Annotated in this window: 93 protein-coding genes (1 of these 93 cut by a window edge); 48 read left to right on the top strand and 45 right to left on the bottom strand. The window is 44.0% G+C overall.

The window, feature by feature from the left end:
- From BZA03_RS10265 to BZA03_RS10230, 7 genes are all read left to right on the top strand, one after another.
- On the top strand, positions 1-186 hold the final stretch of the coding sequence (locus BZA03_RS10265; protein ID WP_110288713.1) for a hypothetical protein. 378 nt of this gene lie to the left of the window's left edge; the window shows 186 of its 564 coding nt (coding positions 379-564); the start codon falls outside the window, past its left edge; it ends in the stop codon at positions 184-186.
- A 52-nt stretch (positions 187-238) separates the two neighbouring features.
- Positions 239-496 (top strand): hypothetical protein, encoded by a 258-nt coding sequence (locus BZA03_RS10260; RefSeq protein ID WP_014949827.1) that lies wholly within the window; start codon positions 239-241, stop codon positions 494-496.
- Positions 497-520: 24 nt separating this feature from the next.
- A complete protein-coding gene (locus tag BZA03_RS10255; protein ID WP_110288712.1) occupies positions 521-1,099 on the top strand; it encodes a hypothetical protein in 579 nt (192 codons plus the stop codon).
- A gap of 516 nt (positions 1,100-1,615) precedes the next feature.
- Complete coding sequence (locus BZA03_RS10245; protein WP_110288710.1) at positions 1,616-2,260, top strand: phosphoribosyl-AMP cyclohydrolase; 645 nt, start codon at positions 1,616-1,618, stop codon at positions 2,258-2,260.
- Between the two features lie 116 nt (positions 2,261-2,376).
- Entirely contained in the window at positions 2,377-3,072 is a 696-nt protein-coding gene (locus BZA03_RS10240; protein WP_110288709.1) for a DUF2490 domain-containing protein, read from the top strand.
- Between the two features lie 246 nt (positions 3,073-3,318).
- The gene (locus BZA03_RS10235; protein WP_014949832.1) at positions 3,319-3,495 is read left to right on the top strand and encodes a DUF1328 domain-containing protein; all 177 of its coding nucleotides are present in this window, start codon (positions 3,319-3,321) and stop codon (positions 3,493-3,495) included.
- A 38-nt stretch (positions 3,496-3,533) separates the two neighbouring features.
- A complete protein-coding gene (locus BZA03_RS10230; RefSeq protein ID WP_014949833.1) occupies positions 3,534-3,728 on the top strand; it encodes a hypothetical protein in 195 nt (64 codons plus the stop codon).
- An 83-nt stretch (positions 3,729-3,811) separates the two neighbouring features.
- Here the strand turns inward: BZA03_RS10230 and BZA03_RS10225 are convergent, their stop codons facing one another.
- The 7 genes from BZA03_RS10225 to BZA03_RS10195 form a co-directional block, all read right to left on the bottom strand.
- Entirely contained in the window at positions 3,812-4,030 is a 219-nt protein-coding gene (locus tag BZA03_RS10225) for a hypothetical protein (RefSeq protein ID WP_014949834.1), read from the bottom strand.
- A 13-nt stretch (positions 4,031-4,043) separates the two neighbouring features.
- Positions 4,044-6,986, bottom strand: coding sequence for a DUF349 domain-containing protein (locus tag BZA03_RS10220; RefSeq protein WP_110288708.1), 2,943 nt, complete (start codon positions 6,984-6,986; stop codon positions 4,044-4,046).
- Complete coding sequence (locus BZA03_RS10215) at positions 6,976-7,269, bottom strand: YeaC family protein (RefSeq protein ID WP_014949836.1); 294 nt, start codon at positions 7,267-7,269, stop codon at positions 6,976-6,978. The genes BZA03_RS10220 and BZA03_RS10215 overlap by 11 nt, the downstream gene beginning before the upstream one ends.
- Positions 7,270-7,596, bottom strand: coding sequence for a zinc ribbon domain-containing protein (locus BZA03_RS10210; protein WP_014949837.1), 327 nt, complete (start codon positions 7,594-7,596; stop codon positions 7,270-7,272).
- A 265-nt stretch (positions 7,597-7,861) separates the two neighbouring features.
- Positions 7,862-9,520 (bottom strand): sodium:alanine symporter family protein, encoded by a 1,659-nt coding sequence (locus tag BZA03_RS10205; RefSeq protein ID WP_014949838.1) that lies wholly within the window; start codon positions 9,518-9,520, stop codon positions 7,862-7,864.
- Positions 9,521-9,629: 109 nt separating this feature from the next.
- The gene (locus tag BZA03_RS10200; protein WP_014949839.1) at positions 9,630-10,769 is read right to left on the bottom strand and encodes a M14-type cytosolic carboxypeptidase; all 1,140 of its coding nucleotides are present in this window, start codon (positions 10,767-10,769) and stop codon (positions 9,630-9,632) included.
- A 168-nt stretch (positions 10,770-10,937) separates the two neighbouring features.
- Complete coding sequence (locus tag BZA03_RS10195) at positions 10,938-12,383, bottom strand: glyceraldehyde-3-phosphate dehydrogenase (RefSeq protein WP_014979588.1); 1,446 nt, start codon at positions 12,381-12,383, stop codon at positions 10,938-10,940.
- Between the two features lie 191 nt (positions 12,384-12,574).
- Here BZA03_RS10195 and BZA03_RS10190 point away from each other — a divergent pair, with 191 nt between their 5' ends.
- The gene (locus BZA03_RS10190; RefSeq protein ID WP_110288707.1) at positions 12,575-13,459 is read left to right on the top strand and encodes a DUF2989 domain-containing protein; all 885 of its coding nucleotides are present in this window, start codon (positions 12,575-12,577) and stop codon (positions 13,457-13,459) included.
- Between the two features lie 152 nt (positions 13,460-13,611).
- Here the strand turns inward: BZA03_RS10190 and msrB are convergent, their stop codons facing one another.
- The 5 genes from msrB to malQ form a co-directional block, all read right to left on the bottom strand.
- Entirely contained in the window at positions 13,612-14,040 is a 429-nt protein-coding gene (msrB, locus tag BZA03_RS10185) for a peptide-methionine (R)-S-oxide reductase MsrB (RefSeq protein ID WP_110288706.1), read from the bottom strand.
- Positions 14,041-14,139: 99 nt separating this feature from the next.
- Positions 14,140-15,693, bottom strand: coding sequence for an NADP-dependent phosphogluconate dehydrogenase (gndA, locus tag BZA03_RS10180; RefSeq protein ID WP_110288811.1), 1,554 nt, complete (start codon positions 15,691-15,693; stop codon positions 14,140-14,142).
- Between the two features lie 328 nt (positions 15,694-16,021).
- Positions 16,022-18,109, bottom strand: coding sequence for a glycogen debranching protein GlgX (gene glgX, locus BZA03_RS10175; RefSeq protein ID WP_110288705.1), 2,088 nt, complete (start codon positions 18,107-18,109; stop codon positions 16,022-16,024).
- Between the two features lie 47 nt (positions 18,110-18,156).
- The gene (gene glgB, locus BZA03_RS10170; protein ID WP_110288704.1) at positions 18,157-20,340 is read right to left on the bottom strand and encodes a 1,4-alpha-glucan branching protein GlgB; all 2,184 of its coding nucleotides are present in this window, start codon (positions 20,338-20,340) and stop codon (positions 18,157-18,159) included.
- A gap of 158 nt (positions 20,341-20,498) precedes the next feature.
- A complete protein-coding gene (gene malQ, locus BZA03_RS10165) occupies positions 20,499-22,697 on the bottom strand; it encodes a 4-alpha-glucanotransferase (protein ID WP_110288703.1) in 2,199 nt (732 codons plus the stop codon).
- A gap of 235 nt (positions 22,698-22,932) precedes the next feature.
- Between malQ and gap the strand changes: the two genes are divergently transcribed.
- On the top strand, positions 22,933-23,928 hold the full coding sequence (gap, locus tag BZA03_RS10160) for a type I glyceraldehyde-3-phosphate dehydrogenase (protein ID WP_014976817.1): 996 nt from the start codon (positions 22,933-22,935) through the stop codon (positions 23,926-23,928).
- A 188-nt stretch (positions 23,929-24,116) separates the two neighbouring features.
- The gene (locus BZA03_RS10155; protein WP_110288702.1) at positions 24,117-24,968 is read left to right on the top strand and encodes a D-hexose-6-phosphate mutarotase; all 852 of its coding nucleotides are present in this window, start codon (positions 24,117-24,119) and stop codon (positions 24,966-24,968) included.
- Between the two features lie 122 nt (positions 24,969-25,090).
- Here the strand turns inward: BZA03_RS10155 and BZA03_RS10150 are convergent, their stop codons facing one another.
- From BZA03_RS10150 to zwf, 5 genes are read right to left on the bottom strand one after another with little or no spacing between them, the layout of a single operon-like run.
- Complete coding sequence (locus tag BZA03_RS10150) at positions 25,091-25,735, bottom strand: bifunctional 4-hydroxy-2-oxoglutarate aldolase/2-dehydro-3-deoxy-phosphogluconate aldolase (RefSeq protein ID WP_014949849.1); 645 nt, start codon at positions 25,733-25,735, stop codon at positions 25,091-25,093.
- 3 nt (positions 25,736-25,738) lie between these two features.
- A complete protein-coding gene (locus BZA03_RS10145) occupies positions 25,739-26,692 on the bottom strand; it encodes a glucokinase (protein WP_014949850.1) in 954 nt (317 codons plus the stop codon).
- Complete coding sequence (edd, locus tag BZA03_RS10140; RefSeq protein ID WP_014949851.1) at positions 26,692-28,518, bottom strand: phosphogluconate dehydratase; 1,827 nt, start codon at positions 28,516-28,518, stop codon at positions 26,692-26,694. The genes BZA03_RS10145 and edd overlap by 1 nt, the downstream gene beginning before the upstream one ends.
- 9 nt (positions 28,519-28,527) lie before the next feature.
- The gene (gene pgl / locus BZA03_RS10135; RefSeq protein WP_069944511.1) at positions 28,528-29,220 is read right to left on the bottom strand and encodes a 6-phosphogluconolactonase; all 693 of its coding nucleotides are present in this window, start codon (positions 29,218-29,220) and stop codon (positions 28,528-28,530) included.
- A gap of 1 nt (position 29,221) precedes the next feature.
- Entirely contained in the window at positions 29,222-30,715 is a 1,494-nt protein-coding gene (gene zwf, locus BZA03_RS10130; RefSeq protein ID WP_014949853.1) for a glucose-6-phosphate dehydrogenase, read from the bottom strand.
- Between the two features lie 284 nt (positions 30,716-30,999).
- Here zwf and BZA03_RS10125 point away from each other — a divergent pair, with 284 nt between their 5' ends.
- The 3 genes from BZA03_RS10125 (at position 31,000) to BZA03_RS10115 (ending at position 34,630) form a co-directional block, all read left to right on the top strand.
- The gene (locus BZA03_RS10125; protein ID WP_014949854.1) at positions 31,000-31,851 is read left to right on the top strand and encodes a MurR/RpiR family transcriptional regulator; all 852 of its coding nucleotides are present in this window, start codon (positions 31,000-31,002) and stop codon (positions 31,849-31,851) included.
- 238 nt (positions 31,852-32,089) lie between these two features.
- Positions 32,090-33,526 carry a pyruvate kinase gene (gene pyk, locus BZA03_RS10120; RefSeq protein ID WP_014949855.1) on the top strand — a complete coding sequence of 479 codons (1,437 nt, stop codon included), beginning with the start codon at positions 32,090-32,092 and terminating at the stop codon, positions 33,524-33,526.
- 195 nt (positions 33,527-33,721) lie between these two features.
- Positions 33,722-34,630, top strand: coding sequence for a 5'-methylthioadenosine/S-adenosylhomocysteine nucleosidase (locus BZA03_RS10115; RefSeq protein WP_110288701.1), 909 nt, complete (start codon positions 33,722-33,724; stop codon positions 34,628-34,630).
- Positions 34,631-34,707: 77 nt separating this feature from the next.
- Here BZA03_RS10115 and BZA03_RS10110 read toward each other — a convergent pair whose 3' ends face one another.
- A complete protein-coding gene (locus BZA03_RS10110; protein ID WP_014949857.1) occupies positions 34,708-35,085 on the bottom strand; it encodes a hypothetical protein in 378 nt (125 codons plus the stop codon).
- Positions 35,086-35,548: 463 nt separating this feature from the next.
- Here BZA03_RS10110 and BZA03_RS10105 point away from each other — a divergent pair, with 463 nt between their 5' ends.
- Positions 35,549-36,790: a putative DNA modification/repair radical SAM protein gene (locus tag BZA03_RS10105; protein WP_110288700.1), complete on the top strand. Its 1,242-nt coding sequence runs from the start codon at positions 35,549-35,551 to the stop codon at positions 36,788-36,790.
- Between the two features lie 16 nt (positions 36,791-36,806).
- A complete protein-coding gene (locus BZA03_RS10100; protein ID WP_110288699.1) occupies positions 36,807-37,613 on the top strand; it encodes a TIGR03915 family putative DNA repair protein in 807 nt (268 codons plus the stop codon).
- A 122-nt stretch (positions 37,614-37,735) separates the two neighbouring features.
- Here the strand turns inward: BZA03_RS10100 and BZA03_RS10095 are convergent, their stop codons facing one another.
- Positions 37,736-38,344 carry a BON domain-containing protein gene (locus BZA03_RS10095; protein WP_110288698.1) on the bottom strand — a complete coding sequence of 203 codons (609 nt, stop codon included), beginning with the start codon at positions 38,342-38,344 and terminating at the stop codon, positions 37,736-37,738.
- A gap of 666 nt (positions 38,345-39,010) precedes the next feature.
- On the opposite strand from BZA03_RS10095, the gene BZA03_RS10090 reads away from it, so the two are divergent.
- A complete protein-coding gene (locus BZA03_RS10090; protein WP_110288697.1) occupies positions 39,011-39,994 on the top strand; it encodes an endonuclease/exonuclease/phosphatase family protein in 984 nt (327 codons plus the stop codon).
- A 17-nt stretch (positions 39,995-40,011) separates the two neighbouring features.
- Here the strand turns inward: BZA03_RS10090 and BZA03_RS10085 are convergent, their stop codons facing one another.
- Positions 40,012-40,560, bottom strand: a complete 549-nt coding sequence (locus BZA03_RS10085) for a hypothetical protein (protein WP_014949862.1) — start codon at positions 40,558-40,560, stop codon at positions 40,012-40,014.
- Between the two features lie 555 nt (positions 40,561-41,115).
- Here BZA03_RS10085 and BZA03_RS10080 point away from each other — a divergent pair.
- Positions 41,116-42,099, top strand: coding sequence for a glycosyltransferase family 2 protein (locus tag BZA03_RS10080; protein ID WP_110288696.1), 984 nt, complete (start codon positions 41,116-41,118; stop codon positions 42,097-42,099).
- A gap of 116 nt (positions 42,100-42,215) precedes the next feature.
- Here BZA03_RS10080 and BZA03_RS10075 read toward each other — a convergent pair whose 3' ends face one another.
- The 3 genes from BZA03_RS10075 to BZA03_RS10065 all read right to left on the bottom strand — a co-directional run bounded on the left by BZA03_RS10075 (position 42,216) and on the right by BZA03_RS10065 (position 47,568).
- Positions 42,216-43,964, bottom strand: a complete 1,749-nt coding sequence (locus tag BZA03_RS10075; RefSeq protein WP_110288695.1) for a hypothetical protein — start codon at positions 43,962-43,964, stop codon at positions 42,216-42,218.
- Between the two features lie 65 nt (positions 43,965-44,029).
- A complete protein-coding gene (locus BZA03_RS10070) occupies positions 44,030-45,886 on the bottom strand; it encodes an alkaline phosphatase PhoX (protein WP_110288694.1) in 1,857 nt (618 codons plus the stop codon).
- Positions 45,887-46,338: 452 nt separating this feature from the next.
- Positions 46,339-47,568: a DUF4861 family protein gene (locus BZA03_RS10065; RefSeq protein WP_110288693.1), complete on the bottom strand. Its 1,230-nt coding sequence runs from the start codon at positions 47,566-47,568 to the stop codon at positions 46,339-46,341.
- 178 nt (positions 47,569-47,746) lie between these two features.
- On the opposite strand from BZA03_RS10065, the gene kduD reads away from it, so the two are divergent.
- From kduD to BZA03_RS10010, 11 genes are all read left to right on the top strand, one after another.
- Positions 47,747-48,505, top strand: a complete 759-nt coding sequence (gene kduD, locus BZA03_RS10060; protein WP_014976831.1) for a 2-dehydro-3-deoxy-D-gluconate 5-dehydrogenase KduD — start codon at positions 47,747-47,749, stop codon at positions 48,503-48,505.
- Between the two features lie 21 nt (positions 48,506-48,526).
- The gene (gene kduI / locus BZA03_RS10055) at positions 48,527-49,372 is read left to right on the top strand and encodes a 5-dehydro-4-deoxy-D-glucuronate isomerase (protein WP_110288692.1); all 846 of its coding nucleotides are present in this window, start codon (positions 48,527-48,529) and stop codon (positions 49,370-49,372) included.
- A 30-nt stretch (positions 49,373-49,402) separates the two neighbouring features.
- Positions 49,403-50,386, top strand: coding sequence for a TRAP transporter substrate-binding protein (locus tag BZA03_RS10050; protein WP_110288691.1), 984 nt, complete (start codon positions 49,403-49,405; stop codon positions 50,384-50,386).
- 2 nt (positions 50,387-50,388) lie between these two features.
- Positions 50,389-50,874 (top strand): TRAP transporter small permease, encoded by a 486-nt coding sequence (locus BZA03_RS10045; protein ID WP_014949872.1) that lies wholly within the window; start codon positions 50,389-50,391, stop codon positions 50,872-50,874.
- Positions 50,874-52,169 (top strand): TRAP transporter large permease, encoded by a 1,296-nt coding sequence (locus BZA03_RS10040; protein ID WP_014949873.1) that lies wholly within the window; start codon positions 50,874-50,876, stop codon positions 52,167-52,169. The genes BZA03_RS10045 and BZA03_RS10040 overlap by 1 nt, the downstream gene beginning before the upstream one ends.
- Before the next feature lie 146 nt (positions 52,170-52,315).
- A complete protein-coding gene (locus BZA03_RS10035) occupies positions 52,316-53,332 on the top strand; it encodes a LacI family DNA-binding transcriptional regulator (protein ID WP_014949874.1) in 1,017 nt (338 codons plus the stop codon).
- A 209-nt stretch (positions 53,333-53,541) separates the two neighbouring features.
- On the top strand, positions 53,542-55,032 hold the full coding sequence (locus BZA03_RS10030; RefSeq protein ID WP_110288690.1) for a UxaA family hydrolase: 1,491 nt from the start codon (positions 53,542-53,544) through the stop codon (positions 55,030-55,032).
- Positions 55,033-55,043: 11 nt separating this feature from the next.
- Positions 55,044-56,459: a glucuronate isomerase gene (gene uxaC, locus BZA03_RS10025; RefSeq protein ID WP_039225321.1), complete on the top strand. Its 1,416-nt coding sequence runs from the start codon at positions 55,044-55,046 to the stop codon at positions 56,457-56,459.
- Positions 56,460-56,461: 2 nt separating this feature from the next.
- A complete protein-coding gene (locus BZA03_RS10020) occupies positions 56,462-58,003 on the top strand; it encodes a mannitol dehydrogenase family protein (protein ID WP_110288689.1) in 1,542 nt (513 codons plus the stop codon).
- Entirely contained in the window at positions 58,003-58,641 is a 639-nt protein-coding gene (gene eda, locus BZA03_RS10015) for a bifunctional 4-hydroxy-2-oxoglutarate aldolase/2-dehydro-3-deoxy-phosphogluconate aldolase (protein ID WP_014979614.1), read from the top strand. The genes BZA03_RS10020 and eda overlap by 1 nt, the downstream gene beginning before the upstream one ends.
- On the top strand, positions 58,638-59,609 hold the full coding sequence (locus BZA03_RS10010; RefSeq protein WP_110288688.1) for a sugar kinase: 972 nt from the start codon (positions 58,638-58,640) through the stop codon (positions 59,607-59,609). Before eda ends, BZA03_RS10010 begins: the two co-directional genes overlap by 4 nt.
- Positions 59,610-59,753: 144 nt before the next feature.
- On the opposite strand, the gene BZA03_RS10005 is transcribed toward BZA03_RS10010, so the two are convergent.
- Positions 59,754-60,689, bottom strand: coding sequence for a rhamnogalacturonan acetylesterase (locus BZA03_RS10005; protein WP_110288687.1), 936 nt, complete (start codon positions 60,687-60,689; stop codon positions 59,754-59,756).
- Between the two features lie 203 nt (positions 60,690-60,892).
- Positions 60,893-63,592 (bottom strand): TonB-dependent receptor, encoded by a 2,700-nt coding sequence (locus BZA03_RS10000; protein WP_014949881.1) that lies wholly within the window; start codon positions 63,590-63,592, stop codon positions 60,893-60,895.
- Between the two features lie 681 nt (positions 63,593-64,273).
- Between BZA03_RS10000 and BZA03_RS09995 the strand changes: the two genes are divergently transcribed.
- From BZA03_RS09995 to BZA03_RS09980, 4 genes are all read left to right on the top strand, one after another.
- A complete protein-coding gene (locus tag BZA03_RS09995) occupies positions 64,274-65,479 on the top strand; it encodes a glycoside hydrolase family 105 protein (protein ID WP_039236567.1) in 1,206 nt (401 codons plus the stop codon).
- 33 nt (positions 65,480-65,512) lie between these two features.
- Entirely contained in the window at positions 65,513-66,979 is a 1,467-nt protein-coding gene (locus BZA03_RS09990; RefSeq protein WP_110288686.1) for a glycoside hydrolase family 28 protein, read from the top strand.
- Positions 66,980-66,992: 13 nt separating this feature from the next.
- The gene (locus tag BZA03_RS09985) at positions 66,993-68,195 is read left to right on the top strand and encodes a pectinesterase family protein (RefSeq protein ID WP_110288685.1); all 1,203 of its coding nucleotides are present in this window, start codon (positions 66,993-66,995) and stop codon (positions 68,193-68,195) included.
- A 91-nt stretch (positions 68,196-68,286) separates the two neighbouring features.
- On the top strand, positions 68,287-70,410 hold the full coding sequence (locus BZA03_RS09980; protein ID WP_110288684.1) for a response regulator: 2,124 nt from the start codon (positions 68,287-68,289) through the stop codon (positions 70,408-70,410).
- A gap of 52 nt (positions 70,411-70,462) precedes the next feature.
- Here BZA03_RS09980 and BZA03_RS09975 read toward each other — a convergent pair whose 3' ends face one another.
- From BZA03_RS09975 to BZA03_RS09950, 6 genes are all read right to left on the bottom strand, one after another.
- On the bottom strand, positions 70,463-71,350 hold the full coding sequence (locus tag BZA03_RS09975) for a WYL domain-containing protein (RefSeq protein WP_110288683.1): 888 nt from the start codon (positions 71,348-71,350) through the stop codon (positions 70,463-70,465).
- Between the two features lie 115 nt (positions 71,351-71,465).
- Positions 71,466-72,041: a PEP-CTERM sorting domain-containing protein gene (locus BZA03_RS09970; protein ID WP_110288682.1), complete on the bottom strand. Its 576-nt coding sequence runs from the start codon at positions 72,039-72,041 to the stop codon at positions 71,466-71,468.
- A gap of 16 nt (positions 72,042-72,057) precedes the next feature.
- The gene (locus BZA03_RS09965; RefSeq protein ID WP_110288681.1) at positions 72,058-76,029 is read right to left on the bottom strand and encodes an ExeM/NucH family extracellular endonuclease; all 3,972 of its coding nucleotides are present in this window, start codon (positions 76,027-76,029) and stop codon (positions 72,058-72,060) included.
- Between the two features lie 337 nt (positions 76,030-76,366).
- On the bottom strand, positions 76,367-79,015 hold the full coding sequence (locus BZA03_RS09960; protein WP_110288680.1) for a M1 family metallopeptidase: 2,649 nt from the start codon (positions 79,013-79,015) through the stop codon (positions 76,367-76,369).
- A 226-nt stretch (positions 79,016-79,241) separates the two neighbouring features.
- Positions 79,242-81,161, bottom strand: a complete 1,920-nt coding sequence (locus tag BZA03_RS09955) for a Cache 3/Cache 2 fusion domain-containing protein (RefSeq protein ID WP_110288679.1) — start codon at positions 81,159-81,161, stop codon at positions 79,242-79,244.
- A gap of 205 nt (positions 81,162-81,366) precedes the next feature.
- Entirely contained in the window at positions 81,367-81,618 is a 252-nt protein-coding gene (locus BZA03_RS09950; RefSeq protein WP_014949892.1) for a hypothetical protein, read from the bottom strand.
- 163 nt (positions 81,619-81,781) lie between these two features.
- Between BZA03_RS09950 and BZA03_RS09945 the strand changes: the two genes are divergently transcribed.
- Positions 81,782-82,186, top strand: coding sequence for a phosphate ABC transporter substrate-binding protein (locus tag BZA03_RS09945; RefSeq protein ID WP_014949893.1), 405 nt, complete (start codon positions 81,782-81,784; stop codon positions 82,184-82,186).
- 110 nt (positions 82,187-82,296) lie between these two features.
- Here BZA03_RS09945 and BZA03_RS09940 read toward each other — a convergent pair whose 3' ends face one another.
- Positions 82,297-83,205 carry a LysR family transcriptional regulator gene (locus BZA03_RS09940; protein WP_110288678.1) on the bottom strand — a complete coding sequence of 303 codons (909 nt, stop codon included), beginning with the start codon at positions 83,203-83,205 and terminating at the stop codon, positions 82,297-82,299.
- Between the two features lie 108 nt (positions 83,206-83,313).
- On the opposite strand from BZA03_RS09940, the gene BZA03_RS09935 reads away from it, so the two are divergent.
- The 4 genes from BZA03_RS09935 to BZA03_RS09920 all read left to right on the top strand — a co-directional run bounded on the left by BZA03_RS09935 (position 83,314) and on the right by BZA03_RS09920 (position 88,552).
- Positions 83,314-84,180, top strand: a complete 867-nt coding sequence (locus tag BZA03_RS09935; protein ID WP_110288677.1) for a type 1 glutamine amidotransferase domain-containing protein — start codon at positions 83,314-83,316, stop codon at positions 84,178-84,180.
- Positions 84,181-84,194: 14 nt separating this feature from the next.
- Positions 84,195-85,349: an iron-containing alcohol dehydrogenase gene (locus tag BZA03_RS09930; protein ID WP_110288676.1), complete on the top strand. Its 1,155-nt coding sequence runs from the start codon at positions 84,195-84,197 to the stop codon at positions 85,347-85,349.
- A gap of 65 nt (positions 85,350-85,414) precedes the next feature.
- Positions 85,415-86,521 carry an NADH:flavin oxidoreductase/NADH oxidase gene (locus BZA03_RS09925; protein WP_014949897.1) on the top strand — a complete coding sequence of 369 codons (1,107 nt, stop codon included), beginning with the start codon at positions 85,415-85,417 and terminating at the stop codon, positions 86,519-86,521.
- A gap of 147 nt (positions 86,522-86,668) precedes the next feature.
- Positions 86,669-88,552: a bifunctional diguanylate cyclase/phosphodiesterase gene (locus BZA03_RS09920; RefSeq protein ID WP_110288675.1), complete on the top strand. Its 1,884-nt coding sequence runs from the start codon at positions 86,669-86,671 to the stop codon at positions 88,550-88,552.
- 146 nt (positions 88,553-88,698) lie between these two features.
- Here the strand turns inward: BZA03_RS09920 and BZA03_RS09915 are convergent, their stop codons facing one another.
- Positions 88,699-89,370, bottom strand: coding sequence for a nitroreductase (locus BZA03_RS09915; RefSeq protein ID WP_110288674.1), 672 nt, complete (start codon positions 89,368-89,370; stop codon positions 88,699-88,701).
- A 229-nt stretch (positions 89,371-89,599) separates the two neighbouring features.
- On the opposite strand from BZA03_RS09915, the gene BZA03_RS09910 reads away from it, so the two are divergent.
- The 8 genes from BZA03_RS09910 (at position 89,600) to BZA03_RS09880 (ending at position 96,824) form a co-directional block, all read left to right on the top strand.
- Entirely contained in the window at positions 89,600-91,102 is a 1,503-nt protein-coding gene (locus BZA03_RS09910) for a catalase (protein ID WP_110288673.1), read from the top strand.
- Between the two features lie 242 nt (positions 91,103-91,344).
- On the top strand, positions 91,345-92,874 hold the full coding sequence (locus BZA03_RS09905; protein WP_110288672.1) for a DUF3369 domain-containing protein: 1,530 nt from the start codon (positions 91,345-91,347) through the stop codon (positions 92,872-92,874).
- Positions 92,871-94,223: a sensor histidine kinase gene (locus BZA03_RS09900; protein ID WP_110288671.1), complete on the top strand. Its 1,353-nt coding sequence runs from the start codon at positions 92,871-92,873 to the stop codon at positions 94,221-94,223. Before BZA03_RS09905 ends, BZA03_RS09900 begins: the two co-directional genes overlap by 4 nt.
- A 144-nt stretch (positions 94,224-94,367) precedes the next feature.
- A complete protein-coding gene (locus BZA03_RS20585) occupies positions 94,368-94,619 on the top strand; it encodes an alpha/beta fold hydrolase (RefSeq protein ID WP_258364625.1) in 252 nt (83 codons plus the stop codon).
- A gap of 77 nt (positions 94,620-94,696) precedes the next feature.
- The gene (locus tag BZA03_RS20580; RefSeq protein ID WP_258364624.1) at positions 94,697-95,230 is read left to right on the top strand and encodes an alpha/beta fold hydrolase; all 534 of its coding nucleotides are present in this window, start codon (positions 94,697-94,699) and stop codon (positions 95,228-95,230) included.
- Positions 95,231-95,314: 84 nt separating this feature from the next.
- Positions 95,315-96,127, top strand: coding sequence for a helix-turn-helix domain-containing protein (locus BZA03_RS09890; RefSeq protein ID WP_039225300.1), 813 nt, complete (start codon positions 95,315-95,317; stop codon positions 96,125-96,127).
- 48 nt (positions 96,128-96,175) lie between these two features.
- Positions 96,176-96,625, top strand: coding sequence for a carboxymuconolactone decarboxylase family protein (locus BZA03_RS09885; protein ID WP_110288670.1), 450 nt, complete (start codon positions 96,176-96,178; stop codon positions 96,623-96,625).
- A 19-nt stretch (positions 96,626-96,644) separates the two neighbouring features.
- Positions 96,645-96,824 carry a YrhK family protein gene (locus tag BZA03_RS09880; protein ID WP_039225298.1) on the top strand — a complete coding sequence of 60 codons (180 nt, stop codon included), beginning with the start codon at positions 96,645-96,647 and terminating at the stop codon, positions 96,822-96,824.
- 375 nt (positions 96,825-97,199) lie between these two features.
- Here the strand turns inward: BZA03_RS09880 and BZA03_RS09875 are convergent, their stop codons facing one another.
- From BZA03_RS09875 to BZA03_RS09855, 4 genes are all read right to left on the bottom strand, one after another.
- Positions 97,200-97,469, bottom strand: a complete 270-nt coding sequence (locus BZA03_RS09875; RefSeq protein WP_110288669.1) for a hypothetical protein — start codon at positions 97,467-97,469, stop codon at positions 97,200-97,202.
- Between the two features lie 746 nt (positions 97,470-98,215).
- Positions 98,216-99,484 carry a hypothetical protein gene (locus BZA03_RS09865; RefSeq protein WP_110288667.1) on the bottom strand — a complete coding sequence of 423 codons (1,269 nt, stop codon included), beginning with the start codon at positions 99,482-99,484 and terminating at the stop codon, positions 98,216-98,218.
- Positions 99,484-99,696 carry a helix-turn-helix domain-containing protein gene (locus BZA03_RS09860; RefSeq protein WP_110288666.1) on the bottom strand — a complete coding sequence of 71 codons (213 nt, stop codon included), beginning with the start codon at positions 99,694-99,696 and terminating at the stop codon, positions 99,484-99,486. Before BZA03_RS09860 ends, BZA03_RS09865 begins: the two co-directional genes overlap by 1 nt.
- A gap of 145 nt (positions 99,697-99,841) precedes the next feature.
- Entirely contained in the window at positions 99,842-100,171 is a 330-nt protein-coding gene (locus tag BZA03_RS09855) for a hypothetical protein (protein WP_110288665.1), read from the bottom strand.
- Positions 100,172-100,331: 160 nt separating this feature from the next.
- Between BZA03_RS09855 and BZA03_RS09850 the strand changes: the two genes are divergently transcribed.
- Positions 100,332-100,556 carry a hypothetical protein gene (locus BZA03_RS09850; protein ID WP_110288664.1) on the top strand — a complete coding sequence of 75 codons (225 nt, stop codon included), beginning with the start codon at positions 100,332-100,334 and terminating at the stop codon, positions 100,554-100,556.
- Between the two features lie 229 nt (positions 100,557-100,785).
- Here BZA03_RS09850 and BZA03_RS09845 read toward each other — a convergent pair whose 3' ends face one another.
- The 5 genes from BZA03_RS09845 to BZA03_RS09825 all read right to left on the bottom strand — a co-directional run bounded on the left by BZA03_RS09845 (position 100,786) and on the right by BZA03_RS09825 (position 110,947).
- A complete protein-coding gene (locus BZA03_RS09845) occupies positions 100,786-101,484 on the bottom strand; it encodes a hypothetical protein (RefSeq protein WP_110288663.1) in 699 nt (232 codons plus the stop codon).
- Positions 101,485-101,646: 162 nt separating this feature from the next.
- Positions 101,647-102,825, bottom strand: a complete 1,179-nt coding sequence (locus BZA03_RS09840; RefSeq protein ID WP_110288662.1) for a phosphatidylserine/phosphatidylglycerophosphate/cardiolipin synthase family protein — start codon at positions 102,823-102,825, stop codon at positions 101,647-101,649.
- Between the two features lie 69 nt (positions 102,826-102,894).
- Positions 102,895-103,548 (bottom strand): HEPN domain-containing protein, encoded by a 654-nt coding sequence (locus tag BZA03_RS09835; protein ID WP_110288661.1) that lies wholly within the window; start codon positions 103,546-103,548, stop codon positions 102,895-102,897.
- 90 nt (positions 103,549-103,638) lie between these two features.
- Positions 103,639-105,024 (bottom strand): DUF2130 domain-containing protein, encoded by a 1,386-nt coding sequence (locus BZA03_RS09830; RefSeq protein WP_110288660.1) that lies wholly within the window; start codon positions 105,022-105,024, stop codon positions 103,639-103,641.
- 49 nt (positions 105,025-105,073) lie between these two features.
- Entirely contained in the window at positions 105,074-110,947 is a 5,874-nt protein-coding gene (locus BZA03_RS09825; protein WP_110288659.1) for a DUF4011 domain-containing protein, read from the bottom strand.
- 675 nt (positions 110,948-111,622) lie between these two features.
- Here BZA03_RS09825 and BZA03_RS09820 point away from each other — a divergent pair.
- Together BZA03_RS09820 and BZA03_RS09815 are read left to right on the top strand one after the other, a co-directional pair.
- Entirely contained in the window at positions 111,623-112,597 is a 975-nt protein-coding gene (locus BZA03_RS09820; RefSeq protein WP_110288658.1) for a helix-turn-helix domain-containing protein, read from the top strand.
- Between the two features lie 450 nt (positions 112,598-113,047).
- The gene (locus BZA03_RS09815) at positions 113,048-113,308 is read left to right on the top strand and encodes a hypothetical protein (RefSeq protein ID WP_110288657.1); all 261 of its coding nucleotides are present in this window, start codon (positions 113,048-113,050) and stop codon (positions 113,306-113,308) included.
- Positions 113,309-113,329: 21 nt separating this feature from the next.
- Here the strand turns inward: BZA03_RS09815 and BZA03_RS09810 are convergent, their stop codons facing one another.
- The 3 genes from BZA03_RS09810 to BZA03_RS09800 all read right to left on the bottom strand — a co-directional run bounded on the left by BZA03_RS09810 (position 113,330) and on the right by BZA03_RS09800 (position 115,252).
- Positions 113,330-113,857 carry a hypothetical protein gene (locus BZA03_RS09810; protein ID WP_110288656.1) on the bottom strand — a complete coding sequence of 176 codons (528 nt, stop codon included), beginning with the start codon at positions 113,855-113,857 and terminating at the stop codon, positions 113,330-113,332.
- A 4-nt stretch (positions 113,858-113,861) separates the two neighbouring features.
- The gene (locus BZA03_RS09805; protein ID WP_110288655.1) at positions 113,862-114,752 is read right to left on the bottom strand and encodes a DUF4747 family protein; all 891 of its coding nucleotides are present in this window, start codon (positions 114,750-114,752) and stop codon (positions 113,862-113,864) included.
- 98 nt (positions 114,753-114,850) lie between these two features.
- Positions 114,851-115,252: a hypothetical protein gene (locus BZA03_RS09800; RefSeq protein WP_110288654.1), complete on the bottom strand. Its 402-nt coding sequence runs from the start codon at positions 115,250-115,252 to the stop codon at positions 114,851-114,853.
- Between the last annotated feature and the right edge of the window lie 91 nt (positions 115,253-115,343).

Here is a 115,343-nt window from a genome sequence, read left to right as displayed (position 1 = left end):
CTCATTTTAAACATCGCCATTGGCGCTATACTTCATAGTGTGGGCGTTAGCTATGTGGTAGTTCCACTCCTGTTATTGGTGCTCAACAGCGTTGCGGCCTTTTGTTTATTTAAGCTTGCACAAAATGCATTCAATTACCTGAGCTTTAGCAGACTCATACAAACGTGGCGACGGGTTTTCGGATAGTGAAAATGCTTACCATTGCGTAAAAAGCCACCGCCAATAGTGAGGAAAAGCGATGAACATTTTTTTAAAATCGAATATGAAAGATATAGCACAGAAAGAGCATGCTTATTTTTCGCAAAAACATCATGCAGATGTTGCACTTACACAAGCAAAGAGGCAATGTAAACTGATGATGGGAAAGCCTGAAACTTTGCTTGGCATTGCAACCCTTGGCGCATACAAGGGTGCGGTAGATGCAAAACCCAAAGCAAAACGCAATCAAGCCCTAATGGCAATAAGTAGGACTGCACTATTGTCGCTATTTCAATGATCACAGTACTAAGGAATATGTGAGATGAACAACAAAAAAAATATGAAGAAAAGTCGTGCGACGCTTGCCTGTGTTGGTGTGGCGTTTAGCCTTGCAATAGTAGGTTGTTCATCGACCCCTGTAGCAGCCCCTACCCCTTATAAGTCAGCGAGTACCAAAGCTGCCTATGGCTATTCAAGCGAAAAAATTTCTGAGAACGAATACAAGGTTCTTTTTAAGGCAACAGACAAAACTCCTGCTGATAAAGTACAGCAATATGCCCTTTACAGAGCAGCGGAAATTGCACAAAAGCAAGGCTTTACCTATTTAGCTATTGTTAAAACCAACGTGGATAAAAAGCCAGTTGTTGCGCGAGAAGTTATGGCGAACAAGGAAGAGCCCGTGGCATTTCAAACAGACAGGCAGTGCACTATGTCAGGCTGCGATGAAGTGGCACAGCCTATGGCCGTCCCAAGCTCAAACGACGTTGTGAAAACTCAAATTAACGACATCTACTTTACAATTGATGTAATGATGGCGAATGATAAAACCCGTCTAGGTAAAAATGCTTTTACTGTCTTAGAGGTACTATCAGAGCCTCTAGAGCCAAAAAATGGCAACTAGCTGAGCGTTTTGCCGCACACTTATGCTCTAAAACATCAGTTTTAATAGAAATGCTTTTCAGGCCCTAGTTGCAGTTACTGAAAAGCATCGCTCAAACACATGAGCAAAACCGTAATATGCTTTAAAGCCAACAACCTGTGCACTAGTCTTTATTACTTTTCTGTTGTGGCTAGCAGTCCACAGGCTAACTGCATTCTTCACTTTTCTACAAACTTGGGCGGTGTCATATTCGTATCTTCTTGAAAAAGTCGATGACACTGCTGCTATCACAGCCCTTTTCTCTAATTTATAGCTGTTATCCATTCTCCTTAAGTGCTTCTTGCATTTTTAATGGCCCGTTAATCTTCTATTAATGTTGTACAAAAGTCTCCGTCATCATAGCTCGCTATCATTAAACCCATAAACTGCAGAGCAGATTTATACACCTCTATCGACAACGTTGTAGCGGTACTGCTCTAAGCAATTGAATCAGGTAATAGCACATATTTATTTTGCAAATGACTAAGGAGTCAGGCGATGAGAAAGCTAAGCACGTTAATGACAAAAACTACTCTTGTAGCAGCTACAGCAATGTTGGTGACTGGTTGCAGTGCAGTGGCAAAACCGCAGATGGAGCATTCAGCTAGTTCGAATGTTCCGGCGTTAAAAGCTAAAGCACTCGACAACGCATTACTTTATTCCGACGAATGTATTACTGAGCGAGAAGTGGTAACGGCACAAAAGATGTGGGGTGACGGCATAGTGCGAATTGGTGCAGTATTTAGCAATGATGGTGATTACTCTGGCGAAGCCGCAGATTTCATCCAAGCTATGTATGGTTACGATTTAAGCAGCGTACTGTTTAAACCAACGCTTGCAGCTAACGACCAGTTCCGTTCAAGCTTCGATGCTGCGCTTTCATACTTTGTTGGCGGTAATGACGCTTACGAAGAGGACAAAGGCTTCGCAATAAAGCCTTACACAAATGTGAAATTCGATAATGTGGGCATTATCAACAACAGCTGTCGCATGGCCGTGGCGATGGGCAACTACTTCTTTACCGATACAAAAGGTGGCGAAACGAAGGTGGAATACACTTTTGCCTATGTCAAAGATAGTGACGGCGACCTGCGTATTGTTGCTCACCAATCTTCGTTACCTTACAACCCGAACGGTAACTAAATAGGCCATTGCCCCTCCATTCTTAGGAAGTGTGAGGGGCGAAACACTCTCCCTTTGCAGGCAAGGCGTCCCTTCCCTTTCGCTTTGCCTCTTTTTTATTTTCAACGAGAAAAACTATGTGCGCAAAACGAATTATGACGCGTTGCGTCTTACTACTTGTGATGGCGATGACAGCCGGCGTTAAGTCACACGCCGAGTCAGATTTTCAATCATGGAACGCCCTCGCACTCACTGGAGATGCCGATGATAAAGGTAAATGGCAATTTTGGTTTGACGGTCATTTACGCTTTAAAGACGACGCATCTCGCCTAGGCGTTTCTATCGTTCGTCCCGGTGTCGGCTACAAACTTTCAAGCGATACGACCTTGTGGCTGGGTGTTGCAAGAGTAACGATAGACTCAGACAACGGTTCAATTGAAGAAGAAAGGGTGTGGCAGCAAGCCACGTATTCATTAAGCAAATTTATGGGCGGTACCATTTCAGGTAGAAGTCGTTTGGAGCAGCGATTCAGGAGCGATGAAGGCGGTGATACAGGCTATCGGTTTAGACAATTTATACGGTGGTCGAAACCTTTAAATGAGCAATGGTCAATGGTCGTGTGGGACGAGGTATTTTTGGGTTTGAACGACACAGACTGGGGCCAAAATAGCGGGTTTGATCAAAATAGACTTTACGTGGGACCGGCCTATCACCTCAACAAGAAATGGCGCGTCGAGATGGGATACTTACATAATCATATTGCGTCGCCAGGCGCCAATTCAGACGCCATAACAAACCACAACTTTGCTCTCACGTTCTTCGGAAGCTGGTAAGGATCAAAGAATACCCCCAGCCAAAGGCCCTTAACACACAAAGAGTAAAGTTGGGTGACTAGGGCCTTACTCAATCATGTAAAAAATGCATTCGTACGTGTAATCGTGACGTTAATTGCCTGCAGATACGGCCTGACAACCAGAGAAAAATTAAATTATATCAATATATTTCAATAACTTAAAAAACAGGCACAAAGATAGCATTAGTTAAAGTGAAAGTAACGGAAGCAATACGAGGATTTAGTTATGTTAGGTTGGGCAATCACATTTTTTATCATCGCCATTATTGCAGCAGTTTTTGGTTTTGGAGGCATCGCAGGTGCAGCAACAGGTATCGCACAGTTTCTTTTCTTTGTGTTTATCGCGTTGCTCGTAATCTCACTTATCGCAAATGCGTTACGTGGTAGAGCACCAAGAGCCTAAGAGTTAGAAGTATTTTAATAGGAAAAAGGAGTAAGGATATGTTTTCATTTAAAAACTTATCAAAGGTACTAGTAGCATCAGCATTTGCACTATCACTAGCAGCTTGCGGTGACGGTGAAGCGGAAGACGCAGGCGAAGAGCTAGACGAAATTGTTACCGATGCAGGTAATGCCGTTGAAGACGCTTGTGAAGATGTGAAAGAAGGCGTAGACGCTGAAGATAAAGACTGTTAATCACGTTTTTATCAAAAAAGGGCCAGACAATTGTCTGGCCCTTTTCGTGTTTACAGTCGACGTGGTTTGACCTAACTGGTTAGTTAAGACACTTCTTCACCACCTAACTCACGAGCAAGATCGTCTAGTGTAGATAGCGTCGAATCAAATTCACCTACGCCGTAACGGTATTTTACACTCACGTGATGATCCGTACGCCCGAACTTCACTCTTAACCCTTCTGCGTCAATATGCTTCACGGTATTCAAAAAGCGATAGGCAGACATTTCTGTTTCAAATTGAAACTCAACACTGTTTTCCATTTAGGCTTTCCGTTTAAGCAACAATTTCAGGATGAGTATCAATAACTGAAACAACTCGTTGCAGCAAATGGTTATCTTCTTCGCTTATCGAGTCGTATGATAACCAGTCAGCAAGAATGTCGGGAGCTGTTGCCGCTTCGCCTTGTTCCAACTTAGATGTCATCATTTGTAGCTGTACGCTAGAGCGTATAGATGCGTCTGCATCTGGGCTTGGCATACCAGTTGCGACTTCTAATGCTACCGTTAACCATTGTCTATCGTGCTGAGTTGATTTATTTCCAGTTGACTGACCCAATACGCTTGACCAACGCTTCCCTAACGTTTCCGCTAGAGATTGCTCATCACCACTTCCCTCACCTACACTTAGCTGTAGTAAAGAAATCAGAGCCTGAGCTCGCGCCAATCGGGCTTGAGATTGTGCATTTTTCGCTTGCGCCGCGCGCTTACTTTCAAGTGAATCAATCTTTTTATCTACTTTCGTACGTTGCGCTTTAGGCAAGTCGGTTAACTGAGCGCGAACGTCGCTTATTGATTGACTGAACGTTGCATCATCGCTGTTGATGTCAACAGCTTCCACTTGCTTGAGTAGCGAATCTACTAACGCGTTAAATGCATTATTCTGTACTTTCCGCTCGGCTTTTAAACGTTCAAATACGGTGTCATTGGCAGCCTTAAATTCTGCCCACAACTTACTCTCTTCACGTTTACCTGCATGGCCTACTTGCTTCCATTGGCTTTGCAATTGCTGAGCCTTGTCGGCAGCGCCAGCGACATCTTCTTCCGTAGCAAGTTGACAAGCTTGGGTGACTAACGCACGCTTTTGGGCTTGGTTGTCACTTTGCCATTGATTTACTTTTGCCTGAATGGGCGATGAAACCGCCTTCCATTCTTGCTTCAGTTGTTCATATATTTCGCGTTCTACCTGACCTGCACTGTGCCACTGCTTAGACGCTCTATCGAATACCTTCACTAACTCGGCTTCGGGTATGTTAATGTCCATTGCCTTGACCGTAGCGATAACCGACATGCGCTGTTCACGCGCAGCAGCCCGCTGTGCATCTAACTTCGCGTAATGCGCTCTACAAGGCTCGAAGGCCTTTTCAAGTGCATCATCGAATTGCTGCTGTAACAACGCGTCATCACTACTTTCTTCACTCGTTGACGATGACGGTGTTAGTGATAACCATTGCTTACGAAGATACTTAATGGCCTCACTTCTTTGCTTAATATTTTCTGCGTCAGCGCTGGCTAACGCTTTTGCTTCTTCTACAAGAGCGGGTTTGCGCGGCGCAGCAAGGTAATCCTGCCATCCTTCTAAGCGCGACACATCACCAGCGGTTTTTTCAAAACGTTTCTCTACATACTTTTTCGCTGAACCAGGAAGCGCAGCATAACTTTCCTGAAGCTTTGCAAATTTTGAAATAGCAACGCGGAATTTACCCTGAGCAATTAAGTTATCGATAACGCTAATGTGCTTTCTAATGTGTTTTACTTGCTCGTTTTCTTTGGATTTTTGAGCACGCTCTTTGGCATTTACACTGCTTGTCGCTGCGTTGAAACGTTTAGACAACGCCTTAGGAATGGCATCGATTTCGCGACTAAGCGCTTTATACGCTTGACGTGCTTCGTCAAACTCCGCTTTAAGAGCCACTACACTACTGCTTTGCAATGCGTCGCCACCATTTACCTGACTCAAATCCTCAGTCGATGCGCTAGCTTCTTCAACGCTCACATCACGGGTATCTTTGTCCGACTCGCTATCGCTTGCCGAAACGATCTTAGCGGCAATGTCTTCGAGCGCCTGAAGTTTTATCAGTAGCTTTTGGCCGTATTGCTGCTGCATAGAGAAGCGATCAAGCTGGTCGTTTAGTTCGTCGACAGAGCGCTTAATCTGTGTAATTCGCTTATCAGTTGCAGATTCATCATCGAGACGCGCTAGCTGTTCGAGCGTTGCTTCAACACCGCGCACGCTTTCATTAACCGTAGCAACATCAGCAAGCGTCGCTTCACAAAGCCTGTTATTGTACAACCAAGCTACCTGCTCCTTGGCATAAGTAAGCTGCTGTTCGCACAATGCTCTGGTATTAGCACGTTGCGACGCTTGTTGCTTCTCTTCCCATGCTGGGCGGATACGGCTTAAATATCGCTCGAGCTGCTCACCTATACGCGCGCGCTTTTCTTCATAATCAGCGCGTTCTTCTGAAGTGAGTAAGTCAATTTGAGCAAACAGCCCAGTCAATTCGCTCTCAAGTTCGTTGCGCTTTTCATCAATGGTTTCTACATCTGATTTGTCGAGTAAAGCCTGATATTTTGAAAGTCCCAGAGTGAGCTGCTTTTTAAGCTCCACTGGGCGCTTTGCAGCCTCTTTGATAGCATCAATACGTGCATTAATCTGCTTTGTAAGCGCATCATCTAACACTTTCTTAGCTAGTTTCTGTAAATCTGATACGTCTGAATGGGCGTTTATTAGATGGGTTTGCAGTTGGGGACTTGCGCCTTCTAAAAAAACAAACTGGGTGAAAGATGGCTTCGCTACTTTTTCGATTAGCGCGTTAGCTAGCGCATCATCTTGTAAGAGCGTAGGCTCTTTCTTCAACATTTGCGGTACTAACTGCACTACCAAATCGGCGTTGGCTGTTTCAGTTAAAAAAGAGAATATCTCTTGGCGGGAGAGTGTGACACCCCCCTCGCCTAACAAAGCGGCGTTTACCTTTTTCTCCGCCGCTTTTTTAACGCGAGACTGCTTGGCAATTTGTGACATTTTAAGCCACAGCACAAAGCTATTAAGCTTTTCGAGTGCTGCTAAACTGACATTTGCATCTTCGTCATTAAATGCCAGTTCGTGAAGAATTGTTTTTTCCTGTGCCTTTTCGGGAGAGAGACTCTCGATTGCCTGCATCCGTTTTTCAGGCTTTGGGCTTTGGTGTGAAGGCGCAAATATACGACTAAATATCATCCTGTTTAAACCGCGCTATTGTATTATTATCATCCTGCTCATCGCGTAACGAGCGTTTAAAGTCGGCTTTACTTTTATGTACGATTTCGCCGCTTTCACCTACTGTCATATGCTCAGAGGACTTTTCTATTTTTGCTTGATACAGCATAACAGCCTGCATGCTGCTTGCTTTTTGCTCTTCGTTTAAAGGCGTGCCATCTGGCCACTTACCTGTTTCAACAGCCTGACGCAGACGCTCGTAAATCTCCGGCGTCATGCTGGCTAAAAGTGCTTCTATATTCATTTAGGAAAAACGCTTTATGTAAACAATACGCGCGCGGTTTACTAAGTACCAAACAAAGCCAACCACTGCGCCCAAAATAGCTAAATTATGTTGCAAATCACCTGGGCGTGTTCCGCCCCAATACATGAAGCCAAAACTCGCAACGAATATCAGCATAGCAAGAAGGGATTGGTTCTGGATACTGGCTAACTTTTTAAATCTTTGTAAGCTTTGTTTGCGCTCTATATCTTCAGAGGTCGCATCACCGATTTTAAAGTCACAGTGAGGACACGTCTTCGCTTTGTCAGACGTTTTTTTGTTACACGAAGGACAGTCAACTAATGCCATATGTTGCTCCTGTTTATTGGGTGCGAAATGGAAATGCGCAACTCGCTATTGAGCGAAGACGCATTTATACGCGGATGGGTATCATACTTAAGTTCATCACAACAATGAAGTCGATTCTGTGGATTAACCTTATCGCCATAAAACAAAAATGCGCAGGGTGTTAACTTTTATACAAAGTTCACCGCTACGCATTTTTACCTGATAGCCAAGTTGCATTCCCTTCAGTGAAACTCAAGAAGGGGCGATGCTTTAGGCAATACTCACCTTATTTTTTATGTCGAGACCAGTAGTCGTTAACCGTTTCTTTCATCTCTTTACAAAGCAACATGATGCCGAACAAGTTTGGCAAGGTCATTACCACGATAGCCACAGCTGAAAGTGCCCAAACTAATGTGGTGTCAGAGAATGCAGCCCAAACGAAACCGGCGACGTAGATGACGCGATATGGCATTACGGAGCGAGGACCGAACAAATATGTCATAGCGCGATCACCATAATATGACCAAGCGATGGCGGTTGAGAACGCAAACAGCATAAGCCCAATTGACACGATATATTGACCGAAATCACCAAAGAAACCGCGAGTAAAGGCAATGGTAGTGAGCGCTGCCGAGTGAACCAGTGACTTACCGCTTACTTCAAGGTTCTCTTTAACCGGCTTTCCGTCAACAATCTTAAGCGTGCCAGTAAACAAGTCTTCACTACCTACTGCATACTTCACGTCTTCTGCTACAGACCTAGCGTTAAGCAGTGTAAAACCATCGCTTACCGCCGTGCCGTTAACAACGGTAATTGAGCCAGTGTAAGGCTGTACATTGTTACCTTCAATTTCATTCAAGTAACCATATAGTTTGTTTACGTCATCCTGATTAGAGTCGTCGTATTGACCTGCAACAAAGTACATGTCTGAACGATCGAAGACGTTTTCGTGTTTTTCTTTCCACACGCCAGACGACAAAATAACCAAACCCGTTACGGTACAAATTAGAATAGTGTCGATAAAGGGTTCAAGCAGTGACACCATACCTTCTGACGCAGGCTCTTTCGTTTTTGCTGCTGCGTGAGCGATAGGTGCAGAACCTTGACCCGCTTCGTTTGAAAACAAGCCTCGGTTAACCCCACGGTTAAACGCATAAGCTAACGAAGCCCCCAAGAAACCGCCTGCGGCAGCTGAACCAGTAAACGCATCACCGATAACTGCGGCAAACGAAGGCCCAATGTTGTCAAGATTAGCGAAAATAACCGCTAGCGCACCGATAAGGTAGATAACAGCCATAACTGGAACAACACGCGCTGTAAACGCGGCTATGCGTTGGATACCACCAAGAATGACCAAGGCTAGAAGAATACCCAGTACACTACCTACCATCCAAGGCTCGAAGCCAAACGTTGCTTCGATACTTTGCGCGATACCATTACTTTGAGGAAGGTTTCCGGTACCAAATGAGCTGACTACCGTAGCAACAGCAAATGCAACCGCTAACCACTTCATGTTTAGGCGACGGTCCATGTAATACATAGGGCCACCGGCCATGGTGCCGTCTTCTGTCTTTACGCGATATTTGTGCGACAGAGTAACTTCAACGAATTTTGTAGTCATACCTAAAAAGGCGGTTACCCACATCCAAAATAGTGCAGCGGGGCCACCAAGGAAAATTGCAAATGCAACACCTGAGATGTTACCTGTACCTACGGTACCAGACAGTGCGGTAGTTAGCGCGCGAAAATGGGTGGTGTCGCCTGGATCGCTTTCTTTATCGAACTTACCCGTAACAACCTGCCAGGCATGTTTAAAGAAACGAATTTGCGGAAATTTAAGATAAACCGTAAAGAAAAGACCTACGCCTAACAGTACATAAGGAAACCAGAATGCGCCTCCTAAGAATCCATCGAGCATAGTTAGAAAACCATATAACCCTTCCAACGTTATTCCCCTTTTTTATTATGTTTAATTGTTGTTTTATTTTAATAATTAAAAGGCCTCTTTTTGTCGAGGCCTTTTTTGCGGAAGCTTTCGCTTCCTTATTCTTATTTTATTGCTCTGATGCTTTTAGCTTTTTAACAACTGCATTCACACCAATAAGTAAATCTTCACCTAATTGACGGCTACGCTGTACCGACCAACCGTAGATATCGTCCGGTACATCTGCATTGTCTTTAAATGGCATTTCTACCGTGTACGCCATACATTTGAATTTCTCGCCCACTGCATTTGACGCTACGGTTAAATTAGCCTTGCCTGGCTCATCTTTATCGTAACCAAATTCATCTTGAAACTCTGGCGTAGCGTTCAACAGCGCATCTTTAAACGTATTTTCAAGCATTTTGATGGTGTCATTGTAGCTAGGGTTACCCTCACTTCCTGCGACAAAGTTGTACGGCAATGCCTCATCACCGTGCAAATCAAGATACATGTCTACACCAATTTCGCTCATTGCATTCAGTACGTAAAGTACTTCTGGGCTTTTTTCTTGCGAAGGCGTTGCCCACTCACGGTTTAGATTGGTTCCTACAGCGTTGGTACGCAGATGACCGCGTGCGCTGCCGTCTGGGTTCATGTTTGGCACAATGTAGAAAACAGCATTATCAAGCAACTGTCGCGCCAAACCATCTTGCTCGTCGAGCAGACGATAAATAATACCTTCGGCACACCACTCGGCCATGGTTTCGCCAGGGTGTTGACGTGCCGTGATCCAGACTTTTTTCTTTTCTGGTGTTTCTTCACCGATAACCAGCATAGACATATCACGGCCATCAAGGGTAAGGCCTAGGAATTTGTGCTCGCACAGTAGTGACATCTGCGCGTCGTGTACAAGGTCAAGGTGACGTTCGTAGCTAAAAGGAATGAAATACGCGAAGTAAACACTTGGCTGTTCTAGCGTTAGTGAGAACGTAAGATTGTCACCGTCAAATTCGCTAGGAATTCTAAACCAAGTTTGACGGTCGTAAGACGCTAGAACGTTATATCCCTTCCAACCTTCTGGATACGCTGACTTAGCCAGATTACCAATCGTCATTGTGTGAGTTACAAAAGTTTCGCCCACTAAACGAAAATGGAACCACTGAGCAAATTCAGATTGGTTGTCGTTGGGAATGGTTAGACGGATATCGTCTGGTGATTGTGCGCTAACAACTTCAATGTTACCGCTGTCGAATTGACTGGAAATATGCATAGACTGTCGTTTTCCTCATTATTTGAGCGCTAATTTAGCATAGACGTAAACACAAATTCCACGCACACAGCGGGTTTTGTACTATCGAAAGTATACAAAATGTTTACACCATCAAAAAACCGACCACTTAGGTCGGTTTTTTATACAGTTAATTAAACTGCGTGTTGCTTAAAGCGGCAACGTAGGGAAACTAAGCCCTGCCATATCACGAACTACACGTAGTACCTGACAGCTGTAACCAAACTCGTTGTCATACCACACGTATAGTGTCAGGCGGTTATCTGCGGCAATGGTCGCCTGAGAGTCAACCACAGACGCAGCGCGAGAGCCGACTAAGTCTGTTGATACAATCTCTTTACTTGCCGTGTAGTCAATTTGGTGTTGAAGCTTTGAGAACAACGCGGTATCGCGCAAGAACTCGTTAACTGCAATGCGATCCACCGGCGTTTTAAGATTTAGGTTCAAAATCGCTAGCGACACATTAGGTGTAGGTACGCGGATAGCATTACCGGTAAGTTTACCTGCCAGTTTCGGGTACGCTTTGGCAACGGCTTTCGCAGCGCCCGTTTCGGTAATAACCATATTAAGTGGCGCACTACGTCCACGACGATCACCTTTGTGGTAGTTATCGATAAGGTTTTGGTCGTTAGTGTAAGAGTGAACGGTTTCAACGTGACCGTTTTCAATGCCATATTCTTCGTCTAGCGCTTTAAGTACCGGCGTTATTGCGTTAGTCGTACAGCTTGCAGCAGACACAATTGTATCTTCTGGTGTGACTTCTTCGTCATTTACACCATGTACGATGTTCTTGATGTCACCTTTGCCCGGAGCAGTAAGAATAGCTTTCGCTGCACCCTTAGCTTTAAGGTGTAGGCCAAGGCCATCGCGGTCACGCCAAATACCCGTGTTGTCTACGATGATAGCGTTATCGATACCATATTGCGTGTAATCCACTTCATCTGGGCTGTTGGCATAAATGACTTGAATGTATGAACCGTTTGCTTTTAGCGCGTTACGCTCGTGGTCAACTGTGATGCTGCCGTTGAACGGCCCATGCACTGAATCGCGGCGCAGTAAGCTTGCGCGTTTTTCTAGGTCGCCATCGCGCCCGCCACGAACCACAATGGCACGTAAGCGAAGCTTATTGTTTTTACCTTGGCGTTCAATAAGCAAGCGAGCAAGTAAACGACCTATACGGCCAAAACCATATAGTACAACGTCCTGAGGTTTCTGATCGTCCTCTTTATCGGCAACGTCGTTTAGTTTTTCGTTAAGGTAGGCCGTAAGGTCGTTGTTGTCGACCGCAGAACCGTAGTGAAAATCAAAAGCCAATTTACCAATATCAATTTGTGCAGGAGCAAGCTTCATGTTGCTCAAGGCTTCTAAGATTGGATAGCTTTCGCGTAGGCGTAGCTTAATACCTTCGTGCAGACGCACTTTGCGGTGCGCTTTAATAACATCAATAGCACTGGCGTTCAGTAGCGAGCGTCCATAAACCGAAATTTCAACTGCCTTATTGCGATACAATTTACCAATAAGGGGCAACATCATTTCTGCGTATTCCTGACGCTCTTGCCAGCTGCTTTGTAATTCCTGCTCAAACTGTTGATTCATGCTTCTGCCTTCATCGATATTAATTTAACGGTGTTGTCATTGTTGTATGCGCGGCCAATTTTTTGTGGCACAAACACACATAACTAATCCTAATTACGCGTCAGCTTTTTATTATTTTTAGGGTACACTAGGTGAGTTTTCGCCTGACGGTGACGAGCAGTATCTTAAATAAACAAGCAAGGAAGACCAAATTGTTGATAAGTTTCAAAACCTCTATGAAAACTCGTATAACAGAGAGTTTATTTAGTAAGTTTCCAACAAAAGGTTATGTAACGACAGTGTGGCTGGCAGCAGCGACAACACTGACGGGTTGTGGCGATCTTTTTGAACCTACTATCAGTGAAATTTGTGAATCTCACAGCGAGATTTGCTTAGATTTGAGTTTGGATGCCCGTTGTCGCGGCGAGCGAGCTGAGATTATTCGCTTGCGTTACTACAATCAAGATTCAAAAGACGACGCTTACAAGTACCCGCTCCTTCTGAACTTCGAAGAGTATCTAACCTGCGTCGAAGAAGTGCAGCATATCGAACACATTAAACGTAAAGGCAAGGAAGCGACACGGCTAAAAGGCGTTATTACTGCTCAGCGTGAAATTAAACGCCTAAGCCGCGAGACGAAAGACTCCCTTGATCCTTACCTTTCTTTCTATCATTGGACACGATATAACGACAAAGAGGCTTTTCATCGCTTTGAGCGCTACGCTGCCAGCAACCGTGTAAGCGATCCAAAGCTACTGGTCGCACTGGCCTCTGTTCAGATTAAAACAGACCAAAAGCGTACTATTGAAACCTTATATCGCGCGCTAAGTTTATATACAGATAGCGACGACATTGATGTCAGTATTTTCTACTCACTTGCTTCAATAGGAATGGATATGGACAACTATCGCCTTGCCTATGTTTGGTATGGTGTGGCTGAAGCCTTCGATGAGAGACTTAACGACACTCAGCGTGTTCAACTTGGACAACGCTATGCCCTTCCAGTAGGTATTCTAGATAACATTGTTGATGAAATAGTCAGTAATTTGAATAGCGCGACCTTCAACGCAGATTCATTGAAACTGGATAAGCTCTAATTTTTTGAAACTCAATTACACAATTTCACTGGCAAATAATTAAAAAAACCGCCGTTTATGGGCGGTTTTTTATGATTGGATCTCTCGACTTCCCACATGAGGTCAAAATTTAATCAGATGTTTACCTTAATCAAGCGCTCACCTAGGGCTTTTTAACCTTTAATTTGTGTATCATCTTCGCCTTTAAAGGTCATAGATAGCGAATTTACGCAGTAGCGTTGACCCGTTGGCGCAGGACCATCTGGAAATACATGGCCTAAGTGCGAGCCACACTGCTTACAAAAAATCTCAACCCTACGCATACCGTGACTCAAGTCTTCTCTGTAATCTGCATTACCGTCATCAAGCTGCTTATAGAAAGAAGGCCATCCACAACCAGCATCAAATTTAGTATCTGAGGGGAAAAGTGGCGCTTCGCAGCACTTACACACGTACAATCCATCTCGCTGCTCGTCTAGCAATACTCCAGTGAAAGGTCGCTCAGTGCCCGCTTCGCGGCATACATAATATTCCTCGTCAGTGAGCTCAGTTTTCCAGTCTTTTTTAGCTATTGATGCGTTTGCTTTTTCATCTGTCGACATAACTTACCTCTTTAAACAAAAAAGGTGTATTTGAAAACAAATACACCTTTTAATAGTTTACGCTCAGTTATGAGCGCGTGTAACACTATTTAGTTCATACTATTTTTTGATAGCCGTTTGCGGACGTGCAGGATCACTCCACTCGATGTGATACTTTTTACCTGCTGGCTTATCTACACGCTGATAAGTATGTGCGCCAAAATAATCGCGCTGGCCTTGCAGCAAATTAGCAGGTAGCACGGCTGTGCGATACGAATCATAATAGCTAAGAGCCGACATCATTGCAGGGCAAGGCACGCCAGCCAGTGTCGCCTGTGCAATTGACTCACGCCAGTCAGCTTGATACTGCGTAATTTGTTCCGCAAAGAACGGGTCCAATAGCAAGTTGGCTAAGTCTTCGTTATTCTCGTAGGCCTGAGAAATAGACTGAAGAAATACGGCGCGAATAATACAGCCTGCACGCCATATTTTCGCTATTTCACCAAACTCCAGTGTCCAGCCGTGTTCTTTGCCTGCCATAGCCATTAACTGGAAGCCCTGTGCGTACGCACAGATTTTAGAGCAATAAAGCGCTTGCTCTAGCTTGTTGATGATCGACATTTTCTCATTATCGCTGAACGATGGCGCATCAGGGCCAGCAAGAACCTTGCTCGCAGCTACACGCTCGTCTTTCAAACTAGAAATACTGCGCGCGAATACCGCAGAAGTGATGGTCTGTGCCGGACTACCTACCTGTAATGCGCTTACTGCAGTCCAAAGGCCTGTACCTTTTTGACCTGCTCTATCTAAAATCACATCAACCAACGGCTGCTGTGTTTCTGGATCCATTTGCTCAAGAACTTCAGCACTAATTTCCATCAGGTAGCTATTCAGCTTGCCTTCGTTCCAGCGACGAAACACCTCTGCTATTTCAGCTGGCGCCATATGTAGCGCTTCGCGCATAACATGGTAAGTTTCGCAGATAAGCTGCATGTCGGCGTATTCGATACCGTTGTGCACCATTTTTACATAGTGCCCGGCTCCAACCGGACCGATGTAGGTCGCACATGGTTCGCCTTCTAACACTGGTTGACCTGGCGTATGGCTTTCTAATGGTTTACCTGTTTCTGGGTCAACCTTTGCAGCAATCGCTTTAAGAACAGGCTCAATGCGTGTCCATGCATAAGGGTTGCCTGAAGGCATAAGAGATGGCCCGAAACGAGCGCCTACTTCACCACCTGACACGGCGGTAGAGAAGAAGATAAATTTACCTTTGTACTGCTCTTCACGTGCTACAGAGTCTGTCCACAAACTGTTGCCAGTATCAACCACGATATCGTCAGCGTGAATTCCGGCGTCAATAAGATGATTGCAAACGTGGTCAACAGGATCGCCAGCAGGCACAGAGATAATAATAAGATGCGGGGCTTTTAACTTGCTTAAAAGCTCGGTGTAAGAACTGCAGCCTTCAACACGAGGCTCAGTATTTTCAGCTCTTTCGCTTGCGTCTTTGGCAAGAATAGACTCAACTTTGTTTTGGTCTAAATCGAAACACGCTACACGATAGCCATGGTCCACTAGGTTCATGGTTAGGTTACTACCCATCACCCCTAAACCGATAAAACCAATATCACACGACTTGTCTTCGTGCGAATTACCACCTTTCTTTTGCATAGGAACACCCTCACATTTCAGATGGCTGCGCATGATACCACCTGAAAGAATAAAGAACAGTCTAAGCTAACAATTTAGTGCGCAGTGGTGTAATTGTCACCAGCGGTAAACATTAACGGGTTTTGTAAGCTAGTTTAGCCGAGATTTTGGCACGCATTCAGCACCTGCGTTACGCGCTTTCGCCCATGCTGTATGAAATTCACACAAAGGTAAAGACTCTGTTTCTTATTCAGCTAACGTGTACTGAGTTTAGAGCCGTTTAGCGGTACTCTTAAATTCTTTAAAGGCATCCTTAACCAAGTATAAAGTCGTATTGTAAGCCATTATTCTATCCAGAAAACTGAGAAAAACTGAACAACGTTAGCGATTTGCTGGCCTGTAAAAACACCTTCTGAATGCAAATTGAAGGCTGTTCTTCAAGAGAGCTGTAGCGCGTATCCAAGTGCATGGTCCACCCTCCCCTGGGTATGACAGAAGGTAGGTGAAAACGCACGTCGCTTTCACTTGCATTAACACACAAGAACCAGTGCTCTGGCTTCTGGTCGCCCGTTACACAACCTTTTATTTCCACACCAAACGCTTTGTTATGATGCGCATTCCAGTCTTCAGACGCTTTGTCAGAACCATCAGGCTTATACCAATTTATTTCTTTTACATTTCGTGAGAGCGTAAACGTATCATCGTGCAGCTTTAGTTCGCTTAACAGTGAAGAGGACTGGCGCAAACGGATCACATATTGGCAGAAGCTAAGAAAATCTTGCTTGCGCTTGTTTAATTCCCAATTCATCCAGCTAATAGGATTATCCTGACAATAGGCATTATTATTGCCATTTTGGGTGCGGCTTAATTCATCGCCACCAAGAATATGCGGTGTACCTTGCGAGAAGATCAGCGTTGCAAAGAGATTGCGCTTTTGACGCTCACGCATAGCGAGTATCTGCTCGTCATTCGTTTCCCCTTCAACACCATAATTGGCAGACAGGTTGTGTCCATGGCCATCTCGATTTTCTTCTAAGTTATCGAGATTGTGACGTTCGGCGTAGGTCACCATATCGTGCAGCGTGAACCCATCGTGATATGTCACGTTATTTACCGACGTACTGATATGTCGATGGCCTTTGTGAAATATATCTCGTGAGCCCATTAAACGGGTAGCAAAGTCCGCGGTAACGCCATCGTCTCCACGCCAGAAGGCGCGCACCGTATCGCGGTATTTATCATTCACCTCTAACCACGGAGACGGAAAGTTACCCACTTGGTAGCCGCCAGGCCCAATATCCCAGGGTTCGGCAAGCAATACTCTCTCTTTTAAAACAGGGTCGCTACTAATGGCTCTCAGCAGCCCAGATTTTTTACTATATTCTTGTGGCTCTCTTCCCAAGCATACTGCTAAATCGAAACGAAAGCCGTCAACGCCAATTACGGATACCCAGTGGCGCATGGCATCTAAAATAAGTCCCATCATAAATGGCTGCGCGGTATTTACCGTGTTACCACAGCCTGAATGGTTGGAATAAACCAATTCTCCGTTTTTCGTTTGCTCTAATAAGTACGCTTGGTAAGGGCAAAACCCCTTATAAGAAAGAATAGGACCGCCATTGCCTGCCTCTGCTGTATGGTTAAATACCACATCAACAATGACCTCAAGTCCGGCTGTATGATAAGCATCTACCATAGACTTTAGTTCAGCAAGCGCGTCTGACACACCGTAGCGTGGTTCAGGCGCAAAAAAGTTAACCGGGTTATATCCCCAATAATTAGTTAAGCCTTTCTCTGTTATAAATGGTTCAGGCATGAATGAGCACAACGGCATAAATTGCACCGTGGTTATGCCTAATGCTTTGAGATGCTTGATGACACTCGGATGGGCAGCACCGATAAATTTGCCACGGTGTTCTTTAGGTACATCGGGATGGAGTTTTGTTAGCCCCTTAATATGTGCTTCGTAAACTACTCGCTTGTGTTTCGGAATAACAGGCGCGCTAACATGACTGGGCGCATAGTCATTTTGATCAATTACTATGCACTTGGGGATCATAAACTGAGAGTCGTGTTTGTATTGCCTAGCGTCCCATTTTATTGCGCGACTAATTTTCTTGGCGTAAGGGTCGATTAGCAGTTTGTCGGTGGGTACCGCATGTAACCCTCCCTCACCGCGTTCTACGCGATAACCATAGTATTGTCCTGCGCTAACGCCGCTGTAACGACCGTGCCAAACATCACCAGTTTTCTCAGGCAAAGGATGCTCACTCACCGCCTCTTCTGTGTCACTATTGAAAAAACACAACACGACCGCCTTCGCATCGGGCGCGTATACGGCAAAATTACAACCATCTTGTGTAACTGTTGCGCCAAGTGGATATGCCTTTCCTATTCCACTTTCTACAATTAGTGCGGTGTCTCGAATTTCGTTCACTTGGTTCTCAATTTATCTCTTCACTAGGGCGTGTCGCTCTAGTCGGATTAATCCACATTGGTAACATAAAATACCGTGGCTAGCGGCGGTAACGTGATTTCTGCAGAGTGAGTACGCTCATTCCAAGGTATGGTTTGCGTATTAACAGTAGAAGCAACGTCGTAGCCACTACCCCAATATGCACCATCATCAGTGTTTAGTGCTAGCGTTAGCGTGCATGCATCATCTACGCCTATTCTGAAGTTCTGACGTGGCACAGGCGTAAAATTAGATACCACATATACTTTTTGCTTCGCATCTTTTGACATGCGAACAAATGAAACCACGCTTTGGTCTGCATTATTGTGGTCCAGCCAAGCAAAGCCCCCTGGTTCGTGGTCTTGCTCGTAAAGCGCTGGCGTAGACGTATAGAGGTGGTTGAGCGCCTTATAAAGCGCTTGAATGCCTTTGTGTTTTTCGTAATCGAGCAAGTGCCAGTCTAAACTACTGTCATGGTTCCATTCTCGTGCCTGCGCAAGCTCGATCCCCATAAAGTTAAGCTTCTTGCCGGGGTGACCGTACATAAAGCCCGCGTAACAACGCAGGTTAGCGGCTTGCTGCCATTCATCGCCAGGCATTTTGTGCAGCATACTGCCTTTGCCGTGTACCACTTCATCGTGCGAGATAGGCAGCACAAAGTTTTCGTCAAACGCGTAAACCATGCTAAAGGTAATATCGCCATGGTGATAGTTGCGATAGGCAGGGTCTTTAGCGATGTAGTGTAATGAGTCGTGCATCCACCCCATGTTCCACTTAAAGCCAAAGCCCAAACCACCATCAAATACTGGGCGAGAAACCTTGGGAAACGACGTTGATTCTTCGGCAATTGTCATGGCGTCTGGGAAGTGCTTGTACACTTCTTCATTCATCCATTTCAGTAAGCTGATGGCTTCGTAGTTTTCGTTGCCACCATCCACATTCGTGATCCACTCTCCGTCATTGCGTGAATAGTCGAGATAAAGCATGGATGCCACTGCATCAACCCTGAGTCCATCAACGTGAAATTTGTCTAGCCAAAACAGTGCGTTTGCAACTAAAAACTGACGAACTGTGTCTTTGCCGAAATCGTAAATGCAAGAATTCCAATCCGGATGCCAACCTTTCCTCGGATCTTCATATTCATAAACACAAGAACCATCAAATCGCGCCAAGCCATGGCCGTCTTCCGGGAAATGTGCAGGTACCCAGTCGATAATTACGCCTATACCTGCTTGGTGAGCCTTATCAACAAAGTATTTAAATTCATCTGGGTTTCCAAATCTACTCGTTGGTGCGAACATTCCCACGGGCTGATAGCCCCACGAACCGTCGAAAGGAAACTCGGAAATAGGAAGCAATTCAACGTGAGTGTAACCCATATCGCTGACGTAGCTTATTAAGTCATCGGCCAGCGCTTTATAAGTAAGATAGCGCGCATCAGTTTCAATACCCGGGCGCTTCCAAGAGCCAAGGTGCACCTCATAAATGCTCATTGGGCTGTTGTATTTATTTCCCTTTCGCTTTTCCATCCATGCACTATCATTCCACTCATAGTTATTGTGGTTGTAAATTTTCGAAGCATGAGAAGGATACTGCTCTGCACTGAAGCCCAGCGGGTCAGCCTTGTGCGGTAGGTCGTGGCCGTGTGAATCTTTAATGTGATACTTGTAGCGCTCTCCCTCTGCGAGTTCTGGCACAAACAGTACCCAGTATCCCATAGAGGTCTTTTCCATAGGATGCGTGCGGCCATCCCACTGATTGAAATCGCCAATGAGCGACACCGTACTCGCATTGGGCGCGAAAACGCAGAACCTGACACCTTTTATCGCATCGCCTTTTGAAGAAGTGAGTGTTAAAAGTTGCGCGCCCGCTTGCTCGTACAAGTTTGAAGGCTTGCTATCGATGTAATGTACCGCATGATACGCCTGCTCGGAGAATTGATAAGGATCGATATAGCCCTTGTCGTCATTCAAACCTTCGGCGATAACGCGATAAACCTCACCCTGATATTCTTTAGGCAGTGGTGTTTCAAAAAGACCATTTTTGGAGGTAACGGTTACATTTGCTAGCGCTGCATTCTCCCATTCAATCGTTATCTTGCTGACATTAGGACGCCAGACGCGAAGTACCGACTTCTGCTGATTTTTAACTACACCTAAATGGGAAAACGGCTGAGAACATAATACCTGTTCAAACTGCTGCGCTAATTGCATTCGCTACTCCTAGTAAAAACCCGCATGGCAGCGGGTTGAATTGAGAGCTTAAATGCGTTGTTCACACTTAAGCTCTATCAAGTACCGTCTTGGTACTTTATCTTACTCGTTTAAGTTACCCAGGCAACCGCCTATTATCATTTCTTTGATAATGGCAATTAACCCTGACTTGCTTGCTTTCTGGCATGAGTAAGTTTAGACGCCAACTCATTTATATCATGTCTATCGAACATCGACTCGATATTCTCTGTGAGTTTTCTTCGCCAGTTTGGATACTCGTCGAAAGTACCAGGAATATTGACCGGCTTATCCATTTCTAACCAGTCTTCCAATTGCAGGCTCAATAATGCGCTCGAGCCACCTGCCATATGCACTTGCATACCGTTATTCAGTTCGCGATTCATACCCGTATGATTAACATCGCGGCCTACATTGTCGCCAATTGAACCGTGGCCGTGCAACGTATCAAGTATTGCCTGTTTATTTTCATGACGATCCGCATAAAGCGTTTGAAGGATTTCTTCTGTTGGATAAAGCCCTATTTCTTTGCCTAGCTCTAAATCTAAACAGTGCCAGTAACCAATCAGCGTTGGCATATCGTGAGTAGTCAACGTTGACATAGACTGAACAGGGTAATGGCTAGGTGAGAAGAAACCACCGTCTTCCGCTTGTTCGAAGAAAAATACGCGGTATGAGTACACGCCATTATCAGCAAGCTTGCTGCGAATTTCTTCGGGTACAGTACCCAAGTCTTCACCGATAACCAGGCTCTGATTGCGGTGACTTTCTAGCGCTAGAATACCGAGTAAATCGTCTACAGGATAATAAACATAGCCGCCATCTTTAGCGTTATCGCCTTTCACAACCCACCATAAACGCAGCAACGCCATGACGTGATCGATACGCAATGAGCCTGACGACGCCATGTTAGACGCAAACAGGTCAATAATGGGCTGGTAACCCTGTTCATACAGCTTACGAGGGTCCATAGGCGGCAACCCCCAGTTCTGGCCTAGTGGGCCCAAGATATCCGGTGGAGCACCTACACTTGCGCCTGTGCAGTATAGGTCTTTGTTACCCCAAATTTCCGCACTTCCTTCACTAACGCCTACCGCCAAGTCGCGATAAAGACCAATGGTCATGCCTGCATCAGTAGCTTTGTTGCTTGCAAGCTCAAGCTGTTGGGCGGCAATCCACTGTAGGAACAAGTAAAATTTGACGTCTTGTTCGTTTGCACTCTTAAACTTAGCCACGGCTGGGTTGTAGTAGTCTTTGTATTCTTGTGGGAATACCGGCCATCCCCAGCTGTCTTTACCTTCAGCTTTTAGGTGCGATTGCAGGGCGTCGTACACCGCTAACATATCTAAGCTTTCACCGCCCGCTTCTACGAAGGCTTTAAACGCCTTATTTTGCTTTGTGCTTTTACGAAGGTATTTGGCATCGTAAACATCAAATACTGCTTTAAGCGCAGCCAGTTTCACATGGGCGACTGCCTCGTAGTCTACATGTTCTACGTTACGTGCATGTTCAAGCGTGGCTTTAAACTCATCACTGCTCACTACCGCTTGTACTGATGCATCGTCATAGCCGTCAATGGCAGTCACATCGATATACAAATAATTAAGCCAGCGACGTGAGCTTGGCCCATAAGGCGAGCACGCGTTGGGGTTTGCAGGGTAGAGCGCATGAATAGGATTAAGTCCGATAAAGTCTGCGCCCACACCAGCGGCTTTTTCAATAAGCAGTGCTAAATCAGAAAAATCACCAATCCCCCAGTTCTTTTCACTGCGAACGCAGTAAAGTTGAACGCTTAAGCCCCATATTTTTTTGCCTTTTTTAATCTCGTTTGGTGTGTAGCAGGCTTCAGGTGCCACAATTAAACGAGAACGCGCAAACTCATCGTCATCAGCGCTTAAGGCTACATCGTGATAACCAAGGGGCAAATCTAAAGGCAGTGTTACTACGTATTCATGAAACTCTACATCGTCGATATGCGCCATCGTCGTCATTTCTTGGTCAACTGGCGTAAATTGATGAGTGAGCACGTCACCATTTTCACAGGTGACCGTGAGCGTGTGATCATCGTTCACTAACTCGATAGGCAAACGAACAGCTAGATTAATTTCTTGGGTATTGCGAACTACTTGAACAGGATTTAACGGCGACAACCATACCGACTTTATATCTTGTGTAATTTGTGACTGAATTTTTTCATCACTGCTGGTGTCATAGCCAAGTGTGTTAAGCAGTTTTGCTTTACTTGATTCTGCGATGGTTGCTGGCTTTCCCCATGCGTCGACGTATTGGGTTTCAATTCCCCGCATTTCAACCAGTTGTTGCAGAAGTTGTTGTGTCATGGTGTGTCATTCCTGTTATTCGGTAAAAGACGCAAAGCAAATTAAGCATAGTGCGTCTACAAACAAATTTTTAACATTATTCTAGAAACAAGGGCTTGGCGATATCTGAATACGATTGCAATAGCACTTATTCGTAATTTTGCAACACTTTGGCTTTTTATTTTGCTAATTATGGCATTTTGATCCATACTTTACGTAATTTATTTTCATTTTATTTAAATAATCGGGGTACGTTATGACAATTCGCATCGGTATCAATGGTTTTGGCCGTATTGGACGCCTAGTAATGCGCGCAGCAGCAGAGCGCAACGACATCGAAGTTGTTGCAATAAACGACTTACTAGACACGGACTACATTGCTTATCTATTGAAATACGACTCGACTCACGGTTTATTCGACGGTGAAGTTACAGTAGATAACAATAGCCTAGTTGTAAACGGCAAAACTATCCGCATTACATCTGAAAGAGATCCAGCTGCACTTAAGTGGGATGAAGTAGACGTTGACGTGGTTGTTGAATCAACAGGTCTGTTCCTGACTAAAGAAACTGCCGCGAAGCACATCGAAGCTGGCGCGAAGAAAGTTGTTATGTCTGCACCTTCTAAAGATGACACGCCTATGTTCGTTATGGGTGTTAACCAAGAAAGCTACGCTGGCGAAACTATTGTTTCAAACGCGTCTTGCACAACTAACTGTCTTGCTCCACTTGCCAAAGTGCTTAACGATAAATTTGGCATTGTAGACGGTTTGATGACAACGGTTCACGCAACAACTGCAACACAGAAAACGGTAGACGGTCCTTCAATGAAAGACTGGCGTGGTGGTCGTGGTGCTGGTCAAAACATCATTCCATCATCAACCGGTGCAGCAAAAGCAGTAGGTAAAGTTATCCCTGAGCTTAACGGCAAGTTAACAGGTATGGCTTTCCGTGTACCTACGCCAAACGTTTCAGTAGTAGACCTTACTGTAAACCTTGCGAAGCCTGCTAGCTACGATGAAATTTGTGCAGCAATGAAAGAAGCTTCAGAAGGCGAGCTTAAAGGTATCATGGGTTACACAGAAGATGCGGTTGTGTCTAACGACTTCCTTGGCGACGCTCGCACATCGGTATTTGACGCCACTGCAGGTATCGCACTTACTGATACATTCGTTAAACTCGTTTCTTGGTACGACAACGAATGGGGCTACTCAAACAAGGTTCTAGACCTTGTGGCTCACATTTCTAAGTAATTAACGGTATTAAGCTAAAATAGTTAAACTATTCACGCTAAAGTTGAGTTAATCTAAAGGTGTAAACACGGCGTTTGCACCTTTTTTGTTTTTCGTGGTCGTAAACACGCATAATAACGATATTCCAGCGACATACGCTTTCCCGTCGCTTACCCTTTGTTGTTTTCTTATTAGTCCAAGGAGGGCTTATGCCACCTGTGAGTTCAGTTACCGTTAGTGAGTCTAATGGACTTACCTTTTTAGACGTAGATAATGCGTTTGCCTCTGCGCGTATTAGCCTATTTGGCGGTCATATCTTGTCTTATGTGCCTAAAAGCGATGGCAGAGAGCGTCTTTGGGTAAGCCCCCATGCTTACTTGAACGGAGAGCGACCTATTCGCGGTGGTATTCCGGTGTGCTGGCCTTGGTTTAGCGATGATCACGGTCGAGAAAAAGGTGCCCTCCCCGCTCACGGCTTTTTGAGAACACAAGTGTGGAAGCTGATTAATTCAGAAGATACAGAAAGCGGAACAACGATTACGCTTTCGCCAAGTTTTACCCGAGCTGAAGGTTTTGAAAACGATTGTAACGTGACCATGGTAATTACCGTTGGTGAGACGATGGACGTCGCGCTAACTACAGAAAATACGGGTGTTGTACCATTCGAATTTAACTGTGCGCTACATACATATTTCCACGTTGACCACATTCAACATACCCAAATAACTGGAATTGAAGGTCAATATAAAGACAAACTTGACGACTGGGGGCTTAAGACGACACCGAGTCCTTACACCATCACAGGCGAAACGGATCGCATTCATGTTGCGCCGATTAAAACTGCTGAGATTGAAGTCGAAGGCAGCGTGTTTACAGAAGTAATATCTGACGGTAATGACTCTTTGGTTGTATGGAACCCGTGGTTAGGCGCAGCGTCTATTTCAGACATGGACCCCTTTGGCTATAAGCATATGTTGTGCGTAGAAACATCGCTAACTCAGGGAAAGACACTGTCCCCCGGTGCTAGCCACACACTGAAACAAACTATTGTTCCGAAGTAAATTATTTGAAGTGCAAGCGCAATTTCGCTGACACTTCGAAAGGTAGACAGTCGCAGTTCACGATCAAGAGATATAAAAAAACCTGCCAATGAGCAGGTTTTTTCATTTAAAGGTTCAGCAAATTACTGTTTAGCACCCGCAACAGCTTCTTTTGCTAGCTGCGTAATACGCGCCCAGTCACCTGATTCAATTGCGTCGTCAGGGGCAAGCCACGAACCACCTACACATTTAACGTTGTTAAGCGCTAAATAGTCATTGTAGTTGTTTGGACCAATGCCACCCGTTGGGCAAAACGTCACATCAGGGAAAGGACCACTGATTGACTTAATGGCTTTAACGCCACCTGAAGCCTCTGCTGGGAAGAATTTCATGTGGGTATAACCCGCATCTTTACCCTTCATCAAATCAGAAGTTGAAGAGATACCAGGGATAAGTGGAATTTCTGAATCCATACCCGCTTTTAGCAAATCAGCCGTCATACCTGGGCTAATTGCGAACTTAGCGCCAGCTTCAACTACCGCTTTAAGCTGCTGGGCGTTAGTCACGGTTCCAGCACCAATTAGCGAGTCAGGCACTTCTTGTGCAATTCGCTTAATCACGTCAATAGCAGCAGGGGTACGTAGCGTTACTTCTAGTACTTTAATACCACCTTCCATCAGCGCTTTTGCCAGAGGAACCGCTTTTTCTACGTCATTGATTACCAAAACAGGTACAACTGGACCGGCCGCAAAAATTTCCTCTGGAGAGTATTTCCATTTCGTTGTCATAATTTAGCTCGCTGTATTTTGATTCAGATATGCAGCCGCACCCAATAAACCATGATCAGGTTCTGCAATTAAATAGGTGGGAATGTCTTTCACGTAGTGCTTCATTTGCCCTTTCGCTTCAAAACGCGCTCTAAAATCGCTATTTTGAATAAATTCAGGGAAACGGTTAGCAATGCCACCACCAATGAAAATGCCGCCCGTGGTTGCCATGTTAAGTGCTAAATTACCCGCAAAGCTTCCCATAATTCGGCAGAATTGGGTAAGCGTCGCTTCAGCAATTTTACAGGTACCGTTCAGCGCAGCGTCAGTAATTTGAGCCGGCTCGGTAAATACAACTGGTGCTGATGCGTGGTTTGCTAGCGCGGTGTAAATATTATGCAGGCCGCGTCCAGACATTACTTCTTCAGCAGAAGCACGTCCTAAGGTAGATTGAAGGTGACGCCATACGACAACATCGGTTTCATCTACCGGTGCAAAGTCTACATGACCACCTTCACCGTCCAGCGTCTGCCAGCCCGTTGAGGTCATTGTAATATGCTCAACACCCAATCCTGTACCAGGTCCAAAAACAGCGATATTGCCATTTTCTTTCGCAGTGCCTTCGCCAATTTGTACCACTTGCTCTTCGCCCAATACAGGCAAAGAGTGCGCTACGGCAGTGAAGTCATTGATAACGAACAACGCGTCTAGTTTAAGCTGAGAGCGAAGTGCATTTTGAGAAAATGCCCAGCTGTGATTCGTCATCTCGACTTGATCGCCCAATACTGGACATGCAATTGCAATACAACCTTGCGAAAAGCTGTATTCCGGCATGTCGCTAAAGTACTGCGCGATAGCGAGGTCGATGCTGGCGAAATCATTACACATGTATTTTTTGATGTCGGCTACACCTGACTCGGTTACCCTTGCAACACGAATATTCGTACCGCCAACATCAGCCACAAACTTCTGGCTCATTATGCTTGCTCCTGCGTGTAAAACAGTGAACATGCACCCTCTTCTGCACCCGTCAGAATAGCGCGCATACCCGCAAACATTTCACGTCCCATTCCAACGTGATGCTTAGCTAAGTTCGCTGGCGCTGCTTCACGTGCAGCCAGTGTTTCATCGTCCACATGCAGTGTTAGTGCACCAGTTTGTGTGTTTAGCTCAATAATGTCGCCCTCTTGCACTTTAGCAAGTAGACCGCCTTTATAAGCTTCTGGAGTCACGTGGATAGCTGCAGGAACTTTACCTGATGCACCAGACATACGACCGTCAGTAACTAGCGCCACTTTAAAGCCGCGATCTTGAAGCACCCCAAGAGGTGGCGTTAAGCGGTGAAGTTCTGGCATACCAATCGCTGAAGGACCTTGGAAGCGAACAACTACAATGCAGTCTTTGTCTAGCTTGCCAGACTTAAACGCGTCATCGAGTTCAAACTGGTCTTCAAACACAACCGCTGGAGCTTTGATATTACAGTGAGGCGTGCGAAGTGCTGAGGTTTTAATAACGCCACGACCAAGATTGCCGTCAAGTACACTCAAACCACCATCTGGCTTAAACGGTGCGTCAACAGTTGCTAGCACTTCTTTATCAAGGGATTCAGTTGGGCCGTCTCGCCATTCTAATTCGCCGTCTTTAAGCACAGGCTCTTTCGTGTAGAAGTCTAAGCCTTCACCACAAATAGTCTTAACATCGTTATGTAGTAGACCCGCATCAAGCAACTGTCTAATTAGCAATGACATACCACCTGCTGCAACAAAGTGGTTAATGTCAGCTGAGCCATTCGGGTAAATGCGAGTAAGAAGAGGCACAGCATTAGAGATATCTGAGAAGTCGTCCCAATTTACGATGTAACCTGCAGCGCGTGCTACCGCAATAAGGTGCATGGTGTGGTTAGTAGAACCACCCGTAGCAAGAAGACCTACAAGGCCGTTCACAATGGCTTTTGCATCTACAATGTGACCAATTGGCGTATAGTTGTCGCCAAGGTCAGTTAAGCGTGTTGCTTGAACCGCAGCCGCTTTTGTTAGCGCGTCGCGCAAAGGTGTGCCCGGATTAACAAACGACGAACCCGGAAGGTGCAAGCCCATCATTTCAACCACTAGCTGATTCGAGTTTGCCGTTCCATAGAACGTACAGGTACCAGCAGAGTGGTAAGATTGAGATTCAGCTTCAAGCAACGCGTCACGCCCTACTTTACCTTCGGCAAATTCTTGACGAACACGGGCTTTTTCTTTGTTTGGAAGACCCGATGGCATTGGACCGGCTGGCACAAAAACGGTTGGCAAATGACCAAACGTTAGTGCGCCCATTAGTAGCCCAGGAACGATTTTGTCGCAGATACCTAGCATCAGTGCGCTATCGAACATGTTGTGAGAAAGCGCAATGGCAGCCCCCTGAGCAATGTTATCACGGCTCATTAGGCTTAAGTCCATGCCAGACTGGCCTTGTGTAACACCATCACACATAGCGGGTACGCCACCTGCGAACTGGGCTACGCTGCCTACCTCTTTCACTGCATCCTTAATGAGCGCAGGATACGTCTCGTAAGGCTGGTGCGCTGAAAGCATATCGTTATACGCAGACACAATTGCCACATTGGCTTTGGTCATTGAACGAAGATCTGATTTTTCGCTTGTTCCACATGCTGCAAAGCCGTGAGCAAGGTTACCGCATGACAACACACCACGGTGTGGTCCTTGACGTCGTGCACTCTCAATTTTTTCTAGATACGCCTTACGCGTTTCTTTACTACGCTCGATAATTCGTTGCGTAACTTCAGCAATTTTTGGATTCATGTTTGTCTCCTATGGCGCCCACATCAAAGTAACCGGCGCGCGGTTAACTACGGCGGTGATGGGCTTTTGCGCTTCGGTGGCATTTTCAATAGCATCAAGTAAGACTTGTTTTTTCTTCTCGCCTGTTAAATGCAAAAAGATATTACGGCTATTGAGTAACGCTGGTAGCGTTAATGAAATACGTTGATGAGGTGCTGTTGTAGGTTGAACAGCGATGCAGGTTCTGCCGCTGCTCATATCTAAGCCGTCAAGTACTTGTTCAGAGCAAGGGAAAAGTGATGCAGTGTGACCATCTTCCCCCATGCCAAGAATCAATGCATCAAAAGGTTGTGACATGCTAGCCAGATTTGACTCTGCGGCATTTACGCCTTCGTTTGCATCATTAGCATCGCTTTTCAATTCGATAAAACGAGCTGCTGCGGCTTTATTTTGAATTAGATTATTTTTGACTAGGCTGGTGTTGCTGGCCTCGTGGCCCTCTTCAACCCAGCGCTCGTCGGCAAGGGTGATATCAACCTTATCCCACTCAAGTTCGGTTTCACTTAGTTGTTTAAAAAGCGCCAGCGGTGTACGACCACCACTAACGACAAGCGAAGCTCGACCGCGAGTTTTAATACCTGTTTTTAAAATGCTGACTAAGTCTTGCGCAAATGCATCAGTCAGCGCATCAGGTGTTTCAAATGATAGAGTTGTTAACGCCATATTACTTTTTCTTCCCTGTTTTACTCTCGTACCAGCTGCGATTTTCGCGAGCAAGAAGACCTATAGAGTCTACCGGCCCCCACGTACCTGCTTGATACGGTTCTGGCGGCTCACTCGATTGCTTCCACGCTTCAAGAATTGAGTCTACCCACGTCCAAGCTTGCTCAATTTCGTCACGACGAACGAATAGCGCCTGATTACCCAACATAACTTCAAGAAGGAGTTTTTCGTATGCGTCAGGAATACGCTCATCGGCAAACGCTTCAGAGAAACTTAGGTTTAACTTGGATTTTTGTAGATCCATAGAGCCTGAGCTGGTTAAGCCAGGTACTTTATTCATTACGGTGATTTCTACACCTTCGTCTGGCTGTAGACGAATAACGAGCTTATTGGGTGGGAGATTCTTGAAGCTGTCACCGAACAAGTTGTGTGGCTGACGCTTGAAGTAAATAACAACTTCACTCACCTTAGTTGGCATGCGCTTACCTGTGCGTAGGTAGAACGGCACACCAGCCCAACGCCAGTTGTCAATTTCCGCTTTAATAGCAACAAAGGTTTCGGTTTTACTTTGCGTATTAGCACCTTCTTCTTCAAGGTACCCAGGCACTTCTTCGCCCTTCACGAAACCAGAGGTATACTGACCGCGTACTGTGCTGTCATTAATATTAAACGAGTTAATCGGACGAAGTGCTTTAAGCACTTTCAATTTTTCGTCACGAATGCTGTCAGCGTCGAGCGTTGTCGGAGGCTCCATCGCTACCAAACTTAAAATTTGTAGCAAGTGGTTTTGCACCATATCTCGCATTTGACCCGCGTCGTCAAAGTAACCCCAACGCCCTTCAATACCCACTGACTCTGCAACTGAGATTTGAACATGGTCAATGCAGTTGTGGTCCCAGTTAGTAGCAAAAATAGAATTGGCAAAACGCAGTGATACTAGGTTTAGTACTGTCTCTTTACCAAGGTAATGGTCAATGCGGTAAATTTGCTTTTCGTCGAAGTATTCTGCAACTTGCTCATTGATCACTTTTGACGATGCCAAATCGTGACCAATTGGCTTTTCTAGCACAACGCGAACGCTTGAGTCGATAATTTTGCAGCTATGCAGGCCACGACAGATATCACCGTATATCGCCGGTGGCGTCGCTAGATAACACACCATGGTGCGGCTTGGGTCAACGTGGTCGTCTAATACGCAATAGCTTTCAACGTCCTTCATGTCTACGCATGCATAGTGCAAACGTGCTTTCATTTTTTCCCAAGTGGCTTCACACAAGTTCTTCTCGCCAAACTTGATTAGGTTGGCATGAACTTCTTCAATATAGGCATCCAGCTCCATTTCTTGACGCGCAACACCCACAATAGTGGTGTCTGGGTGCATCAAGTTTGCTTTTTCAAGCTGATATAAAGAAGGCAACAACTTGCGTCGTGAAAGATCTCCCAGTGTACCGAAAAGTACAAAATCACAGGGTTCGTAGGAATTATCCAATACCATATTCGTCGACCTTTTAAATGTATGTGTCCGCGGCGTATTGTACAGTTATTTACAACACTAACGACTATTTTTACCGTATAGTTAACACCAAATGTAGTAAAATTACAACTTGTACCAACTATAGGATCTGAATCTTTACTGTTTCCCTCAGTTTACCCTCATTTAACCCGATTGAAATAACAAAAATTGTCAAAAAATTACATTTTTCTTGTCACAGACGTCACATTGGGTACTATTACGGGTGTACCTTACAATAAATTGTGCTAACTAATTGCTATATCTGTATGAACATTTTAGAAAAAATCACACAAAACCAAGCGGCATTCAGTAAATCTGAGAAAAAGGTAGCTGAAGTAATTCTAGCTAACCCACAAACGGCCATTCATTCGAGTATAGCAACCCTCGCTAAGATGTCGGATGTTAGTGAGCCTACCGTAAACCGTTTCTGCCGAAGACTTGATACTAAAGGCTTCCCAGACTTTAAACTGCATTTAGCGCAGAGCCTGGCTAACGGCACGCCTTATGTAAACCGCCATGTTGATGAAAACGACAGCCCAGACGAATATACCAATAAGATATTCGAATCGACCATGGCGTCCCTGGAAGTGGCGCGCCAATCTGTGGATGTGAACGTGGTAAATCGCGTTGTTGATTTACTTACACAGGCACAGAAAATTTCATTTTTCGGCTTAGGCGCTTCAGCTTCAGTGGCACACGATGCACTAAATAAGTTTTTCCGCTTCAATGTTCCAGTGGTCTACTTTGAAGATATTCTGATGCAGCGCATGAGCTGCATGAACTGCTCAGATGGCGATGTTGTTGTATTGATTAGCCACACGGGCCGAACTAAAAGCTTAGTAGAAATAGCGCAAATTGCCCGCATGAACGACGCTACTGTAGTAGGAATTACCTCAGCAGATAGCCCGCTGGCACAGGAATGCAGTTACGTGTTATCGCTGGAAGTACCAGAAGATACTGATATGTATATGCCTATGGCCTCTCGCATCGCGCAGCTCACGCTAATTGATGTACTGGCAACCGGCTTTACACTGCGCCGCGGCAACAAGTTCAGAGAGAACCTGAAGCGAGTAAAAGATACGCTGCGTGGTTCACGTTATGAAAAGCGTGGTGAGTAATTTTCTTCCCACGCGATCAAATAAGAACCACTTACCGTAGCAATATTGGTTCAATAAATCAGCGAAAACGCCTAACTGGTCGAGCCAGTTAGGCGTTTTTGTTTATTTCATTCACATTTTTGTCAAATTCAACTATTATTCTGTAATAAAATTACGTAAAGCGATTACAGGCATACCGTATAAACGCGTAGCCTATCACTCTTTGTCTTTTCTAACTTAGAAACAGCGACGGAATCACATGACCAGAAGAACGAAAATTCTTGCCACCCTAGGACCTGCAACCGACTCACTTGAAAAGATTCAGGCACTTATTGCCGCAGGCGCAAACACTGTGCGCATGAACTTTTCACACGGACAAGCCGAAGATCACATTGAACGTGCAAAGCGCGTTCGTCAGGCAGCAAAGAACCTAGGTAAATACGTAGCGATTTTAGGTGATCTTCAGGGCCCTAAAATCCGTGTTGCTCGTTTTGCCGAAGGTGCAGTTCGTTTAGAGGTAGGTGCAAAATTCATTCTAGACGCTGAATTAGGCCGCGACGAAGGTGATATTAATCAAGTAGGTATTGATTACAAAGCGCTTCCTGATGATGTATCAGCAGGCGATATTCTGCTTCTTGATGACGGCCGTATTCAGCTTCGAGTAACTGGCGTTGAAGGCCGCAAAGTGATTACTGAAGTAACAGTAGGCGGCAAGCTTTCAAACAATAAAGGCATTAACCGTCAAGGCGGTGGTCTTTCTGCAGATGCACTTACCGAAAAAGACAAAGAAGACATTAAAACCGCCGCGAAAATTGGTGTTGATTATCTTGCAGTGTCATTTCCTCGCAGCGGCGCAGACTTGAACTACGCGCGAGAACTTGCCGAAGCAGCTGGCTGCTACGCAAAAATTTGTGCAAAGGTCGAGCGTGCTGAAACGGTGGCGTCTGACGAAGCCATGACGGATATCATCAGCGCTTCAGATGCGGTAATGGTTGCTCGTGGTGACTTGGGTGTAGAAATTGGCGATGCGGAACTTGTTGGTGTTCAAAAGAAACTGATTGCCCGTTCTCGCCAGCTCAACAAGGTTGTGATCACCGCGACGCAAATGATGGAGTCGATGATTGACAGCCCTATGCCTACACGTGCAGAAGTAATGGACGTTGCAAACGCTGTACTAGACGGCACTGACGCGGTAATGCTTTCAGCTGAAACAGCGGCGGGTAATTTCCCTATTGAAACAGTTGCAGCTATGGCTCGTGTTTGTGAAGGCGCGGAAACACATCCAAGCGTTAAAATTTCCAAGCACCGCATGGATCAGCAGTTTTCTTCTACAAGCGAGTCAATTGCTCTGTCTGCGGTTTACGCCGCGAACCACTTGCCAAGTGTTAAAGCGATTGTAGGTTTAACTGAAAGTGGAACTACACCAACGTTAATGTCTCGCATTACTACATCTCTGCCAATTATTGCGATGTCTCGTCACGAATCAACGCTTAACACGATGGCGCTTTGCCGCGGCGTTAAGCCGGTTTTCTTTGACTCTTCAAACAGTGAACCTGGCAAATTGAAGTACGATGTCATTGCATCACTTAAAGAAAAAGGGTTAGTAAAAAGCGGCGACAGTATCATCCTGACTTACGGCGATGAAATGGAAAAAGTGGGCGCGACCAATACCCTTAAAATCGTAGAAGTCGAATAGCAACGAATACACTATTAAAGCGAAGCAAATGCTTCGCTTTTTTTTGCCTGTAATTTACTAAAGCAGTGGTAAGCTGACGCTTATAATAAGAACACTCAACTAAGTCAGTATCAAAATTACAAAAAACATATCCAACCAAACAACGAGAATTCGTTAACACTCCTCGGGACAACAACGACAAAAATAAGGATAGAAATGCAGCTCATTTTCAATCGCTACACACGTTTTTCAGCAATTATAACGCTCTTGGCACTTTTCACTCATAGCGTATGGGCAAATACACAGCACGTACACACCATGAAGCGTGTAGAAGTAGCTTCGCAGAACGCTCCGTTACAGCCAATAATGATTCAAGGCCCCATGCCCATTGAAGCCGAATACTTTGCTGCGCTTTTGGATAACACTACAACAGAGTATTCAGGTAATGCGGTATTCTATAAAGGGACACTAGACGGGTATCCCATTGTGGTAGCTAAAACCGGTAAGGGTTTAGAAAATACAGCGGCCGCCACCGCTATTGGCATAGAGAGATACCACCCTCGCCTTATCATCAATCAGGGAACATCAGGTGGCCACGATCCTTCCTTAAAAGTTGGTGATATTGTTCTTGGCGAACGCAGTATTAATGCATCCAACTTTAAAACGCCCAAGCTGGCTCAAGGAGAAGGTTCTCATCCGTTTAATTGGCTACCGATGGATCTTATGGCGTCAGAAGGCAGCGCGGGAGAAGGAAGTAGCGCTAAAGACGCAGAAAAGTTGCGTTTTTATTTAGGAGACAAACAGCTCATCAACCTAGCTCTATCGCTATCCAAGCAGTACAAACGCGGGAACGTCGTTAAAGGTACGATTGGCAGCGGTAACTTTTGGAATAACGAGTTAGATCGAATAGCATGGCTTCATAAGAATATGGGAACGAGTGTGGAAGAAATGGAAACCGCTTCTGCAGCGCAGATTGCACATGCCTACCACGTTCCCTTTTTAGGTATTCGCGTATTGTCGAACAACATTACCAACCATGGTGAATATGACCCAACCACGGCCAAAGATTGTCAGGCCTTTGTTGAAAAAGTGGTAAGAGCTTATATTTCTGCGCTGTCGGAATAAATTTGGAAAACACTCAAACGAAAAACGCGCCCTACATTGTAAGAATGTAAGGCGCGTTTTCATGTATAGCCTTTGTATTAGATTGCTTGAGCGGTATAAGTTTCCGCATCTTGACTAACATCATTCGCGTATTGAGTAAGATGGTGATTTAGAATATTTTCGGCGCGCTCAACAAACTCATCACGCTTAAATTTCCAACCTCTTAAATCGGCTTGCTTAGCCTGTGCAATGTAGTGCTCTAGACGCGTTTTTCTCAATAGATGTGCCTTTTTCGACAAATCAAATTCTACCAATGAGAAGTTTCGCTGTACTTTTTGAATATCCATGTGAACGGGGCGCTGTTCGTCATCAGCAGATGCCTGGCTTACGGATAGCTTTCCTTGCCCAATTACACCGACTATAACAATGATTGCTGATACCACTAAGCCTGAATAAACCCACTTTAAAAAGTTCATGCCCCACTCCTTGAACGATTTTGCACTTGTATCGATAAGCTCGCTACAATCCACTTAATTAAAACTATTTATCACCAACGTATTGAGTCATTCGACTTTTTAAGTTTCTAGCTTTCACGTTGCAGCAGATGTTTTCTGCCTGACAATACAAACTTTCGTCTATTCAATACATCAAGTAATTCACTCATATCTACTTAACCATATGCACCTTCCGCACCATATAGTTAATCTTTATTTTTCAGCAGCTTAGACCAACCCAAAACTTATACTAAAGTTGTATAAGGTACTTTCTACACACAGCAAGATAAAATTTTCCTTTCAGATTTAATAAACTCACTCCCCTCAATGCTGTACACTCATACAGTATTGAGATATACCACAACAAGCAAAGTACTGGTATGGAATCTTGTTTTTTTCAGACCGTCTACCACGTACATTTGCCTAGAGAAAGTGACCATTTGCGATGCATGACAAACTCATTCAAAAACTCGAAATTCTTTCAGATGCCGCTAAGTATGACGCTTCTTGCGCAAGTGGCTCCGCCGGTAAACGAAAAGCAGGTAAAACTGACAAAACAGGAATAGGTTCGCTCACAGGAGGGTCAGGGATATGTCACAGCTTTACCCCTGATGGTCGATGCGTATCATTACTTAAGATCCTAATGACCAACTATTGCATATACGATTGCCATTACTGCATCAATAGGGTGTCTAGCAACGTTCAACGAGCGCGTTTTACCGTTAAAGAAACGGTTGATTTAACGCTTAATTTTTATAAGCGTAACTACATTGAGGGATTATTTTTAAGTTCCGGTATTGTCGGCTCTCCTGACCTGACTATGGAGAGCATGGTACGCATCGCGAAGTCTCTTCGCATTGAACACGGATTTAAAGGATACATTCATCTTAAGACCATTCCGAATGCATCTCCTGAACTACAGGCTGAAGCTGGCTTATATGCCGATAGGCTAAGTATAAACATCGAAATGCCGACACAAAATTCGTTGAACAAATACGCCCCGGAAAAAGACCTTGCTGAAATTCACGGTTCAATGAATACATTGAAAGACAAAATAAATGAACACAAAGTAGATAAAACCTACTCGGGTAAACGCCCACCTCGCTTTGCTCCTGGCGGACAGTCCACTCAGATGATCATAGGAGCCGATGACTCAAATGATAAAGTTATCCTTGGCACGAGTGTCAAACTGTATGGTCAACAAAAATTGCGGCGCGTTTACTATTCTGCATTTTCGCCCATCCCAGATGCGTCTGAAGTCTTGCCTCTTAAACCGGCGCCACTTATCCGTGAACACCGACTTTATCAGGCCGATTGGCTCCTGCGCTTTTATGGATTTGGTTTAGATGAAATCGTACATAACGACATGCTAGATATGGAGCACGACCCCAAGCTTGCGTGGGCGCTACGCAATCGCCACATATTTCCCATCGATTTAAACAAAGCTGACAAGCTACTTTTATTGCGAGTTCCTGGACTGGGAGCACGCACAGTACAAAAAATTCTGGCTATTCGACGTTACACAAAGCTTAGCTGGTTCGATCTCACAAAAATGCGTTTACCCTTACAAAAATTAAAACCGTTCATTACTGTTAGTGATTATTCCCCCGCTATCCATTTGCTCGATAGCAGTAACTTTGAACAGCAATTTAAACAACCAAAACAGTTTGAATTGTTCAGCGCTTAATCTAATTGGTACCACAATGAAAAAAGTAACAATTTCATCAGTGCCCGGATACGACGAATGGCGAAAAGCATCGAGAGAATGTCTAGCCCAACACATACCTCCGGAGAACGTTACATGGCAAACTTCGCAATCTAACCAAGACGACTTGTTTGCCGTGACCGATTCGGCCAACGCTATTGGTGAAAGCCAAACGAATTACAGAATTCCCAGATCAGTTTTAACGCTGTTGAAGTATGCGTTATGCCACCAAGCCCCCGATCGTTTCGCTTTATGTTACCGCGTTTTATGGCGAGTAGTTTTCGAAAACAGAAACCTTATTCACTTAAAAACTGACGAAGATGTGTTGCGTCTCAACATGCTGGCTAAAGCAGTAAAACGCGATGCATATAAGATAAGTGCTTTTTTGAGATTTCGAGAAGTCGTACTTGACGGACAAGAGCATTTTATTGCGTGGTATGAACCAGAACACTTCAGCTTGGAGATGAAGCTCGATTTTTTTCAGACTCGTTTTAAAAATATGTGTTGGTCAATACTTACCCCTTATCGAGCTGCGCATTGGAATACTAAAACACTTGTTTTGGAAGATAATCCTGACCCTAGTATCATTCCAAATGATGACAGAATTGAAAAATACTGGCTTACGTATTATGCAAATATATTTAATCCTGCCCGCGTAAAAACAAAGGCGATGTTAAGTTCAATGCCAAAAAAATACTGGAAGAATATGCCTGAGACGTCGCTTATTAACGATATGATACGCCACTCGGATGCTAGAGCGCGTAAGATGATACTAAATGGGAAAAAAGTGGAGAATGGTGAATGAGTTCTCCTGACAAATATTAGCAGCTGTGCTTCCCTTGTTTTTTGCGATTTGGAAAGCTCTGTAAAACGTGACCAGAAAAAAAGGGGCCGAGGCCCCTTTTTTTGTGTAAAGCAACAATGATATTAGTTCATCGCAGTTTCAGTAACTACACGAAGGTTGCTTTCAACATCTTTTACGTCAGATGCATTCTTGGCAATTTCCACAGCTAGATCACGCTCAGCATCAGAATCAACGTCGCCAGTCAGTGTTACTACACCGTTTTCTACGTCAACATCGATGTCGAAACCTGAAATATCGGTATCCATAAGAAGACGGGTTTTGATTACTGTGGCGATTTTGGCGTCAGTTAACTCGCTTGTGCCTTCGTCAACAGTATCTTCCATGTCATCTGACATGTCGCCTTCCATATCTTTGTCAGAGACAACCGTTAGCTTGTTGTCTACAGACGTTACACCGTCAATATTCGCTACTAGCTCTTCCGCTAGCTTTTTATCAACAGAGTTCTCAACCTTACCAGTAAGAACGACATTACCGTTTTTAACGTCAGTGTTAATGTCGAATGAATCTAGGTTACCATTGAACAACAGCGTTGCTTCTGCTTTGCCATCAATCCATGCGTCTTTGGCACCTTTCTCCCATTTATTAGTTGTGCTGTCTGTGTCCATGTCACCTGCATATGCAGCTGTAGTCAAAGTTGTAGCAACAATCATAGAAATAAGTGAACGTTTCATAACATTTCTCCTTTGTCGAAACTCGTAGATAGTCATGCCAATTCCTTGCCAACAAAATAAGGCATTGTTTTATATTATAAAAATTCAAATCCAGGGCTAGTTAAGTAAGTTTTGTTTTGCAAACTTTGCCTTTGTTTGAGAACTTTTTACTTAATTTTGTTAATGCCCAAAACTCGTCAACTTCACTTAAGAAAAGCACCTATTAATTGTACTAGGGGATAACTTTTTGTCGTTGGCCGCCGCTAAGTTGCAGTGATACTTAGGTTAAACTTATTTCACAAAGCTGCCGTAGTTATAACGATTTGTGTCGCTTCACTGGGGCCTGTTGACCTTTGTTGTACATTTTTGCAGCGGTCTGTGTGCCATCTAGACAAGGCGAATGTTTGACGGTTTAGTGGTTCTAAATCGAGAACATTCAACGCAGTATAGATGGCACAAAGGCGCTGCCCGAAGGGGTCGTTATGGAAGCCTTTTACTCTTTGTCACAGTCCTTTAACTTAGCCCGCTAGGCTTGCAGGACTGTTTCGCGATTAAAAGGCTTCCATTTAGACCAAAATTCGTACACCAAAGGTCAACAGGCCCTAGCTATAGTCATCAATTTAGTTTTGCAGACAGAAGCAACATGTGGAGTGTTTTTCGTTAATTAAACTCAAGGACCAACTAGACATGGATACTGCACTAACTGCTGTTTCAGTCTTATTTATAGCCGTAAGCTGGGCCCCTTTGCTTCCTTCTTCTCATTGGTTAGTAAGAGTGTGGGAATTTCCGCGACTACAAATAGCAGCTATCATTTCTTTGTTAATTGCTGGGCATATTTTTGAATCAACCTATTACGCACAGATAGATAGCCTAGCAGTAATTATTGTCGCTGGATTAACAGTTAGCCTTATTTATCAGGTTATCTGGATCATTCCTTATACCCCTCTGTATAAAAGAGAAGTTAGGCACGTCGAGGTTGAGAGTGCGAGCCAAAAGCTAAGTGTTTTATCAAGCAATGTGTATATGCCTAATGACGATTTTCGCAAGCTCATTGAACATGTACGTAATAAGCAACCTGATTTTCTCGTAACGTTGGAATCTAATGAGAAGTGGCAGAAAGGCATCAGTGAAATTGAATCTGAATACCCGTATCGTAAATTTTGCCCACTCGAAAACCTCTACGGTATGCACCTTTATAGTAAGCTTCCCTTTGAAGAGGTCTCATTGCGATTTTTAATAGAAGAAGATGTGCCGTCTATGAAAGTGAAAATCAATCACCACGGACAAGATGTCACGCTATATTTTCTTCATCCAAAACCACCAAGCCCAACAGAAAACACGTATGCAAAGCCCAGAGACGTAGAACTTACTGTTGTGGGGGAAGAAATAGCTAAAACAGAGGGCCCTATTGTCGTCGCTGGCGATCTTAACGATGTAGCTTGGTCACCTACTACCAGAAAGTTCAAGAAAATAAGCGGACTTTTAGACCCACGAGAGGGGCGCGGTTTTTTCAATACATTTCACGCGAAATATCCTTTAGTGAAATGGCCGTTAGACCACGTATTTCACTCGGAGCATTTTGCATTGGTCAATATAGAGAAGCTTGAAAGCATAGGCTCAGACCACTACCCGCTTTATACCGAACTAGCGCTAATCACGGACAAGGAGTAATACTCAAGACTGTAAATCTAATGAGAGCTACGGTGTTTGACACACCACATGAGGCTATCACACGCCTCTTCACGCTTTTTAAAATGGGCTAGCCCTATTAGCTTGTTATCCCGAGGCCAAACCGCTTGGTTTAGCACCTCTTGATCTTCTGCCGATAGTTGTTCGCTATCTAACACAATCTCAACCGCTTTTTTGTTGGGTTTTATTAATGTGGGGTTAGCTTCTTTGACCAGAGCAGAGTTCACACAAATATACTCTCTCTTAACAGGGTCTCTCACCACGCCGATGTAGTTGTTGTCGCAAATTATAGCTGGCCAGCCTTCCGTTATTCTGCTCTGTCCAAACATTACGAGTGTAAAAGCAACAAGAACGAAAAGTGTTAAACCGATAAATTGAGCGCTCAAATCTGGTGCTACGCTTACAATAACGCCGACAACAGCTGCGAAAAATATCCAGCCGCCAAATACTCTGCGCATAGCATTTGGTGAGATACCAGATATAACATCAACCACCTTTAATGATTGTTTATCATAGTGTCGAATGAATACAGACGATTGTGATTCCACAGCCTTTGTCCACCAGAAAAAATACGAAATTCAGAAATTAATACGTTACAAGTAAGGCTGAAGATTTACCTACACTCTGAGTGAGTAAAAACCAATAATATGAGATTAGTTCTACTCGAAAGAAAACGTGTTAAGCAATATTTGTAGGAATATTTAAACTATTGAATTGTAATGTTTAACCTACTGACCAAGCATATCAAAATATGTGGGAACGGCAAAGCAATTACGCGCTAGATGCACAGTAAAACAAGACTTATGAAAAGAAGCGTCATGTTAAACTGCAAATTAGAACAAACCACCAAAAATTTACATAAAAAACTGCTGTTGGCCTCCATACATTCGTTTGTAAATTTTTCTCTCACTTTGCACCTCTTGCTTGCCTTGGCGCTCAACCATTGCTGAAAATTCTCGAGAACAGAATTTTTAAACAAAGCTTTTAACTAATAATCAATAACTTACAAAACAGGAACACTCTTTGCTTCTACGAAAGTATAACGTTCAACGTTTCATGTCGTCGTTATTACAGGTTCAACAAATTAGAAAGGGAGGAAGAGTATGCGTTCACCAATAAGTGCAGTAACTATTGTTAAGAGCAGAACTGAGAAGCTGGCCAATTTGATTACTCAGTTAGAGCAATGCTCTCCAACGCCAGATGAACTAGTCATTGTTTGGATGGCACCTCCTTCTGATTTGTCACTCGTACGCAGTGACAAATTCGACATTGTTCACAAGTTTGTGACTCAAGATGCTCTTCCGATAGCGAAAGCGCGCAACAAGGGTATGTCAGCGGCCAAGCACGCGAATTTAGTCTACCTAAACGTAGACGCAGTTATTGCCCCATCGCTTTTTAGAGATGGCTTGCTTGCGCTTCGTGACAACACCGTAGTGTTTACATCAGTGGTGTTTTTACCCAATGAGCGCTGCAGTAAGCCCTACCGACAAATTTCAAAAGATGAAAAAGAAATCGGTTATTTAGCAAGTAATGACGACACGTTACCCGAAGACGACAATAACGAAATACCTTCAAGAGATCAGGAAATTAATCATGGAAAGTTTAGTGACGATAGTATTTGTTCTACAGTGTTTTTTATTCGTAAGGCAGACTTTCAGAAAACCGGCGGCTTCGATGAAGGCTACGCGGGTTTCGGACTAAACGACGAAGATTTCTTCACTAACTGTAGAGCATTAGGGTTTTCGTTAGAGCAACTGCCCACGCGAACATTTGCACCACACCGCCCTAATTATCAATGCCCGATAAATCACCTTTTAGACTTTGTTCATAATGCACAGCGTTTTCATTCGAAATGGGGATTTTACCCATGTGTCAATGTATTGAACGCGTATGCAGACCAAGGTTTTATTAATGCTGACTTCAAGCAAAACGGCATTAAGATCAAGCACCTCCCCCAGCAGGTAGAGGAAGACACACCAGGAGCTCCGGCCGAGAAGCCAATGGTAACGAACGCTCAGAACAATATCGCGTTCACATCTTTTCATTCCCCAGAGAAAGAATCTGGTCTTCTGAGCACTTCAGCTTAAGCGATCTTGCATTGTGGCGGGAAAGCACTCGAATTAGATGCTCGCGAGCAATAGAAAGCTCGCGAGTGCAGTAATTGTTAGATATCAAACTTTACGTCTGAAGGCATCTCTACTGGTTACTGTTGACGCGCTTCTGCGATGGCGCTTGGCTTTTCGTGTTGCCAGTTAAGTCGCATATCCCACTTGAAACGATGTTCAGGCTTAAGCGGTAGCTGTTCGGCATCAATAGTGCTTAACACATTAGTCGCCTTAGTCAGCGTTGCATCGCGACCGAACAAATAGCTTTGCTCTTTCACTATGGTCAAATACGCTTTGTTCAACGCATACGCGCGCTCTGGTGAAGGAGTAATGATGTCGTACACTGACTTGGCACGTTGCACTTCTTCCACCTTGACCATGCCTTTTTCATCAAACCATTTGGCCAGCATTTCTCCGTTTTGACGGAACTCATCGCCACCGCCCACGCGCTCCATATAAGTAAGGAACTCGCCTTTTTCCTCGTTGATATTTGGCACATCTTCAATTTCACGCAGGTCTATATAGCCCCACCCTGCTTGTCCGGGAACTTTTCGTGCAAATGAAAATGTTTGGTCGAAGGTTGACCCTACTGTTTTGTGACAGCCGTTACAAAACGCAAGCTCTTGATCGTGCTGTGCACGAAGTTCGCCCTGCTCATTTTCAATGAAGCCATTAATTGTCCAGCCAAAGCCGTTGTCTATTCCTTTTTCACCTAAGTAGCGGGTTTGGGGCAGCTTTTCAAAATGCTTATCTTTTGCTTCCGCATAATAGGCAGATGCTAAGCTTTCTCTGCTTCTGAACATATGCTTTTTCATGTAGCGCACTTCCTTCATACGCGGCGCGTTATAAATATTCCCGTTTTCATCCACGCCAATGTAGCGCACGGTATGTAAGAATTCTGTACCTTCGGGGTAAAGCATGTGCGCTAGCGGAACATCGCTTGCGTCGCCAACATAATGCGACAAACGAGCGATTTCAGTCACTGAATTGGTAAGTTTTCCGTCTTGGTTTACGTCAAGGTTCAACGCTAATTCGTTGACCGGCGCCACAGTTAACGTATCCAGCTCTTTAAGTGCCATTTCAACCAAGCTTAGGTTCAATGTATAGATAGCCTTATTATACTTGCTATTTAGCCTTTGAAAGCTTTCAGGAAGTCTGATCATAGCATCGCCGGTTGACCCGTTAGTCGGCCAAAAAGTACTTGGGAAAGGCTTGTAATTATACGACACCCATCCACTGCCATCTTTAGCAAAACCGTCGCCATCAAATGCCTTGTCAGCGGCGCTCAAATTTTCAATACGCATGTAGTCTGGCATGGCGTCATTGTTAAGCGAAGCGGTATAGTTGTCTTGCGCTATATATTTTTTAATCGTGGCATCATCAATGCCCGCAATTAGTGATGTACGGTCAATAAACAGGTTTTTCCAGCTGTTTGTTAACCCTACGTCAGAAAATTCGTAGTTGCCCTGTAACGTACCATCGCCCATTTGATTAGGACGCTTTTCCATTGAATCGTAACTTTGGTGGCATGCATAACATGGGTTGTTAACACCTTCTGTTTTGGTGTAACACTGGGGAGGAATAACAGATTCAGGGTTATACACTTCATCGTGTTCAATATATGCCAGAGCGGGAATAGCATCGCCTTCTTGATAAGGATAAGCGTGGGTGCTGTCGGTCTTTTCGTGAGTAGAAGGAGGCAGTTGCGTGTCAACTGTAAAGCTTGTTGAGTTTTGCTCATAGTTTGACTGATTGTTCAAGTCAGTACCCGTGTTATCAGTGCATCCTGCACCGATAAGTAGTGAAAGCAGAATGCCTACACCTGAAGTTATTTTTAACATTTTCATAATCGTCACAACGGAAAAATCCGGGCACATAAGTGCCCGGAGTATTTTTAAATTAAAAAGAAAACTTACTTATCTGCTGGCTCATACATCCACAGCGTATTGTTTTCTTGGAAACCGTCTTCACCGATAAGAATACGGCCGTCGTTCATCACCACTACGTTATCTGGTTGAGAAAGCTGTTCAACGTCACAACGCTCGGCGCCAGTTAGGCTTGAACGGTACGTACCGCCCATCACCACAGGTTCAATACGAGAGATGTTATAGCCTTCTTCAAGCTTGGCACGATAAACACCACCACAGTCTTTAACGCGGGCTGAAAGCTGCATATCGCCTTCACCGTCAATCATTGTGTTGTCGATATCAGCGATGCCGATGTAAAGGTATGCATTCTGTACCACTTCACCTTCGATAGTATCTACACCTTCAACCGCTTCCTTTGCGCGTTTCTGGTTGATTGAGATACCTTCCAGTTTTCTCCACTCTGCGGTAGCCCCTTTAAGACGAGCCGCTGCACGACTCTCTAAGAACGCTACTCGGTTATCCATTGGCTGTCCTGCTGTTACGCTAGAGCCACCTTCCTCTACCGTTGGATAGGTCGCATCGCCATCAGCCCATGCTTGAACGTCGGCCATAGTAATGTAAGAACTTTGTCCATCCACGTAATCGTCGGTACCAATACCATTGTATTCATCAATCCACGCGCGAATAGTCAGGTTATCACCGCTAGCAAATTCCACCCATTCAACCGCAAAACCAGTTGTCGCAGGATCATTCTGACCTGCATCCTGAGTGAGCTTAGCGCCGTAGAGTGTACCTGCCGATAAGTCTTCAGCTGTGTCTGCGACAAACTTAAACAGTACGCCACCCGTATCATCTTGAGAAAGGTAAACCGTTTTGCCGTCAGGCATGACCGTTGAGTTCTCATGCTCGTAACGGCCCATGGCAAAATGCTTAACAATAACCGGCTCATCAGCCAACGGCTCTGTTACTTCCGCAATGTAGCCATAGTTGTACGGGTTTGGCGCATCTGGCGCCGTCATTTGCCACATACGACCTAAGCGCGCATCTGTAGAAACGGCCTCTGGGTTATTCCAGCTTGGTGATGTTGTCGTATCCACCGCCGAATCAACCACCCACTCTTCTGAAGTAAGCGGTGTACCCCAAGGTGACATTGAACCAAAGCAGTTTGCCGCCGTTCCCCACACTGGCGAGAAATCCAGCATCATGGCTTCAGTTACTTCCCACATACCAAACTCGTCTTTTTCAACTTTCATGCGGCTCATACCGCCAGGAAGCTCTTCCCAGTTCGAGAAAAGGTAACCTTCGCCTTCGGCGGTTGAGATGAAGCCGTTAAAATCAGGCATGTCATTTTCAAGAACCAACTCTTCGCCATCCAACGTGTAGATGTGACCTAAGCCTTCTGGCAGGTCAGTACCGAAAGTGTCGCCCGTTTGTCCAAGTACTTGATATTGACCAATGGCAGAAACCACCAGCTCTTTTTCTTCATCTGAGCTTGGTACAGGTGAATTTGGTAATGTTACTGGCAGATTGTTGAAGTTAGCACCTGCAAGCACGCCCACTGTACCGGTGTTGATAGGCATTGCATTTACACTGGTTGTCGCCGCATTAGTGCCAGACGGGTGCTGAACGTTAAAAAATAAATCGCCTTCGTCTGTTAAGAATATACCGGTCACTTCTGCACCAAGTGGAACCGTAGCGATACGTGTTAGCGTACCTGCACTATCACCTTGAGGACCTTGATCGCCCACCGGGCCTTGATCTCCTACTGGGCCTTGCTCACCTACAGGGCCTTGTACACCGTCTTCGCCATCGTCACCTTCCAGTGAACAGGCAGTCATCCCTAGTGTTACAGCCAGTGCTATCGCTGAATACTTAATTCCACGAAGAGTTTCGCTTTTCATTATAGTTCCTTGCTTATACTTGTTTTCGATGTTGAGTGGAGGTAAGCAGAAGACTCACCTCAGTAAACGGTCTTAGCGGGCGAAAGTCTGGAGGACATTTGTGACATTCCGGTGACAGTGAATTGACACCAAAATGAAGCTTTATTGACACAAGGGTCTGAAAAAACGAATAAAACAAATGCGAAAATTTACGAAGGCGCTGTAAACATTGGGATTATTGAATACTCAATCAAGAAAACCTGAACCACTCAGTCAGTTTATGAATTATTTGTTTCACAATACTGGTCAGAGCTTTGTGCCTGTGAACACAACAGGACATAACTGCTTGAAAGTTGGATGGGCTAAAAATGGAAAAAGAGGGTAGTTGGAGAAGGCAATTAGAGAAAGACATAATATAAGCTAACGGGCTACGCATTTCGCTAAGGCCCGTTAGCCCGGTCGCTACGTAATACTTAGTTTAAGACGGTAAGAGGATGATTATACATCTTTAATTTATTAACCAGATAATCTTTAAACTGCTTTGCAGTTTGTACATCACTGCTGCGCTTAGGCCAAACCGCGAGAATTTTATAGTCTAAAGTGGTTAAAGGTTTGAACAATACAAGGTGATCATGTTCACCCTCGAATACCTTTTCGACCTGATCTAACCGATAAACAACGGCCAATCCTAAGTTGTCATTATCTGCCAAGATACTTTGCGTTCCCCAAGTCGCTACAACGCCCCACTCACCACGCTCGGCTTTAATCACCTGCATTCCATCATGCGCCACTAGACCTGCGACAATATTATCCGATGGCTCTGATACAGAAACGCTGATGTGGGTGGTGGGGTCAAACGCATCAATTCGATAGTGCGTGGTAACGTCGATGCTGTCCGCTTTCGCATCAGACGATGACCACCCTTCGTAGCCAACCTCGAACTCAGCCCGCAACTGAGAGTTCGAGACTAATTGGTATTGCGTAGTCTCTACATGCTGAAAGTGCATAACTGTCTGCGTTGAGGAGTCTTGGGTTTCTTGTTCTGCTAATCGACCTAGCGCACCCACGCCCAACGATTTACCAACTTTAAGCGCGTCTCCACCCCACGAAGATAAATTATGATAGCTATCGTAGCCGTCTTGCCCCACCTCAGGTAATACTACACTGTCGTTCGCTTTAACAAAGACATCAATAGCGTTACGCCAATCAAGATAAAGGCGATAGCCCATTTGATCAGACTCCCAACCTGGTCCTTCGTAACGCAAAAAGTAAGAATGATCGGTCAATTGCGGAGGCGATGTGAATGAGGTAACTTCTTCAAAAGAAAAAACCTCAGCGCTATATACTGCGTCTTGCCACTCTCCTCCTGTTCTTACGGAAAGTTCAGCGTGTGCCCGGTCTTGGAGGTTAACATTCGTAGCTTGCTCAGGTGGCATAAGTTCCAATGACGCACTACTTCCTGGCGCAATGGATGCTGCACCTAGTAACACCGCTTGCCCTTCGCTATTCTCAATCCATTCTGACGGATATTGCTTTAACTTCCACCCCGAATATTGCGGGGGAATAGATACTTCGAAAATTTGATCGCCGCTACCTCCGTCTGCCGAATTTTTGACCTTAACAGACAAAGCCGAATTTATATCCCCTTGTGAGCAACTTGCCAATAATGGCACCAAAATTAGACCTATCTTACTAAATTTCATCACTTTTATGCTCCCCATCGGTTGTTAACGCATTTAACTAATTAACGATATTTATAAACAATATATTGACAAATGCCACCGGTGGCAATTATTTTAAATTTTGTTAACGAGATTTTTCAATTTAGTATGTCGATAAAATTCGTCATACCCATGAACCATTTAGTGAAAGGTAAATTACATGGTCAACTTTAGCCTAGAAGGTAAAACCGCATTAGTGACCGGAGCAAGTCGAGGTATAGGCCAAGCGCTTGCTTTAGCACTCGCCACTTCTGGCGCCTTCGTCATCTGCGCCAGTTCTCGACCAGGTGGATGTGACGAGACACTACGTAAAATTCAAAGTGAAGGTGGTCAAGCCATGGCATTAGATGCCGACCTCGCTGATGCCGACGCGGTAGTTAAACTTGCTGAAGATGCGTTAAGCATTAAAGGACACATCGACATCCTGCTGAATAACGGCGGCACTATTTTCAGAGCACCAGCAACCGACTTTCCTTTTGACGAGTGGAAAAACGTGCTTGCTGTCAACATCGATTCAGCTTTCCTACTTAGCCAAACTATTGGCAAGACGATGGTAGAACGGGGACAAGGCAAAATCATCAATATTGCATCAATGTTAAGTTATACAGGTGGCATCACCGTTCCTGCTTACACCGCGAGTAAACACGCCATTGCGGGCCTTACGAAAGCGCTAGCAAACGAATGGGGCCAATACAATGTGCAGGTGAACGCAATTGCGCCAGGTTACATCAAAACCGATAACACCCAAGCACTGCAAGATGATGAAACACGCAGTGCTGAAATTTGTGCCCGCATTCCAGCTAATCGCTGGGGGGAAAGTGATGATTTAGCAGGTGCGGCGGTATTTCTTGCGAGCGCAGCAAGCAATTACGTAAACGGCCATATCCTTGCTGTCGACGGCGGCTTTCTAGCACGTTAATTAACGAATGGGGATACAGCCATGAGCAATAAAATAGACACCCGATATGCTATCGGTCGTAAAGAGGCCAATGCTTACAACACGCAAGAATTGCGTGACGCGTTTTTAGTCGACACCCTAATGACACAAGGTAAAGTCGTATGGATATACACCCACTACGAACGCTTTATGCTTGGAAGTGCCGTACCGACAACGTCAGCGCTAACGCTAGAAACCATTGAAGATCAGTTAAAGATGCCGTTCTTTACCGCCCGTCGCGAAGTCGGTGTAATTAATATCGGCGGGCCTGGAACCATTACTGTTTCAGGCACCACTTATCACCTTGATAATGAAGAGGCCTTGTACATCGGACAAGGCAATGAAGAAGTCATTTTTGAGTCGGACAACGCGTCCAATCCTGCCAAATATTACTTAAACTCGGCGCCGGCTCACCACGCCTATCCCTGCAAAAAAATAGGCAGCACAGATGCAAACATCCTTCACTTAGGCAGTCAGGAAACCTCCAACAAGCGTGATATCAAACAGTTACTTATCAATACTGTTGTCGATACTTGTCAGCTTCAAATGGGACTAACGCGTCTGCATACAGGCTCTGTCTGGAACACCATGCCAGCTCATCAACATGACCGACGCAATGAAGTGTACTTTTACTTTGATATGGATAGCGAAAGCCGCGTGTGTCACTTCATGGGCGAACCTCACGAAACTCGCCATATTTTTGTAGCGAATGAAGAAGCCGTGGTATCGCCACCTTGGTCCATTCATTGTGGTGTAGGTACTGGAAGCTATGCATTTATCTGGGGAATGGCAGGTGAAAACCTGGATTACGATGATATGGATAAGTGTCCGCCTTCACAGTTGCGTTAAGCAGCCCTGCTCTAAATAGGTGTAATGATTATGTTGCGGTATATAAAACTCACACTATCAGCCACGGCCCTGTTGCTAACCTCGGCGTGTTCGCAAAATGAACTGAAAGGCGAAGTCACCGTATTGCGCTTGGGGCATACGCTGGACACTCAACACTCAGTACATAAAGCAATGGAATATCTTGGAGAGCGCCTAGATTACTATTCTGACGGTACAATGAGTGTGGTTATTTACCCGAGCAGCCAGCTGGGAACCGAGAGGGAGATGGTAGAACTGCTGCAGATTGGCTCACTCGCCATGACTAAGGTGTCGGCAAGTCCTTTGGAAGGGTTTGCTCCCGAAATGAAGATTTTTAGCATTCCCTACATTTTCCGCGATAACGAACACTTCTGGCGTGTATTAAACAGCGACTTAGGCGATGAGTTGCTATCTGGTGTTGAAGACTTCCGACTTAAAGGTCTCGGCTATTACGATGCGGGAAGCCGCAGTTTTTACACCAACGACAAACCAATAGAAACACCAAGCGATCTGAACGGACTCAAAATTCGCGTGTTGAACAGCCCCACTGCAGTAGCAACAGTTCGCGCACTTGGAGGAGCTGCAACCCCCGTTGCCTGGGGAGAACTGTACACTGCGCTTCAGCAAGGCGTTGTAGACGGCGCAGAGAATAACCCGCCCAGCTACTACCTTTCACGTCATTATGAAATTGCCCGTTACTACAGCCTTGACGAGCATACCAGTGTTCCAGACGTCATGCTGGCATCGCTGCCGGTATGGGAAAGTTTGAATGAACAGCAGCAAACGTGGCTAACCAAAGCAATGGAAGACTCTGTTGAATACCAACGCGAACTTTGGAAAACATCTACGCAAGCCTCTTTAGAAAAGGTAAAAGCCGAAGGCGTCACAGTTATTACGCCTGATAAAGCGCCTTTCGTTGAAGCGGTAAAGCCTTTTCATAAGAGCTTTGAAGACACGCCAATTGGCGACTTAATTACGCAAATAAAAGCGATGTAACAATGACAATAATACGCCTCATCGATAAAGCCTTAGCCGGCACCCTTATTATTGCCATGGTAAGTATTTTACTTACCGTAATTTGGCAAGTGGTCTCACGTTACGTACTTAAAGACCCCGCTTCGGTCACCGAAGAGTTGTCTAGGTTCATACTTATTTGGATTGGCATCTTAGGTGCGGCCTACGCCTATCGCCAAAACGCGCATTTGGGGTTCAACTTAATTGTTGAGCGTCAGTCTCGTAAAGTGAAACGTCTTCTACTTACCTGCGTTGAAGTCATTGTCATTATCTTCTGTGTTTTGGTGATGGTTTACGGCGGCGCTGAACTAGTGTCTCTTACATTAGAGCTAGAGCAAATCTCAGCAGCGCTAGGTGTGAAAATGGGCTTTATCTATAGCGTGCTTCCCTTATCTGGAGGCCTTATCATTGCCTATGCACTGGTTAACATTACTGCACTTTGGCGAAACAACAATAAGGAGTCAGCGTAATGGAACTGACCGGTATTATCTTAGTCGTCGCCTTTTTTGTACTCCTTCTTTTAAATGTTCCTATTTCAATCAGCATTGGTGTAGCCACGCTGCTTGCTATGGTAATGAGCATGGACATTGCTCCGGCTACCATTACTATTGCCCAGCGTATGGCTGGTGGTCTTAATAGCTTTGCGCTCTTGGCAATCCCATTTTTTGTTTTATCTGGCCTTATCATGGGACGCGGCGGGATAGCCAAGCGATTAATTGAATGTGCAATGGCGCTTATTGGTGCGCTTCCCGGTGGTTTAGCCTTGGTGAATGTTGTTTCCTGCATGCTTTTTGGTGCAATTTCAGGGTCTGCGGTAGCGACTACGTCTGCTATTGGTAGCTTCATGTTGCCCGAAATGAAAAAAGCGGGCTACGAGCCGAATTTTAGCGCAGCGGTCACTGCCGCTGCATCAACTACGGGAATGTTAATTCCACCAAGTAATATCTTAATTGTATACGCAATCGCTAGCGGTGGCGTATCCATCGCTGCCCTTTTTATGGCTGGCTATATTCCAGGCATTATGGTGGGTCTAGCGCTCATGCTGGTGTGCTTTATCTACGCAAAAATGAAGGGATACCCCCTATCGCCGCGACTTCCTATTAAAGTAGTTGTCGAAAAAACTATCGCAGCACTCCCTTCTCTATTCCTCATATTCTTAGTGATTGGCGGCATTGTAGGCGGCGTTTTTACCGCTACCGAAGCTGGTGCCATTGCGGTGGTTTACTCATTGCTGTTAGCTGTGGTGTTTTATAAAGAAGTGGATGCGAAAGCCCTACCTGATATTTTCTTGAAGGCGGCAGAAACGACGGCAATTGTAATGCTGCTTATCGCGGCCTCAACAGCGATGTCTTGGCTATTGTCGTTTGAGAACATTCCGCAAACCTTAAGTAACGCACTGTTGTCGATAAGCGATAACCCATTACTTATTCTTCTCTTAATCAACCTATTGCTTATCGTAGTTGGTGCATTCTTGGATATGACACCTGCCGTCCTTATTTTTACGCCCATATTTTTGCCGGTGGCCTTAGAACTTGGAATGAGCGAACTGCAATTCGGCATCATGCTCGTGCTCAACCTGTCTATTGGATTGTGCTCACCGCCCGTCGGCGCCGTACTTTTCATTACCTGTGCCATTGCCAAAACCAAACTTGAGAACATCATTCGACCGCTAATACCTTTATATGTGGCTATGTTTGTCGTTCTTATGCTAGTTACGTATGTCGCATGGTTCAGCGAAGCGCTACCACGTGCACTAGGATTTTAGTAAGGTAGAATCATCAAAACTGAAAGGTGTGGTCAGGCGTAGTTTGATCACACGAACTTTCACTTTTGAGTAACAAAAACATATTGCCCGTATTTGTGTGGTAATATCGGAAGTAACGACATAATAGCGCGGAAAAACAGAGAATTATGAACAAGCGCCCGACGATCAATGATGTTGCAGCCCTAGCAGGTGTTTCAAAGCGTACCGTGTCACGCGTCATTAACGGTGCGACCAATGTGGGAAAAGCAACACGTGAGCGCATTGAAGCGGTCATTCAAGAAACGGGGTTTGCCCCTGACAAGCAAGCGCGTGGTTTAAGTACTAGCCGCTCATACTTGATAGGCCTAATTTACGACAACCCCGATGCCTTGTATATCGACCAAGTGCAAAGAGGCGTGTTAAGCATATGTTCTCAAAAGGGTTATGAGTTAGTTGTACACCCTTGTAGTTATAATGCCGAAGGTTTTGTAGAAGACTGTATTAACTTTGTACGTCGTTCAAACATAGACGGTGTCATCATATTGCCACCGGTATCCGAATCGAAGTTATTAGCCGACGCGCTGCAGCAAAAGAGCATTAACTATGTGCGAATGGCGTCAGTAGATTTAGATGACCATCAAAATATCGTAGTGAGTGACGACAGAGCTGCTTTAAGTGATTTAGCGCGCTATATGGTTTCACTAGGTCATAAAGACATTGGTATCATCAGCGGTCCGCAACAGTATTATTCCTCAAAAGAGCGTTTGGAAGGCTTTGTTGAAACGCTTAACGGCCTGGGTGTCGATGTACCTAAAAACAGGGTAATTGAGGGTAAAAACAGCTTCGAAAGCGGTATAGAATGCGCGCGTCAATTGCTTATTCAGTCACCACGAGTTAAAGCTATTTTTGCAAACAACGATGAAATGGCAGCAGGCGTATTGAAAGTGGCTCATGAAATGGGAATAACCGTACCTGACGAACTATCCGTCGCGGGGTTCGATGACAACCTACTTGCTGCCCGTGTGATCCCTGCCCTTACCACTGTTCAACGTCCCGTTGGCGATATGGCAGCTATCGCAGCGCGTAAAATCATCGCGCACATCGAAGGCAGTGAAGTTAGTGAAACCGAAACGTATCTGGTCAAACCTCACCTAATTATTCGCGATTCAATCAAAAAAGTGTGATTTTTTACAATGAAGTGTTGCTAACACTTCTTTTTCGACCTATTATGCCACCGGTGGCACGACAATAAAAAAGAATGTTAAAAATAAACAATTTGTAAACAGAGCGTAAAAAGCAACGTTTTCTAATCTATCGCTCTTTTTAAATACACAGTGCTTATTTAACAACGCTTAGCGGTTAAATAAGCCGTAAAGATAAAGCAGGACTTGTAATGGACGTTAAAACACAACTAGTTAAAGTGCATAATAACGATAACGTTGCGGTTGCAACCTGCCCTATCGTGGCTGGCACTTACATCGCTGAATATGACATTACAGTTAGCCAAGACATTCCTGCTGGCCATAAAGTTGCCTTAGTTACCCTGTCAGACGGTGGCGACATCGTAAAATATGGTTTCAGCATTGGTGCTGCAACAAGCCAAATTAATGCTGGTGAACATGTTCACAGCCATAACGCAAAGACTAAGTTAAAAGGCACTGAACAATACGTTTACGCGCCGTCAAATACCGCTTCAAAACAAAACCATCTTACTTCTGGGTTACAGTTCATGGGCTACAGAAGAGAAAATGGAAAAGTGGGTATTCGCAATGAAGTATGGATCATCAATACCGTAGGCTGCGTAAATCGAACAGCAGACCGTATTGCCAACGAATGTAATCGTCGTTTCGCTAGCGAGTGCGACGGGTTCCGCGCATTTACCCACCCTTTTGGCTGTTCTCAGCTGGGCGATGATTTAGATGGCACGCGCACTATCTTAGCCTCTCTCGCATCTCACCCGAACGCTGGTGCGGTGTTAATTGTAGGCTTGGGTTGCGAAAACAATCAGCTTAAGAGTTTACTGCCTCACGTTGATAAACCGGCAAATCGGGTTCGCTTCTACAACGCACAAGAAGTGGTAGATGAGTTAGAAGAAGGCGTAAACGCAGTTTATGACTTGTTAAAAGTAATGGCTAATGACAAACGTGAGCCTATCGACGCTAGCGAATTAACCTTAGGCATGAAGTGCGGTGGTAGCGACGCTTTTAGCGGTATTACTGCCAACCCAACAGTAGGACGTGTTACCGATTTAATGTGTAATCTAGGTGGCTCGGTCATTTTAACCGAAACGCCAGAAATGTTTGGCGCCGAACAGCTTTTAATGAATCGCGCTAAAAACAAAGACGTATTCGAGGCGTTTAACTCGCTGATTGATGAGTTTAAGAACTACTTTATCGCCCACAACCAACCTATTTACGAAAACCCGTCTCCAGGCAATAAGGCAGGCGGTTTAACCACGCTAGAGGAAAAGTCTCTCGGCGCGGTTCAAAAAGGTGGAACGTCTACTATTCAGTCCATCTTGCAGTATGGCGAGCCCAAGCAAGATAAAGGCTTAAGTTTATTACAAGCACCTGGTAACGATGCCGTTAGTTCGACGGCGTTGGCAGCATCGGGGGCACATATCGTTTTATTCACCACAGGCCGAGGCACGCCCCTTGGTTTTCCTGTACCCACAGTCAAGATATCGTCAAATTCAGATATCGCTAATAAGAAGCCACATTGGATAGATTTTAACGCTGGACAAGTTCTGGAAGGCGTCTCTATCGATAAGTGTGCCGAAGCGCTACTCCAACATTGTTTGGCAGTGGCATCTGGTCAACAAACCTGCAACGAGAAGAATGGCAGCCATGAGATTGCTATTTGGAAACGTGGCGTCACCCTCTAAAAGAGAGCGTTATGGAATCGATATTATTACATGAAGATAGACTTTTTCCTGCCGATGAAGCAACCCGAAGTGTTGCAAAGGCGCTGTATAAGGAAATTCGAGATCTCCCTATCATAAGTCCACATGGCCATACTGACCCACGTTGGTTTGCACAAAACAATAATTTCACCAATGCAACCGAGTTGTTTATCACCCCTGATCACTATGTGTTCAGAATGCTGTATAGCCAAGGTATTAAATTAACCGATATTGGTGTGCCACGTTGGGACGGCGGCGAAACGGAAAAGGATCCACGTAAAATTTGGAAACTTCTGGCAGATAACTATCATCTATTTGCTGCCACACCATCGCGTTTGTGGTTAGACACTGTATTTCACGATGTATTTGGTTTGCGAGAGATGTTGTGTAGCGACAACGCAACGCATTATTACGACCACATCACTGCGCAGCTTCAAGGGGATGACTTTAAACCCCGTGCACTGATGGACCGCTTCAATATTGAAGTGATTGCTACCACCGAAGGCGCCCTTGATGCCCTTCCTCATCACGCAGCGATTAAAGATACACCGTGGGCAAAGCGGGTTATCACCACCTTTAGACCTGATGATGTAGTCGATGCTTCACGCGAAGATATTGTTTCAAACATTGAGAAACTTGGTGAACTCACCGGTGAAGACACTGCAACCTGGCAGGGCTACCTGAACGCAATTCGTGCACGACGTGCCGTCTTTAGAGAACACGGTGCAACAGCAACGGATCACGGACACCCAACGGCGAACACAGCTGATTTAAGTGAAGCTGAGTGTATTGCTTTATTCGATAAAGTAAGAAGTGGAAACAGTAACGCTGAAGAGCAAGAGCTATTTAGAGCGCAAATGCTTACCGAATTAGCGGGAATGAGTGTAGAAGACGGCATGGTGATGCAAATTCACCCTGGTTCGTTTAGAAACCACAACAGTCAGCTCTTTACACAGTTTGGTCGCGATAAAGGCCACGACATTCCAATGCAAACAGATTTTGTTAAAGCGCTTCGCCCGTTACTCGGTAAATACGGTAACGAGCCTAACCTCGACATTATTCTATTTACATTAGATGAAACCACGTACAGCCGTGAATTAGCACCACTTGCAGGCCACTACCCTTGCCTGAAACTTGGTCCTTCTTGGTGGTTCCACGATAGCCCTGAAGGCATGTTGCGCTTTAGACATCAAGTGACAGAAACCGCAGGTTTCTTCAATACTGTTGGTTTTAATGACGATACGCGCGCGTTCTTGTCTATTCCTGCACGTCATGATGTTGCCAGACGCATTGATTGTCGCTTCCTTGCACAGTTAGTTGTGGAGCACCGCATCAGTGAAACAGAAGCGGCCAGCATTGCAAGAAAACTAACTTATGATTTTGCTAAACAAGCGTACAAACTGGGGTAATCATGACAAAGCCGTTATCAATTTCAACGCTACCTCTTTTAAGTGACAGCGTAAGTAAACCAAATTACGATCTGGAAGCAACCGGTTGTGGCATTGTGCATATTGGTCCAGGTGCCTTTCACCGTGCGCACCAAGCGTATTATACCGAAAAGGCGCTGGCTTATGGCGGTGACTGGCGCATTCACGGTGTGTCAATGCGCAGCGCATCTCTTAAAGAAGCGTTGAGTACACAAGACAATCTCTATGCGTTGTGTATTGTTGATAACGAGCCTGAAACCCACATTATCGGCGCAATTAAAACCCTTTCTACATTAGCACATGATCGTGAAGACATTGTTGCTGCACTGGTAAACAAGCAAACTAAAATTGTGACGCTTACCGTGACAGAAAAGGGCTATTGCCTTAATGCGCAAGGTCATCTAGATACTGATCATCCGGATATTAAAGCTGATTTAGTCACGCCAGAAACACCGGTAAGTGCAGTTGGCCTAATTGTGCAAGCGCTAGCACAACGTAAGCAGGCAGGCTATGCAGATATTACCATTATCAGCTGTGACAACGTGTCAGACAACGGTAAAAAGCTGCAAAAAGCGGTGACCGAGTTCGCCAATAAAACGGACGAATCACTCGGCCAATGGATCAGCGAGAACATTGCCTTCCCCTGCACTATGGTTGACAGTATTACGCCAGCAACTGAAGACAGCTTTAAAGCCAACGTTGCCGCTGAGCTGGGTTTAACTGATAACTGGCCTATTCAGCGTGAGGCTTTTACGCAATGGGTGGTTGAAGATAATTTTTCTGGCCCACGACCCGCTTGGGATAAAGTTGGCGTTACTTTTACTCATGATGTGAGCTTCTTTGAAAAAGCTAAGCTTCGCATTCTAAACGGCACACATTCAACACTGGCCTACATAGGGTTATTGCTTGGCAAGGAAACCGTATTCGACGCAATGCGTACACCAGCCATAAAGCAACTGATTCAAACCATGTTGAAAGAAGAAATTGTTCCGTCTCTATCCAGTGATAACGATAATGCCGATAGCGGAACACAAGACTTCGATCTGAACGCTTACGCACAAGACATTGTTAAGCGCTATGAGAATAAGCATATTCGCCACCTGTTGTCGCAAATTGCTTGGGATGGGTCACAGAAAATCCCATTTCGAATTCTCGACACAGTACGCGATAACCTAAAAGCAAAACGAAATATTGATTTGCTCTGCAGTGCCGTTGCGGCCTGGTGCCTATTTGTAAACAACAAGGCACGTTTAAACGAAACTATCACCGACCCGCTAGATAGTATGTTAAGGGCCACAGCAAAATCGGTAGACTTTCAGGCAATAGAACTTGCTAAAAAATTGCTCTCTCTTGAAACCATGTTCGCCGAACTGTCGGTAAACACTACGTTCAAGGAAAAGGTGCTCGAAAAAGTTAATCAACTGCTTAACATTTTATCGCACGAAAACAGCAACGAAGGTCAGCAAGGTTCTGCCCCCACTACGTTAACAGAAAGTTCGCTAGATTCACTAAAAGGAACCGCGTGATGAAAAGTACCTTTTCCATGCTTAAAGGCGCCCCATTACTCCCTATTATTCAGCCTAAATCTGTTGACGAGGGGCTTCACCTAGCAGAAGCAATTGCAAATAGCGGCCTGTGCAACATAGAAGTAGTGAAACGCAGCGACGCAGCATTTGAAGCCCTGTCAGCGATTAGAAAACAGTTTCCTGAACTCGTTGTGGGTATGGGCACATTGTTAAATCGCAACCACGTATTTGAAGCGTTGGACGCAGGCGCGCAATTTTTGATAACGCCCACAAGCTCAGAGACATTGCTCGATACACTGATTGCTTCAAATGCACCCTTTTTGCCGGGCGTCGCTACGCCTGCCGATATTCTTTTGGCGCACCAAAAAGGCATTCGCGAAATGAAGTTCTTCCCTGCGAGTCTTAGCGGCGGAACACCTTTTCTTAAAGCTATTTCAAGCGTATTTAGCGATGTTTCCTTCTGCCCTACCGGCGGCATTAATGGCGACAACGCGAATGAGTATCTCTCGCTTGGCAATGTAAGAGCAGTAGGCGGTACATGGATGATGCCGAAGGCAGCCATTGAAGCAAAAAATTGGCAAGCTATAACTTTGGCATGTCAACAAAGCCTAACATTGTTTGATGAGGCTGCGGCATGAGCATAGTTGATACCAACCAAAGAATGGTTATTTTTGGCGAGTGCATGGTAGAGCTTCGAAGCACTCAGCGTGAGTTATCAGTTAGTACGCGCGATGAAAACACAGATAATAATCTGATGGCGAAAAGCTTTGCTGGCGACACGTACAACACTGCGGTTTATTTAAAACGCTGCTTGCCTTCATCTTCCATTAGTTACTTAACGGCGATCGGCGCAGACTTTTTAAGCGATGAGCTGCTGTTTAAAATGGGTGAGCACGAAATTAACACTGATTTAGTGTTTCGCTCGTCGTCGCGTAACCTTGGCCTGTATATGATTCGCAACGACAACGAAGGTGAAAGAACCTTTGCCTATTGGCGTAACCAATCTGCAGCAACACAGACGCTCAACATTATGAAGGGCGCTGAATTTGCTTGTGATTGGTTTTATTTGAGCGGTATCTCTATCGCCATTTTAGATGACGAACAGCGCGCTACACTTTTCGAACTGATTTCGTCCCTCAAGGCCAAAGGCAGTAAGATTGCCTTTGATCCTAATTATCGAGCTCGTCTTTGGTCATCTCAAGAAGATGCCAAATACTGGACGGGTAAGGCATATGCTGAAGCAGACTTGGCGTTCCCAGGTGCAGACGACCATTTAATGTTGTTTGGCCACACTAATGCTGATGAAATATTTAGCTATTTAGCCGACAAACAGATTGAAGAAATCGTTATGAAAAACGGGGCGGTTGGCGTTCATATACTCCGTCAACAAGAACAATGTATTGTGCCTGTTGAGCGTGTTGAACAGGTGGTTGATACAACGGCTGCTGGCGATGCATTTAATGGCGGTTATATGGCCGCTCGACTTGCAGGTAGAAAACCTGTTGAGAGCGCAAGCTATGGGGCAAAAGTGGCAGCGACTGTGATTACCTACCCCGGTGCCATTATATCAGGCGATGCCTTCACCAATCACATACCGTCGCTATAGTCGGTATGTGACATTCCTCTTTCTTTTCTCTTCTATTTCCTGCCATTGTAACCATAAGCAAGCACGCTAATTAAGATAAAGGCGATCCCCCACTAAAAAACGCGGCACGCCCGCAATAACGCGCCACTTCATTTTTATGTGAGCTTACAACGTGTCTCGATATACGTATTTTGCCAGTGGGTGCGCTGTCGCTTTTAGCTCTCGCACAAATATTTGCGCCATTTTAGCCGCGCCTACTACGTTCAAGTGAGTGTCGTCCGTTTTTCCTTCAGGGTAGCGCGCATATAGGTCGGCGGGCACCTTAATGAAGTAATGGTTGCTGTTAGGCTCCCCTACCTTAGCAAGAAAATCGCAAGTTAAAGCGTTCATAGGAATAAATGGCACGTTATTTTGTGCTGCCACTTTCTTCGCTGCACCGGCATACGCCAGCAACGTCCGTTTTAATACACCTTCCTCAGTGAAATGACGCCTGCAAATACTACTTGCGATAATCACTGATGCCCCTTTTGCTTCAACATCCTGAACAAACTGATTCAAGTAAGCTGGATAAGCATTTTCCGGGTCGGCATAGCGAGCAGGATCCGACTGTTTTTGATCGTTATGACCAAACTGAATAGCCACAAAATCACCTTCAGACAGATCGGATAACAGAAGCTGCCAGCGTCCCTCATCTACAAATCGCTTTGTGCTTCTGCCGTTAGCCGCGTGGTTTTTAATATTAAGATTGGGCAGCATGAATTCAGGAAGCAATTGCCCCCACCCACGTTCTGGATATGACAACATAGGCTTGTCTGACATGGTTGAATCGCCGACTAGATGTAGGGTAACCGGCTTTTTGTAGGGTGGAGCTTTTACAGCCTCTTCACTGCCTTTATTAGTAGCGCTTTGGATTGAAGCACTTTGGGAACCCGAACTGGTAAGTGCATAAGCGCTAGATTGCGCCGCGTAACTAATGTGAAGTGTACTCGTGCCTTGCTGGTCTGCCACTGCAAAAGTACTCGATACAACAAAAACGCTCGCAAGACTGTAGCGCAGCGCGTTGAATATTTTCCCTGTGGTGGGTTTACTTGAATTTTTCACACCTTTTCTCCTTTTCAATATTTCTATTGTTGCGATGCAAATTGCTCAAAAAGTGAAGTAGAGGCGTGCTGAATTCCTCCCGGCCTACACTTTTTGCACATAAAAAAGGCCATCATTACGATGGCCAAACACACCCGTCTTCACGGAACACAACATTTAATTATTATCTCAGGCCGGCCAACACAATTGGCCGGCCTGTTTTTTTACATAGTATAACGAGCGCCAAGGAAGAACTGACGGCCCGTGTGGTTGTACTCACGTACCAAGTTCAAAGAGCCATCACCCGTGGTAAACAAGCGCTCGTACTCATCGGTAAGATTAATGACTTCAAAGGTCAACGTTAGCTCGTCGTTTACGTTATAAAATGACGAGAAATCTACCTGCGTAGGTCCTGTCGTACCGTGCGCAACGTTACCATTGCTGCCAGTAAAGTCTGTCAGGTAATCGTCGCGTTTGTTAACTGACACACGCGCACCGTATTGGTCTGTTTCGTAATACACCGTAAAGTTGTACGATGTTTCACTCATACCTTCGATGTCGTCAGCATTAACGTGCGTATAGTTCGACACGATACCCATGTTTTCGAACAGTCCTGGTAAGAAACTTAGCGGCTGCTGATAAATTAACTCATAACCGCTTACACTTCTGTCTTCAGCGTTAATTGGACTGCTATGCTCGTATGGAATAGTGCGTGGGTCTAGCGCAATTACAGGGTCAAACTGTGCATCGTTGTCGATAAAGTCGTAGTAAGCACTGTCGACTAAACGCTCTTCTGATGCGCGAACAATCCAGTTATCAATGTCTTTGTAGAACACTGTTGCTGCTAGTAGCGCTTCGTCATCGAAGTACCATTCAACACCAAAGTCAACGTTGTTCGACGTAAACGGATCAAGGAATGGGTTCCCCACGCTCACCGAGCCGTTAATATAATCAAAGCTTGGGTTACCAGGGTTTAATGAGTTCAGGCTTGGACGAGTCATAGACTGTGTTAAGCCAAGGCGAACAACTACGTCATCAGTTGCTTCAAGTGCTAAGTTAACTGCTGGCAAAAAGTTATTGTACTCGTTTTCGATTTGTACCGTTTCGCCTTGAATAAAGCCTTCAGAGGTTGTGGTTGTTTTCACATAACGCACACCGTAATTAGCGCGAAGTAACATGTCGGCAATCTCATAGCTCGTATCAAGCTCAAGGTACATAGCTGATGTTTCTTCGCCTACTTGCCAGCTTTGTGCAGAACGCGGTGTCCAAACAACATCTAACAATTGGCTATTAATAGCGTCAAAGTCGGCTACAAGGAACGGGTCAAGAGGGCCATCAAAACCACTTCCGAAATCGTCTACCGGCATAATTTCAGCAAAACCTACTGCCGAGTCTTGATCTGGGAAGCCATTTATTTGCTCTTCACTGTAGGTTACAACACGGTCATTGTAGGCAAAGCCAGCCTTAATAGTGACTTCATCACCTAAGTATGTCGCATCAAATTTGACCGTGTCGTTTTCACGCAATACATCAGTAGCACGTAATCGGCCATCGCTTAGATTATAGTTGCTTGCATCGTTAACATCGTAACCGTAAGTCACTTCTGGCGCGTTGCTGTTATTGCTAAAGTCAAAGCCGTAGCTGGTTTCTTCCAGCAGCGTCATATTGTAACGATATTGCTCTGAACGAGCGTCAGACTCTGCTGTACCGGCCATCATATCAAGTTTAAGGTTTTCACCAATAAACCACTCGCCAGAAATTACGAATTGGCTAAAGTCAGTGGTTGATTCCTGTAAACGGCTTTCAATACGCGATTTGATACCGTCGTACGTACCAGCCAGCACCTGTTGACCATTAGGATGAACAGTAATAGAGGTAGGCGTAATTTCTTCGAATGTACTTCTGAACATGTGGAAGAAGTTATACATGGTACGGGTGTTATCAAGTTTAGACACTAAACCGTCTAACGTTAGTGTGAAATTATCTGTTGCAGCCCACTGAATTGAACCGGTGAAGCCTACACGCTCTTGATCATTACCAAAGTAGTCAGGTCTAGGTAAACGAGGTGTCCATAAACAATTAATCGGGTCTACCGACTCACCTTCATACTGGCAATCATCTACGTCAGGTGTGCCGTTAACAACCGTGTTTGATGTATCGCCAAAGATGCCACCACCATCGCGAACTGGAGTAGTCCAACGAACTGTACCAAAACCTTCCTGTCTTACTGTGCGCTCTGAGAACGCGGCCGAGAAAAGCACACCGACTTTGTCGTCAGCGAAACGGTTGCTGATCATGAAAGCGGCGCGAGGATCGGTCTCTTCTGTAATGCTGTTATAGCCGCCTTGAAGAGATGAAACGAATTTAAAACCGTCGTAATCAAACGGCTTTGCCGAGTACAGATCAACCGTACCTGCAATGCCGCCTTCTTCCATAGAGGCGGTAGGAGATTTTTGAATATCTACGCGGTTGAACAATTCAGAAGCGAAAATGTTAAAGTCAAAGCCACGTCCACCGTTTACACCGCCACCTGAGTCAGTGCCATCTGTACTTGCTGGCACTTCCATGCCATTAAGTGTTGTGCGGGTAAATGAAGGGCTCAAACCACGCAAAGTAATTTGGCGCCCTTCTCCACCTTCACGAGAAATGGCTACGCCGGGTACACGTTGAATTGACTCAGCAATATTTAAGTCCGGGAATTTACCAATGTCTTGCGCAACAATTGATTCTTTACTGTTAACTGATGTTCGCTTTTCCATCAGTGATTTATTAAGTGATCCACGAAAGCCTGATACTTCAATGACTTCCATATTTTGCGCTTCGGTTTCACTGGCTTGTTCGTCTGTGGCTTCTTGCGCATGAATATGTGCGCCTGACAACGCTAGCGTAACAAGAACAGCGAGTTGCTTTTTCTTTGGTAACATTGTTGTTTCTCCGGTTTTTATATTTATAAGAGACGCGCATACTGACAAAAGGTGAAGATGCTTTTGAAACGTGTGTGAACTATTCAAATTTACACAAATTCAACATTTATCGTATTTAACCATTTCACTCCCCTTTATGCCACCGGATAACATTTTGGTGATTAATACCGTCAATGCTTTACATTTATCCGATAGCACGTCTTGGCTGTTAAGGAAGCGAAAACGCGTCAATTCTAATTCATTCTCTATAGTGGTCTCGTAAACCACCAAAACCTTGAATGAGAAGAGTTGCAGGGTACAGCTATGTTTTCTAATTAACGCAAAACTTCTCTTCGGCAATAATGTAAACCTCGAAAACAACACTCAAGCTTTACATTTGATTTACATCCTAAACAGTTATGCTACCGGTGGCAACAATTTTGTTGAAAAAATTTACAATAAGTAGAAATTTGATATGCAATGATGAAAGAAGAAGAGACTATAGAAACCAACCAAAGCAGAATAAACGCTTTAATTAAAACATTTAAATACAGTTATTTACGTCACATTGAACACTTTTCAGATGCGTAAAATAAAAGTTAAAAAATGTAAATAATTCCGTTGACATATGAGCAAATAAAAACCATTATGCTACCGGTAGCACAGAGTGTATTTACAATGTTATAAAAATAAGGGTTTGTTATGCTAAAAGGTATTCTACGCGCAGCTTCCGTTGTAGCTTGCACGGCGTTTGTTTCTTCCGCTGCTAATGCAAATGATTGGGTACAAATGCCTCTCGACAACACACAATCATGGTCTATGAGAATGATAGAGTCTGAGATGGTGCGTTTCCCAGAAGCTTGGCAAATCGATTGGGATGAGAAGCCACAATGGGATTACGTTCACGGTCTCAACCTTCTTGCCATAACAGAAGTCTATCAAGAGACTAAAGATCCCCGTCTCCTGTCTTATGTAAAAGGTTACTACGACATGTTGGTTCAACAAGACGGAAGTATCAAAACCTATGATATCAATAAGTTTAATATTGATATGGTTAACCCTGGTAAAGTGCTGTTTTTCCTCTATGAAGAAACCGGCAACCCTAAATACAAAAAAGCCGCTGACCTACTTAGAACGCAGCTTACTACTCACCCACGTACCGAGCAAGGTGGCTTTTGGCATAAGAAACGCTATCCAGACCAAATGTGGCTTGATGGCCTATACATGGGGGCCCCCTTCTACGCTGAATACATTGTTAAGTACGGCGATATGAAAGAGCTAGACGACGTATTTTTGCAATTTGAACTCATTGAAGAGCACCTTTACGACGAAAAAACAGGCCTCCCCTTACATGGCTGGGACGCATCTAAAAAGCAAAAGTGGGCTGATAAAGAAACAGGTCTTTCTCAACATCACTGGTCACGTTCGCTAGGTTGGTATGCTATGGCAATGGTGGATGTGCTAGAAGTTGTTCCTGCCGAACATCCAAAAACACCGTGGCTAAAAGCGCGCTTTAAAGCGTTTATCGACGCTACGCTTACCTATCAACATAATTCAGGCACCTGGTATCAGGTTACTGACTTGGGAAGCCGTGAAGGAAACTACCTTGAAGCATCAGGTACAGCAATGTTGACCTACGCTATGGCTAAAGGTGCAAGCCTTAAGTTTCTTCCTGAGGAATACAAAGCTCACGCAGAAAAAGGGTTTGCTGGACTCCTTGATCAAATGATTTCGGTTAATCCAGATACTAACGTTATCAGCCTTGAGCAAGTTTGCGCTGTTGCTGGTCTTGGTGGAAATCCATATAGAGATGGTTCATTCGACTACTACATGAGTGAGCCAATCAGAGCAAACGACGCGAAAGGTGTAGGCCCATTCATTCTGGCTGCACATTATTTGAATAAGTAAAAAGCGCTAAATTAAAAATAAAAGGGGTATATGATGGTCCGACCTAACTCACCGAATGCCAGACGTCACTTCTTAAAGTCTGGTCTCGCCACCACTGTTGCAGCTTCTGGGATGGCTGTAGGTGTTCCTACATTCCTATCCGGATGTGCAAATGTGACCGAAACGGGAAGGACTCAACGCCAGTGGGACGCCGAAGCAAACCTTATTAAAGGGATGATAAAGCGCCCCACCTTTGCAAAACGCGAAGCTAATGTTACCGACTTTTTAAATGAAAATGGCAGTGACTTTAAGCAAGCGTTACATGCAGCTATCGACCAAGTCGCACGCCAAGGTGGTGGCAAAGTGGTTGTGCCAAAAGGCGACTGGCTATGCAGCGGCCCAATTCACTTACAGTCGAATATAAACTTGCATATTGAGGCAGGCGCAACAATTCGATTTTCTACCAATCCTGATGATTACAAACCATATGTTTTTACTCGCTGGGAAGGTATGGAGTTAATGGGTTACTCCCCTCTTATTTATGCTTTTGAGCAAAGTAATATCGCAATCACCGGCAAAGGTACGCTTGACGGTAGCGCGGCGAAAGACAACTGGTGGCCATGGAAAGGTAAGTGGAAGGCTTCAACATGGGGTGACGATCCGGTTGAGAACCAAAAATATACCAGAGACACGCTGCAAGAAATGGTAGAAAACGGGACACCCGTTAGTGACCGCGTTTTTGAAAATAATTACCTGCGCCCTCCGTTTATACAACCTTACCGCTGTGAAAATGTACTTATCGAGGGTGTTACCATCCTGCGCTCTCCATTTTGGTTAGTTAACCCTGTGCTTTGCAAGAACGTCACCGTTAACGACGTGTACTGTAAAAGTTTCGGCCCAAATTCGGACGGATGCGACCCTGAAAGCTGCACGAACGTTCTTATCTCTAACTGTACATTTGATACAGGGGACGATTGCATTGCCATTAAATCTGGACGCAATGCAGACGGCAGAAGGGTCAATGTTCCCTGCAGCAATATCGTCATAGAACATTGCGAGATGAAGGCTGGCCATGGCGGTGTTGTAATCGGCAGCGAAATATCCGGTGGTGTAGAGAACCTCTATGCCCAGTATTGCACCATGAGTAGCCCTGATTTAGACCGCGGCATTAGAATTAAAACCAACAGTATTCGGGGTGGTCACCTAAAAAATCTAAACTATCGCAATATCGATATTGGGACGGTGAAAGACGCTGTTGTCGTTAATTTCTTCTACGAAGAAGGTGATGCCGGTAACTTCCCTCCTCTACTGGAAGATATCACTATAGAGAACTTAAACGTTGCGTCAGCTAACCGGGCCTTTGTGCTTCGCGGGTATGACCATACGCCTATTTCTGGGTTGACGTTGAATAACATAACGATAAAACGTGCGCTTAAAGATGCCGTTATCGAAAACGTAGCGCATCTTTCAATAAACAATGTGTTTATTAATAGCCAACCATTTAACAAGCACGGGCTGTAGAAGAATAAATACTATGGAATTTAATAAAGCACGTGTCAGTCTTAGTTTAGCCTTTGTGTTGCTGGCAGGTATACTTTTCAGTGGATTAAGCGCGGCGATGCCAGCAACGACGGATGTAGTGGTAGCTAAATCACATGACAGTGACGATGACAGTGACGTAAGTAAGGACGCTTTACCTCATTTTAACTCTGTGTCCCAAGCTGTTGCTTATATCGCGTCTCACAAGCCACAAAAAGATAAAGTATGGACCGTCTTTATTAACGAAGGCATTTATCGAGAGCGTGTCGTCATAAACGTTGATAATGTTCACTTTGTGGGCCAGTCGCAAGAAACAACGACTATCGTTTTCAATCGATATGCAGGTCAACAAGTCGCAGAGAATTCTCAAGAAAAATGGGGAACTCGTCGCACTGCCACTGTGGAGATTTTAGGTGATAATATCACTCTGGAAAATATCACTATCACCAATGATTTTGATTATCCCGGTAACGAGGTCAAAGCAAAAGACGACCCTACTCGATTATCAGGTACGCAGGCAGTAGCGCTTAAAACCGATGTGAACTCAGATCGCACTTACCTTAAAAATGTCGCACTCTGGGGTTACCAAGATACCCTCTATTTAAAAGGTGACCGCGCTCTGATTGAAGGCGGAACAATAGCAGGACATATTGACTTTATTTTTGGTGAGGGCACCGCGTTTTTTGAAAGCGTTTCTATTGTTTCCCGTAAACGTTATTCTGGCGGTGATAGCGAAGGACTAACAGGCTACATTACCGCCCCAAGCACTCATTTACAGCGTCCTTATGGGTTAACGTTCAATAACTGTAGGCTTGAAAGAGAACACGGCGTTCCAAATGAAAGCGTGGCACTGGGAAGGCCTTGGCATCCTACAACCACCTTTTCAGATGGCCGATATGCAAACCCTTACGCTGTAGGTAAAACCACGTTTATCAACACCTATATGGCAGGTCATATCATCCAAAAGCGCTGGACTACTATGGGTGGAACTACGCCATCAGGTACAAAGAGACCATTTAATCCCCACACTGAAGCAAGATTTTCCGAGTACCAATCTCATGGAGAAGGTGCACCTAAAGCAGTCTCCTCACCAGCAATAAACTCTCATTTTCTTAATGATAAAAACGCGGCTTTTTACACTAAAGAGGCGGTATTGCGAGGCTGGGTGCCTAATAACATCCCGAAAGATATTAAATAGGGCAACATAAGCGTAAGTAATTTGCTCGGCACATTGCGTAACCACTTGGTATCTATTATCTTTTAGTTATCACTGTGCCACTACTACCCTTATGTCTATACGTGTTCGTTATATCGTTGCGTTATTGCTAACCGCTACACTCGTCACTCTTTCTTTTATTGTTCTGTACGAATTAATCAGTGATCAGAAGAAAGATGCTGAAATAATCAATATCGCGGGTCAGCAACGCATGCTTTCACAGCGTATTGCGTTGCTCACCTCTACACCAAACATTTGCGAAGACAGTGAAGAGCAAAGGTATTTGGCGCAATCGTTAGCACGTTTCAAACAAAATCATCAAAAGCTTGTGTCACTCGATAACCTTCCCGCCTCTATCTCTAATACTTACTTTAACGAAGGCCAGCTCGACAACAAAGTAAACCGATACATAAAAAGCGCCGATCAAATTTTAGATGCAGCACAGTGTCAGCCCACTACGCTTTTAGATATTCAAGCGCTGACATCGCTATTACAACAGCTTGATTATGTCGTCGCGCGGTTCGAGCAAGACGCCACTGCTAGAGTAGATGTGGTTCTTTCGATTGAAGTTTACTTATGGCTAGCCACACTCGCTCTATTATGTATCGAGGCAGCATTCATCTTTTCCCCTATGGAGCGCACCGTTAAACGGTCATTTGCCAAACTAACGAGCTTGAAAGAGCAAGCGGAAAGTTCGGCTGATGAGGCTCGTAGAGCAAGCAAAGCAAAATCAGAGTTTCTTTCAAGCATGAGTCACGAACTTCGCACACCAATGAACGGCCTGTTTGGCATGATCGAGTTGGCCATAGACAACCCTGACAAAAGCAACATCTACCTTAAAAAAGCCAAAACTGCTGGTAGGCAACTCCTTGTGTTAATCAACGATATTCTCGATATATCAAAAATTGAAGCAGGCAAAATCAAAATTGAACAGGCGCCAGTCGACCTATTACAAGTCTTGGACGATGTGGTGTCGTTACAGCGGGTTTACTGCCAAAGAAAAGGTCTTGAATTTCATTACTTAAAAGACCCTGACTTACCTCACGTCATTAAAGGCGATATCACTCGTATTTCGCAAATTCTGCACAACTTGTTAAGTAATGCAATTAAGTTTACTGAACAAGGTTCTGTCACGTTAAAGGTCACCTATACCAAACGCCCAAATGGCAATTATTTAAGCTTCGATGTTATTGATACCGGCATTGGTATCGAGTCATCAAAGCTTGATAATATCTTTAAGAAATTTGAGCAAGCCGACCAATCCACCACCCGTGAGTACGGAGGTACAGGGCTAGGATTAAGTATTGCGAAGCAGTTGGCGAAACTCATGCTCGGCGACATCAATGTAACCTCATTTGTAGGTCAAGGAAGTACCTTCAGTTTTACCATGGCAGCGGAAGAATCTCAGCTGCCCGACATTAACGTTGAACCCAGTGCTAATTTGCGCTGTGCGATAGTTGATGATTTACAAACCAGCCGCGAATATTTTGAGCATGTCGTTACCTCCATGTCAATTGTGCCCCAAAGTTATGATAGTGCAAAAGCCTACCTATCAGACAGCCCACTGGCTTTCGACGTTATTATTCTTGATTTGTCTATGCCAGAGATGAGTGGGGTCGATTTGCTAGAACAGTTGAAGGCGATGAACCCAGATAAATTTCCTAAAATCATTCTTATCTCTGCTGAACTGGAACGACTAGAAGATGAAAATGATGTGTCTGAACTTATCTGGCGTACGCATGCTAAGCCCATTAATCGTCGAGAACTTGAGCATGATTTAGGAAGGTTAATTGAAACAAAACCCGTATCTCATAATGATGTTAAAGAAGGCAATAAGAAGAAACGCATACTGCTAGCTGAAGACAACGAAATCAATGCCGAAATCGTGAAGACTATATTGCAGTCAGAAGGCTATAAGTTCCTACATGTTAAGAACGGAAAAGATGCCGTAGACGTGGGCAAGCGACATCAATTCGACCTTATTTTGATGGACTGCAATATGCCCGTCATGGGAGGAATTGAGGCATCAACAATATTACGCAAAGCATTGGAGGTTGATACACCAATTGTTGCGCTCACTGCAAACGCTTTCGCAGAAGACAAAGAAGAGTGCTTGGCTGCCGGAATGACTGACTTTTTAGCCAAGCCTTTAGACAAAGACACGCTACTGGTTTGTATCAAGAAATATATCGGTTAGCTGCATGTACTAACACTCAACAAGGAGCTGTTTGGCAGGCCACTTCCACATTTTATACGGTATAGGGTTCTTGCTCTGCAATGTACCCTGGCGCGATGGCTAAATTGTCGGTATTCGCAAGGCTCTGCTGATTCCTAAGCCAAAGTTGATACTCTCCGGTACGTAAGCTTGCATGTTTTGTACAATCAACATTCCAACGTCTAAGCAGGTATCCCGCCATGGCAGCCCGTACTTCCAATGTAAGCACGCCTTCTTCCATGGCGTAATCAAGCTCTATTGCGGTAGCATATTTAATATTCTTAGGATGCGGCACAATTTCAAGTGAGATAAGTCGTCCCCACTCTTCATCGCAATCTATGCATTCATGGGTTTCAGGTTCCGCTTTAACCGTTACCTTACTAATTCGAGTTAGCACAAAATCTCTAAAACTTTGTGATTTCCTGTCGAATGCGCGAACATGCCAGCGTTGACCATTATCAACAATACTATGAGGCACTAACTCTCTTGCACCACTGCCGCTTGAAAGCGACGTATAGATTACGCTCATCGCCTTTTTGTTCACGATGGCTTGTACCACTTTCGCCACCACAAAAATATCAGGAACATTAAGTGAAGATGCACTTTCAACAGGGAAATGTATGTCACCGATCGCATCAAATCCATCTGATATGTCGTTGGCAAGCTTCACAAGGGTTCGCTTTGCATCGTGTTCAAAAACCGGAATAAAGCTTTCTGTTTGAAAGTAACGTTTTTCCCTTGGATCGTAGACTAAGTTATCAGGGGCGAGCTCTTTGTATAGTGTAAAGTCACGAGAACCAGCCGATAGTCCCACTTCAAAGCGATTTATTAAGTCTTGGCGATGAATAGCCCCTTTAAACAAAAGGCAGAAATCGATATACGCCAGTCGTTGGCGTTGAGAAAAAGAAATGGTCTCTAACATGGTGCGCACTTATTGTATTTTTATTCAGTGTGGTTTATTTAAAGCCGTATGTAAATAGCAATAGAAATAAAAAAGCCCAGCACGTGGCTGGGCTTAAACTTTTAGCCATTAAGGTTTATGACTTCACACGTTTGCGGACGAAAAACATACCACCTAAAGCCAGAAGCGATAGCGCGAAGGTACCTGGTGCAGGTACTTGAGCGATTTCAAAGCTTGTGCCTTGGGTTGTAACATTAGCTATGAGCGCCCCGAAGTCTTCTGACAAGTGACCACTAGCAAACGATAGGTCGACCAAACCATCACTTAAGGCCACTAAGGCAAACGAAAAAAGAGCGATTTCATCTTTACCCTCTTGAATTGGTTGCACATCAACAAAAAGTACCCCATTGCTAAGTGAAATGAGATTCCCAGTACTTGAGTTAAACGGTCCGGCAGCCAGTCCGCCAAAAGCCCCCAACTCCATTATTGTAGAAGGATCAAAGCTTACAGATAGCGTGTCAAAAAATATAGATACGTCATACCCCTTGAAGTAAGTCTGAACTGCATTTTCGTCGATTAGCTTACTTGCACTAACCGTGGCCATTATTGTCTCGCCCACGTTATAAATATCCTTATCCGTTGTAATCGAGATGTAAGCTGCATTTGCGTTGAAAGTTGCTGCAGCCATTAATAGTAAAAAGAATTTTTTCATTGCTATTTTCCTAAAATTAAATTGCACAATTAGCGCGTGTACACATCGCCATTAATGCCTGAATATCGAAGAAGCTAATTTGGCCGTCGCCGTTGAAATCGTAGTTTTCACCCGTTGCTTGCCCTTGTAAAAACAGTTGATAGAAGGCCATGATATCGTTGTAATCCACATCGTTATCACCATCAAAATCTCCAACTGTTACTTCTTCTGGGAAGTTAAGCACTACCACTACTGGGTCGTGATCTGACGAGCGATACGCATCAGCGCCGTAGTAACTAGAAAGCTGGTTTTCAGTCTTATATTCAACGTTATAGTCGAACACACGAGGTTCATCGGCATTAATGTGCCATACCGTTGCATCTACCACATATTCAGTTAATGAAGGGCTTGATAAGGCATGATCGAGATAACCTACTTCGCCGCCGAAGCTATACGAATAAGCGCTCTCGCCATCGAAGAAGTTAACCAAGTTACTGTAGCCAGCCTCTTCAAGCGCAAGGATAGGTTCCTCTTTCGCATAGGCATTCAAATCACCCATTACGATAACGCGGTCAGACAATACATCACTATTTTGCTCAACAAGAGAAATTAGGCCTTGTGCTGCTTGGGTACGCAGTTCGTTCCAACAGCCTTGACCGTCACCTAAATCAGCATTATTGCCTGTAGCACTGCCACAACTCCCTTTTGACTTAAAGTGGTTTATCGCTAAGGTAAAGTCTTCGCCGTTACTGTTTACGTTAAAGCTTTGTAGTAAAGGTTGACGGTTACCATAGTCAAATGGGGCTTCAGATGAAGTCACAGGGTTGCCCTGTAACGAAACTACAGCAGGCTTATAGATAATACCTACCGCTATTTCATCGCCGCCTAGCTGTGATTCTAATGCAACATAGCTGTATGCATCGCTACCCAGTTCAGCGTTAACGCTGTCAACTAGTGTCGCAATTGCAGAGTCACTGCTATAACCATCGTTTTCAATTTCAACAAGGCCAAGTACATCGGCATTCATCGCTACAATAGCTGCAATAGTTTTCGCTTTCTGACGTTCAAATTCAGCAATTGAATCTGCGCCGCGAGAGGTTGGGAATTCTGGACCGTTGAAGTAGTTAAGCACATTAAAGCTAGCCACTTTTACATCACCGATAGCATTTAGCTGTGGTGCAGCAGTTCGTGGGTTAGTGCTTAGAGTTTGAATATCACCAACTGGGATGAGGTTGTAAGCACCAAAGGCGTAATGTAAAACACCTTCCAAAGCTTCGATACTGTTGCCCAAACGCAGTGGATTGTTGTGGGATAAACCACCTACAGGGAAAGGAATATCATCCAAATTCTGTGATGTTTCTCCGTCATCAACCAATAAGGTATTTCGTGCATTAATTTCGGCTAGTGCCAACGCTTCTTGTGAACCCGCTACAAACTGATTAGTAGGAATGAATAAGCGCTCTGAAGACACGTTGAACTGACCATAACGTCCGAGATTGTAGATATCAGAAACTTTGAGGGTTTGCTCAAAACTAATATGCATGCCCTCTAGTGCTTCTAAATCAGTATCAGGGCTAAATGGCATTGCAACAGGCGTGTAAAGCACATTACTACCTACACCCGTAACCTCGAGTTCTGCAGACAAAGTTAATTGAGTTACACCAAAGCGCTCGCCTACTGTACCTTGCAAACGCACCGCATCCCCAGCTTCCGGCAGGTTGAATGAGCCTGCGTAAACAAACACACCTTCAGAAGTTGCTTGGTTATCGTCTGAATCACTTGCTTCTTCCTGAACAAAGAAACCGCTCATGGCTGGTACAACTTTTGTTACTACAGCCTCCACAATGACGTCAGCGCCAACCATTGCTGACTCATCGCCTTCGCCTTGGATAGCGCTAATTAGTACTACTTCACCAACGGGGTCTGTAGGATCAGTAGGATCCGTCGGGTCGGTTGGGTCTGTTGGCTCACTTACTGAACCGTTGTGCGAACCAAAATTGTTAAGCGTATCTTTTGGTAGGCTATCCCATTCATCAGTGGTAAACGCTGGATTGCGGTTAGGGTTGCCTGCCGTTACTGAACTCTTGCGTACCAAAGTAACGTCTTTACCCCAGTTAGTTTTAACGCCGTACGTACCTAAAGCATCAACAACCTGACCGTTAGCGACGAGCTCAATGTAGTCATCGCCATTGAAATTAATCACGAAGCTGCTAATCGTTGAGCCGGCAGTTAACAGTGCATCTGCACTTCCGTGAGCGAATGTTGCTACGCCACCTGCTGGGATTGTGCCCTCAAGTGCTAACACTTTACGGTCAGCATCTGCGGTCTCACCATTGGAGAGTAAAACTAACTCATAACCCGCTAGACTTACCGGTTGTGTCGAGCTATTGAAAAGCTCTATACCTTTATTGAAACCGCCGCCTTCGATGTATTCTGAAATGTAAATACTGCTGGTAGAAGGTGTTGTGTCACCGCCAGTATCGCCACCCGTGTCTCCGCCAGTATCACCACCTGTACCATCACAACTCTCGTTGAAGATAAGTGAAGCAAGTTCAGGTTTGTCAATAAACGGATTTCGGTTTCCTTGGAATTCATAAACGCGCTCGTTACGACGACGTTCGAAATCATCCACTGGATCACTTTCATGCCATTGAAGCAATACGCAAAGCTTACCAAACGCGGCTTCGCTAGTAGAGGTAAGGCGATTTACTAACACTAAGTCGTCTTCGGTATCACCAGCTGTATTGCCATCGTAACGCACGTCCATGTATAGCATTGAGCGTGCTACATCACCTTTTACTGCGTCACGAGGCTCAAAAGAGTCGCCATCAACTCGGTTTAACGGCGCTTCAGAAAGCGCGCTATCACTAAAATCAAAATCTAAGTTGCCGCGCGAGCTATTTACAGAAATATCGGTAGGACGCAGGTGCAGAATATCGCTGTATCCCGTTAGGCTTGAGCTAGGAAAACCATGGCTCTTAGCCCAAACATGTTCGCGATTCCAATTGTCTGGGTTGGTGCTTTGACTACCGCTACCGTTGGTAAACTTGCCTTGTGATATGCCTTTGTAGAACAAGATAACGTTATCGGTGTTAGCAGGATCTTCATCAGTGTAAGTGAGTGCTGTCCACACTTCTGAGTAAGAAAGCGTACGATGACCATTTTCAATGATGTTATGCGCCGTGTCTTTTAACGTTTGCGCACTTTCACCGTTTGCAATAGCTGTGTCGAGAGCTGCGTAATAGTCAGATGCAACAAAGTCGCTGGCTAGGTTAACTGCTTCCAAATCAGGGCAGTTAAAACAAGTACCACTTAAGAAAAGAAGTTCATTTGAAGGTTCACCGCCGTCATCAGGGTTACCGCCAGTATCCCCACCATCGGTAGTTCCATTTCCACTTACTGAAATACTCTCTAAATTAAGGTATTCAGCGGCAGCATTATTGGCCATGGCTACCTTTAATATTAACGTGCTTCCGCTACCTATCGTTTCGGTCAGTGTTGCTGAGCCAAAGTCTTCCTGAACCGTATTCGTTGCCCCTTCTGAAAGCGTAATAAGCTCGAACGCGCCACCATCTACTGAGTAAAATACATCGATGTAGTCTGTCGTTTCAAAATTTCCACTTTGAGAAAGCACAGCATTAACAGTGATTTCACCGGCACCAGATATATCGATAGACTCGCTCAACCAGACTACTTCACCGTCAGTATCACGTGCTTGCATTGCGCCGCTTTCAACACGGAACCAATCTGAAGTGGCACTAAGGTCACTCGCTGACACGTCTATTGACCAACGATCAACACCTTCAAGATCAACAATTGCTCCCGCTGGGTCTGAGCCAGTTGCGCCCTTACCTTGCAGTTCATTTGCTTCGAAGTCCTCTTGCCATACTGTATCTGCAGAGGTATTAATTGAAACAACGCCTAATGACAATGCACCTGCCAACAATGCATTAACTACTTTAGCTGACTTCCTCAGCTTATATTTTTGTGTGTTACCCTCATGAATCATTTTGCTTTCCGCTTTTGTGTATAAGGAAGGTATAAATTCTTATACATACGTATACGCAGCAAGCACTTAATAAAAATAATAATATAAACGTAACACACTTTAAGAATCAGAAGCTTAGGCGTTTAAAATAAACTTACTTATCGGTTAACTCTGCTGAACTTTGGTACAGGGAAAGTTGATTTGTCACAATGCGTAAATGTTTCAGCTTTGAAATATTTTAGTGACTCGCCGTGGTGCATGTTACAGTTTTATGCACAAAAAAAGAGCGCCTAGTGGACGCTCTTTCAATCATAACTTTAGGACAAAAAGCGCTGGGTAAACGCCTTTTCGTTGTTGCCTATAACTGCTCGTTTAAGAAGGCGTTAAAGTCTGCCTGAAACGCAGATTTCAGCCGCATACACTGTTGAGACTCGTCCTGCATAATTTCGACACCGCGTGCCATTCCTTGATAGGTCTCACTAATTGGCGCGTAGAACGCATTGGCCATTTCTAAGTTTTCAGCCGAACAGGTTGTTGAAACAAATTCCGGCATTCTGCTTACATGGTAATCAGGCATTTTTGCTAGTAGCGCGTCTTTATTCTTGCTAAGCCACTCGTACAATAGCGTATGATCGTCTAAGTTACGTGCCACTCTCACCACCATATACATGGTATTTGCAGGCGTAATATCATCGGTAAGCGCTAAATCTAACATTTTAAAGACGGTCGCTTTGTCTTCAAAGTACATCGAATACACCAGCGTGCTTTTCACATTTGGCAACTGTGCTTTTTTAAAAGCCTCTACAATTGTATTAAACCATGTGCCCTGCTCGCCTTGTTCACTATTTCGCGTAGCAATTTCAATTGCTGTACCGGCAATACCGGAAGGAACACTGCTAGTATCTGCAAGGTACTGTTTCGCTATTTTAACGCTTTGTTCAACAAGTTGATCATTGTTCGAATGAGTACCCAGCAAGCTGTATAGCTGGTTACGCAGGCGGATAACATCTGCGTTATCCTGCTCACTTTGAGACAAGGTTAGCTTGTTTAACAAAGGCATATAATTTTGATTTAGAAGCTTCGCATATGCGGCTTTATTGTCTTCATTTACTAAATAACTAAACTCAGCTAACACGCCAACAGCCGCACGAATGACCGCAGGGTCATCATCTTTTGCCAAGCTATTAAGCACCTTCATCACGCTGTCTACACCTACTTGATCTGCGTTTAACAGCGCCTGGTAGTTGTATAGCACATTTTTCTTTTCACGCTTATTTAGCGCGTCAATGTTGTTTAGCAGTGCGTTTAGCTGAGCTGATTCAATTGACCAACGGAAGTAACCTGTTGCATTGTCATTAGGGTATACCCAGTCTGCTTCAGCAAGCTGAGGTAAAACTGTGGTTTCTTTATCAATAAAAACCACTTCGTTTAGTATTTTTCCGTTTGATTGATAAGTCAGCTTTAATGGAACTGCCCATGTCTTATCTTCCACGGTCGCGCCCGCAAGGTGAAAACGGGACTGGGTTAATTTGCCATCTTTTGAAATATGAATAAGTGGGTAGCCCGGCTGTTCCAAGTAGGCTTTCATCATGGCGCTTAAGTTGAAATCGGACACTTCATCTAGAGCGCGCCACAAATCGTCTGCTACGGTATTACCCCAAGCATGGGTATTCATGTAGTTTTGAACGCCTTCACGAAACTTTTCTGTACCAATTAGCGATTCAATCATTTGTAAAATTGATTCACCTTTTGAGTAGTTCAAGCCCAACCCATCCATCACATCTGGCTGACTTTTCACTACCTTTTTAACAGGTTTCACCGTGGGACTAGCATCTGCACCAAATGCTCCCTCTTGCACTATGCGATCGGCGTAGTTCAACTCTGGATACAAGGTTTTCATGGTATGACTTGCAGCCCAAGACGCAAACGCTTCGTTCAGCCATAGGTCATCCCACCACGCCATTGTTACCAAGTTGCCAAACCATTGGTGAGCAAGTTCATGCGCAATAACATTTAGCGGTCGTGAACGCTCCGTGACGCTTGGGTTATCTTCTAGCAGTAACAAACTATCGCGATAGGTAATTAAACCTACGTTTTCCATTGCACCGTGGGTAAAGTTGGGTACGGCAACAAAATCCATTTTTTTATAGGGGTACTTGATACCGAAAAAATCTTCTAGCGAGGCTAGGATTTCTGGGATGTGTTTGATAACAAATTTGGTTTTATCGGCATACCCTTTTGGAACGTATATTTTTCCTGGCACCGACAGCCCAGAAATTTCAGCACTATCAAAAGGCCCTACGGTATAAGCAATAAGATAAGTCGGCATGGGCTTAGTTTTTTCAAACACTACGGTTTTTATCCCGTTTTCCACTGTCACCTTTTCAACAGGTGTATTACCCACAATTTCCTGATGTTCAGGAGAACTGATGGTCATTTGATAAGGAATTTTGAAGTTTGGCTCATCAAAACTTGGAAACGCTTTTCGCGCATGCATATCTTCAAACTGGGTAAATATATAGTTGGTCTCTTCAAAACGTGACAGATACATGCCATCTGAAGACGTGTTCACTTTCCCTTCAAACGTAATCTCTAACGTATACTTCCCAGGCGCAATCTCATCTTGCGATTCGCCCCAATTGATGTCGTATTCTCCAATCGTAACATTTAGAGGAAAGCTGCTGCTTCCAGACACTAAACGCGCAGAAGTCACGGTCAAATCTTGCTGATAAAAGCCCACTTTCTTAGTTGGGGTTTTAACCGTTACATCAATATTCGTTTTTCCAGAATATGTAGGGTTATCAGGGTCTATATTTAAGTGAATACGTTGAAAAGTGGGAGCGATCGTTGACGGTAAGCGGTATTCAACATCAGCAAGTGTCTTTTTCGCGGGTGATACGACTGCAGGTGCAGTTTGCGCTTCTTGCGCCACTACTGCCGTTGTCGATAGCGATGTGAATGCAAAAACACTCGCAACCACACCGGCTAGTGTAGATAGTTGTTTCATTATGGTTTATCCATGTTATGGGAAGATCCCTATATTCATCCATGGGTAAGAATAAATATCAAAAAGGGCCTTAGCAATCTAAAGCCCTTTTGGCATTGGTTCAAATTGTTACTATTCATGTCAACCGCAAGAATTGTGCATTTCAGCGTACATTGACTCTGGCGATTTATCTTGTTTCTGCTTCGCTGCCTGCTGACAGCCAAATCAATTGAATAAGCCAGCAACTCTAGAAATGGTATCGTCGCAACTGCATTTGCATTTGCTTAACTTGCTGAACTAAGGCTTCACAGTTATCTACCACTTCTTTTGCATAGGTAGTATTGGCATTGCCCACCTGTTGAATACTGCTTACCCCTTTATTCACATCGTTAGCAACTTCTGTTTGTCCTTCAGCCATTGTGGCAGCGTCTTGGTTTAACGTTGTGATGCGTGCAACAGCGTCAAGCGCCTGCTTTAACGAATCGCCAGCATGTTTTGTGGTGTCCACGGTTTTATAGGCGGTTTCTTTATTTTGCTGCATTTTCTCAGAAGCCACGCGGCTACCTTGCTGAAGGCGTTCAATCATATTGCGAATTTCTTCCGTGGAAGACTGCGTTCTGCTTGCTAGCGAGCGGACTTCGTCAGCGACAACGGCAAAGCCACGTCCCTGCTCACCAGCGCGAGCCGCTTCAATAGCTGCATTGAGCGCAAGTAGATTCGTTTGCTCTGCGATATTCCTGATAACTTCCATTACACCGCTAATTTCTTCACTTGCCTGAGCCAACTCAGTGATAACCTGTACTGACGCGTCCACATCGCTTGCCTGAGACTGGATGTCTTTAATGGTTTGCGCCAGAACGCTTACGCTGTTTCGCGTATCTTGATCGGCAGCGTGTGCCGCTTCACTTGAACTGCGAATGGTTGACGACACCGTTTGTGCATTCTGCTGCATTAATGAAATGGCGTTATTAATTGACTCCGTTTCTCGGCTAAGTTGTGAAACGGTATCTTTGGATTGCAACGCTGTTGCATTTAACCTTTCTGACTTTGCTAGCATGTGGTCGGTGGCTTCGTCCACACTCTGCAACGTGTCTTGTAACTGGCTAAGAAGCCCATTAAACGCTCTTGCCATGGTGCCAAACTCGTCGCTTCTTGATGCCTGAAAACGGAACGTTAAATCTCCCTCACCAGAAGACAAGTTGTTTACTACCCCAATGAATTCTTCAAGTGGCTTGCCAACAATATACTTAACGAGCAACCAAATGGTGATCAAAATTCCCACGCTCGCCAATACGATTTTAAGTACAACAACCAACACAGAGCTTCGAACCATTGCCGATTTTTCTGACGTCGACGCCACTAATATAATATCGTAACCCCAAGGCGAAAACGGTACCACTTCTACAGCCCAGTCATCATTAGGCTGAAGGGCGTCGGCCACCTGCCGATCATTCACATGTGCGGAATGCATGCGAATGTTACCTTTTGCATCACGAAGGGCAACAAAGCCTTCTTTTAGCACGTGACTTTGCTTAATGGCTTGCTCTAATACGTTAAGGTCGGCTGAATATCCCACATACCAGATGCCCACAACGTCACCACTGCTGTTAAACATTGGCTCGTAACCTGTTAAATAAGGGCTACCCAAAATATCAACCGCACCGTAATACGCTTCCTGCTGATTAATCTTTTTGATCGCCTTGCCATCAGGGGCCAACTTAGTGCCAATCGCCCTCTCGCCATTTTTAATGACATTGGTACTCACGCGAATATAGTCGTCTCCTGTTTTACTAAAAAGCGTGGCTGTGCCTCCCATTACGCTTGTCAGGTTATCGACCAAATCGAATGTGTTGGCTTGCTCCGCATTGCCCAACCTTAGCTGCCGAGCCTGCGTATTTTTAACGGTAACAATATCGGTTTGATTAGGCTCACCGATTGCCTCACCTCGTTGTTTAAGCAACGCCATACTGCTTTTGACGCGTTCAAGCATGATAGAGTCAGTCACAGTAAGAATATTCACTAAACGATCGGCGGTGTTCTTCTTTTGCTCTTGAACAAGGGTTGAAACATTTGAGGAAGTGGTGATAACCGTTGCCACGGCAACAATTAAAGCGAACAAAGCGATAACAGCAGAAATAGAAAATAGAAACTTTCTTTGAATGGACATTTATCATCTCGATATGTAGACGTTTAATACAAAGCCATTCCGTTGCGCTTTCTAACCTCGGCCTTAAATTTTTTACCAAACAGCACAACGGCTTGAGGCAGCAATCCCTTTATATTAATTTAGGCAAAAATTACGTAAGAGCAAATTATCCAAACGTTTATATTTTAAAAAAGTTGTCCAATTAACAACCGATTATCAGTCTGTGCTACTTCATGGTCACCTTTGTGCCAACAATTTTCAGTGCCGGGGCACCTCGAATTAAGGCATTCCTTGCAAACTGTCCGTGACAAGAAGGACATATTCCTTCTTCATGAGTAAAGTCCTCAACTATTCTCTCTTTAAAGCATTTAACCAACGCGCCTTTGCCGCCTTTTCGATATTTAAATAGCTGGAATTTGCACTTGGAGCAATAAATTTGCACGGTTCTGACCGGCCCTTTTGCATTAGGTTTTGCCATAATTTCTCTTTGTACGTTTTAGGATCCTTCAAATTTCACCTTTTGTCGAAATGCGACAAATTGTAAATCTCGGTTATACTTTCGTGAGGGCGCGTCGCCCTTGGGTACAAACCACTAGCATGCTTGCCTCGATGTTAGCGAGTTAAGAACGAAGGTAATATCAATGAAGATAGTTGCAGCCCTGTGCTTTTTAATGTCTGCGCCGATTTATGCCGGTACAGCCGTGATAATAAATGCCAACAACAATTCTGGGATCGATATCGATACCGTCAAGAAAATATATTTGGGGAAAGTAAAAGCATTTCCCGATGGAAGTCGCGCAATTCCCCTTACCTTCGAACAAGGTAATAATATCAGAGACGCTTTTAATAATAATGTGCTTGGAAAATCTGAATCACAATACTCTGCATTCTGGTCGAAGCTTGTGTTTACTGGCAGAGGCACACCACCTGAAATGATAGCAACTGAGGATGAGATGTTAAATCTCGTCGCGACCAACCCCAATACCATAGGTTTTGTGGATGAAGGTAAAGTTGATGGCACGGTAAAAGTTGTTGGTACATTTTAGGGCCTGCTGTTGTTTAATATTCAGCAAAGACCAACAAGCCCTGGTTATTTAAACTAGGAACAATTGGCGACGCCTTGTCTAAATGCGTCGCCCTTTTTAGGCGTCTAGCTTCAATCAGGAAGTGTCGAAAGATAGTTAATGTTTGCAAAAGCCATTATGACATCTTTGGCGAAGTCGACCCTAGGATGACGAAGCGCTCCCTTTTTCCACACTAAATAAACATCATTTTCTGGGCCTGGCTTGCCCAGCGCGACCAATTCGCCTTTTGCAATACCTTCTTTACATAAGTAGTCAGGCAAAACGGAATAACCAATTCCCGCTTTGATAATACTACTTATTGCTCTTATATCGGGGCAAACAGCCGCGACAGGCGACTCACACGCGGCATTAAATACCTCCGAAAAGTATCGCCGAACAAGCGGTAACTGTTCATCATACGTCACTACTTTATGTTGGTTGAGTAGCGCTGCCGATATTTCTCTTTCTCCCAGCAACTTTCCCTGCACACGGTTCATCACTAAGATTAAACGCTCTTTATCCAACTTCTGATATTCATACATCGCGTCAGTTGGCTCAGAGGCGGTAATGGCAAGCTCCGCTACATCGTTCTCCAACAAATGATAAATATTACTTTTGTTGCCGGTATGGATCACTAAATTCACTTTATCGGCCTGAAGCAAGTTAGCGAGTGCCGGACCTGCCACCAGACTGAGGTACTCCGCAGGGCCTGCAAGGTGTAACGTGCCGTGATCGGTGGAAGCACGACTGCGAATAGAAGCCACTTTCTGCTCTAACGTATCAATGTGACTGGCGACCTGCAGCGCCAAGTCATCTGCGATAGCCGTTGGCTCAACGCCTCTCGCTTTTCTTACGAACAACTCTTTACCGACAATATTCTCCATGGCTTGTATGTGAGAAGTGACCGCTGGCTGAGACATATGAAGGCGAGCTGCAGCACGTGTAATGTTGCCGCTTCGATAAACTTCTACAAAGGTTTTTAACTGTGTTAAGTAAGACACAATCCCTACCCATCAGATTTTTGATGACTCATCACAATTTATCTGACTTCTCGATGTAAGCCAACCTCTCTAAGATACACGCACTTTCTAATGCGACAGGAGCTGCACATGAAATCAGCATCATCAATTTTATCGCTCGCCATTATTGCGGGTTTATCACAGTCGGCCTATGCGGCAGACGTTAAAGCTGCGAATACCAGTAAAGGCGAAATACTTGTACTACTTTCAAGTGAAAATGTAATGCAGCTTGCAGATGGCAAAACAGAGCCTACAGGCTATTACCTTAACGAGTTTGGGGTGCCGGCAAAAGCATTGGTAGACGCAGGCTACAAACTGGTATTGGCCACGCCAAAAGGCAATGCGCCATCTGTAGATAAAAAGTCAGTAATACCGCAATACTTTGATGGCGGCGAATCGCAAATGCGAGACATTCAAACGTTTGTAGCGTCAATAGAAGGCATTGATGACACGCTGTCATTGAGCGAAGTGATTGGACAAGGGCTGGAAGAGTTTGAAGGCGTATTCATTCCAGGCGGTCACGCACCGCTTATCGACCTGGCAAACAATCCTCAAGTGGGTGAAATTTTGTCTCACTTTCACAGTGAAGGAAAACCTACTGCCGCTATCTGCCATGGCCCAATCGCCTTACTTTCTGGGCAATCTAACCCGCAGGCATTTGAACTGGCATTGAAATCCGGTGAGCAAGCCTCATCTGAGAGTTGGATTTATGATGGCTACAAAATGACAATCTTCTCCACACCGGAAGAGGCCTATTTTGAAAGCACGTTAAACGACGCAACGTTATTGTACTACCCAGCAGACGCCATGGCGCAAGCGGGTGGCAAGATGGAATTCAAGGAAATGTGGGCGCCTAATGTAGTAGTAGACCGTGAGCTTATTACAGGCCAAAACCCGTTTTCTGATGAACTGTTAGCTGAAAAGCTTTTACAACAGTTAAATTCACAATCTAATTAAGGACAGGCAACACTATGCTTAATTTTACGTTTAAGAATCAAACCGAAATTTTGTTCGGCAAAGGGCAACTAAGTGAAGTGTCTTCACGTTTGCCGAAACAAGCAAAAGTCCTCTTCCTCTACGGTGGCGGCTCAATTAAGAAAAATGGTATTTACGATAAAGTAACGACTGCACTAGCAGGTGCTGAAGTTATTGAATTTCAGGGTGTTGAACCAAACCCAGAATTTGAAACACTGATGAAAGCTGTGAATGTCGCCCGTGAAAATGACGTGAACTTCATTCTTGCGGTTGGCGGTGGAAGTGTTATTGATGGCGCGAAATTTGTAGCTGCTGCCGTTAACTTTGCAGGCGATCCGTGGGACATACTTGTTAAAGGTGCAGCATTTGAAAATCCATTACCTATTGGCGCAGTACTTACTTTACCTGCGACAGGGTCTGAGAGTAACGGTAACTCGGTAGTAAACAGAAAAGAAACGTCGCAAAAACGCGCGTTTTCTTCTGAAACAGTTCAGCCTGTTTTTGCCGTACTTGATCCTGAGTTCACCTATTCACTTCCACCACGTCAAGTATCGAACGGCGTGGTTGATGCTTTTGTTCACGTGATTGAGCAATACCTTACCTACCCTGTAAACGCACCGCTTCAAGACCGCTTTGCAGAAGGAATTTTACAAACCTTAGTTCAAGAAGGTCCTAAAGCGTTAGCGACGCCTGAAGATTACGATGTGCGTGCAAACGTAATGTGGTCAGCAACAATGGCGCTTAACGGATTAATAGGTAAAGGTGTACCGCAAGACTGGGGCACACATATGATAGGTCACGAACTTACTGCGTTACACGGTTTAGATCACGCCGTGACCTTAGCAATTGTTCTACCGTCGTTAATGTTCGTGCAGCGTGACAAAAAGCAGGAAAAAATTCTGCAGCTAGGTGAGCGCGTGTTTGGCATTCAGGAAAATGACAAAGAAAAGGCCATCGACTTAACCATAAAAGCGGTTCAGGACTTTTTTGAAACTATGCAGGTTAAAACCCGCCTGTCAGACCACAACATTGAAAAGTCTGCCATTGATGGGCTAATCGAAAACCTTGAACGCAACGGCTTAACAGCGCTTGGCGAGCATGGTGACATCAACCTTGCTAAAGCCCGTGAAATTCTAACTCTTGCGGCATAACCCCTAGATTTTAAAGCACTCAGCCTTCGCTGAGTGCTTTTGTGTTTATTTAAAAAGAGAGAAATATGACTGCATTATTTGAACAATTTTCGTTAAAAGACGTGACGCTTCGCAATCGTATTGCTGTGCCTCCTATGTGCCAATACTCTGCAGAAGATGGGTTTACAAACCAGTGGCATGAAGCAAACTACCAGTCATTTGCCCGAGGCGGTGCTGGATTGGTTATCGTTGAGGCAACCGCCGTCTCGCCAGAAGGACGCATCACGCCAAATTGCTTAGGTATTTGGAAAGATGAACACGTTAGTGGCTTAAAAAATGTTGCTGATCGTATAAAAAGCCAAGGCGCTGTTGCTGGAATTCAAATTGCACATGCCGGGCGCAAAGCGAGTGCTAACCGCCCTTGGGAAGGCGATGACCACATTCAGCCAAGTGAAGAAAAAGGATGGCAGCCTATTGGACCTTCGGCAGAAGCCTTTGGGGCACACTTACCTGTTACGCCTACAGAAATGACCAAAGCCGATATTGAGCGCGTTAAGAGTGACTTTGTGAAAGGTGCCCAGCGCGCGCTTGAAGCTGGATTCGAGTGGCTTGAACTGCATTTTGCCCATGGTTATTTGGCTCAAAGCTTTTTCTCGAAGCACGCCAATAAGCGTACCGACGAATACGGCGGTGATGCGCAAGGCCGTGGTCGATTCTTACTTGAAACACTGAGCGCAGTGCGCGCGGTTTGGCCTGAAAACCTACCGCTTACCGTACGCTTTGGCGTTATCGAATACGATGGTGATGACGAACAGACGTTAAGCGAGTCTATCGAACTTGTAAAACAGTTCAAAGAAATTGGTACTGATTTCGTTAGCGTTAGCGTTGGCTTTAACACGCCTGATGCGAATATTCCTTGGGGCCCGGCTTTCCTTGCTCCAATTGCGAAAAAGGTACGTGATGAAGCCGGGATCCCGGTTGCTACAGCTTGGGGAGTAGACACACCAGAGCTCGCCAACGATACCATTGAAAACCAACAACTTGACGTTGTTATGGTAGGTAGAATGCATCTTACTAACCCACACTGGTCTTACTTTGCAGCGAAAAAGCTAGGCGTTGAAAAACCATCTTGGGTAATGCCTGCACCATATGCACACTGGTTGGAGCGTTACGCACCATCAGACGAAAGGTAGTTATTGACTTTACAGGCAGCAGTGCTTTCGAGCACTGCTGTGTTTTTCCTCGTCTTTTGCCAATAACGTATAACGTTGCGTCTCTGCACTTGCTTTTTTCCAAGTTAGGTTTAAGGTTGCTATAAACCTCCTTCAAGATTTGGAAGAATGCAGGTTAAAGATTTTTTTTCCTCATCAGCAAAGCTTGCTGATCTAACGTCACTCCGAAGGCGCCGTGTCATTCAAATAAGCGCGGTAACAGGCTTCGGGCTTTTCGCTTCGTCTCTGGTCGCGAGAGGCATAACTTTTGATATCTTTTTACTGGGCTTGTTCTCATTAATCGTCACTGGCTCGCTCGCATACAAGTATTACGTTACCACCAGCAGTTACCTACTTTTAGGCGCTATGTCGTCAATGCTGTTTGCCCTATCCGCAACAGGTGCAGGCGTATTTGATATCGCCATGATTGGCTACCCTGGCGTCATCATATTTGCGGCTTTATTAGGTGGAATTGCCCTATTTGGCACCGTTTTATCTTTAGTGCTTCTACAGTGCATTACGCTTACGTGGTTGATAATGCACGATGTGGTTACACCAAACCCGCCTATTTTGAGCTGGTCTCATGTGCTTTTCATCATGGTTATTTACGTTATTACGGGCTTCAGCGTTTTTATTTTGATACAGGATATTCGTCGGCTTATGCAGTCACTGCAGCAAGAGGTGTCTAAAGTTGAGCAAAATAGAGCACATATCCAGCACTTAGCACATCACGATCCGCTCACAAACTTGCCAAATAGGATTTTGGGCGAGCGACTTTTCAACGAAAAGCTACGCGAGAGTGAAGAAAAAGGGCTTCAGCTCGCGCTGCTGTTTATAGACTTAGACAACTTTAAACCCGTGAATGACGCTCTTGGCCATGCTGCGGGCGATCGGTTTCTTCAAAAAATATCTCAAACCATCACCGACCACCTATCCACAAAGCAAAGTTTAATACGCTTCGGTGGCGATGAGTTTATTGTGTTGGCGCCAGAAATATCAGACAAATCTGAAATCGATGACTTATGCAAGAACTTAATTACATGGTGTTCGAACGAATTCGAAGTGCTGCAAACCAAAGTGGTAGTATCGGGTTCAATTGGTGTAGCACAAGCGCCTTATGACGGAATTAAATTTAAACAGCTGTGCCGAAAAGCTGATATTGCCATGTACGAAGCGAAACGCAACGGTAGAAATAGATACGAATACTATGACGTTCGCTTTGACGAAGAAAACGATGAAAAATTCACACTTATTCAGCGTTTGCGCCCGGCTGTACAGGCCAATGAATTCGAGGTGTACTACCAACCGTTGATAGACCTTGCCTCTAACGAGGTTCAAGCAGTAGAGGCGCTTTTAAGATGGCCTCAGAAAGACGGATCAATGATATTCCCCGACAAGTTCATACCTTTAGCGGAAAGCAGTGGCCTGATCATCCCTCTTGGTGCGTGGGTGTTAAACCAGGCTTGTGAATTTTGCGCTAAACAGCATGAAAACGGTCATACAAATCTTACGGTTGCCGTAAACTTATCCTTCGCACAATTCAAAGATGGTACGCTCCCTGCGGTCGTTGAGCAGGCCTTGCAAAATTCACAATTAGCACCGCAATTTTTAGAGCTGGAGCTAACTGAAACCATACTCGCGGATGAAAATGGCACCACTGGCGAACAACTCGAAGCGATTAAATCGTTAGGCGTGCACTTTGCTATTGATGATTTTGGTACCGGTTACTCTAATTTAAATTATCTACAGACATTTAGCGCTCGCAAACTCAAAATAGACCGCATTTTTATCAACACCTTGGGCATTGGGGAAAACGACGCACCTTTAGTTGCAGCAATTATCAGCATTGCCGACAGCCTTGGCATGAAAGCGGTAGCTGAAGGTATTGAAAGTAAACCCGCTTTAGAAAAGCTAATAAAAATGGGATGTGACTTGGGGCAAGGCTATTATTGGAGCAAGCCACTCCCCGCGCCCGAGATAGAACGATTTTTAAGTAATCATCTAACAAAGTAACCACTTACACTAAAAATTCGGAAATGTTCCGTTGTGAAGGCACCGTTTTAGAAGCTCATGATATTTCAAACGGACATTTTCATGCCGATGGCTTAACGCAGCATTGGATTACTGAAAAAATAACAATCTGCCTAAATCGAAAAACGCTAAAACCCGTGATACGTCACAAACTCTTCGTTGTCTGCGCGAGTTGAGCGAACCTCGTTTGCAGCGAACTCTGGGTCTGGATAGCCCAAGGCTATGCAAATCATAATGGCCTCATCATCAGGGATGTTAGCGTGCTTGTGTACTACATCGGACTGCATAATGCCCTGACCATTGATAACACAACCAAGCCCTAAGTCCCATGCAGCTAGCACAATGCCATACGCCAGCGCCCCTAAACCAAACTGGGTGATCCCTGCTGGCTCTAAAGACTTGTCATAGGTAAGCACCAAAGAAACGGGTGCATCAAACTGCCTAAAGCCGCGCATCATCCAATCCATACGCTTTTCCTTGTCTTCTCGGGTTATTCCCATTACGTCAAACAGCTGTATGGCTACATCAATTTGACGCTGACGGTGAATCCCCTCGTAGTCCTCTTTGTAGGGAAAGTCTCGAACGTGCGGTTTACCTTCAAGTGTATTTTTGGTGTTGCCTTCACGAATTTTATCAAGCACGTCGCCTGTTACTGCATGAATTTTCCAGGTTTGCGTGTTATAGGACGATGGCGCCCACTTCGCTGCGTTGATAATCGCGTCTACTGTTTCCTTAGTAACAGGCTGTTTAGTGAACCCTCTAACACTCTTTCTTGATGCTGCAAACTCGGCAAAATTCATACACTTCCTTAAACGCGGTAATTGAACTTGTTAAGTTAGAGTAAACACGACGAGTTTGCTCTTCAATAGGTGGCAAACCTAATTCAGATTGTTTGTTTTTATAGATATATATAGAAGTTTGTAAACCCTTTCATTTAGCAGTGCGTAGCAAAAGCATGTCATGAGTCAGGCACACATGATGTTTATGGAAGTTTGGCTTTCAAAAAAAGCATACGAAAGGAGTTTTATAATGGCTAAGAAACCGCAATTAACCACGTCGGCAGGCGCCCCCGTAGTAAGTAACGAAACCACTAAAACAGCAGGAGAGCGCGGCCCCACCCTCTTACAAGATTATCAACTCATTGAAAAGTTAGCGCATCAAAACCGCGAACGAATTCCAGAACGTGTCGTTCACGCGAAAGGCTGGGGTGCACAGGGCACATTTACGGTCACGCACGACATTACCGATTACACATGCGCTGACTTATTCTCAGAAGTGGGTAAACAAACTGAAGTATTAAGCCGGTGGTCTACGGTAGCGGGAGAATCAGGCGCAGCTGATACCGAGCGTGACGTGCGAGGCTTTAGTTTGAAGTTTTACACACAACAAGGCAACTGGGATATGGTAGGTAATAATACTCCTATCTTCTTCATTCGTGACGGATACAAGTTCCCTGACTTCATTCGTACGCAAAAACGTCATCCGAAAACTAACCTGCGCTCACCAGAAGCCATGTTCGACTTTTGGGCTGCACAGCCAGAAAGCGTGCACCAAGTTACCATTTTAATGTCAGACCGTGGTATTCCGGTGTCACCTATGCACATGAACGGCTATGGCAGCCACACTTTCAGCATGTGGAATAAGGAAGGCAAGCGTCATTGGGTGAAGTTCCATTTCAAAACTCAACAAGGCATTAAAAACTACACCAATGAAACGTCTGAAAAAATCATTGGAAGCACTCGGGAAAAGTATCAGGAAGAGCTATATAACGCCATTGAAGAAGGCAATTTCCCAAAATGGACAATGTACATTCAGGCCATGCCAGAAGAGGAAGCAGGACAACAAAGCTATAACCCGTTCGACCTAACCAAGGTGTGGCCGCACGATGACTATCCGCTTATTGAAGTTGGCGAACTGGAAATGAACAGAAATCCAGAAAACTACTTTCAAATGATAGAAAACGCAGCATTCAGTCCGTCAAATGTTGTCCCTGGTATTGGCTTTAGCCCTGACAAAATGCTTCAGGCTCGCATATTTTCTTATGCTGATGCCCATCGCTATCGTTTGGGCACACACTATGAAGCACTCCCCGCTAACGCGCCGAAAAATAGCAAGGTAAACCACTATCACAAAGACGGCGCGATGCGCTTCTTTACCAATGATTTTGGTAACCCTGACGCCTACTATGAGCCCAATCAATACGAAGGGCCGGTGGCTGACTTTTCAGTGAAAGAGCCTCCGCTTCGCATTGATGGAGACGCTGATAGATATCATCAAGATGAAGCAGATGTGGATTACGTGCAGCCGCGAAAACTGTATGAGATGTTTTCTGATGATCAAAAAGAACGGCTGTATAAAAACTACGCTGCCGCAATGGGCCCGTGCTCAGATAGCGTAAAAGAGCGTTGGTACGCCGTGCTAGAAAAGGTACATCCAGACTACGCCGCAGGCGTACGAAATGCGGTAGAAAGCTTAGATACCGACGTAAATACGGTACCGATTACTGAAAATACCCCTATCGAAGATAGCTAAACGCTATTGTTGTAAGGTATTGCGGCCCAGCAGTTTTCTCTTACTGGAATCTGCTGGGCTCCACAATTTAACAAACATGGCATATTTTTAATACTTGCCTAAAACACATCTAACTGATGATAAAGAGACTTCTGTCATCAAAATATGTTCATTGAACTTTAGAACAAAACTTGTCGAGTAAGTTTGCGAGATTGAAAATTGTGGCTTACGTTTAATGTATCTAAACGTTTATAGCGCTATGTATGTCGTTATTTAAGAAGTCAAAAACAGAACAATCCACCTCTCGCCAAGCTCCATGGAAAATAGCCATAATCGATGATGAAGAAGGCGTTCATGAGGTCACTAAACTCACTCTGCGGAAATTTAATTTCGAAAAACGCGGGGTTGAATTTCTATCAGCTCACAGTGGCGCTGAAGGCCTAGCACTTTTCAAAGCAAATCCAGACATCGCTCTCGCTTTCGTTGATGTGGTGATGGAAACTGACGATGCGGGTTTGAATTTGGTTGATGCCATTCGCAACGAGCTCAATAACCATACCGCCCGCCTTATTCTGCGAACTGGTCAACCTGGTCAGGCGCCGGAAGAAGAGGTAATCAGGCGTTACGACATAAACGACTACAAAGCCAAAACTGAATTATCATCGCTTAAACTTAAGTCTTGTGTGTACACAGCAATAAGGTCGTATCGGGATATTCAGACTATTGAGCAAGGTAAGCGCGGTATGGAAGACGTTTTAAAATCCTCGTCTTCCGTTTTAGCAAGCCAGTCTTTAGCCCAATTTGGCACCGCAGTGCTGAAACAGACACTTACACTGCTTAACCTAAACAACTCTGTACTCTACTTGTCTACTCAGCACACCGACTTATATGGCGATACGACCATGACGGTGCTAGGCGCCAGCGGCGACCTAGTTGGATTATGCGAACCTGGAATTTCTAGCCGAATTCCTGAAACCATCGAAGAAGAAATCAAACAAGTCTTAGAAAACAAAAGTCACTATCAGTCTAAAGATTTATTCATCGGCTACTACCCTACTGGAGAAGATAGCCACAACATTTTGTATGTTAAATTAGATCATCCACTGGATGCTCTGCAGCGCAAGACCTTAGAGATGTTTGCCTCTAATGTGGCGGTAATATTCCAAAATCTCACGCAAAAAGAAGACATACAAAAAACCCAAAAAGAACTCATTATGGTGCTTAGCGACGCAATCGAAATGCGAAGTAAAGAGACCGGTGGTCATGTGAGAAGGGTCATTCTTATGACCGAATTTCTCTCTGAAAAGCTTCACATGAGCCGAGAGTTTATTGAGACCATACGGTATTCAGCCGCACTTCATGACGTGGGTAAAATTAGCATCCCTGAAACTATTTTACATAAGCCGGGCAAACTCGACCCCGAAGAATGGGAGATCATGAAGACCCATGCACAAAAAGGCTACGAGCTACTTGCGGGATCTGATCGCATCGTTGCTAAAATGGGCGCCATCATTGCGAAAACGCATCATGAGCGGTGGGATGGTCAAGGTTACCCTGAAGGATTAGCTGGAGACGACATTCCCGTGGAGGGTCGTATTATGGCAATTGTCGACGTTGTCGACGCATTGCTATCTAAGCGCTGCTATAAACCGGCATGGAGTCCTGAGGAAGTAAAAACCTATCTTCATGAGAATTCCGGGAAACAATTCGATCCGCTAATCACCCACATTATGATAGAGCACTTCGACAGGATCCTTGAAATCCGAGCCACAGAACCGGACGAAGATGAATGAAAGAATCGCTAGAACTAATCTTATTACGCGTTAGCCAAAGCGCAGATATTGATAAAGGTGAATTAGACGTTGCTTCTAGACTTATTATCAACTCGGTGTGTGAGGGTTTGCAAATTACTCGAGCTGGCATTTGGTTGTATGATGAAATGCAAACACTGGTACAGTGCACATTGCTCATTGATAAGGGTAATGACCTGGACCACGAAAGCTTAGTGCTTACCCGGAAAGACTTTCCTCATTATTTCGAGGCGCTAGATTCAGAGAGAACCATTGCGGCCCACGACGCATTAACAGATGTTGCAACATTTGAATTTGCAGAAGTGTATTTAACGCCGCTTGGGATTAGCTCTATGCTTGATGTCCCTATTCGCCACCGCGGCAAAATGATTGGGATAATTTGCTGTGAACATCAAGGCAAAGCCCGTGAATGGCATGCCGATGAAGTTGTATTTGCGGCGTCACTGGCAGACCTTTACGGGCGTGCAGTGAGTGCAAATGAGCGCGCAGATTACGAGCAGAGGCTAATTGAGGCCAACCAAACCCTTGAGCAAAAAGTAATAGACCGCACGGCTGAACTTGAGGCCGCACAAGAAAAGCTCGTCGAGTCAGAAAAAATGGCGGCGTTAGGAAATCTAGTCGCAGGCATTGCTCACGAAGTTAATACGCCGTTAGGCATTGCACTCACCTCCGTCAGTAACTGCAAAGAAGAACTAAAAGACATCTATCGAGACTTCGAAAACGATGAATTAACCGAGCAGGGTTTTAAAGACTTCGAAGCTATTTGCTCTGAAGGGCTAAACTTGGCTGAAACGAGCCTGATGCGGGCAGCGAATTTAGTACAAGACTTTAAGCGCACTTCTGCTGACCAAACGTCGTTAGAAATAGAAGAAATTGCATTAGACGAATATATCCCTAGAGTCTGTAACCCTTTAAAACCCATGCTTCGCAAAGAACAAGTTGAGCTAAGCATAGACGTTACGCCCAATTTGGTGATAACCACCTGTCCCGGCATTATTGCCCAATTGCTAACAAATTTAATATCGAATGCTCAGCGTCACGCTTTTGGTCCATCGGTAAATAACGACGTGAATAGAGTGAGTGTGAGCTGCAGTAAAAATGTCAAAGGCATTGTGATTAGCGTACAAGACAATGGCAAAGGTATACCAGAGGCGCTTCACAAGAAGGTATTCGAGCCATTTTACACCACAGCTCGTGATAAAGGCGGTACAGGGCTGGGCCTAAATATTTTATACAACTTAGTACGACAAAAATTTAACGGTGAGATTGACTTAACATCAACCCCTGGAGAGGGAACGAAAGTAACCGTCTGTATTCCGGTTGAAGACTAGCGTGCCTCTCATTTTCCACTACCTATACCCTGCGTTATAAATTCCCTGTGCAGCGCGCGACATTATTAAAATGTCGCCCTCACGACAGACCTGAAATCAAAGGCTGGGCAAGCTAAATACAAAAACATAACAAGGCATGTAGAAATGCAACTTTCACATTGGCGAAGTTCCGGCCACTTTTTAAACGTCGACGGTCAGCAAGTTTTTTATAAAACAGAAGGCACGGGACCAGTACTATTACTCATTCACGGATACCCCACCGCAAGTTTTGATTGGGCTAAAATATGGCCAGCACTTACAAACAAGTATCAATGCGTGACGCTCGATATGCCGGGGTTTGGTTTTAGCGATAAGTCACCAAAAAAATACTTAATTAAAGGCAAGCAGACACGATAAGTGAGGTAATAAGGCATTTAGGTATCACAAGTGCCCATGTTCTAGCTCATGATTACGGTGATACGATTGCGCAAGAAATGATGGCGCAGCAACTGGAAAACGACCTTGCCTTTCGCATCGAATCGCTGCACTTACTTAACGGTGGACTTTTTCCTGAGACACATCGTGCTCTGCCCATTCAAAAGCTGCTGCTCTCTCCAATTGGTGGTTTACTCATTCGCTTTTTAAACAAAAATGCAATTCGAAAAAGCATGAACAACATATTTGGCCCAAACACACCTCCTTCAGATCAAGACATCAATGATTTTTGGATACTTATCAGTACAAATAATGGTCACCAACACATGCACTTGCTTTTGGACTATATGAAGCAGCGTAAACAATACCGAGAGCGCTGGGTAAGTGCACTGCAAAATGCCAATGCCCCTCTTCGACTAACCGTAGGTATGGCTGATCCAATCTCTGGCGCGCATATGGTGGCGCGGTACAAACAACTCATTCCTAATGCAGACGTAATTGAGCTCGATCAAATTGGGCACTATCCGCAAATTGAAAGTGCTGAAGCCGTGGTGAACTCTATAACAAGCTTTTTAGGTCGCTACGCTAATTAAACGTGAAACTTTGTTTTGATACAGCACGCGACAGGGGTAATATAAAGCTTCACTGATTTAACTCTAGACTCGCAACCAACGTTTATGGACGCTTCAACCAACAACGAAATTATTCCTGCCGCTAGCTTTAAGCAGATTGATATTGGTTTCGTGACCCCTGCTGCTTCCATAAAACGGTTTGTACAATGCATATGGGTGATTGATAACCCAGAAGGCTCAGCTACAACCCTAAACGAAAAATTTTATCCCGATGCAGGTGCTAGTTTGACTTTCTATCTCGATCAAACTAACTGTGAAGCACAATTATTTTACCATACTCAGGTCTGCGCCATGCCGTGGGAACTGGCTTGCAGACAAATAAGTGTAAGATTTAGGCCCGGTGCCTTGAAATATTTGTTCGGTTTAACCTTTGATGACAGTAAAAACCAACAGATCGACATCGCGTTGGCTATGGTTAAGCAGCGTGATTCCTATCAACGACTGCAAGCCTATCTTATTGGAAAAACTATTAGCCAGCAGTGCTTAGCAATACAGCACTGGCTGATTGAGCTAGCAGAAAATACTGATGGAGCCTTTCAGAAATGGGAGCGCATGCTTTATCAGTCAATGAATTTACTGGTGCCCCCACAACATCTTGCCGATCAGTTCGGCGTCAGCCGAAGAACGCTGGAGCGCCAATTTCGCACGAACTTTGGTTTCTCGCCAAACAAACTGTATCAATTTGCTCAAATACGCCATGCACGATCGTTATTAACCTCAAATTCTGAAGCGCTGAGCCACGTCGCCTTGGCATGTGGTTACTTCGACCAAGCGCACTTTACGCATTCGTTTAGTGATTTCGCGCTGGAAACGCCCCTTCAGTATAGAAAGCGAAAGTTGTCGCAAATTTACAATTAAGCATTTTGCTTAGACTTTATAGTTCTCCGCAGTTTAAAGGAGATCACTATGAAAAAACGTATTACACAATCTGAGCTATATTCTGAATATCCCCATATTCTTGAACACCTCACAGGCTTAGTTAAGCCATCTTTCAAAAGTACTTTAAGTCATAAACTCATACATTTAGTTAAGCTTCGTGCGTCACAAATTAATCAGTGCGGCTTCTGCCAACACATGCACGCCGAAGAAGCGAGAGTGTCTGATGAAAATCAGTCAAGGCTTGATGTATTGTCTGCATGGAGAGAGCTAGATTGTTTCAGTTTTGAAGAGAGAACAGCATTAGCGTGGACGGAAGCGTTAACGCTTATCCACTCTTCCACTATTACTGAAGAAATGTATAACAGTGTAGAAAGCACCTTCGGAAAAAAAGGGCTGATAGAACTCACGTCTATTATTCTTCAAATTAATAGCTGGAACCGTATTTCAGTAAGCCTTCAGTTTCAACCTTCTATTTAGTAGTAAGGAAGACGTGAAAATGACTATCATGAAACAAGTACAAAATAACAAATTGGGTGTAGCCGCCTGCTTGTGCTTTTTTTGGGGAAGTACCCTTTTCTTGCCAGCCTTCAGCAAATTTGCAACCGCTGGAGTATGGTTATTTATGGCGGGTTCTCTATTGATGCTTTTCGACATCTTGAGCATTAAAACCAACTAGGCTTTGCGCTAATAATGTTTAAGAGTGTATATACAAGTATGCACTCTTTTATTGAGCTAAATTTACTGCTGTATATTGGTACAAGAAAAGTGAGTTTCGATTTTACTTTGATATATATGGCATAAGCCATTGAATGGGGAGAGAGAAGTTGGTCGGTGTGAGAGGATTTGAACCTCCGACCCCTGACACCCGATGAAATAAGAAGAATTCTATACAAACCCTTTTAGTATCATTACCTTACGTGATTATTTTAAGCTGTAAATCAAATAGAAAACAAGACAAAAACGGAAAATAGATCTCTTTTCGGAACAGTAACTTATAAAAAAGTGACCACTGTATAAGGGGACGCAAAATTGATGAGCTTAATCGGCGGTTTTAAGTCAGTGTCTTTATAACCTCAAAGGCATAATTTATCTGATCAATAGAAATAGGTAGATCTGACAAAAACCCATACAAGTCGTTTATAACTTGGTTTTGTTCTGATGCTTTTTCCAATGCAGACTCAACAACACTACTTACGCTTGGGCGGCCATCATCGGAATTGTTATGCTGTTTTATCAACTCAAGTGCTGCAGAGGGCAATACTGAAGCTTCGACTTTAAACTGGGGTGGTCTAATTTTTATTGACGCGCTGGCATTAGGCATTGATTAATCCTTTAATTTGAACACCTATATTTAAAGGGGTAGAGGATGATTTACAAGTCCTCTCGACACAATTTTATAAAATACTAAACCCACTCCCACGTTAACTCCTCTTTTTCCATTGCTATTTTATGCTGAGAGAAGGTTGTGACCACCCTTTTCAGGTTTCTAGTAAGCAAATAAGCCGCGAATTTTCAAATCTGAGGGATATGCTAGGCATTTGTGCCGAATTATCCAAGGAGCAGCTCGCTACTTTCCATGAGATCCGCGCATTATCTATTCACTTGTTTGATAAAGCTGGCGTTGACCCGCAATCAAGAGCGGCACATAGTGACGCTAAATCTACGAAAATATACAAAGAAAATAATGTTGAATGGGTGAGAGTACCAGCAGCAGAGTTAAAAATTGGATGATCACATAGCCTGATCCGAAATACTGTATAAGGGGACGCTAAGAAGTGGGGTTTGCTTCAAAGCTAGATAGATTGGTCGGTGTGAGAGGATTTGAACCTCCGACCCCTGACACCCCATTTGTGGTATCGGACTTTAGATGAACTCTACAAACAAACGTTAAATCAATAACTTAAGCGCAACAGCAAACCCAAAAAGCAACTCAAAATCTGTAAAACCCAAAAAAACAACAAATGACGCAAAAACAATAAGTTAAAGAATCTAAACTACTGTATTTTGTGACACTAGTTTACCGTATTTTTGACACAAAAAAGCCGCCATTTGCGGCGGCTATTAGTATTAAAGAGTAACGGTGGATGGAGGTACTCGTTTGAATTTTTCATGGCCTTCCTTGTAGTGCTGAGTCATCCCTAAATCTGAATGTGCTGCACGATTCATCGTATTTTCCTCTTCCTTAGCCTGTTGGTCATGAAGATAAATTGCGATAGAGCGAATCTCGTGGAAGCCAGGACGATCTCTTCTTACTTCGATATCAAGATAAAGTTCCATATCATCTCGTAATTTTGAGAATTGTTTGCTTAGGTAACGAGGAGTCAACTGCCAAGGATGTTCAAAATCACTCGAATAATTGACTTTGTGATAGCGCTTTTTACGGTGAACAATGTATGGGCAGCTTGGCTCTGTACCTTTAACAAAAACCTCACCTAAATCTTGCACCGAAGCCTCAATCGTAGCCATCATTTCGTTAGTAATTGGAATCTCAACTCTTGAAGCCGCACTATGTTGATTCTTCTCTCTGGAAATCCACATCATTCCATGCACAAGAAGTTCGTCAGGAGTACCTTGGTTTGGCTCTAGATAAGCTCCACTTTCAACACAGTAGACCTTTGGACTCGAAAAATAATGACAATCTGAGTATTTCAGGTTCACAATCTCATTAACCGCGTGACAAGTTTGAAGTGATAGCATTATTGCGGTTCTTAGAAATGGCTCAGCTTTGTCTGCCATCATCATGAGCGCATACTTGGAGATACGAATGGGCGTTTTTGATTTAGCCTTTTTTGACTTCTTCTTGAGCTTTTTGTCGTTAGCGCAATTTCGCTCCATGTAGCTCATATCTGTAAACTCAGCAAACACGGCTCTTAGAAAGAGAATTTTTCTATTACGGACGTTAAAGGACGCTCCTGAATGATACTCATCTAAATACTCATTAACATCCTCTAGGGTAATTTCTTTCGTGTAATAATCCGCGAAGAAGTTGATGAAGCGCTCACAATCATTGTCAAACGTATTCAGTGTACTTTGCGATTTACCTTCGTTTTCTTCGTCGAGGTTTTGCTTTACCTTTTGCCACACTTGATGAACCCGCACGTTGTACTTATCTGCGCGATATTTCAAGGCTTCAGCACTGTTACGATGTGTTTCGTTGAACTCGATAACAGATTGCTTAATATCAGCAAGCTTAAACTCAGCAGGAAAGTAAGTGTCCTTGCCCACAGCATTGCGATAAAAGTAGCGAGTCACACCGCGCAAGGGGCGAGTATAAAGGCCCAATGGCAAGTCTGTATTTTCGAGTTTACGTTTGCGTCCCATTTGTTTTAAACCCATTAGTTAGCCCCCATGAGCATGTTGAAACACTCGTCTTTAGGGGTTATATATGTCATTGACTCACGAGTATCATCAACGTGAACCATCCAGATACCACCACGCTTGGCACCTTTCAGCTCGCCGTTCTTAATCCAGTTGATGACTGTTTGAGATGAAACAGGATCATCAGCCAAATATTCGTTGATGTACTTAGCGACACGGATTTTTTTCATACAGCACTTTGCCTTTCTTGTTGAACTGAGAAGATGCTATAAAAAAAATCTAAATTTCCGATGCGAATTTACGTGGTTTTGTGTATCCGAGCGCTATATGCATGAATAATTTGGGAAAACTCTTCAAGAATTTTTTTATATTTTTTTACATCCAGTCATCATCAATAAATCCGCTATCGAAACTGACAATAAGATCATCATCGAAAGAGCTTACAGTCTCCGTTGAAGTTAAGAAGTCTAGTTCTGAGTCAAAAGTGTGGTTACTTTCCGACATCGCTAGCGGAGCTATACTTTCTGTCTCCTCCGAAGGCCCATCCCCCAGCACATAGCCGCAAACATCAATAACACTTTTTCTAATAAGTGGTAATCCAGAACCAGGGTTAATCATTGGCGTATCGATTTCATCCTCTATTAACTCGGGGTGTTCTGACTCAAGGTCGCAATGATCAAAGAGTTTGTGACTTAGTAAGCTCATTTTCTTTCCTTTGGTAGATGAAGTATCTAAATCGAACTTAAGGAAATTTTTCTCGGTTACAACTTATTTGTTATCTCGATTAAGCAGAACGGAGCACGCCCAAATTTCTCCTGACCTGAAACTAGTTAGCTGTGAGGTCAGACAGATAAGGAGGAGACATATGCAAAACGAACACAGATACCTCAAAGAAGTCCTTAGTTGGATAACAGATTGGTGTTTGATCATCGGGGATGTGTTATTCGCGGTCTGGATAATTCAGCTGGTAACCCAGTTTGAAGCGCATCCAAGCTATCCATTCTTGGGTCTGAAAGGCTGGGTGATTATTTTCAGTATTTATGTGGTGGGACTAGTGAGTGACATAATCAACAGGCGATATTTGCCATAAAATCTTACTGGAGCACCGAAACGGTGCTCTTTTTTAGTGATAAGAAACAGAGCTGTATTCTCTTGAATTGGCTAAAGCTGTTCTTGAAATTTAATTTCAGGTGTGGTGAATATCGATTTACAGCTGGAAGAAAATAGCTGCAACTTGCTAGTTTAGTTAGAAGAAAATGTAAACTCTTATTCGTAAGCAGATATTCTTCCATCTGCTATCACAAGTGAGTCAGATGGAGTTACGCGTTAAATTTAGATTCATGGTGCTTATAATAAACTGAGCTACCTAACCAATTTTTCACAGTTTTACCCTCTAAAACTTTTATGAGCTTATCCAAGGCTGGCGTTGTAGAACGCTTTGGGTTTCTGACGATAACACCGCCAGAGACAAAAACGTAACCTTTCTCAAACAAATCGTCACAACCTGCCTTACACATCAGAGCTGCTACATTGTCAAAATCAAGTTTCTCTGGTAGAGAACACTCCGATCTTTTCTTAATGTGCGCAGCGACAAGGAATTCTAAAGGATATTCATTTTGGCAAAGCACGCACCTTGCTTTCGATTTCCCTCCGGAAATATGTGCTCGAAGAAATGCTTGTTCTTTTCTGGATTTTGAAGTCGAGTCAAAATCCAAATCCACTTCTTCGCTTAACTTTGGGAGCATGGTTTTTGCCGTGACTGGAGGCAAACTGGAATCAGAGAATTTGATACTATCGGCAGTTATAAGAGATGGTGCCTGTCTGATATTAGGACTGGACATCCTTGCTCCTAGACCAGACCGTACTAACGCTTCCAATTCATCTTCGGTATCAACAAAAATATAATCATCTTCAAATCTCGAAAGGCTCGCCACATAAGTCCCGTCTTTATGTTTGTGGGGATATATAGGCTCGCCCTTGTGTGCCCCCCTATTCTTGTAGGCTTTCAATTTACCCACGCTTTCTCCTTAGAAATTTAGCTACTTGATCACCCCGTTAATTTGTAAAGTGGGGACGCTAGTCTTACTAGGCTTATTTAATTACTAGACCGTATTAGCAGCCTATTAAAAAGTGCAATTGCTTACTACTTCACTTACATGATCTGATACAAATTTTTTATTTTACTTATAAATAACGAAGACTGGGTTCTCAAATACTTCTATCATTTCCACATTATAAAAATCGTCTGGCTCAAAATACTCTTCGGCAACATTCTGATTTATTGATAAATGACTCATTCTTTCGAACTTAAGACTTTTAAATACACAATCTACAACATTTCTTTGTGAAACTGGATCTTCAATTACATCTGCTAGTTCAGAGCTTTTATCGTCTATTAAAAAAATTAAATCACCATCATTAAAAAGTATTTTGATGCGTCCCAAGTTACAGTTGAAATGAGCTTCAGCTCCTTTATCACTATGTTTAAAGTGTACAGAATAGTTGTGGATATATGCGTTGCCTATTTTTAGGTTGCTACCTTCCCAACTCACGGAATCACTTAGATAAGTTATTCGCGTTTTCCCTACCCTGCAATAAGCGAGCTTTTTACTATTAAAAAAATAAACGGGATAAAAAAACAGTCTTTTTATTTTCTTTTCTCTGCTTTGGACGTCTTTCCAAAGTGTTAACTGTGAATCATAAACATAGAGTCCTGAATTTTTGGCTTCGACATATGCAACGTCGTTTTCTAAAAAAATAGCAGAGCTAACAATCCTATTCTTAATTACAGCCCAACGTTGACACTCTCGCTCACTATCTAGCCGACCCTGTATTTCTTCGTACTCTTCTTGTATTTCCTCTGCCAGGCTCTTCAGATGCTGTATCTTAGGTTCAAGAATATCAAGTAGCCTCATTAAATCATCTTTAAAAACTTCCCGACCAGTATCCCACCAATCTTGTATTCTCAGTTTCGCATCACAGTTTGTTTTATCAACAAGAGCTGAGACTTCTGCATTCAGCTTTCCTCTGCGAGTGAAATTCTGTGAGCCAACAGTACGTATATCACTATCAATTAATAGCACTTTTGCGTGAAGTCCTTCGAATGAACGAATTTCTGCGCCCAAATCAATTAGCTTCATCATTGCGTTCAACTGAGCAAAAGCCTCTAGCCAATTTGGAGTATCTGCATCAGTGAGTATTTGAACAGATATACCGTTAACTAGCGGAGTCTTTAATAAGTCGATCAGTGTGCGGTCAAAGTACGGGGTAACAACTCTAATGTTAGCAGAGGCTTTTCGAATAGATCTCTTCCACTCGACATAAATATTTTTTGCTGCAACTTCTAAATGACTACTCATAAGAATGCTGAACCCAGCTCATAACCGATCTAATCGACAGGTTCTGGAAAATCTGGTTTGAGCAAGTATTCATATTGCAACCACCGGATAATTGGCATCCCCCCAAAGCTCATCAGGGTTTCGCATCATAATATCGATTAATGTGGGCACTAACTTGTGTAAAAGACAGTTAGCATCTCTTAACTGCTCACGATTTACGCTGCTGTTCCAGGTAGCACCTCCGTGAATTAACTGGTTTCTGAGCGTATATAATCGTTGTAATACCAAACGAAGAACAATATTTGTTTTAGCGTTGCCTAATGCTCTGGCTGCACTAGATTTTGCGGAAGCAAAACGGGTCTTGAACTCATCTTCTTCGATGCTCCCATTTTGATATTCCCAAAAAGGTTGGAAAACGAACGGATTATTTAATAATACCCTTATACTTCCTGAAAACTCTTGCCACACAATATCTGAAAGTTCATTTTCGTTATCTAATGCAACTAATTTCTCAATAAACTTCGAAAAACTCTCAGCTTCACGTAACCTCAAAGTATCGAGATCCTGCGCATAGATTGCATTGAAAGCAATCCATAAAAAAATAAATTTGGCATCGGGGTCGTCTTCACACATTTCTGCTCGCTTTAGCCAACTCAGGCCTCTGTGACTTCGGAGTGCTAAGTTTTCACTAAAGCTATTTCGATGAGATCTCTGGTATTGCTTTAATTCAGCGAAGCGTTCCATGCTTTACTACCTACTTTCAATTCGATTAATGATTCTCATGTAAATCATTATGACAATAATAATGTACCATCCAACTATTTTCAGTGAACCTTACTCAATCTCCTGAAACTTCTCAGCCATAGTTGGATTGTTCTTCGTAAGCTTCTTAACTGTTAGGTCATTTGCTTTATTATTTGCTAGCCTTAAATTGTTCTCTGATCCAAGTAGCGCATCTTTAGTTTTCTGAAGATGAGTGATCGTTTTGTCTATCTCATCGATTGCTGTTTTGAACTTTCTTGAGGCCAAGTCATAGTTGCGAGCAAAGCCCTTTTTAAACTCGTCCAAATCGCTCTCGAAGTTAGTTATGTCAATATTTTGCGCTTTCACTAGCTCTAGTTCGGACTTGTACTTGAGGGAGTTTTGCGCTGCATTTCTTAGCAAAGTGATTATAGGAATGAAGAATTGAGGCCTGACTACGTACATCTTTGGGTAGCGATGTGAGACATCCACGATTCCGGTGTTGTAAAGTTCGCTTTCAGGTTCAAGTAGCGACACCAGCACAGCATACTCACATTGCTTTTCGTTTCGGTCTTTATCCAGCTCTTTCAGAAAGTCTTCATTTTTCTTTTTAGTGGCAGTCTGGTCGTTTTCGTTCTTCATTTCGAACATGATTGATACAGACTCTATACCTGAATCATCAAGATCTTTGAAGATGTAGTCGCCTTTGCTTCCACCACGAGCATCGTTATCTTTTTCGAAGTAAGCTTTCGGGAATGCAGTGTGACGAATCCTGTTAAATTCAGTTTCACAGTGTTGCTCCAGGCTCTCCCCGACCATTTTTGTCGAGAGCTTAGCCTTCATATCGCGTAAACGCTCAATCGCGTCGTCCCTGTCCTTCAATTGCGTTTCGTACTTATCTTTTAGTGACTGCTCCGAAAGCTTTGTCTCTAGTTGCGCCTTCTCCAAATCACTTTTTAGCTTGTTCAACTCTCTTTCAGCACTACTTTGCGCTTCTGCCACAGCGTGTTTCTGCGAATTCTCAGCAGCACTTAACCTTGCCTTCAGTTCTTGGATTTCAGCATCCTTTTTCGCAGCAGTTTCCTGTAGCTGATTCTGGTGAGATGCTTTTTCTAGGTTGGAGCTGGCTTCACTTTCTCTTTTCGCCTTTTCGAGTGCGTTTTGGAGATTGTCTCTCTCTTTCTCTATGGCTTTTAATGCTTCAGTAATGGCTAACGACTTATTCAAATCTGCATTGCCCAGCTCAGCTTTAAGCTTACTGATTTCGCTGTCTTTTTCAGATAGCGCGTCGCGAAGCTGACCGGAGAACTTTTCCTTCGCCAACTCAATTGCATTGTTTTTGTCTTTCTCTGCGAGTGCTAGTCGCTCCTTCAACTGTTTGTCAAATTCAGTGTCGCGAACCTGCTTTAAAATATCTGCATATCGAGCCTCGTCAATCTTGAATGCTTTCTTACAGTTTGGGCAAATTACTTCATTCATGTTTTTAGTCCTTTAATATTGAGCTATTTTCTGCGCTTTTCTCACTTCGCTAAGCCAACTCACCTATCCATAGATTAAATTGAGACAGCGTTGTTTCATGTCGCCTTTTCAACCTCAATTCATCACACATTACATCGACAGGAGAACCTGGATTCTTCGTCACTGCGAATTTAGCAAGACCGAGTGCCTCTTCGTATGCCAACTCATTCCATTTCCTTTCATAGCCAAAGGCATCCACGCCTCGCCACTCAATAAGATCAACTCGGTCTTCGGGTGACAACCATAAAGTTGGTGAATATCCATCGTTTTCATTGATGCCCGCAAACGCCTCTACTATTTCCCGAATATAATCTATTTGTTTTTTACTTGTTCTCGTTAAGCCATGAAGATTTGCTATTTCCAGAGCTAGTGAGTGAAGTGTTATTCCAGGGCGCTCCGACAATACTTCTCTGACTAAAGAGGTTAGTCGTTCTTTGTACTGAGGTTTGAAATAGTCGGCAGCATTTAAGGTCTTGCTGTGTAAAATTTCCTTTTCACCTTCTTCAGAAAAGCTCTCGTCAGCAGCCTCGCTATTTGCGCTTTGAGCCAGCACATTTGTTTCTTCTGCTTCTGCTTCTGCTTCTGCTTCTGCTTCTGCTTCTGCTTCTGCTTCTGCTTCTGCTTCTGCTTTATGCAGTGTGTCTAGCTCTCTTTCCTTTTCAAGAATTTCCTGCAATTTAGCATCAACTTTTTCTATCGCTGACTCAGGATCGACAAAGTAGTCTGTAGACCACAGTCGTACAATATTCCAACCTAAGTTTTCTAATATGATTTGTCTTACTCTGTCTCTATCTCTAGCAGCTGGTGAGCCATGATAGGTTGCGCCATCACATTCAACGCCAGCGATATATTTTCCTGGCTTGTCAGGATGCAAAACTCCCAAATCAACTCTGAACTTACTCACTCCTACTTGGGTCTGTATTTTCCAGCCTTTCACACGCAACGCTTGAGCTACCGCCTCTTCAAAGTCGCTATCGAATTGATCGACACCATGGTCAGCAGAGGCTATTTCAGCAAGCGCTATTGGGCCTTTTTCAGCAAACTCTAAGAAGTGTTTTAAGTGCTCGACAGCTACAGAGTTAGTGCGACTTAAATCTATCATCGAAGAGTCAAAGCTTGAGAATACGACTACCTCCGTTGTTGCTCGCGTAATAGCAACATTTAATCGGCGTTCACCACCGCTCTTGTTAAGCGGCCCGAAGTTCATGCTCATCGTTTTCGCTTCAGGCTCAGTTGGCCCATATGCAAGGCTGAGCATTATCACGTCTCTCTCATCGCCCTGAACTGACTCCAGATTTTTTACAAATACAGGATCTCTGTTTTGACTGTCCTGAAAATATTTCTCTATAGAAGGATGTTGCCGTCTCGCATCGTCCAGCAAATCCTCTATGGTTCGTTGCTGATCAGTATTCAGGGTTACCACACCTATAGACTTGTTACGCTCATGCTCATCTAACAGCCTGCGAACAATTTCATCAACGACGGCTTTAGCTTCGACGGTGTTATTTCTTCCTTTACCCTTCGCATAAATACCGTTAACTCGGTGAAGAGATACTGCCGACTCTTTAGTTTCTGATGATGGATAGGTCACCAGCGAATTTTCATAATATTTGCTATTTGAAAAGGCTATCAATGTCTCATGTTTGCTTCGGTAATGACCCATTAAACGCTTGAGCGGTAACCTTGCTGCCAAGGCTTGATCAAGAATTGACTCCATATCTTCTTCATCAGGCTCATCAGAATTTCCGCCCGCAGAAAAGAAATTAGTGGGCGGCATTTGCTTAGGGTCGCCAACAATAATCACATTCTTACCTCTGGCAATAGCACCAACTGAATCCCATGTCGTCATTTGTGAAGCTTCATCAAAAACGACCAAGTCGAAGCCTTTAAAATCAGAAGGCAAAAACTGCGCGACAGACAATGGAGACATCATTAGACACGGACATAAATCTAGTAACGAATCACCAAGTTGATTAATTAAGGCTCTAATGGGGATGTGTCGAGTTTTCTTTTGAAGCTCTTTTGCTAGGACTCCAAACTCTTTTGGATTATCTTTTGATTCCTTAACAGGCTTGCCCTCAGATGCGAGCGCAATAACATAATCACTAGTAATCTGAGCCACACGCTCGTCGAGTTTTTTAAATGCCTCTATTGTTTGTTCATGGGTAGATGCTTTGAATTGACGTAGTTCGTGATCGGCGTCAACTAGCAATGGTGCAAGCCAATAGCAGAACGCACTTCTAAATTGCTGCCCCAACTCTTCATGATTAAGTGAGCCGCTCTCTAGCGCTGAACTCAAAATCTCAAGATTAACCGATACCGCTCGCGCTTTAGCTGATTGCCATTCACACCAATTTTTCAGCTTATTCGCGTTTCCGGTTATATCTCCCAAGCTCTGCGAAACAACATTTAGCGAATCATCGCTGCTTACTAACACTCCTACTTCGCTAAGGGTGGCGTTCGTACCAAGGAAAGCATCAATAGCTTTTGAATAAGCATTAGCAGTGGCAAATACTTTTGATTCTTCTAGAAACTCCCTCCCATCCACAAACCATTTCTTCACAGGGATTAATATCTCAGTTGGGTCATCAGTGAGAGTCACTAGTTCTGAAATTCTTAGCCTAACTTCACTACCTAGTTCTGCTTTTTCGAAAAGAGATTCAGAGGTGGTTCTCCATCCTTCCCAGATAGAATATTTTTCAACGTGCGCAAGCCTGCTTTCAATATCTGACTTCTGCTTCTGGCAAAGGTCAATCTTATCGATGATAGACAAGTCAGTTATTTTAGTGATGCCCAGAGAAGCTGCTTCTTTGTTGATCTTCCGCTTATTGAAAAAAGCCTTCAACCAACCCGATTCAGCTTCTTGTGCAAATTGCTTCCACTGTTGGATAGGCACTTCAGATACATTTTCACTGTTAACACCGTGGGATATTTCATCGAGCGTGTTATCGAACTCTTCCTTTAACCTTGCCAGCTCATGAATTAGCTCGACACGTTCTTTGGCCCCCATATCGACGGCAAATGCGATGTCTTGCTTAGTAGCTACCTTTGCCAAGTAATCAACATTTTTAAGGGCAATAAGATTTGCAATAGTTTGCTCTACGCTCTCTAGTGAAAACAGAGGTAGTAGTTCGGCTAAGCTCTTTTCTGTAGCCTCAAACTTTTGCTGCCAATCATCAATTGACATGAGAAGTTTCGATTGCCAAACGTTAGACCATTCAGTAGCAGTGACAAACCTGAATGCATCTATATCAAGGTCACGTACATCAGAAAAAGCCAGAGCCAACTGTTCTACTAACTCTTGTGTCCTATCCAGTTCACTTTCTGATTTGATAGGTGCGCCAGCTAAATCTAGGGGCCAGTCGAGCTTTATTTTTAATGAATCAAGGTTTAGCGCGATTGAGGATATTGCATCACGTGGTGATACACCGAACTCACTTTTTCGGTGTAATGCCCTTACATAGTTATTTAATTTATCTTTCTTTTGCTTTAGGTCAGCAACAGTCGCTTCCCAAGTTCGTGGATTCAACCCTTCACGTTTTTGCCAAGCGATGTTTAACTGGTCTAATACTGCCCTCTTGTTTGCTTTGTTACTGTGTAACTCTAAACATAGATGATCTAACCCTACTTTTTGAAGACGACGGTAAACTACGTTTAAAGCAGCCATTTTTTCAGCAACAAAAAGTATCTTTCGCCCCTTACCAATATTGTGAGCTATTATATTGGCGATAGTTTCAGATTTCCCTGTACCTGGAGGCCCTTCGAGAACGAAGTCTTGCGCTTTTGCAGAGGCATCAACTGCCACAAGCTGTGAACTGTCGCAATTGAGCGGCGTGTATATCTCAGCTGGATCTAATTTATCGTCTATCTCTTCTCTGTTTACGAAACTGCTGTCTTGAGAATAAGGCTCTCGTGGGTTATCAACTAAATGTTGAACAAACGGATTTTCTTTCAGATCATCGAGTCGATCACGCAAGTCTCGCCACATCAGGTATTTTGCAAAAGAGAACGAGCCGAGAACCAATTCTTCGACCAATTCAAAACCTGGCTGCTCCTTAACTGCTTCCCTAACCCTTTGCCAAACAAAAGGGACGTCTACTCCACTGTCATCTTCAGGCAACTCATCCTTAAACTCGCTCAGATTGATGTCGTGTTCTGATTGCAGAAACTCAATGAGCGTGAGATTGAAGATAGGATCTTCTTCCTGCAATTGTTCAACATAAACAGGTGCCCGCGCACTTCGACGAGTTAATTTTACGGGGATTAGCAACAGCGGCGCTTTATAGCTTCTCGAATCTTCTGGGTTCTCTTTCCATTTCAGAAACCCTAGCGCTAAAAATAGGGTATTTGAACCACCTTCTTCTAGGTCGTTCTTCGCACGCCTAAACAGCTCAACGGAATTTTTTTCTAGTTTTTTGGCTGGCTGGTTTGCAATTAAAACCTTATTCTGAATTTGATTGAGTGCATACTCACGATGGACATCAGACCCTGTCTGAAGCCTAAACATCTCACTGTCGCGACTTGGATCAAAATGAGGACTTTCTTGGGCAGAAAGAAATTTGAACTTCGTACCATCTGCCAGCATGTCCTCCATTACTGCAATATTTGGACAAAAAAGTTTAATGGCTACAGCTCTGTCGCTAAAGTTCAAGAGGGTATTTTTCTTTGTCAGGTCTAATAGTTTTCTAGACCATGAATCAATTCTTGTCTCAGGCGTTTCTTCAACTACAACTTGTTCATCTTTTCTGACAGGCGGCAATGGTGGAACGACAGGCAAAGCAAGCTCCTCAGAACTTCCTTCTGATGTTCTTTCTTCCTTGGCTTCTTCAACTGTTGATAAAGGCTTTATAGATTGTGCTCTTGCCTGCGCAATATCGATAACCATGACAAACTCTGACTCGTTCTCTTCAGAAAGTAGTTCCCGTGCATGGTCTTTTGCCTGTTCAAATGTAACAGGGGAGTCATTAGTTACTAATGTTGTTTCAAATAAAACCAAATCTCTATTATCAACTCGCTTTCTTATATCCTGCGGATCATCGTTTGTAAGAATTGGTAGTTTCTCATCGATTAACCAGGCACCAACAAACGCGTGCCCTTTAGTCACAGCAACAACGGGATTCAATCCCATCGCTTCAATGCAGCTGGCAAACAATAAAGAGGAATCGAGGCAGGCAACCATTCGAGAATTGCTTATGTCGGAAGCCAAACGAATCCTTTGTCCAGTTTTAGCAAAGCCTTGCGGAGGACTTACATATGCCAGCTTCTCTTTGAAAACAACATTCCACAGCGCAGCAAGCATCAAATAAGGCTTTTCTCTTGTGTTAGATTGATAGCCATCTACAGTTCGGCCATAACCCCCCTTTTCTAACGCTAATGCACATTGTCTAACTAGAGACTCAACATAAATGCCGTTTGGCTTAACAAATGCTGCCAATAACGCAGGTTGTCTTTCCTCCCCACCCCAAAAATTTGCTGGCAAAATTTCCAGTTTAGGATGTTGCTCTGCGAGTACATTTTGTTCGTCATCAAGAAGGGAAAATGAAAGAACGTGTGTGATCTGTTCAGTTATGCCAAAAAGCTTTTCGAAAGGAAAGCGAAGTTCTTTCAACTTTATATTAATCGATTGCCCTGGCTCAAGCCTATCAATATGCCAAAGCTCCTCACCGAGCCACCCCTCAATTGCAGTCAGTTTTACTGTCAACGAACTTAAAGGCAGTAACGGTTTTTCGTCGTGTCTTGGATAGCTTACGCGGACAGATTTTAAAATAGGGTAAGAATTTTGCTGAGCAGCCAATGAAAAAGTGGAGATAATATCAATCGATAAATCTATATGCCCGACACAAGGCTCTTCGACAACATTTCTCTCAATATTCACGTCTTTCATCTTCGGGTTCCCTCCACATTGTAATTCTCCCCTTCTGCCAGAGGGGTTAATTGTCTGTTTTACTTATTTATTATACTTAAGTCCAATGGCAATTAAAATTAGGGCATTCAAGCGACTAGTGAAAAAATAGCATCTTGCTTCGAAGAAGCACTAAAAACAAACTCTAGCAGAGTTTGAATAACAGCTTGAGCAACGCTCAATAACGATTGCGCAGTGAGTGCTGTGTGAAACACAGGTGCTCACGTAGCAGGAGTCAGCATCGCAGATTAAGCCTAATTTTCGTTTGCCTCAGCAAACCAGAGTATTGTTGGGTAGCAACATTACTCTGCCTGAGTATCAACGATACGAAAGTTGCGAGGTATATCCGCAGCAACGCTTTTCCCGAAGTAACTGAAGGGAAAATTAGGCTTAATCAGCGGTAGCTGACTCCCAGTAAAGCTTCTGTCGCCGCCACAACGTGGCAAGTAGCAGAGCAGCGACAAGTCGCGTCAGCTCTGCTTTGCAGAAGGTTTACTACAACAAAGTTGTTTGTGTTTTCTGGATAGAAAATACATTTGCTAAGCGGACTGCTTAGCTAAGCGAAGCTCGGGCATAATGCATAGCATTGTGCCCCACCCTGCCGATTTATCCTCGTGTGAATCTATTTACTTTCGACGTAAAAAAACAGGAGAAAATATGAACTACGTTGAAAGAGCATTTGAAAAGTCACTGACGCATATCAATATAACGACTGCTAGCGATCCTGGCACTTTGGGTATGCAAAGAGAAAGTGCAGTTCTAGCAATTCTCGGGGCTTTTCGAGTTTCAAGCAAGAGTGTATTACAGCGCCATCTGGGTCTCAGTCGAGAGGCAGTGAACAAACTCGTAAATCGCATGAAGAAAAAGCAGCTGATTACTTTACACAGTTCTTTTGCAAACACTGATAAGGGGTTTATTTTACTGACATCACAGGGTATCAGAGAAGCTGAGTTTCTGTTGAATAGAGAGTTGCATCTTCGTTCTGATTCAAGCAGAGTCAATGAGCGAAACCTGATACATGACCTTTCAGTTCAAATAGTAATTTTGGATTTAGCGAAGCGTCAAAAGATAACTGGATTCGCATCAGAGAAAGACCTCGCGATACTGCTTGAAAATCGAGGCAATGACCCGCGATTGGTCGATGGTTTAGTTGTAGATGCCGACACAGGGTGTACTGTCGCAATTGAGATGGAGACATCGAATGCAAAGAATAAGGGTAACGGCAAGCTCCGAGAGGGCATCCTCACAAAATATCTACAAGAGCTTGAAGACACTGATGGCTTATATGAGTTTGTTTACATGTATAGCCACAGGCAGCGCTTTTTGACTCAGATCGAAAAGGCTCATTCGAAGTTGTTTTCAGCTAATCGCTCACAGTTCTCTCGTGATCAACAGACTTTACTAACGAGTCGCATAAAGTTTAAAGCCCAAGAGTGTAATGTTATTTACGAACTTATGTTCAACAGTAAACGTCAGTTAGGCGACGATAAGCTGGAGTTAGTTCGGAAAGATTCATATTTACAACAGTTGGAAGAACTCGAAAAGCTAGCTCACACAACTGGAGACAGAGTTATTCAAATCCGTCGTGACGGATTCATAGAAGCAGGAAAGCTAATGGGGTTGATTGAATAACGAGCACTCAGTTTGACCTCTAGGGAGCCTAATGGCTCCCTTTTTGTGTCCTCTATTGCTTCGACAACAAACGCCAATCGCGATGATTATTGCTCATTATCTACAGCCCGCACCTCTCAGCGGACTACGAACCAGCAAAAGCGCAGTCGAGGTTTACTGCACTTTCAATATTATTCCCATATGATTGAAGAATATGGCTAAAGAAAGTAAGACTGTGGTTCTGCATTCAAAAATATGTAGTCACCGTCCTAGGGGAATTTTTAGTTTACGACGCTTTGTGTATTACTTTCAGTCATAATCTTTCGAAGTATCGCCCTAGACTAGACGAACGGCTAACAGAAATCCGACCCACTATGGAGTCTATAACTGTATGTAACGAGAGTTGATGTAAAGAGAGATAATTCTCGTGCGAGGTTCCTAGTTAGTTACAGGACTAACTAGGAGTAAAAAATGAGAATATACTGTGAAAGCCTTTTCAACGCGTGCCTCAAAATGAGCGGTAAATGGATATCGCTGAGCAATAAAATAATTGCCATTGCGACAATTAATACGCTCTGGAACATTGCATTTTTGTTGCTGGACTATCCAGAATTTATCGTATACCAACCTCTATCGAATAGACTATATCTAATTTCTTTTGGGTGTCTTGGTGTTGGTCTAGCACTAGCGTTAATTGCATATTTTGCTATGCGAAAGTTGGAAAGCGAATGATATTGAGCACCCGCGAGGGTGCTATTTTTCTATATTTAGATGTGTGGAATATACTTTCATCACTCTCAAAATTGCGAACGTTGCAGCAAAGGTTGTGATTAAAGCATATATAAAAGTCAGGTAACTTAAGAAATACCAGATATAGGTAGCCGCATATAAAAAATAAATCAAATTCCATTCAAATACAAACTTTGGGATACCAACCAAAAAGAAATTTTCACTTAACAGTGCAAGAATAATTGCGAAAATTTGAAGCACTATAAAATGAACAAAAGCCGCATTTAGATCCATGAAAGCTGACGTTTCGCCTTTCGAATTTTTATAAGAAAGAACCCGTAAAAACTCTTTATCTCCAAATGCCATTATGAGCGCGTATCCCCCGAGCGAAAAGCCAAGGATGTTTGGAAGAATATCTAAAGGATTACCCCACCATTCAGGTTTAGACCACGTTGGATAAAACAGACTCGTAATTATAACTGAAATCCAGAAATAGCTACTTTTAAATAGTTTGGGCCAGCCCCCGTATATAGCAAAATAATATTTAAGCATACCTTTACTTAAACCAGTCAGAATAAGATGCTACGAGCGAAAGAACCATTTGTTTAAATTTATCGTAAGGTGTCAACTCATTCATGTCATAATATTTTTTTTGTTGAAACGGATATTGTTCAGTTGAACATTGTTTGATTTGTCCATAACTATCAACAAAACGAACCACAAAGCTGCCATTACGTGAAGCTATCCTGGCCGTAGTTTTCATCTCCTCATCCATCTGTATATCATTGTCCGATTGAGACTTATACTCTTGGCGAATCTCACTTACCCCTTTTGCCTCCATTGCCTCTAGATACTTACGTTCTAAGGAGTCAAGATCATCGGGGTTAGGTCTACTAATCTGATAGATGAGTTTCTTTTTATTCTTATGCTCTATTAATTCTTCAACCTTATCTTTGGTGGGCGCGTGGTCAACTTTTACCTTACCGAATTTATTAACTATCTTTTCATTTGAAAACAATTTATCAAAAAAGAGTTCAGCGGTTTTTGGACTAAAATTCTTTCCATCGTAAAAACCCTCGTAGAACAACACGTGCTTAACTGGGTCAAATATAATCGAAAACTTAGCAGAATTCGGGCTAGCATATTCTGGAAGATTGATATCTTCTACATCGGCATCATCCAAGAACTTTCTATTTTTTTTGTCAAACCACCTTTGCGATTGATCTATTTCTGTATATCGATAAACTTCAGCAGTCACTAAACCATTCATGCCTGCAATCGAAGAGTTTTCAGCTTTTACATGGGCCAGCTGCGCAAAAGAATCCCCCCGCAAATTTACAGGGAGAAGCTTTTCAGCTTCCTTGAATAACTCAATATACTTGTCTTTCGAGTGTGGGTGAATTACAACATTAATTGCTCCGACAACAGCTTTTTTTTCTACAGGCATTATACTTCCATGTTATTAGTTTAATTCTATAAAGTAACTTAGTTTGGTTCAGGGCACAATGCTGACTACAAAACAAAAAAAGGGCTGCAAAGCAGCCCTTAAAGTGATTCAATCTGCTCTGTCCATTCATCAATTGCTTCGGCTGAAAAATAACGATGTTTCGTTACACCGAAAACATTTTCAAACTCTCCATCATCAACTTCACCTGAATTGATAAAGCCAACGATTTGTAGCTCGAATAGTAAGAACAATAAGCATCGTTCAGATGGCTCGAAATATTTCTTCCTGAACTCTTCTGGAAGCTGAATTGCGAGACCATCTGAGATAACAAAACCATTCGTAACAAATTGTTCGTTTTTATGTTCGTAAATATAATCTAGGGTTTCTGGATTGAAATACCAACATAAACGAAATTTGTCAGGCCAAGCGGTTCTTGTCGCTCTTTTAAACTGATGAATGAACGTGATTTGCAGATCACGCTTCTGAGTCTTCTTTGTCATAGTTATGTCCTGTTTAGTAAACCTCAGGATTAACTAGTTACGAATGAGGCGAATTTTGACGATTGATACAGGAGCATAAAGCTAGAAAACT

Origin of the sequence: Alteromonas sp. I10, assembly GCF_003201515.1 — a bacterium.
GTDB classification, from domain to species: Bacteria; Pseudomonadota; Gammaproteobacteria; order Enterobacterales; family Alteromonadaceae; genus Alteromonas; species Alteromonas macleodii.
Note: the sequence above shows the minus strand (reverse complement) of the source record. Positions and strands in the feature narration are given on the sequence as shown.

What these genes read in the sequence shown, in the direction of transcription:
- BZA03_RS10035 (WP_014949874.1), top strand. Translation starts at nt 52,316, where the DNA reads ATGAACAAGCGCCCGACGATCAATGATGTTGCAGCCCTAGCAGGTGTT.
- BZA03_RS10240 (WP_110288709.1), top strand. Translation starts at nt 2,377, where the DNA reads ATGTGCGCAAAACGAATTATGACGCGTTGCGTCTTACTACTTGTGATG.
- BZA03_RS09805 (WP_110288655.1), bottom strand. Translation starts at nt 114,752, where the DNA reads ATGCCTGTAGAAAAAAAAGCTGTTGTCGGAGCAATTAATGTTGTAATT.
- uxaC (WP_039225321.1), top strand. Translation starts at nt 55,044, where the DNA reads ATGGAATCGATATTATTACATGAAGATAGACTTTTTCCTGCCGATGAA.
- BZA03_RS10195 (WP_014979588.1), bottom strand. Translation starts at nt 12,383, where the DNA reads ATGAATCAACAGTTTGAGCAGGAATTACAAAGCAGCTGGCAAGAGCGT.
- BZA03_RS10260 (WP_014949827.1), top strand. Translation starts at nt 239, where the DNA reads ATGAACATTTTTTTAAAATCGAATATGAAAGATATAGCACAGAAAGAG.
- kduI (WP_110288692.1), top strand. Translation starts at nt 48,527, where the DNA reads ATGAGCAATAAAATAGACACCCGATATGCTATCGGTCGTAAAGAGGCC.
- BZA03_RS10220 (WP_110288708.1), bottom strand. Translation starts at nt 6,986, where the DNA reads ATGATATTTAGTCGTATATTTGCGCCTTCACACCAAAGCCCAAAGCCT.
- BZA03_RS10230 (WP_014949833.1), top strand. Translation starts at nt 3,534, where the DNA reads ATGTTTTCATTTAAAAACTTATCAAAGGTACTAGTAGCATCAGCATTT.
- BZA03_RS10045 (WP_014949872.1), top strand. Translation starts at nt 50,389, where the DNA reads ATGACAATAATACGCCTCATCGATAAAGCCTTAGCCGGCACCCTTATT.
- BZA03_RS09905 (WP_110288672.1), top strand. Translation starts at nt 91,345, where the DNA reads ATGTCGTTATTTAAGAAGTCAAAAACAGAACAATCCACCTCTCGCCAA.
- BZA03_RS09875 (WP_110288669.1), bottom strand. Translation starts at nt 97,469, where the DNA reads ATGCCTAATGCCAGCGCGTCAATAAAAATTAGACCACCCCAGTTTAAA.
- BZA03_RS10000 (WP_014949881.1), bottom strand. Translation starts at nt 63,592, where the DNA reads ATGTTACCAAAGAAAAAGCAACTCGCTGTTCTTGTTACGCTAGCGTTG.
- BZA03_RS10225 (WP_014949834.1), bottom strand. Translation starts at nt 4,030, where the DNA reads ATGGAAAACAGTGTTGAGTTTCAATTTGAAACAGAAATGTCTGCCTAT.
- BZA03_RS09925 (WP_014949897.1), top strand. Translation starts at nt 85,415, where the DNA reads ATGACTGCATTATTTGAACAATTTTCGTTAAAAGACGTGACGCTTCGC.
- BZA03_RS10105 (WP_110288700.1), top strand. Translation starts at nt 35,549, where the DNA reads ATGCATGACAAACTCATTCAAAAACTCGAAATTCTTTCAGATGCCGCT.
- BZA03_RS09970 (WP_110288682.1), bottom strand. Translation starts at nt 72,041, where the DNA reads ATGAAAAAATTCTTTTTACTATTAATGGCTGCAGCAACTTTCAACGCA.
- BZA03_RS10050 (WP_110288691.1), top strand. Translation starts at nt 49,403, where the DNA reads ATGTTGCGGTATATAAAACTCACACTATCAGCCACGGCCCTGTTGCTA.
- BZA03_RS09830 (WP_110288660.1), bottom strand. Translation starts at nt 105,024, where the DNA reads ATGAATGAAGTAATTTGCCCAAACTGTAAGAAAGCATTCAAGATTGAC.
- BZA03_RS10075 (WP_110288695.1), bottom strand. Translation starts at nt 43,964, where the DNA reads ATGAAAATGTTAAAAATAACTTCAGGTGTAGGCATTCTGCTTTCACTA.
- BZA03_RS09990 (WP_110288686.1), top strand. Translation starts at nt 65,513, where the DNA reads ATGGTCCGACCTAACTCACCGAATGCCAGACGTCACTTCTTAAAGTCT.
- BZA03_RS09955 (WP_110288679.1), bottom strand. Translation starts at nt 81,161, where the DNA reads ATGTCCATTCAAAGAAAGTTTCTATTTTCTATTTCTGCTGTTATCGCT.
- BZA03_RS20580 (WP_258364624.1), top strand. Translation starts at nt 94,697, where the DNA reads ATGATGGCGCAGCAACTGGAAAACGACCTTGCCTTTCGCATCGAATCG.
- BZA03_RS20585 (WP_258364625.1), top strand. Translation starts at nt 94,368, where the DNA reads ATGCAACTTTCACATTGGCGAAGTTCCGGCCACTTTTTAAACGTCGAC.
- BZA03_RS09950 (WP_014949892.1), bottom strand. Translation starts at nt 81,618, where the DNA reads ATGGCAAAACCTAATGCAAAAGGGCCGGTCAGAACCGTGCAAATTTAT.
- BZA03_RS09880 (WP_039225298.1), top strand. Translation starts at nt 96,645, where the DNA reads ATGACTATCATGAAACAAGTACAAAATAACAAATTGGGTGTAGCCGCC.
- BZA03_RS09835 (WP_110288661.1), bottom strand. Translation starts at nt 103,548, where the DNA reads ATGGAACGCTTCGCTGAATTAAAGCAATACCAGAGATCTCATCGAAAT.
- BZA03_RS10065 (WP_110288693.1), bottom strand. Translation starts at nt 47,568, where the DNA reads ATGAAATTTAGTAAGATAGGTCTAATTTTGGTGCCATTATTGGCAAGT.
- BZA03_RS09865 (WP_110288667.1), bottom strand. Translation starts at nt 99,484, where the DNA reads ATGGGTTTAAAACAAATGGGACGCAAACGTAAACTCGAAAATACAGAC.
- BZA03_RS09815 (WP_110288657.1), top strand. Translation starts at nt 113,048, where the DNA reads ATGAGAATATACTGTGAAAGCCTTTTCAACGCGTGCCTCAAAATGAGC.
- zwf (WP_014949853.1), bottom strand. Translation starts at nt 30,715, where the DNA reads ATGGTATTGGATAATTCCTACGAACCCTGTGATTTTGTACTTTTCGGT.
- edd (WP_014949851.1), bottom strand. Translation starts at nt 28,518, where the DNA reads ATGAATCCAAAAATTGCTGAAGTTACGCAACGAATTATCGAGCGTAGT.
- BZA03_RS10095 (WP_110288698.1), bottom strand. Translation starts at nt 38,344, where the DNA reads ATGAAACGTTCACTTATTTCTATGATTGTTGCTACAACTTTGACTACA.
- BZA03_RS10115 (WP_110288701.1), top strand. Translation starts at nt 33,722, where the DNA reads ATGCAGCTCATTTTCAATCGCTACACACGTTTTTCAGCAATTATAACG.
- BZA03_RS10210 (WP_014949837.1), bottom strand. Translation starts at nt 7,596, where the DNA reads ATGGCATTAGTTGACTGTCCTTCGTGTAACAAAAAAACGTCTGACAAA.
- BZA03_RS10100 (WP_110288699.1), top strand. Translation starts at nt 36,807, where the DNA reads ATGAAAAAAGTAACAATTTCATCAGTGCCCGGATACGACGAATGGCGA.
- BZA03_RS10235 (WP_014949832.1), top strand. Translation starts at nt 3,319, where the DNA reads ATGTTAGGTTGGGCAATCACATTTTTTATCATCGCCATTATTGCAGCA.
- BZA03_RS09860 (WP_110288666.1), bottom strand. Translation starts at nt 99,696, where the DNA reads ATGAAAAAAATCCGTGTCGCTAAGTACATCAACGAATATTTGGCTGAT.
- BZA03_RS10110 (WP_014949857.1), bottom strand. Translation starts at nt 35,085, where the DNA reads ATGAACTTTTTAAAGTGGGTTTATTCAGGCTTAGTGGTATCAGCAATC.
- BZA03_RS10255 (WP_110288712.1), top strand. Translation starts at nt 521, where the DNA reads ATGAACAACAAAAAAAATATGAAGAAAAGTCGTGCGACGCTTGCCTGT.
- BZA03_RS09935 (WP_110288677.1), top strand. Translation starts at nt 83,314, where the DNA reads ATGAAATCAGCATCATCAATTTTATCGCTCGCCATTATTGCGGGTTTA.
- gndA (WP_110288811.1), bottom strand. Translation starts at nt 15,693, where the DNA reads ATGCAAAAGAAAGGTGGTAATTCGCACGAAGACAAGTCGTGTGATATT.
- pyk (WP_014949855.1), top strand. Translation starts at nt 32,090, where the DNA reads ATGACCAGAAGAACGAAAATTCTTGCCACCCTAGGACCTGCAACCGAC.
- BZA03_RS10070 (WP_110288694.1), bottom strand. Translation starts at nt 45,886, where the DNA reads ATGAAAAGCGAAACTCTTCGTGGAATTAAGTATTCAGCGATAGCACTG.
- pgl (WP_069944511.1), bottom strand. Translation starts at nt 29,220, where the DNA reads ATGGCGTTAACAACTCTATCATTTGAAACACCTGATGCGCTGACTGAT.
- malQ (WP_110288703.1), bottom strand. Translation starts at nt 22,697, where the DNA reads ATGACACAACAACTTCTGCAACAACTGGTTGAAATGCGGGGAATTGAA.
- BZA03_RS09800 (WP_110288654.1), bottom strand. Translation starts at nt 115,252, where the DNA reads ATGACAAAGAAGACTCAGAAGCGTGATCTGCAAATCACGTTCATTCAT.
- BZA03_RS09900 (WP_110288671.1), top strand. Translation starts at nt 92,871, where the DNA reads ATGAAAGAATCGCTAGAACTAATCTTATTACGCGTTAGCCAAAGCGCA.
- BZA03_RS09885 (WP_110288670.1), top strand. Translation starts at nt 96,176, where the DNA reads ATGAAAAAACGTATTACACAATCTGAGCTATATTCTGAATATCCCCAT.
- BZA03_RS09850 (WP_110288664.1), top strand. Translation starts at nt 100,332, where the DNA reads ATGCAAAACGAACACAGATACCTCAAAGAAGTCCTTAGTTGGATAACA.
- BZA03_RS09930 (WP_110288676.1), top strand. Translation starts at nt 84,195, where the DNA reads ATGCTTAATTTTACGTTTAAGAATCAAACCGAAATTTTGTTCGGCAAA.
- gap (WP_014976817.1), top strand. Translation starts at nt 22,933, where the DNA reads ATGACAATTCGCATCGGTATCAATGGTTTTGGCCGTATTGGACGCCTA.
- BZA03_RS09810 (WP_110288656.1), bottom strand. Translation starts at nt 113,857, where the DNA reads ATGCTTAAATATTATTTTGCTATATACGGGGGCTGGCCCAAACTATTT.
- BZA03_RS10200 (WP_014949839.1), bottom strand. Translation starts at nt 10,769, where the DNA reads ATGCATATTTCCAGTCAATTCGACAGCGGTAACATTGAAGTTGTTAGC.
- BZA03_RS09855 (WP_110288665.1), bottom strand. Translation starts at nt 100,171, where the DNA reads ATGAGCTTACTAAGTCACAAACTCTTTGATCATTGCGACCTTGAGTCA.
- BZA03_RS09995 (WP_039236567.1), top strand. Translation starts at nt 64,274, where the DNA reads ATGCTAAAAGGTATTCTACGCGCAGCTTCCGTTGTAGCTTGCACGGCG.
- BZA03_RS10125 (WP_014949854.1), top strand. Translation starts at nt 31,000, where the DNA reads ATGAACATTTTAGAAAAAATCACACAAAACCAAGCGGCATTCAGTAAA.
- BZA03_RS09910 (WP_110288673.1), top strand. Translation starts at nt 89,600, where the DNA reads ATGGCTAAGAAACCGCAATTAACCACGTCGGCAGGCGCCCCCGTAGTA.
- BZA03_RS10020 (WP_110288689.1), top strand. Translation starts at nt 56,462, where the DNA reads ATGACAAAGCCGTTATCAATTTCAACGCTACCTCTTTTAAGTGACAGC.
- eda (WP_014979614.1), top strand. Translation starts at nt 58,003, where the DNA reads ATGAAAAGTACCTTTTCCATGCTTAAAGGCGCCCCATTACTCCCTATT.
- BZA03_RS09825 (WP_110288659.1), bottom strand. Translation starts at nt 110,947, where the DNA reads ATGAAAGACGTGAATATTGAGAGAAATGTTGTCGAAGAGCCTTGTGTC.
- BZA03_RS09980 (WP_110288684.1), top strand. Translation starts at nt 68,287, where the DNA reads ATGTCTATACGTGTTCGTTATATCGTTGCGTTATTGCTAACCGCTACA.
- msrB (WP_110288706.1), bottom strand. Translation starts at nt 14,040, where the DNA reads ATGTCGACAGATGAAAAAGCAAACGCATCAATAGCTAAAAAAGACTGG.
- BZA03_RS09945 (WP_014949893.1), top strand. Translation starts at nt 81,782, where the DNA reads ATGAAGATAGTTGCAGCCCTGTGCTTTTTAATGTCTGCGCCGATTTAT.
- BZA03_RS10150 (WP_014949849.1), bottom strand. Translation starts at nt 25,735, where the DNA reads ATGACAACGAAATGGAAATACTCTCCAGAGGAAATTTTTGCGGCCGGT.
- BZA03_RS09920 (WP_110288675.1), top strand. Translation starts at nt 86,669, where the DNA reads ATGCAGGTTAAAGATTTTTTTTCCTCATCAGCAAAGCTTGCTGATCTA.
- BZA03_RS10080 (WP_110288696.1), top strand. Translation starts at nt 41,116, where the DNA reads ATGCGTTCACCAATAAGTGCAGTAACTATTGTTAAGAGCAGAACTGAG.
- BZA03_RS09960 (WP_110288680.1), bottom strand. Translation starts at nt 79,015, where the DNA reads ATGAAACAACTATCTACACTAGCCGGTGTGGTTGCGAGTGTTTTTGCA.
- glgB (WP_110288704.1), bottom strand. Translation starts at nt 20,340, where the DNA reads ATGCAATTAGCGCAGCAGTTTGAACAGGTATTATGTTCTCAGCCGTTT.
- BZA03_RS09890 (WP_039225300.1), top strand. Translation starts at nt 95,315, where the DNA reads ATGGACGCTTCAACCAACAACGAAATTATTCCTGCCGCTAGCTTTAAG.
- BZA03_RS09840 (WP_110288662.1), bottom strand. Translation starts at nt 102,825, where the DNA reads ATGAGTAGTCATTTAGAAGTTGCAGCAAAAAATATTTATGTCGAGTGG.
- BZA03_RS10155 (WP_110288702.1), top strand. Translation starts at nt 24,117, where the DNA reads ATGCCACCTGTGAGTTCAGTTACCGTTAGTGAGTCTAATGGACTTACC.
- BZA03_RS10010 (WP_110288688.1), top strand. Translation starts at nt 58,638, where the DNA reads ATGAGCATAGTTGATACCAACCAAAGAATGGTTATTTTTGGCGAGTGC.
- BZA03_RS09985 (WP_110288685.1), top strand. Translation starts at nt 66,993, where the DNA reads ATGGAATTTAATAAAGCACGTGTCAGTCTTAGTTTAGCCTTTGTGTTG.
- BZA03_RS09915 (WP_110288674.1), bottom strand. Translation starts at nt 89,370, where the DNA reads ATGAATTTTGCCGAGTTTGCAGCATCAAGAAAGAGTGTTAGAGGGTTC.
- BZA03_RS10245 (WP_110288710.1), top strand. Translation starts at nt 1,616, where the DNA reads ATGAGAAAGCTAAGCACGTTAATGACAAAAACTACTCTTGTAGCAGCT.
- BZA03_RS10030 (WP_110288690.1), top strand. Translation starts at nt 53,542, where the DNA reads ATGGACGTTAAAACACAACTAGTTAAAGTGCATAATAACGATAACGTT.
- BZA03_RS10090 (WP_110288697.1), top strand. Translation starts at nt 39,011, where the DNA reads ATGGATACTGCACTAACTGCTGTTTCAGTCTTATTTATAGCCGTAAGC.
- BZA03_RS10040 (WP_014949873.1), top strand. Translation starts at nt 50,874, where the DNA reads ATGGAACTGACCGGTATTATCTTAGTCGTCGCCTTTTTTGTACTCCTT.
- BZA03_RS09965 (WP_110288681.1), bottom strand. Translation starts at nt 76,029, where the DNA reads ATGATTCATGAGGGTAACACACAAAAATATAAGCTGAGGAAGTCAGCT.
- BZA03_RS09820 (WP_110288658.1), top strand. Translation starts at nt 111,623, where the DNA reads ATGAACTACGTTGAAAGAGCATTTGAAAAGTCACTGACGCATATCAAT.
- BZA03_RS10215 (WP_014949836.1), bottom strand. Translation starts at nt 7,269, where the DNA reads ATGAATATAGAAGCACTTTTAGCCAGCATGACGCCGGAGATTTACGAG.
- BZA03_RS10145 (WP_014949850.1), bottom strand. Translation starts at nt 26,692, where the DNA reads ATGAGCCAGAAGTTTGTGGCTGATGTTGGCGGTACGAATATTCGTGTT.
- BZA03_RS09975 (WP_110288683.1), bottom strand. Translation starts at nt 71,350, where the DNA reads ATGTTAGAGACCATTTCTTTTTCTCAACGCCAACGACTGGCGTATATC.
- kduD (WP_014976831.1), top strand. Translation starts at nt 47,747, where the DNA reads ATGGTCAACTTTAGCCTAGAAGGTAAAACCGCATTAGTGACCGGAGCA.